This window comes from Xenorhabdus sp. XBWT (assembly GCF_059072735.1).
The window spans coordinates 3748650-3863992 of the sequence record NZ_CM180990.1; the positions used below are offsets into that span (position 1 = coordinate 3748650).

General features: G+C 43.8%; 98 protein-coding genes, 11 pseudogenes and 2 CRISPR repeat arrays (2 of these 111 cut by a window edge). Of the genes and pseudogenes, 68 read left to right on the forward strand and 41 right to left on the reverse strand.

The features are described 5' to 3' along the window. On the reverse strand, window positions 1-1225 hold the beginning of the coding sequence (locus AC5JQI_RS16330; RefSeq protein ID WP_493912929.1) for an AAA family ATPase. It extends 2462 nt beyond the left edge of the window; only the first 1225 of its 3687 coding nucleotides appear in the window; its start codon is at window positions 1223-1225; its stop codon lies beyond the left edge, outside the window. A 17-nt stretch (window positions 1226-1242) separates the two neighbouring features. Then, window positions 1243-2460, reverse strand: a complete 1218-nt coding sequence (sbcD, locus tag AC5JQI_RS16335; RefSeq protein WP_493912930.1) for an exonuclease subunit SbcD — start codon at window positions 2458-2460, stop codon at window positions 1243-1245. Between the two features lie 271 nt (window positions 2461-2731). On the opposite strand from sbcD, the gene phoB reads away from it, so the two are divergent. From phoB to brnQ, 3 genes are all read left to right on the forward strand, one after another. Beyond that, on the forward strand, window positions 2732-3421 hold the full coding sequence (gene phoB, locus AC5JQI_RS16340; protein ID WP_275384425.1) for a phosphate regulon transcriptional regulator PhoB: 690 nt from the start codon (window positions 2732-2734) through the stop codon (window positions 3419-3421). Between the two features lie 121 nt (window positions 3422-3542). Continuing rightward, window positions 3543-4838, forward strand: a complete 1296-nt coding sequence (gene phoR, locus AC5JQI_RS16345; RefSeq protein ID WP_493912931.1) for a phosphate regulon sensor histidine kinase PhoR — start codon at window positions 3543-3545, stop codon at window positions 4836-4838. A gap of 396 nt (window positions 4839-5234) precedes the next feature. Further along, window positions 5235-6575: a branched-chain amino acid transport system II carrier protein gene (gene brnQ / locus AC5JQI_RS16350; protein WP_493912932.1), complete on the forward strand. Its 1341-nt coding sequence runs from the start codon at window positions 5235-5237 to the stop codon at window positions 6573-6575. 162 nt (window positions 6576-6737) lie between these two features. Here brnQ and ggt read toward each other — a convergent pair whose 3' ends face one another. The 3 genes from ggt to AC5JQI_RS16365 form a co-directional block, all read right to left on the reverse strand. Then, window positions 6738-8498 carry a gamma-glutamyltransferase gene (ggt, locus tag AC5JQI_RS16355; RefSeq protein ID WP_493912933.1) on the reverse strand — a complete coding sequence of 587 codons (1761 nt, stop codon included), beginning with the start codon at window positions 8496-8498 and terminating at the stop codon, window positions 6738-6740. A 236-nt stretch (window positions 8499-8734) separates the two neighbouring features. Next, window positions 8735-9337 carry a peroxiredoxin C gene (locus tag AC5JQI_RS16360; RefSeq protein WP_092553088.1) on the reverse strand — a complete coding sequence of 201 codons (603 nt, stop codon included), beginning with the start codon at window positions 9335-9337 and terminating at the stop codon, window positions 8735-8737. Between the two features lie 155 nt (window positions 9338-9492). Next, on the reverse strand, window positions 9493-10116 hold the full coding sequence (locus AC5JQI_RS16365) for an acyl carrier protein phosphodiesterase (protein WP_493912934.1): 624 nt from the start codon (window positions 10114-10116) through the stop codon (window positions 9493-9495). A gap of 104 nt (window positions 10117-10220) precedes the next feature. On the opposite strand from AC5JQI_RS16365, the gene queA reads away from it, so the two are divergent. The 11 genes from queA (at window position 10221) to pgpA (ending at window position 20335) form a co-directional block, all read left to right on the forward strand. Then, the gene (queA, locus tag AC5JQI_RS16370; RefSeq protein ID WP_493912935.1) at window positions 10221-11336 is read left to right on the forward strand and encodes a tRNA preQ1(34) S-adenosylmethionine ribosyltransferase-isomerase QueA; all 1116 of its coding nucleotides are present in this window, start codon (window positions 10221-10223) and stop codon (window positions 11334-11336) included. Between the two features lie 97 nt (window positions 11337-11433). Then, on the forward strand, window positions 11434-12558 hold the full coding sequence (tgt, locus tag AC5JQI_RS16375; protein WP_493912936.1) for a tRNA guanosine(34) transglycosylase Tgt: 1125 nt from the start codon (window positions 11434-11436) through the stop codon (window positions 12556-12558). Between the two features lie 184 nt (window positions 12559-12742). Further along, a complete protein-coding gene (yajC, locus tag AC5JQI_RS16380) occupies window positions 12743-13081 on the forward strand; it encodes a preprotein translocase subunit YajC (RefSeq protein WP_047962359.1) in 339 nt (112 codons plus the stop codon). 27 nt (window positions 13082-13108) lie between these two features. Continuing rightward, window positions 13109-14956: a protein translocase subunit SecD gene (gene secD / locus AC5JQI_RS16385; protein ID WP_237386239.1), complete on the forward strand. Its 1848-nt coding sequence runs from the start codon at window positions 13109-13111 to the stop codon at window positions 14954-14956. A gap of 10 nt (window positions 14957-14966) precedes the next feature. Beyond that, a complete protein-coding gene (secF, locus tag AC5JQI_RS16390; RefSeq protein WP_493912937.1) occupies window positions 14967-15935 on the forward strand; it encodes a protein translocase subunit SecF in 969 nt (322 codons plus the stop codon). 126 nt (window positions 15936-16061) lie between these two features. Continuing rightward, window positions 16062-16511, forward strand: a complete 450-nt coding sequence (gene nrdR, locus AC5JQI_RS16395) for a transcriptional regulator NrdR (protein WP_237386241.1) — start codon at window positions 16062-16064, stop codon at window positions 16509-16511. Window positions 16512-16582: 71 nt separating this feature from the next. Continuing rightward, window positions 16583-17689: a bifunctional diaminohydroxyphosphoribosylaminopyrimidine deaminase/5-amino-6-(5-phosphoribosylamino)uracil reductase RibD gene (gene ribD / locus AC5JQI_RS16400; RefSeq protein ID WP_493912938.1), complete on the forward strand. Its 1107-nt coding sequence runs from the start codon at window positions 16583-16585 to the stop codon at window positions 17687-17689. Between the two features lie 97 nt (window positions 17690-17786). After that, complete coding sequence (gene ribH, locus AC5JQI_RS16405; RefSeq protein WP_237386243.1) at window positions 17787-18257, forward strand: 6,7-dimethyl-8-ribityllumazine synthase; 471 nt, start codon at window positions 17787-17789, stop codon at window positions 18255-18257. Window positions 18258-18286: 29 nt separating this feature from the next. Continuing rightward, window positions 18287-18703: a transcription antitermination factor NusB gene (nusB, locus tag AC5JQI_RS16410; RefSeq protein ID WP_237386244.1), complete on the forward strand. Its 417-nt coding sequence runs from the start codon at window positions 18287-18289 to the stop codon at window positions 18701-18703. Window positions 18704-18804: 101 nt separating this feature from the next. Continuing rightward, the gene (gene thiL, locus AC5JQI_RS16415; protein ID WP_493912939.1) at window positions 18805-19851 is read left to right on the forward strand and encodes a thiamine-phosphate kinase; all 1047 of its coding nucleotides are present in this window, start codon (window positions 18805-18807) and stop codon (window positions 19849-19851) included. Beyond that, window positions 19844-20335 carry a phosphatidylglycerophosphatase A gene (pgpA, locus tag AC5JQI_RS16420; RefSeq protein ID WP_237386246.1) on the forward strand — a complete coding sequence of 164 codons (492 nt, stop codon included), beginning with the start codon at window positions 19844-19846 and terminating at the stop codon, window positions 20333-20335. Before thiL ends, pgpA begins: the two co-directional genes overlap by 8 nt. 52 nt (window positions 20336-20387) lie before the next feature. On the opposite strand, the gene pcp is transcribed toward pgpA, so the two are convergent. The 3 genes from pcp to AC5JQI_RS16435 are packed head-to-tail and all read right to left on the reverse strand — an operon-like array spanning window position 20388 to window position 22799. Further along, window positions 20388-21035, reverse strand: a complete 648-nt coding sequence (pcp, locus tag AC5JQI_RS16425; protein WP_493912940.1) for a pyroglutamyl-peptidase I — start codon at window positions 21033-21035, stop codon at window positions 20388-20390. 19 nt (window positions 21036-21054) lie between these two features. Then, window positions 21055-22074 carry a DUF979 domain-containing protein gene (locus tag AC5JQI_RS16430; RefSeq protein ID WP_323854208.1) on the reverse strand — a complete coding sequence of 340 codons (1020 nt, stop codon included), beginning with the start codon at window positions 22072-22074 and terminating at the stop codon, window positions 21055-21057. Beyond that, window positions 22071-22799 (reverse strand): DUF969 domain-containing protein, encoded by a 729-nt coding sequence (locus tag AC5JQI_RS16435; protein WP_323854192.1) that lies wholly within the window; start codon window positions 22797-22799, stop codon window positions 22071-22073. Before AC5JQI_RS16435 ends, AC5JQI_RS16430 begins: the two co-directional genes overlap by 4 nt. A gap of 819 nt (window positions 22800-23618) precedes the next feature. Between AC5JQI_RS16435 and AC5JQI_RS16440 the strand changes: the two genes are divergently transcribed. Next, complete coding sequence (locus AC5JQI_RS16440) at window positions 23619-24113, forward strand: TIGR00645 family protein (protein ID WP_237386249.1); 495 nt, start codon at window positions 23619-23621, stop codon at window positions 24111-24113. A 58-nt stretch (window positions 24114-24171) separates the two neighbouring features. Here AC5JQI_RS16440 and AC5JQI_RS16445 read toward each other — a convergent pair whose 3' ends face one another. From AC5JQI_RS16445 to AC5JQI_RS16465, 5 genes are all read right to left on the reverse strand, one after another. Next, window positions 24172-24657: a tellurium resistance protein TerW gene (locus tag AC5JQI_RS16445; protein WP_237386250.1), complete on the reverse strand. Its 486-nt coding sequence runs from the start codon at window positions 24655-24657 to the stop codon at window positions 24172-24174. A gap of 226 nt (window positions 24658-24883) precedes the next feature. Then, complete coding sequence (locus tag AC5JQI_RS16450; protein WP_493914717.1) at window positions 24884-25807, reverse strand: HpcH/HpaI aldolase/citrate lyase family protein; 924 nt, start codon at window positions 25805-25807, stop codon at window positions 24884-24886. Beyond that, window positions 25807-26889, reverse strand: coding sequence for a cysteine protease StiP family protein (locus AC5JQI_RS16455; protein ID WP_493912941.1), 1083 nt, complete (start codon window positions 26887-26889; stop codon window positions 25807-25809). The genes AC5JQI_RS16450 and AC5JQI_RS16455 overlap by 1 nt, the downstream gene beginning before the upstream one ends. Continuing rightward, the gene (locus tag AC5JQI_RS16460; RefSeq protein WP_493912942.1) at window positions 26882-27691 is read right to left on the reverse strand and encodes an HAD family hydrolase; all 810 of its coding nucleotides are present in this window, start codon (window positions 27689-27691) and stop codon (window positions 26882-26884) included. The genes AC5JQI_RS16455 and AC5JQI_RS16460 overlap by 8 nt, the downstream gene beginning before the upstream one ends. After that, window positions 27684-28838, reverse strand: a complete 1155-nt coding sequence (locus AC5JQI_RS16465) for a phosphoribosyltransferase domain-containing protein (RefSeq protein WP_493912943.1) — start codon at window positions 28836-28838, stop codon at window positions 27684-27686. The genes AC5JQI_RS16460 and AC5JQI_RS16465 overlap by 8 nt, the downstream gene beginning before the upstream one ends. A 298-nt stretch (window positions 28839-29136) precedes the next feature. Here AC5JQI_RS16465 and AC5JQI_RS16470 point away from each other — a divergent pair, with 298 nt between their 5' ends. From AC5JQI_RS16470 to AC5JQI_RS16490, 5 genes are all read left to right on the forward strand, one after another. Then, window positions 29137-29724 carry a TerD family protein gene (locus AC5JQI_RS16470; RefSeq protein WP_493912944.1) on the forward strand — a complete coding sequence of 196 codons (588 nt, stop codon included), beginning with the start codon at window positions 29137-29139 and terminating at the stop codon, window positions 29722-29724. Next, complete coding sequence (locus AC5JQI_RS16475) at window positions 29724-30887, forward strand: TerD family protein (protein WP_493912945.1); 1164 nt, start codon at window positions 29724-29726, stop codon at window positions 30885-30887. Before AC5JQI_RS16470 ends, AC5JQI_RS16475 begins: the two co-directional genes overlap by 1 nt. A gap of 28 nt (window positions 30888-30915) precedes the next feature. Further along, window positions 30916-31371 (forward strand): tellurite resistance TerB family protein, encoded by a 456-nt coding sequence (locus AC5JQI_RS16480; protein WP_493912946.1) that lies wholly within the window; start codon window positions 30916-30918, stop codon window positions 31369-31371. 27 nt (window positions 31372-31398) lie between these two features. Continuing rightward, a complete protein-coding gene (locus AC5JQI_RS16485; protein ID WP_493912947.1) occupies window positions 31399-32427 on the forward strand; it encodes a TerC/Alx family metal homeostasis membrane protein in 1029 nt (342 codons plus the stop codon). A 112-nt stretch (window positions 32428-32539) separates the two neighbouring features. Beyond that, window positions 32540-33118 carry a TerD family protein gene (locus tag AC5JQI_RS16490; RefSeq protein ID WP_237386258.1) on the forward strand — a complete coding sequence of 193 codons (579 nt, stop codon included), beginning with the start codon at window positions 32540-32542 and terminating at the stop codon, window positions 33116-33118. A 461-nt stretch (window positions 33119-33579) separates the two neighbouring features. Here AC5JQI_RS16490 and AC5JQI_RS16495 read toward each other — a convergent pair whose 3' ends face one another. Next, the gene (locus tag AC5JQI_RS16495) at window positions 33580-34191 is read right to left on the reverse strand and encodes a tyrosine-type DNA invertase (RefSeq protein WP_493912948.1); all 612 of its coding nucleotides are present in this window, start codon (window positions 34189-34191) and stop codon (window positions 33580-33582) included. 766 nt (window positions 34192-34957) lie between these two features. Here AC5JQI_RS16495 and AC5JQI_RS16500 point away from each other — a divergent pair. Beyond that, entirely contained in the window at window positions 34958-35308 is a 351-nt protein-coding gene (locus AC5JQI_RS16500) for a SymE family type I addiction module toxin (RefSeq protein WP_493912949.1), read from the forward strand. A 241-nt stretch (window positions 35309-35549) separates the two neighbouring features. Here the strand turns inward: AC5JQI_RS16500 and AC5JQI_RS16505 are convergent, their stop codons facing one another. Further along, the gene (locus AC5JQI_RS16505; protein WP_493914718.1) at window positions 35550-36299 is read right to left on the reverse strand and encodes an SDR family oxidoreductase; all 750 of its coding nucleotides are present in this window, start codon (window positions 36297-36299) and stop codon (window positions 35550-35552) included. Window positions 36300-36881: 582 nt separating this feature from the next. Between AC5JQI_RS16505 and AC5JQI_RS16510 the strand changes: the two genes are divergently transcribed. From AC5JQI_RS16510 to AC5JQI_RS16540, 7 genes are all read left to right on the forward strand, one after another. Further along, a complete protein-coding gene (locus tag AC5JQI_RS16510; protein ID WP_275369864.1) occupies window positions 36882-37208 on the forward strand; it encodes a DUF3761 domain-containing protein in 327 nt (108 codons plus the stop codon). A gap of 1080 nt (window positions 37209-38288) precedes the next feature. Continuing rightward, window positions 38289-39059 (forward strand): protein bax, encoded by a 771-nt coding sequence (locus AC5JQI_RS16515; RefSeq protein WP_493912950.1) that lies wholly within the window; start codon window positions 38289-38291, stop codon window positions 39057-39059. A gap of 284 nt (window positions 39060-39343) precedes the next feature. Then, entirely contained in the window at window positions 39344-40765 is a 1422-nt protein-coding gene (locus tag AC5JQI_RS16520) for an MBOAT family O-acyltransferase (protein WP_493912951.1), read from the forward strand. Beyond that, window positions 40752-41888: an SGNH/GDSL hydrolase family protein gene (locus AC5JQI_RS16525; RefSeq protein ID WP_493912952.1), complete on the forward strand. Its 1137-nt coding sequence runs from the start codon at window positions 40752-40754 to the stop codon at window positions 41886-41888. The genes AC5JQI_RS16520 and AC5JQI_RS16525 overlap by 14 nt, the downstream gene beginning before the upstream one ends. Beyond that, the gene (locus tag AC5JQI_RS16530) at window positions 41875-43089 is read left to right on the forward strand and encodes an SGNH/GDSL hydrolase family protein (protein WP_493912953.1); all 1215 of its coding nucleotides are present in this window, start codon (window positions 41875-41877) and stop codon (window positions 43087-43089) included. The genes AC5JQI_RS16525 and AC5JQI_RS16530 overlap by 14 nt, the downstream gene beginning before the upstream one ends. A gap of 80 nt (window positions 43090-43169) precedes the next feature. Beyond that, complete coding sequence (locus AC5JQI_RS16535) at window positions 43170-43421, forward strand: type II toxin-antitoxin system Phd/YefM family antitoxin (protein WP_237386267.1); 252 nt, start codon at window positions 43170-43172, stop codon at window positions 43419-43421. Further along, window positions 43411-43695: a type II toxin-antitoxin system RelE family toxin gene (locus AC5JQI_RS16540; protein WP_493912954.1), complete on the forward strand. Its 285-nt coding sequence runs from the start codon at window positions 43411-43413 to the stop codon at window positions 43693-43695. Before AC5JQI_RS16535 ends, AC5JQI_RS16540 begins: the two co-directional genes overlap by 11 nt. A 94-nt stretch (window positions 43696-43789) precedes the next feature. On the opposite strand, the gene gntU is transcribed toward AC5JQI_RS16540, so the two are convergent. The 6 genes from gntU to AC5JQI_RS16570 all read right to left on the reverse strand — a co-directional run bounded on the left by gntU (window position 43790) and on the right by AC5JQI_RS16570 (window position 49652). Then, window positions 43790-45127: a gluconate transporter gene (gene gntU / locus AC5JQI_RS16545; RefSeq protein ID WP_493912955.1), complete on the reverse strand. Its 1338-nt coding sequence runs from the start codon at window positions 45125-45127 to the stop codon at window positions 43790-43792. After that, the gene (gene gntK / locus AC5JQI_RS16550) at window positions 45127-45663 is read right to left on the reverse strand and encodes a gluconokinase (protein ID WP_493912956.1); all 537 of its coding nucleotides are present in this window, start codon (window positions 45661-45663) and stop codon (window positions 45127-45129) included. Before gntK ends, gntU begins: the two co-directional genes overlap by 1 nt. A gap of 304 nt (window positions 45664-45967) precedes the next feature. Beyond that, window positions 45968-46963 (reverse strand): gluconate operon transcriptional repressor GntR, encoded by a 996-nt coding sequence (gene gntR, locus AC5JQI_RS16555; RefSeq protein WP_237386291.1) that lies wholly within the window; start codon window positions 46961-46963, stop codon window positions 45968-45970. Between the two features lie 228 nt (window positions 46964-47191). Then, window positions 47192-47329, reverse strand: a complete 138-nt coding sequence (locus tag AC5JQI_RS16560; RefSeq protein WP_493912957.1) for a PTS sugar transporter subunit IIB — start codon at window positions 47327-47329, stop codon at window positions 47192-47194. A gap of 308 nt (window positions 47330-47637) precedes the next feature. Further along, window positions 47638-49007: direct repeats of the CRISPR family, unit length 29 nt; unit sequence GTGTTCCCCGTAAGTACGGGGATAAACCG. Between the two features lie 58 nt (window positions 49008-49065). Beyond that, window positions 49066-49395 (reverse strand): type II toxin-antitoxin system PemK/MazF family toxin, encoded by a 330-nt coding sequence (locus tag AC5JQI_RS16565; protein ID WP_493912958.1) that lies wholly within the window; start codon window positions 49393-49395, stop codon window positions 49066-49068. Beyond that, window positions 49395-49652, reverse strand: a complete 258-nt coding sequence (locus AC5JQI_RS16570) for an AbrB/MazE/SpoVT family DNA-binding domain-containing protein (RefSeq protein WP_493912959.1) — start codon at window positions 49650-49652, stop codon at window positions 49395-49397. The genes AC5JQI_RS16565 and AC5JQI_RS16570 overlap by 1 nt, the downstream gene beginning before the upstream one ends. A gap of 578 nt (window positions 49653-50230) precedes the next feature. Between AC5JQI_RS16570 and AC5JQI_RS16575 the strand changes: the two genes are divergently transcribed. From AC5JQI_RS16575 to AC5JQI_RS16635, 13 genes and pseudogenes are all read left to right on the forward strand, one after another. After that, window positions 50231-50629, forward strand: coding sequence for a bleomycin resistance protein (locus AC5JQI_RS16575; protein WP_493914719.1), 399 nt, complete (start codon window positions 50231-50233; stop codon window positions 50627-50629). 53 nt (window positions 50630-50682) lie between these two features. Next, complete coding sequence (gene cas3 / locus AC5JQI_RS16580) at window positions 50683-53424, forward strand: CRISPR-associated helicase Cas3' (protein ID WP_493912960.1); 2742 nt, start codon at window positions 50683-50685, stop codon at window positions 53422-53424. Window positions 53425-53432: 8 nt separating this feature from the next. After that, window positions 53433-55049, forward strand: coding sequence for a type I-E CRISPR-associated protein Cse1/CasA (gene casA / locus AC5JQI_RS16585; protein ID WP_493912961.1), 1617 nt, complete (start codon window positions 53433-53435; stop codon window positions 55047-55049). Continuing rightward, window positions 55042-55593, forward strand: coding sequence for a type I-E CRISPR-associated protein Cse2/CasB (gene casB / locus AC5JQI_RS16590; protein WP_493912962.1), 552 nt, complete (start codon window positions 55042-55044; stop codon window positions 55591-55593). The genes casA and casB overlap by 8 nt, the downstream gene beginning before the upstream one ends. Before the next feature lie 50 nt (window positions 55594-55643). Then, window positions 55644-56681 (forward strand): type I-E CRISPR-associated protein Cas7/Cse4/CasC, encoded by a 1038-nt coding sequence (cas7e, locus tag AC5JQI_RS16595; protein WP_493912963.1) that lies wholly within the window; start codon window positions 55644-55646, stop codon window positions 56679-56681. A gap of 12 nt (window positions 56682-56693) precedes the next feature. Then, entirely contained in the window at window positions 56694-57458 is a 765-nt protein-coding gene (gene cas5e / locus AC5JQI_RS16600; protein ID WP_493912964.1) for a type I-E CRISPR-associated protein Cas5/CasD, read from the forward strand. Continuing rightward, window positions 57445-58122 carry a type I-E CRISPR-associated protein Cas6/Cse3/CasE gene (gene cas6e / locus AC5JQI_RS16605; protein WP_493912965.1) on the forward strand — a complete coding sequence of 226 codons (678 nt, stop codon included), beginning with the start codon at window positions 57445-57447 and terminating at the stop codon, window positions 58120-58122. The genes cas5e and cas6e overlap by 14 nt, the downstream gene beginning before the upstream one ends. Then, entirely contained in the window at window positions 58122-59042 is a 921-nt protein-coding gene (cas1e, locus tag AC5JQI_RS16610) for a type I-E CRISPR-associated endonuclease Cas1e (protein ID WP_493912966.1), read from the forward strand. Before cas6e ends, cas1e begins: the two co-directional genes overlap by 1 nt. 2 nt (window positions 59043-59044) lie before the next feature. Next, on the forward strand, window positions 59045-59338 hold the full coding sequence (gene cas2e, locus AC5JQI_RS16615; RefSeq protein ID WP_323853286.1) for a type I-E CRISPR-associated endoribonuclease Cas2e: 294 nt from the start codon (window positions 59045-59047) through the stop codon (window positions 59336-59338). An 83-nt stretch (window positions 59339-59421) separates the two neighbouring features. Next, window positions 59422-59879: a CRISPR direct-repeat array (repeat unit 29 nt; unit sequence GTGTTCCCTGTAAGCACGGGGATAAACCG). 424 nt (window positions 59880-60303) lie between these two features. Continuing rightward, entirely contained in the window at window positions 60304-61302 is a 999-nt protein-coding gene (locus tag AC5JQI_RS16620; protein WP_493912967.1) for a hypothetical protein, read from the forward strand. Next, a complete protein-coding gene (locus AC5JQI_RS16625) occupies window positions 61302-62453 on the forward strand; it encodes a BamA/TamA family outer membrane protein (protein WP_493912968.1) in 1152 nt (383 codons plus the stop codon). Before AC5JQI_RS16620 ends, AC5JQI_RS16625 begins: the two co-directional genes overlap by 1 nt. Next, window positions 62450-63586, forward strand: coding sequence for a DUF4056 domain-containing protein (locus tag AC5JQI_RS16630; RefSeq protein WP_493912969.1), 1137 nt, complete (start codon window positions 62450-62452; stop codon window positions 63584-63586). Before AC5JQI_RS16625 ends, AC5JQI_RS16630 begins: the two co-directional genes overlap by 4 nt. A gap of 90 nt (window positions 63587-63676) precedes the next feature. Then, a pseudogene (locus tag AC5JQI_RS16635) lies at window positions 63677-63811 on the forward strand (IS982 family transposase); the annotation flags it as partial. Here AC5JQI_RS16635 and AC5JQI_RS16640 read toward each other — a convergent pair. Next, entirely contained in the window at window positions 63773-64006 is a 234-nt protein-coding gene (locus AC5JQI_RS16640; RefSeq protein ID WP_493912970.1) for a PTS sugar transporter subunit IIB, read from the reverse strand. The pseudogene AC5JQI_RS16635 and the gene AC5JQI_RS16640 overlap by 39 nt on opposite strands. 311 nt (window positions 64007-64317) lie before the next feature. On the opposite strand from AC5JQI_RS16640, the gene AC5JQI_RS16645 reads away from it, so the two are divergent. Then, window positions 64318-65706, forward strand: coding sequence for an MFS transporter (locus AC5JQI_RS16645; protein ID WP_493912971.1), 1389 nt, complete (start codon window positions 64318-64320; stop codon window positions 65704-65706). On the opposite strand, the pseudogene AC5JQI_RS16650 reads toward AC5JQI_RS16645, so the two are convergent. Continuing rightward, window positions 65666-65866, reverse strand: a pseudogene (locus AC5JQI_RS16650) (ISKra4 family transposase); the annotation flags it as partial. The gene AC5JQI_RS16645 and the pseudogene AC5JQI_RS16650 sit on opposite strands and share 41 nt — an antisense overlap. Before the next feature lie 9 nt (window positions 65867-65875). Then, window positions 65876-66130: pseudogene (locus AC5JQI_RS16655) on the reverse strand (ISAs1 family transposase); the annotation flags it as partial. A gap of 85 nt (window positions 66131-66215) precedes the next feature. Between AC5JQI_RS16655 and AC5JQI_RS16660 the strand changes: the two are divergent. The 3 genes and pseudogenes from AC5JQI_RS16660 to AC5JQI_RS16670 form a co-directional block, all read left to right on the forward strand. Continuing rightward, window positions 66216-66776: pseudogene (locus AC5JQI_RS16660) on the forward strand (transposase); the annotation flags it as partial. A 51-nt stretch (window positions 66777-66827) separates the two neighbouring features. Continuing rightward, window positions 66828-67865: an IS630 family transposase gene (locus tag AC5JQI_RS16665; protein ID WP_493912972.1), complete on the forward strand. Its 1038-nt coding sequence runs from the start codon at window positions 66828-66830 to the stop codon at window positions 67863-67865. A gap of 6 nt (window positions 67866-67871) precedes the next feature. After that, window positions 67872-68267 (forward strand): annotated as a pseudogene (locus AC5JQI_RS16670) (DDE-type integrase/transposase/recombinase); the annotation flags it as partial. Between the two features lie 27 nt (window positions 68268-68294). Here AC5JQI_RS16670 and AC5JQI_RS16675 read toward each other — a convergent pair. Further along, entirely contained in the window at window positions 68295-69416 is a 1122-nt protein-coding gene (locus AC5JQI_RS16675) for an ISAs1 family transposase (protein ID WP_493912973.1), read from the reverse strand. A gap of 58 nt (window positions 69417-69474) precedes the next feature. On the opposite strand from AC5JQI_RS16675, the pseudogene AC5JQI_RS16680 reads away from it, so the two are divergent. After that, window positions 69475-70224: pseudogene (locus AC5JQI_RS16680) on the forward strand (Tn3 family transposase); the annotation flags it as partial. Window positions 70225-70269: 45 nt separating this feature from the next. On the opposite strand, the pseudogene AC5JQI_RS16685 reads toward AC5JQI_RS16680, so the two are convergent. Beyond that, window positions 70270-70644 (reverse strand): annotated as a pseudogene (locus AC5JQI_RS16685) (helix-turn-helix domain-containing protein); the annotation flags it as partial. Between the two features lie 1113 nt (window positions 70645-71757). Here AC5JQI_RS16685 and AC5JQI_RS16690 point away from each other — a divergent pair. The 19 genes and pseudogenes from AC5JQI_RS16690 to AC5JQI_RS16780 all read left to right on the forward strand — a co-directional run. Beyond that, window positions 71758-72891: a hypothetical protein gene (locus tag AC5JQI_RS16690; RefSeq protein WP_493912974.1), complete on the forward strand. Its 1134-nt coding sequence runs from the start codon at window positions 71758-71760 to the stop codon at window positions 72889-72891. 1 nt (window position 72892) lies between these two features. Further along, window positions 72893-73882 (forward strand): alpha/beta fold hydrolase, encoded by a 990-nt coding sequence (locus AC5JQI_RS16695; RefSeq protein ID WP_493912975.1) that lies wholly within the window; start codon window positions 72893-72895, stop codon window positions 73880-73882. A 14-nt stretch (window positions 73883-73896) separates the two neighbouring features. Beyond that, window positions 73897-75252, forward strand: coding sequence for a serine hydroxymethyltransferase (glyA, locus tag AC5JQI_RS16700; RefSeq protein WP_493912976.1), 1356 nt, complete (start codon window positions 73897-73899; stop codon window positions 75250-75252). Window positions 75253-75331: 79 nt separating this feature from the next. Further along, complete coding sequence (locus AC5JQI_RS16705; RefSeq protein WP_493912977.1) at window positions 75332-76024, forward strand: flavodoxin family protein; 693 nt, start codon at window positions 75332-75334, stop codon at window positions 76022-76024. A 127-nt stretch (window positions 76025-76151) separates the two neighbouring features. Further along, the gene (locus AC5JQI_RS16710) at window positions 76152-77270 is read left to right on the forward strand and encodes a DNA glycosylase AlkZ-like family protein (protein ID WP_493912978.1); all 1119 of its coding nucleotides are present in this window, start codon (window positions 76152-76154) and stop codon (window positions 77268-77270) included. A 688-nt stretch (window positions 77271-77958) separates the two neighbouring features. After that, a pseudogene (locus tag AC5JQI_RS16715) lies at window positions 77959-80973 on the forward strand (AMP-binding protein); the annotation flags it as partial. Window positions 80974-81105: 132 nt separating this feature from the next. After that, window positions 81106-82342 (forward strand): annotated as a pseudogene (locus AC5JQI_RS16720) (amino acid adenylation domain-containing protein); the annotation flags it as partial. A 251-nt stretch (window positions 82343-82593) separates the two neighbouring features. Beyond that, the gene (locus AC5JQI_RS16725) at window positions 82594-82848 is read left to right on the forward strand and encodes an acyl carrier protein (RefSeq protein ID WP_493914720.1); all 255 of its coding nucleotides are present in this window, start codon (window positions 82594-82596) and stop codon (window positions 82846-82848) included. Then, complete coding sequence (locus AC5JQI_RS16730) at window positions 82845-84170, forward strand: phenylacetate--CoA ligase family protein (protein WP_493912979.1); 1326 nt, start codon at window positions 82845-82847, stop codon at window positions 84168-84170. The genes AC5JQI_RS16725 and AC5JQI_RS16730 overlap by 4 nt, the downstream gene beginning before the upstream one ends. Further along, window positions 84167-84664: a hypothetical protein gene (locus AC5JQI_RS16735; protein WP_493912980.1), complete on the forward strand. Its 498-nt coding sequence runs from the start codon at window positions 84167-84169 to the stop codon at window positions 84662-84664. The genes AC5JQI_RS16730 and AC5JQI_RS16735 overlap by 4 nt, the downstream gene beginning before the upstream one ends. Next, window positions 84657-85559 carry an anthranilate synthase component I family protein gene (locus AC5JQI_RS16740; protein ID WP_493912981.1) on the forward strand — a complete coding sequence of 301 codons (903 nt, stop codon included), beginning with the start codon at window positions 84657-84659 and terminating at the stop codon, window positions 85557-85559. The genes AC5JQI_RS16735 and AC5JQI_RS16740 overlap by 8 nt, the downstream gene beginning before the upstream one ends. A 59-nt stretch (window positions 85560-85618) precedes the next feature. Beyond that, window positions 85619-86151 (forward strand): annotated as a pseudogene (locus AC5JQI_RS16745) (anthranilate synthase component II). Between the two features lie 76 nt (window positions 86152-86227). Beyond that, on the forward strand, window positions 86228-87634 hold the full coding sequence (locus AC5JQI_RS16750; protein WP_493912982.1) for an MFS transporter: 1407 nt from the start codon (window positions 86228-86230) through the stop codon (window positions 87632-87634). Between the two features lie 98 nt (window positions 87635-87732). Then, window positions 87733-88923: a condensation domain-containing protein gene (locus AC5JQI_RS16755; RefSeq protein WP_493912983.1), complete on the forward strand. Its 1191-nt coding sequence runs from the start codon at window positions 87733-87735 to the stop codon at window positions 88921-88923. A gap of 194 nt (window positions 88924-89117) precedes the next feature. Beyond that, the gene (locus AC5JQI_RS16760; RefSeq protein ID WP_493912134.1) at window positions 89118-90239 is read left to right on the forward strand and encodes an ISAs1 family transposase; all 1122 of its coding nucleotides are present in this window, start codon (window positions 89118-89120) and stop codon (window positions 90237-90239) included. A gap of 87 nt (window positions 90240-90326) precedes the next feature. Beyond that, window positions 90327-91364, forward strand: coding sequence for an IS630 family transposase (locus tag AC5JQI_RS16765; protein WP_493912984.1), 1038 nt, complete (start codon window positions 90327-90329; stop codon window positions 91362-91364). 218 nt (window positions 91365-91582) lie between these two features. Further along, window positions 91583-92620, forward strand: a complete 1038-nt coding sequence (locus tag AC5JQI_RS16770; RefSeq protein WP_493912985.1) for an IS630 family transposase — start codon at window positions 91583-91585, stop codon at window positions 92618-92620. A 373-nt stretch (window positions 92621-92993) separates the two neighbouring features. Further along, the gene (locus AC5JQI_RS16775; RefSeq protein WP_493912986.1) at window positions 92994-93371 is read left to right on the forward strand and encodes a hypothetical protein; all 378 of its coding nucleotides are present in this window, start codon (window positions 92994-92996) and stop codon (window positions 93369-93371) included. A 165-nt stretch (window positions 93372-93536) separates the two neighbouring features. After that, window positions 93537-93872: pseudogene (locus AC5JQI_RS16780) on the forward strand (DUF4056 domain-containing protein); the annotation flags it as partial. A 136-nt stretch (window positions 93873-94008) separates the two neighbouring features. On the opposite strand, the gene AC5JQI_RS16785 reads toward AC5JQI_RS16780, so the two are convergent. The 9 genes from AC5JQI_RS16785 to AC5JQI_RS16825 all read right to left on the reverse strand — a co-directional run bounded on the left by AC5JQI_RS16785 (window position 94009) and on the right by AC5JQI_RS16825 (window position 105172). Next, window positions 94009-94479, reverse strand: coding sequence for a MarR family winged helix-turn-helix transcriptional regulator (locus tag AC5JQI_RS16785; RefSeq protein WP_493912987.1), 471 nt, complete (start codon window positions 94477-94479; stop codon window positions 94009-94011). 91 nt (window positions 94480-94570) lie between these two features. Next, window positions 94571-95326 carry a maleate cis-trans isomerase family protein gene (locus tag AC5JQI_RS16790; RefSeq protein WP_493912988.1) on the reverse strand — a complete coding sequence of 252 codons (756 nt, stop codon included), beginning with the start codon at window positions 95324-95326 and terminating at the stop codon, window positions 94571-94573. Further along, on the reverse strand, window positions 95323-96354 hold the full coding sequence (locus AC5JQI_RS16795; protein WP_493912989.1) for a carbon-nitrogen hydrolase family protein: 1032 nt from the start codon (window positions 96352-96354) through the stop codon (window positions 95323-95325). The genes AC5JQI_RS16790 and AC5JQI_RS16795 overlap by 4 nt, the downstream gene beginning before the upstream one ends. A gap of 27 nt (window positions 96355-96381) precedes the next feature. Further along, the gene (locus AC5JQI_RS16800; protein WP_493912990.1) at window positions 96382-97293 is read right to left on the reverse strand and encodes a fumarylacetoacetate hydrolase family protein; all 912 of its coding nucleotides are present in this window, start codon (window positions 97291-97293) and stop codon (window positions 96382-96384) included. 14 nt (window positions 97294-97307) lie between these two features. After that, the gene (locus AC5JQI_RS16805) at window positions 97308-98435 is read right to left on the reverse strand and encodes a cupin domain-containing protein (RefSeq protein WP_493912991.1); all 1128 of its coding nucleotides are present in this window, start codon (window positions 98433-98435) and stop codon (window positions 97308-97310) included. Between the two features lie 48 nt (window positions 98436-98483). Continuing rightward, a complete protein-coding gene (locus tag AC5JQI_RS16810; RefSeq protein ID WP_493912992.1) occupies window positions 98484-100817 on the reverse strand; it encodes a bifunctional salicylyl-CoA 5-hydroxylase/oxidoreductase in 2334 nt (777 codons plus the stop codon). An 89-nt stretch (window positions 100818-100906) separates the two neighbouring features. After that, complete coding sequence (locus tag AC5JQI_RS16815; RefSeq protein WP_237387421.1) at window positions 100907-101326, reverse strand: acyl-CoA thioesterase; 420 nt, start codon at window positions 101324-101326, stop codon at window positions 100907-100909. Between the two features lie 28 nt (window positions 101327-101354). After that, window positions 101355-102959 (reverse strand): indolepyruvate oxidoreductase subunit beta family protein, encoded by a 1605-nt coding sequence (locus AC5JQI_RS16820; RefSeq protein WP_493912993.1) that lies wholly within the window; start codon window positions 102957-102959, stop codon window positions 101355-101357. Window positions 102960-102973: 14 nt separating this feature from the next. Further along, complete coding sequence (locus AC5JQI_RS16825; RefSeq protein ID WP_493912994.1) at window positions 102974-105172, reverse strand: thiamine pyrophosphate-dependent enzyme; 2199 nt, start codon at window positions 105170-105172, stop codon at window positions 102974-102976. 315 nt (window positions 105173-105487) lie between these two features. On the opposite strand from AC5JQI_RS16825, the gene AC5JQI_RS16830 reads away from it, so the two are divergent. Next, window positions 105488-106576 carry an AraC family transcriptional regulator gene (locus AC5JQI_RS16830; RefSeq protein ID WP_493912995.1) on the forward strand — a complete coding sequence of 363 codons (1089 nt, stop codon included), beginning with the start codon at window positions 105488-105490 and terminating at the stop codon, window positions 106574-106576. Window positions 106577-106822: 246 nt separating this feature from the next. Here the strand turns inward: AC5JQI_RS16830 and AC5JQI_RS16835 are convergent, their stop codons facing one another. From AC5JQI_RS16835 to AC5JQI_RS16860, 6 genes are all read right to left on the reverse strand, one after another. Further along, on the reverse strand, window positions 106823-107722 hold the full coding sequence (locus AC5JQI_RS16835; RefSeq protein WP_493912996.1) for a SphA family protein: 900 nt from the start codon (window positions 107720-107722) through the stop codon (window positions 106823-106825). A 60-nt stretch (window positions 107723-107782) separates the two neighbouring features. Further along, a complete protein-coding gene (locus tag AC5JQI_RS16840; protein ID WP_493912997.1) occupies window positions 107783-109384 on the reverse strand; it encodes a phytoene desaturase family protein in 1602 nt (533 codons plus the stop codon). After that, on the reverse strand, window positions 109381-110181 hold the full coding sequence (locus tag AC5JQI_RS16845) for a cyclase family protein (RefSeq protein WP_493912998.1): 801 nt from the start codon (window positions 110179-110181) through the stop codon (window positions 109381-109383). The genes AC5JQI_RS16840 and AC5JQI_RS16845 overlap by 4 nt, the downstream gene beginning before the upstream one ends. Window positions 110182-110243: 62 nt before the next feature. Continuing rightward, entirely contained in the window at window positions 110244-110792 is a 549-nt protein-coding gene (locus AC5JQI_RS16850; protein ID WP_493912999.1) for a flavin reductase family protein, read from the reverse strand. 14 nt (window positions 110793-110806) lie between these two features. Beyond that, window positions 110807-112051: a styrene monooxygenase/indole monooxygenase family protein gene (locus AC5JQI_RS16855; RefSeq protein WP_493913000.1), complete on the reverse strand. Its 1245-nt coding sequence runs from the start codon at window positions 112049-112051 to the stop codon at window positions 110807-110809. A gap of 65 nt (window positions 112052-112116) precedes the next feature. After that, complete coding sequence (locus tag AC5JQI_RS16860; RefSeq protein ID WP_493913001.1) at window positions 112117-112905, reverse strand: SDR family oxidoreductase; 789 nt, start codon at window positions 112903-112905, stop codon at window positions 112117-112119. 779 nt (window positions 112906-113684) lie between these two features. On the opposite strand from AC5JQI_RS16860, the gene AC5JQI_RS16865 reads away from it, so the two are divergent. Both AC5JQI_RS16865 and fecI read left to right on the forward strand, forming a co-directional pair. Next, entirely contained in the window at window positions 113685-114959 is a 1275-nt protein-coding gene (locus tag AC5JQI_RS16865) for a bifunctional O-acetylhomoserine aminocarboxypropyltransferase/cysteine synthase (RefSeq protein WP_493913002.1), read from the forward strand. 348 nt (window positions 114960-115307) lie between these two features. Continuing rightward, a protein-coding gene (gene fecI / locus AC5JQI_RS16870) for a ferric citrate uptake sigma factor FecI (RefSeq protein WP_493913003.1) crosses the window boundary here: on the forward strand, window positions 115308-115343 show its beginning. Its footprint extends 486 nt past the window's final position; only the first 36 of its 522 coding nucleotides appear in the window; its start codon is at window positions 115308-115310; the stop codon falls past the right edge of the window.

Sequence of the window (115343 nt, forward strand, 5' to 3'; positions counted from 1 at the left end):
TCTGCTCTTTATTCAGTGTGGTTGTATGATCTTGCGTGGTTTGGTACTGGATTAGGATGTCAGAATACTCGCGGTTTTGTCTGGTTATTTCTTTCTCAAGTGCCAGCCGTTCTTTTGATTGAATATCAATTTTATGATCGAGTAGCATTACTTGCTCTGAGATGAGCTTTTCCTGCTGATTTTGAAATTGTTGATGCTCTTCCCGCGTTTTTTCTGAATGAACCAATAGCTGTTCCGCAGGTTGCAGTAATGCTTGCTGCTGCCGGCGCTCATTTTCTATTTTTGTATGTTGCTCAATAAGCCGCTGTTTTTCATCAAGAGTACGATTTTGGGCATCCCATAATGAGCGGATTTTTTCTGCGGGTTCGCTGTCTGCAAGTTGTTGTAATTGGGGATGTGCTACCTGAATAGCCTGCTCAGCCTGTTGCAAAAGTGACGTATTATGTGACAGTGATTGTTGAAGTTCATTGCGTCGGTAAAGCCACTGTTCAGCTATTTGTAATGCTTTTATTTGCTGGCTGAGCTGGGTTTCTTCTGTAATAAGCTGCTGTTGTTGGCTTTGGTATGCTTGTTGCTGTTCTGGTGTGAGCAATTCAATAGAAGATGCTTTGGCTTGCTGAATATTGAGTTCAGATTGTGCTTCTTTATGGCGCTGATAAATTTCCTGGGACAGGATGCCGTAAATTTCTGTTCCAGTTAGTTCTTCAAGAAGGTCTGCCCGATCTTTATCTTGTGCATTCAGGAATGCGGCAAAATTCCCCTGTGATAAGAGAATGGATTTAGTAAAACGGCTAAAATCCAGACCTGTTATTTCGGCAATTTTCTCTTTTTTATCCCGGATCTTATCTGCCAAAATCTTACCGCTTTTTTTATCTGCCAATTCAACCTTCGGCTCCTGAAGTTTGCCATCAGCTTTATTGCGGGCACGGCGTTGGCTCCAGAATGCCCGATAAGCGATACCTTTGACTTCGAATTCCACCTCAGCAAGACATTCGGCAGTATGGTGCGTCATTAATTCATTTTGGGTTGTGGAAATAGTCTCTAATCGTGGTGTTTCATGATAGAGAGCAAGACAAATGGCATCCAGCAAGGAGGTTTTGCCCGCGCCGGTTGAACCCATAATGGCAAATAATCCGTTGCTGGCAAATGGCTCTGCTGTAAAGTCAATTTTCCATTCTCCTTTCAGGGAATTGATATTTTTCAGTCGTAAGCTAAGAATTTTCATGGAATTTGTTCTTTTTGTTAGTGCTGAGAAATATCATCCAGCGTTTGCTTAAACAGGGTAGTCAGGCGTTGTTTTTGAGAAAGATCGTCCATTTCGGCCAGTGCCAGACGCCGTTCAAAAACTTCTTCCACACTCAGTTCAGTGAGTGTTTCTTTATTTTGTTCAGACAATGACAGTTGACGGGCGCTTTTGCTGCGGCGTAGCAGGATAATTTCTACAGGCAACCCTTCGCTCAGGGTTTGGATGCGCTTTTGGATATCGTGAAGATAATCTTGGGTTGCAACTTCAATATCAAGCCAAACAGGACGTTCTCCTTGATACTCTTTGAACGCCTGCAATTGTTCTTCTATTTGCGTAAGGTTGCCACGAATAAGCTGCATAGGCTGATAGCGCGGAATCGGCAAGAGTGTAATGCTCCCGAGTTTATCTGCCTTAAAGTCAACCAGACACACACTTTTTTCCTGATTTACCTCATCAAAACTCAGGGGAATGGGGGAGCCACTGTAGCGAATGTGCTCTGATTTTCCGATGACCTGCGGACGGTGGATATGCCCGAGTGCGATATAGTCAGCAGGCGGGAATGCCTGTGCGGGAAAAGCATCCAGAGTGCCGATGTAAATATCACGAACAGAATCCGTGGTAGAGGCGCCCACGGTGGTAAGATGCCCGGTAGCAATGATTGGCAAGGATTGAGCAAGTTGTTCCCGCAATGCACAGGCCTGTTGATAAAGTTGGTGGTAGTGTTTGGTAATGGCATCCTGTAACGTTTGCTGTTTTTGAATGCCAGACTGCCCGGCCTGACTGGTCATGATATCCCGTGGACGAAGGTAGGGGATCGCACAGAGAACTGCCCCCGGATTACCATCCTTATTATTCAGTACCTTTATTTGCTGTTCTGTGCTTTCGGGTTCAGCGCTGGCAATCACCGTCGTATTCAGGTAGGAAAGCAGGGCTTTTGATTCATTGAGCGTAGCGACGGAATCATGGTTTCCCCCGAGAATGACTAGCTGACAGCCTGTAGGCTGTAGCGCTACGATAAATTTATTGTAAAGTTCACGGGCATAGCTGGGAGGGGCACCTGTATCAAAAATATCTCCAGCAATAATTAATGCATCAACCTGATGTTGTATGATTTTTTCAATAAGCCACTGTAAAAAATGCTTATGTTCCGCAGCACGGTTCTTGGTAAAGAAATATTGGCCAAGATGCCAGTCCGATGTATGAATGATTCGCATATTTTATCACCTATGCTCTCTCTTACCCATGATAAGCGTTAATTATAATGGGTGTATAAGGGATGTCCTGCGCAATTTGATTTCCATAATTGAATTTTCGAGCAAATTCGCATTTACAATTGAAATATGACAAAAACGTAATGCATTCACTGTGAATGAGTTTGCAGCTTGATAATTGAGGTATAAGGGTTTTCATAAAATTGTCATAAAATTGACTCATAATGACACAAAGTGAATGTTTCTGACTTCAATGATATTGGCAGGATCAACCATGGTTAAACGTATTTTGGTAGTTGAAGATGAAGTACCGATTCGTGAAATGGTTTGTTTTGTACTGGAACAAAACGGTTATCAGGCCGTTGAAGCCGAAGATTATGATATGGCAATAGGGAGATTATCAGAACCTTATCCCGATTTAGTGTTATTAGACTGGATGCTTCCCGGAGGTTCGGGAATACAACTTATTAAGCAAATGAAGAGGGATAATAATACCAAAACAATCCCTGTCATTATGGTAACAGCACGCGCAGAAGAAGAAGATCGGGTGCGTGGACTTGATATCGGGGCTGATGATTATATCACTAAGCCCTTTTCACCCAAGGAATTGGTTGCTCGCGTTAAAGCTGTTCTTCGGCGAATATCGCCTATGGAGGTTGATGAGGTTATTGATATGGATGGGTTAACACTGGACCCATCATCTCATCGTGTTTCCAGTCAGGGGCAGAATGTGGAAATGGGACCAACTGAGTTCAAACTTCTCCACTTTTTTATGACTCATCCAGAACGGGTTTATAGCCGCGAGCAGTTACTTGATTATGTGTGGGGAACGAATGTTTATGTGGAAGATCGCACTGTTGATGTGCACATCCGACGTTTGCGTAAGGCTTTAGAAGTCGGTAAGCACGACAAAATGGTACAGACTGTTCGTGGCACAGGATATCGTTTTTCTACCCGTTATTGACGGTGCTGAATTCGTTTATTGTTGATTGGTCATGTTGGTTTGAATGACTGTAACTGAGTAGTGGGTGGTTTAGGGTAATAGAAGTTTCGGGTAATAATGTTTTCATGCTGGAGAAAATAGTGTGCTTGAGCGTTTATCTTGGAAAAAATTGGTCTGGGGCCTTGTGCTTTTTTGTCTGCCTGCGGTCATTTTGTCTCTTTTTGTCGGTCATCTGGCATGGTTACTCGTTATTGCACTATTTCTGGCACTGGGATGGCATGGCTATAACTTGCTGAAGTTATCCGATTGGCTATGGCTGGATCGCAGTTCGTTACCTCCTGCGGGGAGAGGGGGATGGGAGCCTATTTTTTATGGTATCTATCAGATGCAACAGCGTAATCGTAAACGGCGTCGTGAACTCGCGTTATTGATCAAACGGTTTCGCAGTGGCGCAGAATCATTGCCGGATGCCATCGTGATACTTACTACGGAAGGTAACATTTTCTGGTGTAACCGCTTAGCCCAACATTTACTTGGGTTTCGCTGGCCGGATGATAATGGTCAGCATATTTTCAATTTACTTCGTTACCCCGATTTCAGCCGCTATATCATGGCAAATGATTTTTCCCGTCCTTTATCCATTGAGCTGAATAACGGAAATATGATGGAGTTTCGATTCATGCCTTATTCAGAAAAGCAGTTATTGATGGTGGCGCGTGATATTACTCAAAAAAGATTGTTGGAAAACGCCAGACGGGATTTCTTCGCCAATGTCAGCCATGAGTTAAGAACGCCGCTCACCGTGCTTCAAGGCTATTTAGAGATGATGCAGGATCAAGAGCTTGATAGTAAAGCCAGCCAGAAAGCTGTCAGTACCATGCAGGAGCAAATCTGGAGAATGGACAGTCTGGTTAAGCAACTGCTGCATCTTTCCAAAATTGAAGCAGGACCACAAGTTGACATGAATGAGATTGTTGATGTTCCCGCTTTCTTGACTTTATTGCGGAAAGAAGCATTAACCTTGGGAAATAATCAGTACGATATTGTGTTTAATATCGATAAAAAACTGAAAGTTTTTGGAAATGAAGATCAGTTGCGCAGTGCTATGTCGAATCTTGTCTATAACGCCATCAACCATACTCCTTTGGGAACAAGAATTGAAGTGAGTTGGCAAAGTGTCTCTCAGGGAGCGCTGTTTAAGGTGGAGGATAATGGCGGTGGGATTGGTGCGGAACATTTACCACGCCTGACAGAACGTTTTTACCGCGTAGATCGCGCACGTTCGCGGCAAACGGGCGGTAGTGGGCTGGGGCTTGCGATAGTGAAACATGCCCTGCATCACTACAATACTCATCTCGACATTTCGAGCGTATTAGGAAAAGGTTCTACTTTTAGCTTTCTATTGATATCTAGACTTATCGTTTCATCTAAAAAATAGTTTATATAAAAAATAATAAGTTACATGGAATTAAATGGTAACAAAACGGAAAAAATGATTTATTAATCAATATGACTGGAAAAAGTACAAATCATATAGTGTGTATTCAATGATAGATAACAATAATCACTAATTTTAAAAATTAGTTTGGAATATTATTCTGGTTTTTGGTTTGTCGCTTGCCTTTTGACACTATAAAAGTTTTACTTGGGGGCAGTTGTTGGCGATTCTAGCTACTATTATCACTATCGTTCTGTATCTTGCGATTATCAGTGAATATTATGTTGATCACTGACTGTTACATCAGAATTCAGTCTCGCCGGTGAAAATTCAAGTGCTTGCGTTAGTTACTATCGCGCATGCAATTCTTTTGGCAAAAATACATTAATAATAATTATGGCATACCGTTTATCATCTAAGGATATTTGGGCATTAGGCTTTATGACCTTTGCCTTGTTCGTTGGTGCGGGAAATATTATTTTCCCGCCTATGGTTGGCTTGCAGGCAGGAGAACATGTTTGGATAGCAGCTTTAGGCTTTTTGCTAACGGCTGTTGGCCTGCCAGTCATCACCGTAATTGCTTTAGCAAGAGTCGGTGGAGGTATTGAAGCACTCAGTTCGCCTATTGGTAAAACTGCGGGTCTGATTCTGGCAACTGTTTGTTATATGGCTGTCGGCCCTTTGTTTGCAACACCAAGAACCGCCACAGTTTCTTTCGAAGTAGGTATTGCACCGCTTACGGGCACAGGAGCACTTCCTCTATTTATCTATAGTGTTATTTATTTTGCGTTGGTGCTCCTGATTTCACTATATCCGGGTAAGTTGCTGGATAGCATCGGACATATACTGGCTCCGGTTAAAATTCTGGCGCTGGCGATTCTCGGCATTGCTGCTGTGTTATGGCCAGCAGGTAGCCCTATTCCTGCCGTTGAAACCTATCGAGAAATTCCATTCTCAAATGGTTTTGTCAATGGGTATTTGACGATGGATACATTGGCCGCGATGGTGTTCGGTATTATTATTGTCAATGCAGCTCGTTCTCGAGGAGTTGAAGCTTCTACTTTGCTGACTCGCTATGCTATGTGGGCAGGTTTGATTGCTGGTCTTGGTTTGGCTCTTGTGTATCTCTCTTTGTTCAAACTGGGGGAAAGCAGTGGCACATTGGTACCCACTGCTGAAAATGGCGCAGTCATTCTGCATGCTTATGTCCAGAATGTTTTTGGTAACTATGGCAGTTTCTTCCTTGCGATACTGATTTTCATTGCCTGCATGGTTACCGCTGTTGGTTTGACTTGCGCCTGTGCTGAGTTCTTCAGCCGTTATTTACCGTTGTCTTATCGTTCTCTGGTTCTGATTCTGGGCACTTTCTCCATGCTGGTGTCTAATTTGGGCCTGAGCCACTTGATTAAGTTTTCAATTCCAGTACTGACGGCAATTTACCCGCCATGTATTGTGCTGGTATTGCTGAGTTTTACCATAGACTGGTGGCGTAACTTTACACGTATTCTGGCTCCCGCCATGTCTGTCAGCTTATTGTTTGGCGTTTTGGATGCAGTAAAATCGTCTGAATACTTGTCCCACCTGTTACCAGAATGGACGAAACACTTGCTATTGGCTGATCAAGGGCTAGCGTGGCTACTGCCTACTTTGCTGTCTATTGTTGTGTGTGCTATCTATGACCGTATTGCGGGAGGCGTTAATCTCCCAAAGTATGAAGTTCAGCATGAAGAAAAGTAGAATAAAATAAGTTCACTACAGGCATTTATTCGCTAATTTTATTTATAATTCATGCAATGACATTAATGATAAGGGTGAGCATACTTAAGCTCCTCACCCTTGTTTATTTATTCTGATTGTCTTTTCAAGCCATAACTTACAATTCATTGCTTGCAGATGAAATCAATAGCCAATGGCAGCACCGGCAGGTCGCCGTACGTCATTGGAACCATAGATATAACCTTCACGGACAATCCCGGAGACGGATGAATCATTGCCGGATGATTCAGCAGTAACACCCGCAGCACCCGGTAATCCAATCATGATTAATTCCGTCGCTCCCCATGGGGTCTGTTCCACCATCTTGTAACCCATTTTTTCCAATAAGTTCAGGGTATCTTTCGATAGACCGCGTTGTTCGTAATAAACTTCATCTGGCAGCCATTGATGGTGAATGCGCGGACTGTTGACGGCTTCTTGTGGTGGCATATTGAAGTCAATGATATTCAGTGCACTTTGCAAAGTAATAGAGATAATGCGTGAACCTCCCGGAGAACCCAATACCAAGAAGATTTTTCCATCTTTGGTCACAAGTGTCGGACTCATTGATGATAGTGGGCGCTTACCTGGTGCAATTGAATTAGTTGCTCCTTGTATTAGGCCATACAAGTTTTTCTCACCTACTTTCGTTGTGAAATCGTCCATTTCGTCATTCAGGAAAAAGCCTGTTCCAGAAGGGATGACAACGGCACCAAAGCGTCCATTGATGGTATAGGTCGTTGATACGGCGTTACCGTCTTTATCTACTACGGAATAATGTGTGGTTTCTGGTTTTTCATGAGGAGGGATACCGGGTTGGACATTCTTTGATGGTGTAGCTTTGTTAGGTTCGATCTCTTTCCTAATGGATTCCGCATAGCTTTTGCTTAACAACCGATCAAGCGGGTTGTTAATAAATGCGGGATCGCCTAAGTAGGTATTTCTGTCCATATAAGCGTGGCGCATAGCCTCAGTCAAGGTGTGAATATAAGCAGCGGAATTGAATCCCATGGATTTAAGATCATAGCCTTCAACAATGTTTAATATTTCACATAATGTGACACCACCAGAGCTGGGTGGCGGGGAAGAGATAAATTTGTAACTACGATAACTACAGGTAACAGGGGCTGTCTCTGTAATATGGAAATTGGCGAAATCTGCCGCAGTAATAATTCCCCCTGACTTTTTCGATGTTTCTTCAACTAATTGAGGGATCTTACCGCGATAAAAAGCATCCGGCCCTTGTTTGGCAATCATTTCTAGCGTGTTGGCCAAATCGGTTTGAATGAGTCTGTCGCCCGGCTTGAATGGTGTGCCATCTTTGCGCAGGAAAATACGGGCCGCTTCAGGGTCTTGAGCAAAACGCTTAACTGCTGTGTCCAAAATATCGGTATCGCCACGGGTCAGAATATAGCCTTCACGTGCCAGTTTGATGGCCGGTGCCATGACTTGTTCGCGGCTCAATGTACCGTACTTTTTCAATGCCTCTTCAAAACCCATGACAGTGCCAGGTACGGCAACGGCTTTATAACCATACAGACTGGCACCTTTGATGATATTGCCATCTTTATCCAGATACATATTGGCGCTGGCGGCGGAGGGGGCAGTTTCACGGAAGTTGATGAAGGTATCTTTGCCATTGGCAAGGTGGATAGTCATAAAACCACCACCACCAATGTTGCCACAGCAGGGGTTGACGACTGCTTGGGCATAACCAACGGCAACAGCAGCATCAATGGCATTGCCTCCTATTTTGAGAATATCAATGCCAACTTGTGAAGCAAGGCGTTGTGAACTGACAACCATGCCTTGTTTGGCTTCAACAGCAGGTTCAGTGGCCGCATAAATGGGGGAAGATACAAGTAGGGATACAGCTATAAATGAAATTTTCCATGCTTTTAACATGTATTATTCTCCTGAATATGGAGTTGTTGTGAATGAATCAGATCATTTGCGGTGTTTTTGTTATCAACATGTGATTTACCTTATCGAAAGCTCAGGATTTTGGAAAGGTGATTTTTTGTACATAAGGCGATAAAACGGGGAATTTCAGGTAAGTTCGTTTGAGAGTCAAAAAAAACCAGCCGGTTGAACAGCTGGTTTGGAATGATTGATAATGGATTTGACGCTGAGAGAAACTATTACAGTTTGTCAGCGTTTTTAGTCAGGTATTTTGCTACGCCTTCAGGTGAAGCGCCCATGCCTTCTTGACCTTTGGCCCATTGTGCAGGACAAACTTCGCCGTGTTCTTCATGAAATTGCAGAGCGTCAACCATGCGAACCATTTCGTCGATGTTACGGCCCAGTGGCAGATCGTTAACAACTTGATGACGAACAACGCCATTTTTGTCAATCAGGAAAGAACCACGCAGAGCTACGCCAGCTTCTGGATGCTCAATACCGTAAGCTTTCATGATGTCGCGCTTGATGTCAGCAACCATTGGGTATTTAACTTCGCCGATACCACCTTCGCTGATTGGCGTTTTACGCCATGCGTTATGGACGAATTCAGAGTCGAAGGAAACGCCGACAACTTCAACACCACGTTTTTGGAATTCCTCGTAACGGTGATCGAAAGCGATCAGCTCAGAAGGACAAACAAAAGTGAAATCCATTGGCCAGAAGAAAATGACAGCAGCACGGCCATTCAGGTGTTTTTTCAGATTGAAGTTATCAACGATTTCACCATTGCCGAGAACAGCAGCAGCTGTAAAATCAGGGGCTTGGCGAGTTACTAAAACCATAATTGACTCCTGTGATTTTAAAAAGTCTTGTGTAGGAACGGGTTACAGAATAAGGAATTAGGGTATAGCAATAAAGGATAAAATACCAATTGATACAATAGATTTAACCTATCAATAATCTGTTTTTAATTCCTTTTAGCCTACATAAGATAAAGCTATTTGGAAAAAGTGCAAGGTTCTGGAGAAACTTCCTGTTTAAGGAAGTGCTTATTTGATGCCAATGCAGCCATCTGCGGATAGAACTCCCAAAACAGTGTTTCAAAATCAAGGTATTGCCTTTCTATATCCTGATATGATCCCGCTAATGCGGATAATTTCGGGCGTCTGCGGGCCATGCCTTGCAAGACGTTGGCAATGCATGACATATCCGCATAGCGGATGAGCAAGTTTTGTGACCAAAGATATCGGTTCATCTCTTGAAATTTCTCAGGAGTAGAATCAATATGAGGCTCTATTTCACAGCGGGCAAAATTGACAAACTCAGGTAAAGAGTAACTTTTTTCACACTTATCCCAGTGTAGGGAGAGAAAGTGATCCCAGATGATATCCAGAGTGATTGGGGCAACCCGACGATACTCGCAACGGAATAAGCTACGTGCCTCCACGACAAGTGGATGCTTATCCGTCAAGGTGTCTACCCGACGGTGCATACGGATACCCGCTACAATGTCAGAACTGAATAATCCTTCTGGAGAACCCCGGATGAAATCCGCCATCAAATTACCCAGTAAGGAACTTTCCGATAATGCAGCCAAATGAAGGTGTGCGAGAAAATTCATAGCGAGAGTATACCGCAAATCGTTAAACTAGGTGCTTCTTTGTTGCACCCTTGCGCTTGCAGCACTAGACTAGTCCGCCTGTTTTTTTGAATGATACAGATAAAATGCGTGTCGCTGATTTTACTTTTGAACTGCCAGAAGAGCTAATTGCTCACTATCCCCAGCCACAGCGAAGTGGTTGCCGCCTGCTTTCCCTTGATGGTGAAACAGGAAAGCTGACGCACGGTATTTTTACTGATGTGCTGGATAAGCTGAAAGCGGGTGATTTGTTGGTTTTCAATAATACCCGGGTGATCCCCGCGCGCCTGTTTGGCCGCAAAGCGACGGGTGGAAAATTGGAAGTGTTAGTCGAAAGGATGCTGGATAATAAGCGAGTGCTTGCTCACGTTCGCGCATCTAAAGCACCGAAAGAAGGCGCTGAGCTTATTCTTGGAGAAGATGTTCTCGGTGAAGATCGTAGTATTAAGGCAACAATGCTGGCACGTCACGATACTTTGTTTGAAATCCGTTTTGATGATTATCGTGATGTATTGACTATTTTGGATCAGATTGGTCATATGCCTCTGCCTCCTTATATTGCCCGCCCTGATGAAGATGCTGATCGGGAACTATATCAGACAGTCTATAATGAACGTCCGGGAGCAGTGGCTGCACCGACCGCCGGTTTGCATTTTGATGAGCCGCTTTTGGCTGCCCTGCGTGAAAAAGGCGTCGAAATGGCCTTTGTCACCCTGCATGTCGGCGCGGGTACTTTCCAGCCTGTACGTGTAGAAACCATTGAAGACCATACTATGCATGCCGAATACGCTGAAGTGCCGCAGGAAGTCGTGGATGCTGTGCTGGCATGTAAAGCACGTGGCAATAAAGTTATAGCGGTGGGAACAACGTCAGTCCGTTCATTGGAAAGTGCCGCCAAAGCTTGTCAGGACGGTATCATTGCCCCCTTCTTTGATGATACCCGAATCTTTATCTATCCTGGTTTTGAATACCAAGTGGTAGACGTATTGATTACCAATTTCCATCTGCCAGAATCCACGCTTATTATGTTGGTTTCTGCATTCGCCGGTTATAAAAACACCATGAATGCCTACAAAGAAGCGGTAACAGAAAAATATCGCTTTTTCAGTTATGGTGACGCAATGTTTATTAATCGCAACATGCTGGCATCAATAGATGCTGGTATCGAAAACAGCGGTGTAGCAATAAAAATATTGCAATAAACGATTTTGAAATCAAAATTATCGTCATTTCAGCTCCGCTGGTTTGAACGGTATCTAAACGTAGCATCAGACTGTTTTTCTGATATCTGGAGGTTAAGTGAAATTTGAGTTACAAAAGACGGATGGAAAGGCTCGTCGCGGTCGTCTGATTTTTGATCGTGGTGTGGTGGAAACCCCTGCGTTTATGCCAGTGGGAACTTACGGTACAGTAAAAGGAATGACACCGGAAGAAGTGAAAGAGACAGGAGCACAGATCCTGTTAGGAAATACTTTCCATCTTTGGTTGCGCCCGGGGCAGGAAATCATGAAATTACATGGTGACCTACATGATTTTATGCAGTGGCAGGGACCTATTCTGACCGATTCTGGTGGTTTTCAGGTCTTCAGTCTCGGAGCGATGCGAAAAATCAAGGAAGAAGGCGTTCATTTCCGCAACCCAATCAATGGAACGCCTGTTTTCCTCAGCCCAGAAAAATCGATGGAAATCCAATATGATTTGGGTTCCGATATTGTCATGATTTTTGATGAATGTACGCCATATCCGGCAGATTGGGATTATGCGAAGCGTTCTATGGAAATGTCATTGCGCTGGGCCGCGCGTAGTCGTCAACGCTTTGATGAACTGAATAATAAAAATGCCCTGTTCGGCATTATTCAGGGCAGTGTTTATGAAGATTTACGTGACGTTTCCGTAAAAGGGCTGGTGGAAATTGGTTTTGACGGCTACGCTGTGGGTGGTCTGGCTGTTGGTGAGCCAAAAGAAGACATGCACCGTATTCTGGAACATGTATGCCCGCAGATCCCACAGGATAAGCCTCGCTATCTAATGGGTGTCGGCAAACCGGAAGATTTAGTTGAAGGTGTTCGTCGTGGCATTGATATGTTTGACTGTGTAATGCCAACACGTAATGCCCGCAATGGTCATCTGTTTGTGACAGAAGGGGTTATCAAAATCCGCAATGCCAAACATAAAGAAGATACTTCTTCGCTGGATGAACATTGTGACTGTTATACTTGTCGGAATTATAGCCGCGCATATCTCCATCATCTTGATCGTTGTAACGAAATTCTTGGTGCAAGGCTGAATACAATACATAATTTAAAGTATTATCAGCGTCTGATGGCCGGAATTCGCAAAGCCATTGAAGAAGGCAAACTGGAACAGTTTGTTGAAGAGTTTTATCAGCAGATCGGTAAACCCGTTCCGCCGTTAAATATATAATTTGACGTGACTAATCAGCCTCAATATGTGTAGCATATTGGGCTGGTTTTTGATCGAGAAACTATCGATTTTTCGATAGTCATATTTTCGACAACAATATTTTTAACAACAATATTTTTGACAACATATCTTCGATAACAATGTCTTTAATAGCACTGTCTTCGATAACAATGAGGGAAATTTGATGAGTTTTTTTATTTCTGAAGCTGCGGCCGCTGCTGGTGCACCAGCGCAAGCTCAGGGTAACCCATATTCTCTGATTATCATGCTGGTTGTTTTCGGTCTGATTTTCTATTTCATGATCCTGCGTCCACAACAAAAACGCACTAAAGAACATAAAAAACTGATGGATTCCATCTCCAAAGGGGATGAAGTACTGACTTCTGGTGGTTTGGTTGGTCGTGTCTCTAAAGTGTCTGAAACTGGCTATGTTGTGATTGCCCTGAATGACACCACAGAAATAACTGTCAAACGTGACTTCGTTGCTGCCATTTTGCCGAAAGGTACAATGAAAGCTATTTAATTTCCGATTTTCCCGAAGGGAACTGCCGTGTTGAACCGTTATCCTTTGTGGAAGTATCTGATGCTGATCGCTGCGATCCTCATCGGTTTGCTTTATGCACTTCCCAACCTTTATGGTGAGGATCCGGCTGTACAAATCACTGGCGCGCGAGGCATCGCCGCCAGTGAAAAAACGCTGGACCAAGTCCGTAATGTTTTAGAAAAAGATCAAATCAAGAGCAAGTCCATTGCGTTGGAAAATGGAGCAATCCTTGCTCGTTTCAATAGTTCTGATGTTCAGCTCCGTGCCCGTGAAGCACTGGTCTCAGCGTTGGGTGAACAGTATGTTGTGGCATTGAACCTTGCTCCCGCAACGCCTGTCTGGTTAAGTAAAGTTGGTGCTGAGCCGATGAAACTGGGGCTTGACTTGCGTGGTGGTGTTCACTTCTTGATGGAAGTGGATATGGAAACTGCACTGAGCAAGTTACAAGAACAGAATATTGATAGTCTACGCATTGAGTTGCGTGATCAGGGCATAGCTTATTCTACTATCCGCAAAATTGATAATTACGGCGTTGAAGTTCGCTTTCGTGACAACGATGCACGTTCTAAAGCGGAAAGCTATCTTGAACCGCGTCATCGTGATTTAGTGTTTTCTACTGGTGCAAACAATACGCTGAAAGTTGTCATGAGTGACGAGCGTCTGCGTGAAGCCCGTTCTTATGCCGTCCAGCAAAACATCACCATCCTGCGTAACCGTGTTAACCAGCTTGGGGTTGCGGAGCCACTGGTTCAACGTCAGGGTGCAGACCGTATTGTTGTTGAATTGCCTGGTATCCAGGATACTGCCCGCGCGAAAGAGATCCTAGGCGCAACTGCAACTTTGGAATTCCGTCTGGTAAATACCAATGTTGATGAAAATGCTGCGCTTTCTGGCCGCATTCCGGCTGATTCAGAACTGCAATATACCCGCGATGGAAACCCTGTGGTGCTGTTCAAGCGTGTTATCCTGACAGGGGACCATATCACTGATTCTACCTCCAGCACAGATGAGAACGGCTATCCTCAGGTTAATATTTCTCTGGATAGTGCTGGTGGTACTGCGATGTCTAATTTCACCAAAGATAACCTGCAAAAACCAATGGCAACGCTGTTTGTGGAATACAAAGACAGCGGCAAGAAAGATGCCAATGGTCGTGCGACTTTGGTTAAGAAAGAAGAAGTTATTAATATCGCTACCATTCAGTCGCGTTTAGGTAACAGTTTCCGCATTACGGGTATTGGTAACCCGGCCGAAGCCCGCCAGTTATCATTGTTATTAAGGGCCGGGGCATTAATTGCACCAATCCAGATTGTGGAAGAACGCACTATTGGGCCAACTCTGGGCTTGCAGAATATTGAGCAGGGCCTTGAAGCGTGTTTGTGGGGCTTGATTGCTTCCATTCTGTTTATGGTAATTTACTATCGCAAGTTTGGTCTGATTGCGAGCAGTGCGTTGCTGGCTAACTTAGTGCTTATCGTCGGTATCATGTCTTTGCTGCCGGGAGCAACTCTGACTATGCCGGGGATTGCCGGTATCGTTCTGACACTTGCTGTAGCCGTGGATGCGAACGTATTGATCAACGAACGTATCAAAGAAGAGTTGCGTAATGGCCGTACAGTTCAGCAGGCAATTCATGAAGGTTACAAAGGCGCGTTTTCCAGTATCATCGATGCAAACCTGACTACGTTGATTACTGCGATCATCCTGTATGCAGTGGGCACTGGCTCTATCAAGGGCTTCGCGATCACCACGAGTATTGGTGTGGCGACTTCAATGTTCACTGCTATTGTGGGAACACGAGCAATCGTGAACTTGCTGTACGGTGGCAAGCGTATCAATAAGTTGTCAATTTAAGGAGCACGTTGTGGCACAGGATTATACTGTTGAACAATTAAACTATGGGCGTAGAGTCATTGACTTTATGCGCTGGGACAACGTTGCCTTTGGGATTTCGTTCCTGCTTTTGGTGGCTTCCATCGTTACGATGGGCGTTCGTGGGTTTAACTGGGGTCTTGATTTTACCGGTGGGACGGTCATTGAGATTAACCTGAGCAAGCCTGCGGATCTGGACAAAATGCGCGATAGCCTGACACAGAATGGTTTTTCTGATGCGCTTTTGCAAAATTTCGGCAGCAGTCGGGATGTGATGGTGCGTATGCCTCCAGTGGCAGGTAACGCAGGACAGGAACTGGGTAATAAGGTTATTTCCGTTATTAACCAGAATATTGATAACGATGCTACGGTTAAACGCGTAGAGTTCGTCGGTCCGAGTGTAGGAAGCGAACTGGCGCAAACCGGAGCAATGGCACTATTGGTTGCATTGATCTGTATCCTGATTTATGTCGGTTTCCGCTTTGAGTGGCGTTTGGCATTGGGAGCAGTGATTGCTCTTGCACATGACGTAATTATCACTCTGGGTATTCTGTCGTTGTTCCAGATTGAGGTTGACCTGACTATCGTTGCATCATTGATGTCCGTTATCGGTTATTCATTGAACGATAGTATTGTTGTGTCGGATCGTATTCGTGAAAACTTCCGCAAGATACGCCGTGGTACCTCTTATGAGATCATGAATGTTTCATTGACCCAGACTCTGAGTCGTACAATCATGACTTCAGCCACGACATTGCTGGTTGTGTTGATGCTGTACATTTTCGGTGGGGAAATGCTGAAAGGCTTCTCACTGGCAATGTTAATCGGTGTTTCCATCGGTACAGTTTCTTCCATCTATGTTGCTTCAGCATTGGCCTTGAAGCTGGGTATGAAACGTGAACATATGATTCAGCAGAAAGTTGAGAAAGAAGGGGCTGATCAGCCTTCCATACTTCCCTAATGTATTTAGTATGATCGAGTTTTGATAGCGTCTAAACACCCTGTGAGTACTCACTGACAGGGTGTTTTTCATTATCACTTCAAGGTACACTGTCATTCTCCCTTCGGTTAACTGTCAGGAAACAATATGCATTGCCCATTTTGCGCCGCCGTTGATACTAAAGTTATTGATTCCCGCCTGGTTGGGGATGGTTCACAAGTGCGCCGTCGCCGTCAGTGCCTGGAGTGTCATGAACGCTTCACTACGTTTGAAATCGCAGAACTGGTGATGCCACGAGTTATTAAGAGTGATGATATTCGGGAGCCTTTTGACGAAGAAAAGTTGCGTCGTGGTATGCAAAAGGCACTGGAGAAGCGCCCTGTCAGTTCTGATGACGTGGAAACAGCGATTAGCCATATTAAATCTCAGGTGCGGGCAACGGGAGAACGTGAAATCCAATCCAAAATGATTGGAAATTTTGTCATGGATGCACTGAAAAAACTTGATAAAGTGGCCTATATTCGTTTTGCATCTGTTTACCGTAGTTTTGAGGATATCCGAGAATTTGGCGAAGAGATTGCCAAACTACAAGATTGAGAACGCTGATTTTCAAAAATGATATCTTTCAAGAAATCTCATTATGCTACAAATACGGCTACCAAAAAATTATGACACTTGATGAAATTTATATGTCCCGGGCGCTGGAATTAGCGTATCAAGGGCGTTTTACAACATCCCCTAACCCGAATGTAGGTTGTGTCATCGTTAAGGATGATCAGATAGTAGGGGAAGGTTTTCATTTATGTGCAGGTGAGCCTCATGCAGAGGTACATGCCCTGCGTATGGCTGGTGAAAAAGCCAAAGGAGCCACCGCTTACGTGACGCTTGAACCATGCAGCCATCACGGCAAGACTCCTCCCTGTGCTGATGCCTTGATTGCCGCCGGTCTAAACCGTGTTGTGGTCGCCATGCAAGATCCCAATCCGCAAGTAGCCGGACGTGGTTTGTATAAATTACAGCAGGAAGGTATAGCTGTCGAACATGGTCTGATGATGAATCAGGCAGAATCTTTGAATAAGGGGTTTCTCAAGCGTATGCGTACGGGGTTCCCTTATCTGCAATTGAAGCTGGGGGCATCATTGGATGGCCGCACCGCGTTATCATCTGGGGAAAGTAAATGGATTACTTCACCACAGGCGCGTGAAGATGTGCAGAAATTTCGGGCACAGTGCAGCGCAATTTTGAGTTCGAGCGCAACAGTATTGGCTGATGATCCTTCACTGACTGTTCGTTGGAATGAACTGGACGCTGAAACACAATCGGTTTATCCCCAAGAGCAGCTTCGTCAACCCATCCGTATCATCACTGATAGCCAAAATCGTGTAACACCGCAGCATCAAGTTGTCCAGAAAACGGGGCAATGTTGGTTAGCACGTACTAACAAAAATGAACAGCAATGGCCTGATAATGTCGAACAGATTTTATTGCCGGTACATGGTAATGGTGTTGATTTGGTTCTGCTGATGATGCAGCTGGGCAAGCGTCAGATAAATTCAGTTTGGGCGGAATGTGGCCCTGCTTTGGCCGGTGCTCTATTGTCCCTGGGGCTGGTCGATGAATTAATCCTTTATATTGCACCTAAAGTACTGGGAAATAGTGCCCGTGGATTGTTCGATATCCCAGAATTGCAAAGACTCTCGGATGCCCCTGAATTCAATTTGTTTGATGTAAAGCAGATTGGGTCTGATGTACGTCTTCGCTTACGCCCGGTTTAGGTTCTGATTTAAGTTTGGACATAAACCAAGACGCAGAGAAAAATAATGTGATAAGATCCGCGCCCCTGCGGATATGAATAAAAATATAAGGAAGGCTATGAACGTAATCAAAGGTGTTGTTGCAGCCCCTGAAGCCCGCATTGCAATTGCAATTGCCCGCTTTAACAACTTCATTAATGACAGCCTGCTGGAAGGAGCCGTAGATGCACTGGAACGCATCGGTCAGGTTTCTTCAGATAATATCACCGTAGTATGGGTTCCAGGTGCCTATGAATTGCCGTTGACGGCTAAGGCGCTGGCTGAAACCAATAAATATGATGCGGTTATCGCTTTGGGAACTGTTATCCGCGGCGGTACAGCTCACTTCGAATATGTTGCTGGTGAATGTAGCTCTGGTTTATCCAGCGTAGCAATGTCCAGTGATATCCCTGTCACGTTTGGTGTTCTGACGACTGAAAATATTGAACAGGCAATCGAACGAGCAGGTACCAAAGCAGGTAATAAAGGGGCAGAAGCTGCCTTGACCGCATTGGAAATGATCAATGTAATCAAAGCCATTAAAGGCTGAATTTTTTAGTTTTAATTAAGGGGAATCTTGTGAAACCTGCTGCTCGTCGTCGTGCTCGTGAGTGTGCTGTTCAGGCAATTTATTCATGGCAATTATCCAATAATAGTATTGCTGATGTTGAATTGGATTTTCTGTCAGAGCAGGACGTAACTGGTGTTGATATCACCTATTTTCGTGAATTGTTATCCGGGGTAGCGGTCAATGCTGCAAAATTGGATGCCTTGATGGCACCTTATCTTTCTCGTCAGCTTGAAGAGTTGGGGCAGGTGGAAAAAGCCATCTTGCGCGTTTCGATGTTTGAACTAAGCTTTCGTGATGATGTTCCCTACAAAGTGGCTATCAATGAAGGTATCGAACTGGCGAAAACGTTTGGCGCTGAAGATAGTCATAAATTCGTGAATGGGGTATTGGATAAAGCTGGTCCGGCAGCACGCAAGAAAAAGTGATTGCTTGCCAGGAGTTCCCCATTATAACTTGATGATTTTACGCATGAGGTCGGTAATCCGGCCTCATGCGCTCATCGTCAGTCACTTTCTGGAATTCTATTATGGCATGTGGTGAATTTGACCTCATTGCACGTTATTTCAATCGCCATATCATCCGCCGACGTGATGTAAATCTAGGGATTGGTGATGATTGTGCGCTGATGACCGTTGCAGATAAACAAGAACTAGCGGTAACAACCGATACTTTGGTTGCTGGTGTTCATTTTCTTCCTGAGATCTCACCGGAAGATTTGGCCTATAAGGCATTGGCTGTCAATATCAGTGATCTGGCTGCCGTTGGTGCAGATCCTGCCTGGGCATCGCTGGCATTAACATTGCCCGACATCAATGAAGATTGGTTAAAACGATTCAGTGACAGTCTGTTTGAGCAACTGAATTATTACGGTATGCAATTGATTGGTGGGGATACCACAAAAGGTCCCATGAGTTTGACGTTAACCGTACATGGTTTGGTTCCGGCCGGCCGCGCGTTGCGCCGTGCTGGTGCAAAGAACGGTGACTGGATTTATGTAACCGGAACATTGGGTGACAGTGCCGCAGGCCTTGCTCTGTTGCAAGATCGTCTGACCGTGGAAGATACGGCAGTCCACAACTGGTTGGTTAAACGCCATCTACGCCCGCAGCCACGGGTTCTACAAGGACAGGCACTTCGTGCTCTGGCTTCTTCGGCGATTGATCTGTCCGATGGCTTGGTTTCTGATCTCAACCATATCTTGTCCGCCAGCCAATGTGGTGCGCATATTAACCTGGATGCGTTGCCTTATTCTGAAGCAATGCAGCAATATGTTGCTTCTGAACAGGCATTGAAATGGGCGTTGAGTGGTGGGGAAGACTATGAATTGTGCTTTACTGTACCTGAGCTTAACCGTGGTGCATTAAATATGGCGTTGGCTCATTCTGGAGCCAGTTTCTGTTGTATTGGGCAAATCAGGCCAGAATCAGAAGGTATCCGCTATTTTAACAACAATGAAGAAATTCAGCTGGATCTGAAAGGCTTTAACCATTTTAAAACCGATAAAAAACCAGTAGCCCCTTTTTCGACAGAACAGCAAACAGAAAATGATCATACAGAGGGAACACATGGATGATGCAAAACGTCACTTAAAAATGAGCAATCCGTGGCATTTGTTGGCTACGGGGTTCGGGAGCGGCTTATCACCAATAATTCCGGGCACGATGGGCTCAGTGGCGGCGATCCCTTTCTGGTTACTGCTGATGCAGTTGCCGACATGGGGAATATGGTTGGTTATCTTACTGGGAACGGTCATTGGGTGTGTGATTTGTCAGAAAGCCGCTGATGCAATGAACGTGGAAGATCCGGGCTGTGTGGTTTGGGATGAATTCATTGGCATGTGGATTACTCTGATGGCGATCCCTGTGCTCAACTGGCAGTGGGTTTTAGTTGGTTTTGTGGTATTCCGCATTTTCGATATGTGGAAACCGTGGCCGATCCGTTGGTTTGACCGCTATGTAAAAGGCGGGGTTGGCATTATGCTGGATGACATTATCGCGGCGATTTTTGCAGTTGCGGTTATCTGGTTGCTGAATTTCTACCAACTGTTACCTTTCTAAAAACGGTTTCTTTTCTAAGTTAATTAGCCACTGGCATTCAGTGGCTATCTTCTCAGTTTGTTGCCCCACCTGTAACCTCAATATCCTTTTCGTTTTTCAATGTTGATTGAATAGCTATTTTCAAGGCTGTTGTCATCATTTCTACGCCCATACTTGGCTTATTTGCATGTTTTACCGCCTGTTCTGGCAAATAAGGAAGATGAATAAATCCGCCACGCACAGAGGGGTAATATTGGTTCAGATAATGCTGTAAACCGTACATGATATGATTGCAAACAAAGGTGCCGGCAGTTTGGGAAACTGTTGCGGGAATTCCGGCAAGTCTTAATTCATTGACCACGGTTTTAATGGGCAGGGTAGAAAAATAAGCCGCAGGGCCATCGACAATAACCGGTGTATCAATGGGTTGATTACCAGCATTATCAGGAATACGAGCATCGTTAATATTGATTGCGACCTGCTCTACCGTGATATCTGGCTTACCCCCTGCTTCTCCGGTTGAAATGACCACTTCCGGTTTAACTTTCTCAATTGCGGCATAGAGGTGTTCCAGAGAGTGATTGAAAACACAGGGTAACTGGCAGACTTCAACATATGCATCCGCAATTTGGTACCCTTGTAATGACTTGATGGCTTCCCATGACGAATTTATCGTCTCACCGCCGAAAGGTTCAAAGCCTGTGACTAGAATCGTTTTCATAATATCTCCTTATCGTTGTTTATAAGAACATTAGAAAATAGAGTAAGAACACATTAGTAATCAGTAAAGTACAGCCTGTGGGGATTTGTGCTTTGATAACTGCATTGCGATCGGGCAGTTCCAGCAGCGCAGCGGGAACAATATTGAAATTAGCAGCCATTGGAGTCATTAACGTACCACAATAGCCTGAAAACATACCGATGGCAGCCATAACCGCCGGATTGCCACCATGTTGCAATATCAAAATAGGAATACCAATACCAGCGGTAATGATAGGAAAAGCGGCAAACGCATTACCCATTATCATCGTTAGCAGCGCCATGCCAAAAACATAAGTGACCACAGCGATAAATCGATTATCAACAGCTAAATAATTTTCGGTCAGATGGGAAACCAAAGTACCTACACCAGCGGCGGTAAACAGCAATCCGAGCGTTGCCAGAATTTGTGGAAGAATAAAGACACAACCAATTGAATCCAGCAGACGTCGGGTCTCTTGTATTGGCTGTGTAATGGCATCATGGCTCATGCGTAGCGCAATGATTAATCCAATCAAACAACCAAGTGTAATGGAAAAGAGAGTCACCAGAGTAGAATGATTCCCTGTTCCAAAAACAGCTTGTTGTAAACCGGGAATATGGTTAAACGCTAGCACGCCAAACATTGTGACAATTGGGATTAGCAATGCTGGCAGAAATAACCGGCTACCAAGACGTTGTGCACTTTTTTGCCGCTGTTCTGGTGTGCGTTGATGATAATTTCCCAGACGAACACCACCGAACCCGGCCAGTAAAGCCATAATGATCACCAACACACCAACACCGATATAAGCGGTTTTTTGGGCGTAATTTTCATCATTGATCCAGAGAGACACAAGGTGTCCGCTCCATTTCCCCGCAAGAAAGATTAAACCGTACAGCGCCCAGAATAGGCCTGTTGTTATGCGACGAGGGTTAGCTTTATCGCTCCATGACATGATAGCAACAGCTAATAAGAGAAGTCCTGCCAGCACATAGAGGTATTGTAATTGAAACATTATTTCTCCCCCTTGCTGTTTGAGCTGGCGTGCTTCAAAGAATTAAGTTCATTGGCAAGGTGGTAATCAAGGCGATATAACCGAACAGAGTGGATCAGGAAAGCACAAATTGCAGTGGGAATTCCCCAGAGGGCGATATGCAGAGGCTCGGTTTGAATTCCACCTGATTCCAGCATGAAATTGTGCATAAAGATAATCGCGCCAAAAGCGACAAAAATATCTTCACCAAAAAACAAACCAGTATTATCTGTTGCGGCTGACATGGCCCGAATACGATGACGGACTGAATCTGGTAATTCACCATACTGGTTTTCAGCAGCACCTTCTGCCATAGGAGCCAGCAAAGGACGAACCATTTGCGGGTGCCCGCCTAAACTGGTTAACCCCAGAGCGGCAGAAGTTTCGCGTATAAACAGATAGATAATCAGTAACCGCCCGGTAGTGACAGTTTTAATATGAGCAATAGATTTCTGGGCTTGCTCTTTTAATCCATGCCTTTCCAGCAGGCCAATGATGACCAATGGAAAAAGGATGGTCAGTGATAAATTTAATGTATTAATAAACCCGGAACCCAGTTTCTCCAGAATATTGATTATCGACATATTGGCGGCTAACCCAGTGATAAGGCCAGCAATAGTGACAACCAGCACAGGGTTAAACCTGATGATAAAACCAATGATAATGACGGCGATCCCGATTAATGGCCAGAAATTGATAGTGTGCTGCATATATTATTTCCTCTTAGAAATATTTTATTTAATCATTGTTGGTTTAAGTTGTACGCATTGTTGACTTATTGTTCTTATATTGTTTAACAATAAATGGATTATGATCAAAAATCAGACAGGTGAAATTGGTGTTAAATTCTAAAAATGGAATGAAGATCACTTAATTACTTGCCATTTTTCGATCACACATGAGGTTTCATTTCAGCAATGCTAAAAGCACATTTTTAAAATTTTTATTGATAATGGGAAAACGCCAATGCAGGTAAGTGCTTTTGCCTGTAGTTGGGATCAATCAGATTCGGACTGGATTAGATTTAGTATGTAGACTCTCGTATCCAGATGTGGCAGGTGCCTAATAGAAACAGGGGGAACTGTCCCCTGTTTCTATTGTGGAGGTTATGGAAATTTGTTATTCATGTAACCGGTTTCATGGAGTGTAAAAATGTGATCCTCGTCGCAATTTTTGTTCTTGCATTGTCAATCCAGATTGTAGCAATGGCTGGCTCATTGGATTTCATAAAAGTAGTTCTCCCACCAACGAAGCCATTAGATATCCTCTTTACTTCCTCAAAACACCAAGGCTAGAAAATACCGTTGTAAGGTCTATATCACTCGTCCTTCAAGTTGCATCTTTGTTGGCTACACTCGCTCATTCCAGTCACCGTTTTTATAAACATACGGTTATCAATGGCTCCCGAGAATTCACTCTCTTGCCGCCTCACACTGGCATTTATCATTGTCTGGCTATCGATATGTATTGCATAGCTTTCACTCTCTTGATCTATAATATCGCCCCTTTTGTAACAAATTTTAAAAAACATGGAACGCTTTCTCGAAAACGCTATGTATGCCTCTCGTTGGCTACTTGCACCCGTTTATTTTGGTTTATCATTGGGGCTACTTGCTCTTGCGGTTAAATTCTTTCAGGAAATCCTGCACATCCTGCCGCATATTTTTTCCATTACAGAATCTGACCTGATCCTGACACTGCTTTCTCTGATTGATATGACGTTGGTTGGTGGGTTGTTGGTGATGGTGATGTTTTCTGGCTATGAAAACTTTGTTTCAAGTTTGGATATCCACGAGAGCAAGGAAAAGCTGAGCTGGCTGGGAAAAATGGATGCAACTTCACTCAAAAATAAAGTTGCAGCCTCGATTGTCGCTATTTCCTCCATTCACCTCCTGCGTGTTTTTATGGATGCCAGAAATATGCCGGACAATAAACTTATGTGGTATGTCATTATCCACCTCACCTTCGTTTTGTCCGCATTTGTCATGGGATATCTTGACAAACTTACACGCCACAACCATTAAGCGTCCTTTCAAGCCATAAAACATCACCCTGATGCCAGTTAAATTCAACTGGCTGGCATTATGGGTTTTTCCGTTTAGGTAAATGACTGTTAATAGTTTCTTTCAGCAGATTCTCAATAAACCTGTCCACGACCATTTCAACCACTTCACTTCTGGTTGTCTCAAGCCGATTAGACAAGCCATCAATTTTTCTGATCACTGACATTCTCAGGGAGAGAGAAACAGGCTTTTTCTTCTCTTTATCAAGGAAGACATGGCTGGTTGCTTCTTCGGCTTTTAAACTGAGATGCTGAACGAGTAATTCTTCGATCCTTTTGGCATCTTTTTTAGTCAGCATCCCTTTATCAACCAGCTGATAAGTATTGCCTATTTTACTAAACCGAACATCAGCACAATAAAGATCCCTCAATTCCCGAAGGGCACGGAGCAATGTTGGTTCCGAACAATTGAGTTCCTGGATGATTTTAGCCTTGCTAACTGGTTTGCCATGTGAAAGTAATAAGGTTAACTTGAAATTTCTAAATTGTTTGGGACTGAGCAACATTTTTTAATTACCAAGCGAGGGATAACAAAACCAAAATTTCCTGCTGTTAACTCCTATTGTTAACTACGAGGATGACTTTCAGCATAGCCTTTATCACAGTTAAATCAATATCAAAACAGATTAAAAAGCCTTACAGCTCTCCCCGTAGGTTTCAGCTTCTATTCAGCCTCTGGCACTATACCGCTTCTGGAACTATGCCGCTTCTGGAACTATGCCGCTTCTGGAACTATGCCGCTTCTGGAACTATTCCATAGTGCTCCGCCCGTTCAAGGATATTTATCGCCCAACGTTGATGAGTAGCTGGTTCACACATGACTCCCTGAGATTTGAAAACCGCCTGCTTTGAATTAAGAATATTCAGCGCATCGGTGTAATCGTGGGCGCTGACCATAAGCGATCGGTGGATACACTCAATCTGATTTGGATGGATGGCAGTTTTTCCCACCAAACCGTGGGCAATATCCAATACCAGCTCTTTCTCAAGTAGTTTCAAGTCATCAATATGCTCACAAACCGGTGCCGTCAGAGCGAATCCCCGCGCAGCAAAAACAGCCACCAGCATCTTAATAATATATCCCATCGGCCCGTCATAGAGAGTGAAATCCCGCGAACGCCGCAGGGACATCATATTCATCAGATCATTACCGCCGATACGAAGGGCAATAATTCGCGTCCTGCAAGGGTGCGCTTTGAGGGCATCAGCAAGCTGATTCATTTTTTGAACATCAAAGGCCTCTTCTGTCTCGAGCGTGGGCATGATACAAAGATGAGTTACGCGAATAATCTCCCACCAACCGGCTAACGAAGCGTAAGTAAATTTGGGTAAAACCAGTCCATTAATGGCACTGAGATCCATAGTGGCGATCAATTGTCTTGCCATCATCTCGTTGCGTGGCCGGATAAAAATCAGGGGATGATTACGCTCAGTACCGAAATGTGGTCTATCGGCTTCTGCCAGTAACTGGAGAACACCACTGAGATTTTCGATAGCGGCAGGAATATCCTGCTCACTGACAGCATCTTCCAGACAAATAACCAGAGAACGCAGGCCAGTAATTTTATTCTGTAGTATAATTTCTGCAATATTTTGGCGAGTAGCCGGCATATACAGAGTTGCACCAAGCTGGTGTGGAGAAGGAATAGACATCATCATGCTACCTTCTTAATAATAGTCACTGCACGATATTGACCAATCAGATCAACGACTTCGGTAATAACAACATTTTTTTGGCGAGCCAGATGCACTAATAGGGCAACATCAGGATCATCTTTTGAACGCACAAGGATATGTTCCGGTACACGTCGTAAGACAGCACGAGTTGCCTCAGCAATACCGGGTTTGATGCGATTAATACTGTCAATTTGGTATTTTTCAGCCAGATTGGCAATCACTGTTTTACTCAATTGCAATAAAGAATGTTTTTCCTGCGGCCGCCAAAAAACGGCTGGAGGTATAACATTCAGATCCAACCGATCACGGCAATCAGCAACTGTATCCACCAGCATGCGGCTACACTCATACGCAATCAAGTGTTCACACTTCACACAGCTATGCAGCCCTTTGTCACTCCAGACAGAGCGTGATATCAAGCCCGACACCGGCGCTCCCATAATGCCAAAAGGGATCAACCAATCATCATCACTGGCAGTCAACCATGAACAGCCACAAGGATCAGCCAATACCACCAGGCGAGGGATTCCCGAATAACCTGCCCTTCCCGCCAAAGATCGCGATAGCTCTGTGGTAATCGCCCCTTTGCCTGTCCAACCATCAACAAAAACTAGCCCATCGGTACCATGTTGTTGCTCAATGTATGACAGCGCAGCATTATCGATACCTCGATCCCGGATAATACTGACCCCATAATGATAAGAACGCTTGCCCATTCTCCTGAGAGTCTGATGCAGCATAACCCCCAACGGTACGCCGGCTCTGACTAAACTTACCAACACAATCGGCTGGTCATCAAAACGTGATATCAGCGCCTTAGCAAGCATAACAACTTCTGTTGCCAATCTGGTTGCGCCTTGCCCAAGCGCTTTCTCAAACAACTCAAGATGATAAGACGTCGGCTCCGGTTCCTGACTCAGCATATCTGAATAATGGCGGACACCAGACTGGATCAACTGTTCCTTAACATCAACAGGTGTCATCTCAATTTGAACAGGTTTTAACAGAAATTGAACATCATCAGAGGCATAACTCCCCGAAAAAAGAGGAAAGCTATTCATTATTTACAGCTCCAAATAAGGTAGTCATTAATGTGTCAGCAAACTGGCCTTTCTGAGGCATACCAAACCAATCGCACAATTGCATGAAGCGATAATCACTCAGACTATCCCCCAGACCAATGACTGGAAAAATACCTCTCTCAGCACGGAGCCTTTGCAAAAGGTGACAAGTTGCCAGCCCCTTGTCAACACAGTTTGGCAGCAAAGTAAGGTTGTTATTGTTGTGATGGATATAAAAACTTTCCTGAATATGAACGTTTTGATCGCGATGGAAATCATTTTCCTGAATCAAGGCTTCAGCCAGTACATTAAGTTCATCCAGCCTATCGTGGTTTTGGTGCTTAATGATTAAGAAAACAGGCACATCACCATACTCATAATCGATATGCACCCGGGCATCTATGCCATGAGATGCAATTAAGCGTTCGCTCAATTCTTCCAGTGTCCGCAACTGATCCCGGTACGGCATCAATTCCGCTAGCATATGCGATTGCCAGTACTCGTCAACCAAGCCTTCCGGCGTCAGGATAACCGCACCATGTGAAACAATACGCCAAGAGTTGAAAGGAAGCTGCACACGGCCGAATTGTTCGGTATTTCTGGCCGTTACAGGAATAACTTCCGCATGAGTCAGCAGCCAATCAACCAGCATAGACTGTTCTTCGGTCATATAACTATGGGGAGAAGATTTTCTATCCAACGCGCCAACACGCAAAAGCGATTCATCCAATATATTTTTCAATTTTCTGCGGGATTGAAATAACGTGTCATCCAGATCAGTTAAAAAGACGGGCTTAATCATAGGAGACGATCTCTACAGCCGGAGAAATACGAGCGAGTTGAGCTACCAAATCCGGATCAACGGCTGTTTTCGGGGTTTCAAGGCAGAGCAATATACGGTCAAACTGTTGATGAGCAACATTGTAGAGAAAATTCGGAATACCGAGTCCGTAGTTATCGGTAAACGCCATCACAGATTGAATGGCATGACCACAAGAGATCGGAGAGCGGGTTGTTGAGCCAAATATCACCAACGCTCCTTCTTTCTCAAGGCGTTCTGCCAGCAGGAACGGTTGCCAAACAAATTCACTGGAACCCAATACAAGTACTTTCTCGCCCGCTGTAGCGTGAATGTCAGCACCGATATCACATTGGATTTCATCCAATCCCAAGCGTCCCCAAGTCTGTTGACCAATAATGCTGACTTTTCCCCGTGCTGTGACATTCACTTGAGGCATAACAGGAACAGGGGCAGAAATATCCGCAGCCCATTGCCAATTTCCCTCAATCAGGGAAACCGCAGAGACTGGCAATGGGCTGCGTTTCATCACCGACTCACCACTCCAGTCAGTCAAGGTTACCGTAACAATACGTTCAATATGCCCAAGTCCCGCGTTGCACAACGCTTCCAACAGGTTGATAAACGTATTGCCGGTTGTTGCTTCATCATCAATTAAAACCAAAGTACGGGCATCCATCACTCGCTGGCGCAACCGGCTTTCTGTTGGCCAGTAAATCAAATGATCTGTTGCGTGGCTGTGGTTCTCCTTAAATTCACACAATAAATCCCCATCAACCGGATGACGTGTTGAAGTCAGGAATACAGGAGCCTCAACCTTATCATGCGTTTCATGAAATACGCCGGCAGCCAGGCCAACCGCCGTTTCTGCCATGCCAATATACAAGACAGGGCCGGGAAGATTAGCGGGAAACCGCTCAGATAATTGCCGATAAACCGAGCGCATAACTGATGGGCTGACAGGAATATGCCGCCCCAATACTTTACTGACAAACAAAAATGCCCTTTTGGGATTACGGCGTTCGGCAATATCAAACAGCGTCTCCAGAGAGACGTATCCACGGGATGCACTTACCGTCAACGTCCCGCTGTTCAATTTTTTCTGATAAACCTGTTTTTGATCAACGTAAGTGCTATTCAATGCGGTCATGTGATGCCTTTTTAAAAATTCCAGCTTCAATGAAATATGCGCCGCAGTCTAGAGTTGATAATAAATCAGTGTCAATCATATTATGATTTTTTAGTGCAAAATTAGTTTGACTTTTTTGCATGGAAAAGAAATCATAAAAAATAAAGCCAGATTGTTTCCTATCATGCAGTTAACGACGACATACACTGTCTATGGGAATCATAATATGACAAATTCAGGCTATCTATTTGTCATATTATGATTTTTTAATATGTGAAATTACCGTGATCCACCGACAAACAGAATAGAGGTGTCATTAATGGTTTCGTTAAGCAAAAATCAGTCAGTTTCGCTCTCTAAACAGAGCGCTTCACTGGCTAAAGTAGATTTTGGTCTGGGCTGGGATCCTGTAACTAAAAAGAAAGGCTTTCTGGCGAGTTTACTCGGCGGCGGCAATGATGAAATTGATCTGGATGCGAGCTGCATCCTGCTTGATAAATCAGGTAAAGCCATCGATACAGTCTGGTTCGGTCAACTGAAATCTAAATGTGGTTCTGTACAACACACTGGCGACAATCTGACAGGTGAAGGCGATGGGGATGACGAAATTATCCGTGTTAACCTGATCAAATTACCCGCCAATGTTGAATATCTTGCTTTTACCGTTAACAGTTTCCGCGGCCAGACTTTCAATGATGTTGAAAATGCCTTCTGCCGTGTTGTTGACCAAAGCGGTAAAGAGCTGGCTCGCTATCAGTTGCATGAACAAGGTGCCCATACCGGCGTTATTATCTCTTCCCTGCGCCGCAATGACGGTCAGTGGGATTTCACTGCACATGGCGTTCCTTGCCGTAGTCGTACCATTGACGCAATGTATCCGCAGATTGTTGAGACGGTGGTGCGTTAATGAATCTGACACCCGGGGGAAATGCCCCCGTTGCCAACCAGATACTCACCATACGGGTTCTGTCAGGTTCCGCCGTTGATGTCTCGGCTTTCCGTTTGTATGCCGATGGTAAAGTGAAAGGCGATCCGGACATGATATTCTACGGTCAGCCTGTCAGTGACGACAATACCATCCGGCTGGCTGGCGGTAACATCAATACTTCATTCTTCGTCAACTTGCCCGCATTAGGTCAGGATGTTCAGAAAGTGGCGTTTACCGCCACCTGCGACGGCAATCAAACTATCTCCAACCTGCGCAGCCTCAGCATTCAGGTTGAACTGAACAGCAGTGTGATTTTACAAGGCAATATTGAAGTGCAAGGCCGCACAGAAGCCGCCTTAATCCTCGGTGAACTCTATCGCCGCAATGGGGAATGGAAATTCCGCTTTGTTGCTCAGGGTTTTAATGGTGGACTCAAACCACTGGCGGAACATTTTGGTGTGGATATCATTGATGATACGCCGACTTCAACACCAGTCCCTGCGTCAGCACCAGCCCCGGCTCCGGGTAGCATTAATCTGAGCAAAGTTTCTCTGACCAAAGAAAAACCCGCTATCAGCCTGAGCAAACGTGATAACTACGGTAAGATTCGCATTAACCTTAACTGGAATCAGACTTCCTCCTCCTCAAAAGGCATTTTGCAGGGTATGTTCGGCTCAAACAAAGGTGTGGATCTGGATCTCGGCGCATTTGTCCGGCTGCAAGACGGAGAGCAGGGCGTTATACAAGCATTGGGAAACAGTTTTGGCGATTACCGTTATGAACCGTATGTTGAATTACAGGGTGATGATCGTACCGGTCGTGTGAGTGATGGTGAATGGCTCCATATCAATGGCCTTGAATGGAAAAACATCCGTGAAGTTTTGATCTACGCCTTTATCTACGAAGGCGTGCCTAGCTGGGACAAAACCGATGGTGTCGTCACGATCCACGTCCCTGACCAGCCCCCGATTGAAACACGTCTGACAGAAGGGCAAAACAACAAGGGAATGTGTGCCATCGCCCGTCTTGTCAATGAAAACGGTGCCATCAAAGTAGAACGCATCAATCAATACTTCCGTGGACACAAAGAGATGGACCGTGCATTTGGATGGGGCTTTCGCTGGACATCGGGAAGTAAATAACGGTTATTTTACTCAAACGGAGGGACTTATGTCCTTTTTAAACAAAATCAAATCCGCGTTCAATGCAGGACGTGAAGAGCTGACCAACCAAGTTGGCCGTTTCAAGAACAGAAAGTTCATGGAAGGCACTGTCGCGGTATGCGCACATGTTGCAATGGCAAGCAACGGCATCAGCTCAGAAGAAAAACAGAAAATGATCGGGTTCATCAAAAGCTCCCCTGAATTGAAAGTATTCGATACCGCTGAAATTATCGAGTTCTTTAACAAGCTGGTCAGCAGCTACGAATTTGATGCTGACATTGGCAAAGGTGAAGCCATGAAATTTATCATGGCACTGAAACAACAACCGGAAGCGGCACAACTTGCTTTGCGCGTAGGTATCGCAGTCGCCAAGAGTGATGGTGACTTTGATAACGACGAAAAGCATGCTGCCCGTGAAATTTGCTTAGCCCTCGGCTTTGCATCGGCTGATTTCGGACTGTAATCGCAGATAATTTAAGAGGCTTATTTCATGGTATCCACGCACATTGGTTTTCCGATGGAAACCGTTGCTGTATTTATTCTTCTGTCGGTTGGTGCGCTCTTTATCGATCTCTTTATGCATCGTGATGATAAGCCAATTTCGCTGCGTAGTGCCGCACTTTGGTCTATTTTCTGGATCGCCATTGCTTTTGTTTTCGCAGGCTTTCTGTATATTCATCACGGCGCGGAAGCCGCCAGCCTTTTTGTCACAGGCTATGCACTGGAAAAAGTGCTTTCCGTCGATAACCTGTTTGTCATCATGGCGATTTTCTCCTGGTTCGCTGTTCCGGATCGCTATCGCCACCGTGTCCTGTACTGGGGGATTATCGGTGCTATCGTTTTCCGTGGAATTTTTGTTGCCATCGGGACAAGCCTGTTATCACTCGGGCCGTGGGTTGAGGTAGTGTTTGCGGTTATCGTTGGCTGGACTGCGGTTATGATGCTGAAAAGCGGTGACGATGACGATGAAATCGAAGATTATTCACAACATCTGGCTTATCGTCTGGTGAAGCGTTTCTTCCCAATCTGGCCGAAACTGCGTGGTCATGCTTTTATACTGAACCAAAAAGAAGTGGACACAGAGCTGGCAAAACAGGAAAACGCCGATGTGAAAGTGGGTCGTGCAGGTAAGGCGGCGCTTTACGCTACGCCACTGATGCTGTGTCTGGCAGTGGTTGAACTGTCTGACGTGATGTTTGCTTTTGATTCTGTCCCTGCGGTGATTGCTGTCAGCCGGGAACCGTTGATTGTATACAGCGCCATGATGTTTGCTATCTTGGGCCTGCGTACACTTTACTTCGTACTTGAAGCATTGAAAAAATATCTGGTGCACTTGGAAAAAGCAGTCATTGTCCTGCTGTTCTTTATTGCCATCAAACTGGGCCTGAACGCTTCTGAGCACATATTCCACCACGGTTACTCGATTTCGGCGACAACCAGCCTGCTTGTCGTGATTGGGGTACTGGTGGCGGGTATTCTTGCCAGCCTGCTGTTCCCGCAAAAAGAAAACGTAAGCTAAATCTGGTGAGCTATACCAATGGATTTCAAGATGCAGCCGACAAAGCTGCAACTTGAAAAATGACGGGTATAAATCTCAACAATTAATTAATAGACTAATAGAGGAAATAACAATGGGTGTATCTCTTTCTAAAGGTGGTAACGTTTCTCTGAGCAAAGAAGCGCCAAGCATGAAAAACGTTCTGATCGGTCTCGGCTGGGATGCCCGTTCGACTGACGGACAAGACTTCGACCTCGACGCATCTGCTTTCCTGCTGACGGCAAACGGCAAAGTGCGCAGTGATGCCGACTTCATTTTCTACAACAACCTGAAATCCTCTGATGGCTCCATCATGCACACTGGCGACAACCGTACCGGTGAAGGAGATGGCGATGATGAATCACTGAAAATCAAACTGGATCAAATTCCTGCCGATGTAGATAAAGTGGTATTCGTGGTCACTATCCATGATGCACAAGCTCGTAGCCAGAGCTTCGGTCAGGTTTCCGGTGCTTTCATCCGTCTGATCAACGATGACACGCAGGTTGAAGTGGCTCGCTACGATCTGACTGAAGACGCTTCTACCGAAACAGCCATGCTGTTCGGTGAACTGTATCGCCACAATGCGGAATGGAAATTCCGTGCAGTAGGTCAAGGCTACGCAGGTGGTCTGGCTTCTGTTTGTGCACAGTATGGTATTAATGCTGCTTAATTTGAGTATTGCTCAAAGAATTTCAGTGTGAAGATTTAATTCGTCATACTGAGATTAAAAGCCCTGTTTGGTAATATAAGCAGGGCTTTTATTGTCTTCTCTGACTCATCCTAAATAAGGTTGACACTTTTCGTCTTTCAACAGGTTTATTCAGTTAGCACATCAATGAATAATCCGATTTACAAGTTAACATTTAGTACCAAACTGTTAACTCCATTGATTTTATCTTTTTTAAACTAACTATTTTTTTCTCATTAGCAAAATATTTTTTCAACTCTATGATCAGTAGAGTTTAATTAACAGCATTAATTTTCTATATAATTACCAAGAAATTCATAACTCCTTTCTATAATTTCATTCCAAATTGTCATTAAAAATTCCTGTTTCGATATCGAAAGACAAAAAAACTGATTTGTTGTAAATTAAAGATTTAATATATTGTAATTTTATATTTTAATAAATTAATCTACATGGGTTAACAGTTTGGTACTAAATGTAACTCTTTTTCGCTTCCCTCTTGCCCGCCAAATTCCATCAAAGCGACCAGCGTTACTCGCGGTATACCTGACTGTATGACGAATATTGCGATGACCTAAATAGTCTTGAATCAATCGCGTATCAGCACCATTATCCGCTAACGCATAACCGCAAGAATGGCGCAACATGTGCGGATTCGCGCAAATCGCAATTTGTGCATTAATACTTGTGTTCCTGATGATTTTATAGAACTGTTGTCGTGACAAAGGCTCACCGGTTCGGGAAATAAATAACCATTCACTCTTGCCGAATTTTTCCAGTTTCTTACGAACACTCAACCACTTACGAATTAATTGAATTTCTTTTGAAACCATGGGATGAATTGTGGAAAAACCATTTTTCAAACGGTTAACGCTCAAACTACGGTCACGTAGATCAACATCGGACATACGCAATCTCAATAGCTCAGAAACACGAAATCCGTGAATAAATCCCATAAAAAGCATACAAATATTACGCTCTGCATTGGCACCTCTTTCTAATTCAACCAATAATTTCTCAATTTCAGATTGAGTTAAATATTTACGTTTTAACATAATGAGTTACTCTCTGTGGTAGTTAATTGTCTTATCTTTAATTAAAACTATTCATAAAACGAAAGTCTTAAAATTTAATTATTTATTTCAGGAATTAAATCTTTGCAAAAAAACCTAAAAAGAAGATTTTTAACATGATTCTTGACAACACACGGAAACCATTAAATCATTTTTATTTTAAAAACAATCATATTAACTACCTCTCATAAAAATACAAAAAATCATCAAAAAAATACGTTATACAGTCAGTGATCGCCAAAAATAGCGTAAAAAACCTGATATATTAAATAATGCGATAAATAAGACAGTCAGGCAATCTCTTTTAGTCATCCGACACATAAAAAGATAACAAATAACCATTGATGATCTAATATACTGAAAATAAATAAAATAGGATATTAGAGATGAAATAAATAACAGTTACACGACTAATTCATGTCATAAATATGACTAAAATAAATCAAATTATAATCTGCCAAATAAATCCCCCCTACTATTACGTTATGTCGTCTATTTACAAAATGGTTTCGCAATGTAATTGAAACAAAATATTTAATATTGTATAAATATACAGTAATTTTTTGCGAGTCACTTCTCAAAGAGCAACATTGTCGATAGCATGTTAGTCAACTAAACGCTAGGGTAGATATCGATCATTAATCAATGAGTGCGGTACAGATAAAAACACATATAATTCCGCGGTGCAGTGCGGGCAAAGTGCTGATAAAGTATCGTTGTATACCCAAATAACACAAGGAACGTATAAATGAGCCTTCATGTTTCATTTCGCCAGACTGACATTGATATTCCGGAATTAATACTTAATGGCTGTGAACTCCGCGATGCTGGATTTACCGCAAATGAGTTATTTCACATATCACAATTTTCCAATGGTCTCATTATCTCTCTCGTTGCTCCCAATGTAGATTTAGTCAGTTTGATCAAAGAAGTAGAAGATAATCCCTATGAAGGGATCGATAGCATTCGTGAGAATGGTGAGCTTTATATCGCGGGGGACTGGTTAACAATCAGCAACTTAATAAAACAGCCTATTCATATTAAGGTGGAACCCGGCAAGATTACTCTTAAGCCAAAGTTGATGGAAATGCGGGCTTAATACTATTGTCAATTTAAAACCACGGTTCATTTAAATGATGTTATCTGTTTAAAAACCTTCTATGTTTAAAACCTGTGTTTAAGGCAATATATTTAAAATCATGCATTTAATACCATGTATTTGAAACCATATGTTTAAAATAATTAGCCGGAAAATCATTGAGAGAATTCCGGCTTACGGAACCCGGATATGTCCCATTAGTCTCAAGTTGCTGCGTGGCAATCTATGCCCACAATAATGTTTATTTCCCCCCAGCCAAGTCAATAAAATTGCCCGTAACATATGATGATTCATTCGATAGCAGCCATGCAATGGCCTGAGCAACTTCTTCTGGCTGACCACCTCGTTTCATCGGCAAAAAATCCTTGATTCTATCAACGCGTTCAGGCTCCCCACCATCAGCATGCATGTCAGTATAGATAAACCCCGGACGTACTGTATTTATCCTAATACCCTGTGCAGCCACTTCTTGTGCCAACCCTATTGTCATCGTATCAATGGCACCTTTCGATGCCGCATAATCAACATATTCATGGGGAGAACCCAGTCTGGCGGCAGCGGAAGACACATTCACGATTACGCCACCGTGTCCACCATGACGAAAAGCCATTCTTTTGACAGCTTCGCGGGAACAAAGAAAAGTACCGGTAATATTCGTTGCAAAGATTTCATTTAACCTTTCCGCAGTTAACTGCTCAATAATCGCTTGAGGCTTTAAAATTCCGGCATTGTTCACTAATCCAGAAATGTACCCCAGCTCCTTTTCTGCCCGCTGGAATAACATCATGACTTGTTTTTCATCTGCGATATCCACTTGAACTGCCATTGCTGGCTGCCCAAGAGCACGGATCATATTCACCACTTCATTAGCTTGTTCTTCACGGCTACGATACCCAATGCAGACATGATGACCCCGTTTTGCCAAACAAAGCGCGGTAGCCTTACCAATACCCCGTGAACCACCTGTAATGATTGTCACTTTTTGCACAATGTCATTCTCCTCATTTTCAGTGTTATTTTTTACCTCAAAACCCTGTGATCGTATTAGTTGGCTCATCGATTTCAAATCAGCCATCAGAGCATCAAAATTGTATCCGTGACTTCCCGTTGTCCAACTGCCTTGAATAAGTCGCATCGCAAACCTGTCAGTAGAACAAATACAGGAAATAAATAGCTAAGTGATCGCTTCCCCAAGGTTTCCATGCAAGGCTAATTGCATAGATTACGTATTCATGGAGTAATTCTGTTGTGAAATTAATATAACGATATGGAAAATAACAAATATTATACGATTTTCACTATTTATTTAAAACATATACCTCTCACGATAATTGTTATCCCATTCCTCAGCAATCTGTAATATTTATTTGATTTTCCTTGTCTATTTCAATGTGAAAATAGCAGGGTAAAATGTAAATACAATTAGTTACCGATAAAAACGATTTAATAATTAAAAGTAAACATCTATAAAATTATTACCTATATCAAATTTACAATCATATCATTCAAAACTATACTCCGGATTGCAAGAGTAGATTTCGTATTTACGTACTCTAACCAGAGGATATAAGTGATGAAAAGCTTGAAGTTATCAGTTACCGCATTACTGGTGTTATTTTCAAGTACAGTACTTGCAGCACCCGCGGTATCCACCTCATCTGAAGCCGTTTCAAAAACCGCAACAGCAGTTGAACATAATGTTAAATCCACAAAAAACAAAGTTAACTCGCCAGAAAAAAAAGTAACCAAAAAAGCAAAAAAGCAAAAAGCATCCAAAAAAAGTAATAAACCCGCAAAAAAAGGCGCCAATACGGCACTTTGTAAAGACGGGACTTATAGCAAGAGTAAATCTAATAAAGGAGCCTGCTCTCGCCACGGCGGCGTTGCTAAGTGGTTATAATATGATATTTATTTTTCATAATGCATAATCAGGGAGCTTAATCTCCCTGATTCTTTTTGCATCTTAACCTAATTTTTTTAATCGAATCCATTAAGAATAATTCACTTCTTAACCAGAAAAAATTGGAATGATAATGCTATTTATTGGTGATGATAAAATAAGAAAACCCATAATTAAGTTACTTACCTATACTGAACACTCCATTCTGTTCAAGAACTTTTCATTAGTTAAAAATTAAACCAGAAATAATTTCACTAACTGGTTAAAGGGTATAACTTATGAATTTATTCAATAAAAAATATAATAATACTTTTCATTACCATGACTGTTTTTTAATTTCTCAGAATCACAAACTAAATTATTCTTTACAACTACACCCATTCACCGTTTTTATAAACATATGGTTAGCTATGCTTTTGAGGAATCGCATAGAACACAATCTGGAGATCAAATCTTGCTTTTCACTTTTAATATACAATTAAATAATATTTATTTTTTTCATTATTTCCTTTTCATAATTAATTAACTTAATTTATATATAAATATTATATTAAGAAAAATTCTCTAGAGAAAAGTCAAAGGTACAACGCATAACAAATAAAAAATATCTCAAAATTATCATATTCTTAATGAACTAAAATTGAGGTGAAACATCAATAATAAGCTCTGTTTTCAGGAAGAAATCAAAGTTACACATAGAATCAACATAAACAAATTTATATTCAAAAAATGTATATAACTTTATGTTAAAATAAAAAACAAACTCCATCATAGATAGAAGAAAATAACCAATAAAAACAAAATATTAAATAGAAAATCCAGAGATAAAAAATAAAGTTCCAAAACAAAAAATATTGACTTTATAGTTAAAATCGCCAGATAAAATTACAACAATCATTACATTAACTTACCATACACCATAAAAAATATAGATATTTGTCAGTAGAGTGCTAATATTCGTTACAGAAACTAATCTTATGAATGACGAATAACAGTAGCCATATATTGTTTGCCCTGCTAATATTCGTTTGTTTTTTTATCCATAGTAATAAAACATAGTAATAAAACGAGGAGAAGCAAATGCCCTCTCGAATGATGAGGACAACTGCGGTCTTCGCTTTCTTTATCTCATTAATCTTTACCGGTCTGAGCGATGCCTCGACCAGTACCACAGAAATGAAAGAGTATTCTCACAATGGCATTCAGAAAAATTTGCCTGATTTGCGAAAATACCCTTCAGGTACACCCCGGAAGAAAGCGTTTTTAAATATTGTTGTCCCTGTAGTTGATCAGCATAACCAAAAAATTATGCAAGACCGCAAATGGCTCCTGTCACACCAGAAAACAGTCCACTGGTCTGTACAGGATATCGATCGGCTAAAAAAAATCTGTATGGATTATAAAATGACCTGCAATTCACCAAGACAGGTCAATTGGGATAGACTGCTGAGTCGGGTTGACATTATACCGACCCATTTTGTTGCCACTCAGGCGGCGGCAGAATCAGGCTGGGGAACTTCGGAGCTTGCCCAGAAAAACAATAACCTGTTCGGAATGCGTTGTGCCTCTTGTGGCAAGATTAAAGGAAAGATCAAAGGTTATTCTGTTTACCATACGATTGACGATTCTGTCGTTGCTTATATGAAAAATCTGAATACTCACCGTGCCTATGAGTCACTACGCTCTTCACGGGCAAACCAGAGAACAACGCAGAAAACACTGAATACCAGTAAATTGATTGATAATCTTAATGGTTATTCCGAACTGGGTGCTAACTATAATCGATATTTACACCGGGTATTTAATGGCAATAAAAACCTGATTTCGGAAGTACAGGAATTAGCACTCTAATAAATGCAGATAAATTCTCCAAAAACAATCTGTTAAGGAGAATATATTAAGGATAACATGCTAAAAATGACTTGCAGTTTAATGCTCACTCATTATTAGACAAAAAGGCTATGGAATCGTCTGTGCAACAGTCTCCCTACCACCCACTTTGTATTATTTACAAAGTGGATTTTTTTATAACTCCCCATATTAATTACCTATTGTAAACATAGGTAAATTCCATACTATAATGTGCCCTCAAATTACGTTTCTTTTCCCAACGATATGGTTAGCCAGAGCCTAATATGAATTTTTTTTCTTTTGAGTTTCTTGGATCGTTTGTGATTCTGCTTCTTGTTTACTGGCTTTTACAAAAAGCCCCTAAGCTACAGAATAGCTTGTTGATTTTAGTTAGTTATTTATTTTTATTCTCTTTTTCAGCAAAATTCGCCTATATTTTATTCTCTTATACTCTATTTATTTACTTTTTAGCGAATATTCTCAGCCGTTATTTATCCAATAAAATCATATTCACTCTCCTGACATTTGGTATTCTCAGCTGCTTCACTGCCTTCAAGTATTACTCTTTCTTCCAAGAGACAATCCAACAATCATTAGCCAATATTGGGATTACCGTGGAATTGCCTGCTCTTGAATTACTGATGCCATTAGGATTGTCATTCTATGCCTTCCATTCAGTCAGTTATGTTGTATCAGTGTGTAAAAAAGAGCTGCCCGCAGCTCCGTTGTCTGATGTTATTTTGTATCTTTGCTTTTTCCCCAGTATTGTCGCTGGCCCGATTAACCGGGCCAAAGATTTTCTACCGCAGATTCAGGCATCATCGAGAATGATGCTGGAGCCGTTCAAGGCGCTATTATTGATCGCATTCGCTATCATAAAACTCTTTTTGCTCAGTTCGACGCTGTCTGAAAATTTTGTCAATCCCGTTTTTGAAGACCCGACGAGTTACCATGCCGGTCAAATCCTTGTCGCAATTTATGCTTACGCCTGGAATATCTATTTTAACTTTTCCGGCTATACCGATCTTGTCACTGGTATCGCTCTGCTATTGGGTTTTAATGTACCACGCAACTTTGATGCTCCTTATCTCGCAGAGAATTTACAGGCATTTTGGCGACGTTGGCATATCAGTCTGTCAACCTTCATCCGCGATTATGTCTACATTCCACTGGGAGGGAACAAAAAAGGCATATTACGCAAAAACCTGAATATGTTTACGGCGATGGTGATTTCCGGCTTATGGCATGGCGCAGGACTCTGTTTTATTATCTGGGGAGCCATTCATGGCTTAGGGTTAATTCTCCTGAATATTAAAAATGCGCTGTTTCCTGTTGCAAAAAAACATAATGAACAACAAACGAAAAACCCTGTTTCTCTATTTTTATCCCGTGTGGTGACATTCCATTTTGTCTGCTTTGCCTGGGTCTTTTTTCGTAGCCCAACCTTTAACGATGCTTTAGCTATCCTGATTCAACTGTTTTCAGGAGAGACTTTTACGGCTTTGCTATCCAGCGGTGGGTTATTAATGGCTTTCTGGGCGTTCTTTATTATCTATCCGTGGCTCGTGAATCTCAGAAACAAAATTGAACAGAGACATAATCTGATTTCCTGGGCTTATTACCCAATTTCCTTAGCACTGATCCTTACTTTGGTATTTATTTTGTCACCTTCTGGAATGCCGGGATTTATTTATGCCAACTTCTGAATTTAAATCTAATCTTAAAAAAGTCGGACAAATCACTAGCGTTATTATCTTGACCAGTTTAATGCTGATCTGGCTGAATCAAGGTTCGTTGGATAATTTCTGGCAGCAGAAATACCACCGCAATAGCCCCTGGGCATCTATCAAAGGAGAGCCACTGTGGGATTTAGGCTATAATATGCAGCAAGGTGCAATTGCAGCCAGTAAGACATTTATGGCATATGCGAAGGGTAAATATCAGGATGATCCATCACACTCCATGAATATCAATGCCACCCGAACGGTATTTCTCCCTGATTTTCAGATAGGTTTGCGCTTTCTGGAAGGTTATGTGCATCCCATCAAAAACCTTTCTTTCACATTTCCGGAGTTACTGCAAAAAGATATTAAGCTCGTTCAGTCCCCATTACTCCGAAACGGTACTGTGCAGAGCGCTGCCGTTGAAATTGTCCCCAAAATTCATGTCAGTCTGGGTATAAAAGACAAGGTGCTATTTGTCGGTGATTCCATGATGCAGGGAGTCGCCCCACACTTAAAACGTCGTCTTACTAAAGAATATGGTATTTCCAGCATTAACTTAAGTAAGCAAAGTACAGGTTTGTCTTATCCCAGCTTCTTTGATTGGCCGAAAACCATCAGTAATGCCTTAAGAGAGAACACTGATATTAAATTGGTCGTGATATTTTTAGGCCCGAATGATCCGTGGGATATACCGACAAAACGCGGTGGTTCCTATTTGAAATTCGCCAGTGAAGATTGGGAAAATCTTTATCGCCAACGTATTGAAACAATATTAAATGACGCTCGCCAGCGTCAGGTGGATGTCATTTGGGTTGGGCCGCCTAATATGCGTCAGAAAAAACTCTCCAGCAATATGGTTTATCTCAATAAGCTGTATCGGACAGAGGTCGAAAAAATGGGAGAGATATATGTTGCCGTTAATGATATGTTCAAATATCAGTCAGATAATTATTCAGATTATGTTGGTGATGGCAGCAGCAGGTTCAAACTCCGCAGCGGAGACGGCATTCATTTCAGCTTAAGCGGGCAACAAACCATCTCAAATTATCTGTTTTCATTGATCACATTTATTCAGGAGCCAGTTAAAGAAGATGCAACCATTTAAAAGATTCCGTTGGGTTTACCGGATAATGGGTGCAGGTCTGGTTATTGCGTTCTCTGTGAGCCTATTATCATGCCACTGGAAAAAATCCAAACCCTTATCAGAACTCCAAATAACGCAGACATACCGTCAGCATCAACTAGCAGATTTTGGTGATCCGAATTTCGTGTTGCTGACCGATAAACTGCGCCATAGTGATACTCGGCAGCTTCATTTTGTACAATTGGGTGATTCACACACCGCAGCCGATTTTTTTACCGGCAAATTACGCAACTTATTGCAGGATCGTTATGGCGATGCCGGGCCTGGTTTTATCCCCCCAATGAATATCCCCGGACAGCGTACTGCTACAGTGAAATTTACCGAAGATAAAACAGGATGGTGGCTTTCAAGCAGCCGAAAAGATAATCGGGCAGATTATCCTCTGGGCGGATTTATTGCCATTCCAGAAAGTACCAACAGTGCCATGCGAATGGACTCTCCCTCTGCGCGTGGTAAATACTGGCTAAGCGTGCTCTATCAATCCCATGACTCAACTGAAATTAAAACGCCGGCTGCCACAATGAATTTACCTGCAACACAAAGTGAGTGGCGTTTCTCGCCTGTGCAGGATGTTCGTTTTCCAGTCAATCTTTATCCACAGGATACACAATTGAAAATCGGCGGCTGGCTGATAAAACGTCAGAATCCCGGCATAATGTTATCCGCATTGGGCATTAATGGTGCCACCATTAATATGCTCGATAAGTGGCAGCCAGAGTGGATTGATACACTATCGCAAATGAAACCCGATATGGTGCTCCTCGCCTACGGTACCAATGAAGCTTTTAACGATACACTGGATTTGGCTACTTATCAGAGAGATCTGACAGCCAGAATACAAGATATTCGCAAAGCAATGCCACAAGCTGTGATCCTGCTGATTGGGCCGAATGATTCACTGAAAAACAAAACCGCAACAGGCTGTGGAGAGCAACAATCAACCCTGCTCGATAATGTGATTCAAATTCAGCAAGCCGTTGCTAAAAAACAGCACACTTTGTTCTGGGATTGGCGGGAATATATGGGCGGGCCGTGTTCAGTCAGGGGATGGAAACAACAAAACCTCGCCCGTCCTGATTATGTTCATCTTTCCGCTGCCGGCTATGAGCGCAGTGCTGAAGCGCTTTATAGGCAGTTTATTGGGTTGGTTGATTCCTTATGATTTATACACGAACCATATAAGTCTTTAAATAATGCTTTTAAAGATGCTATATTGAATAAAATTTCAACAAGGAAAGCGATATGTCTTATCAGATCCTGACAACAATAGCAGCCAGCATTACCGATTTGAAACGCAATCCAATGGGAACAGTAGCTGATGGTGAAGGTGGTGCTGTCGCTATCCTTAATCGTAATGAACCTGCATTCTATTGTGTTCCGCCGGAGCTTTACGCTTACTATTTAGAACTTGCAGAAGATGCCGAATTAAATCGGATTGCAGATGAACGGATGAAATCCGCTGAATTTGTGAGCGTCAATCTCAATGATTTATAGTCTCAAATTTGAAAAGCGGGCACTAAAAGAGTGGGAAAAACTAGGGCATCCTATCCGTGGGCAGTTCAAAAAGAAATTAGCTGAACGTTTAGAAAATCCCCATATACCTTCTGCTCGATTGAGTGGCCGCAATAATCGCTACAAAATCAAATTACGTTCTTCTGGCTATCGTTTAGTATACGAGGTCAATGATAATGTTATTGTTTTGTTAGTAATCGCTATTGGTAAAAGAGCTGGAAATCAGGTTTACTTAGCCACTGACGAACGAGAATAACACAGGAAAAAATAAAAGAATTTAACAACAAAAACAGCGCCTTAATCAATCATTAAAGCGCTACTAAATATTTTGCAAAAAAGACTTTAGAACATCACAGCATTGCGAAGTAAATCATGCCGACAACTGCGCCAGTGGTGCCGAGAATGGTTTCCATCATCGTCCAGGTTTTCAGTGTTTGTGCTTCTGTCGCACCGGTAAATTTACCAAACAGCCAGAAACCGGAGTCGTTAACATGGCTAAGTACCAAAGAACCACCCGCAATACACACAGATAACGCTGCCATTTGTGCACCAGAATAACCCAGTTCACCAATCACTGGCAGAACCAGCCCTACCGTGGTCAGACACGCTACAGTTGCCGAACCCTGAATTACACGTACGACACCCGCCAGAATAAAGCATGCCATCGCAATTGGCAGACCCGCACCAACCAATGCATTACCCAATGCCGGCCCAACACCGGAATCGACCAACACTTGCTTAAATACGCCACCTGCACCCGTTACCAGCAGGATAATCCCTGCCGGCTGAATGGCAGCGGAGCAAACATCCATGACCTTATCTTTGCTCATGCCACGACGGATTGCCAGACCATAAATCGCCACCAGACATGCAACCAAAATCGCCGTGAAAGGATGGCCGATAAATTCCATCCATTGGTATAGCTCAGATTGCTTATCCACGAAACGGGCACCAATAGTTTTCAGCCCGACCAACACCAGCGGGAACAATACCAGCGCCAGGCTGAAACCAAAGGAAGGCATCTGGTTTTTACCAATGCTTGGAGTACTCAGATCCTCAGGCAGATCCAGCGTGACATATTTGCTGATAAAATTGCCGTATATCGGGCCGGCCAGTAACATGCTGGGGATCGCAGCACTCAAACCAATCAGGATCATCCAACCAAAGTCTGCTCCCATTTGAGAAGCCAGCAGCATGGGAGTCGGCCCCGGAACCAGAAATGCCGCAGCCGACGCAACACCGGCAAACAACGGGATCGCCAGCTTCACTACATTGCCATTGGTGCGGCGCGCCACGGCAAATACCACACCAATCAACAACACAACTGCTACATCAAAAAACAGGGGCAAGGCACAGATAAGCCCGGCGATACCCAATGCGTAATTGGCCCGTTTTTCCCCGAAACTGCTCAGTAGTTTCACTGCAATCTGATCAAGAGCACCTGTTTCATGCAGGATTTTGCCAAACATCGCGCCCAGAGCCACAACAACAGCAAGAAAACCCAACGTACTCGACATACCGTTTTGCATGGTTTGGGTGATGTTTTCCGGTGGCATTCCTGAAAAAATTCCTGCCCCGATCGAAACAAGCATCAATGCAATAAAAGCGTGCATTCTGGCTTTCATCACCAGAAACAGTAATAAAAGAACAGAGCCGACGGCCGTCATAACCAGAGTTAATGTACTCATTAACGCTCCTCGCTAATACGGTCAATAGTTTTAATTGCGTTTTGGATGACTTCATCAAGGGAAGGTTTAATATCAATCTGATGAACATCTTTTTCATCACCGCCCGGCTCTTCCAGAGTCTCAAATTGTGAGATCAGCATTTGTGGTTTGAAAAAATGCCCCTTGCGTGCTTTCAGCCGACTTTCAATTAACTCAAAATCCCCTTTCATATAGAGAAATGACAGATTCTTATTGCCATCACGCAGTATATCCCGATAGCTTTTTTTTAAGGAAGAGCACACGAGAAGAGAGACATGATTGGTACGTTGCATGGCAAAAATGGCATCATTGAGTGCCTTCAGCCACGGCTGACGATCATCATCATTTAAGGCATGGCTTTGTGCCATTTTCATAATATTGGCGCGCGGATGCAGAAAATCCCCGTCCAGAAATACTGCCCCCAGCTCACGGGCAATCCCGTTGGCAACCGCAGATTTACCGCTGCCGGATACCCCCATCAAGACAAAAACATGATTTAACTGCTGGGTACCGCTCATATCAAACTCCTTTATGCAGACCTTACTGATTATCTATCCATTTGAATTAAATTAAAAATATTAGCCATGCAATATGACCAGCCAAACAGTAACTTTAAAAAATATAGCCTGCCCAATTGTTATCGGTAATTAGGTTACCGGTAACATTAACAGCACGACAGGACGGCGGGCAATCAATCAGGATCGCCAAAAAAGGAAAATGTGAGGTTTATCGCAATTGAAGATGAAGAAGCATCATTTTGAGCTACAAAATTTAAACACTTTCATCCATTAAACATGTTCATCCATTAAATACTGTTACCCATCAGATACTTTCACCCAATGAAAGGGTGAATCCGACATCGATCAGAGTGTGTTCCAGTTTGTTCCCCTTCAGGCGAGTAAGTAAGGCTTCTGCTGCCTTACGTCCCATCAGGTCACGGGGAGTCAATACACTGGCAAGTTTTGGTGTCATTACCTGACCGATGTCATGACCATGAAAACCGGCTATAGAAATTTCTTCCGGTACTTTAATCCCCTGGCGCTGGCACTCAAAAACCGCACCAATGGCAATATCATCATTCGTGCAAAACAAACCATCAACGCCGGGATATTTCTGGCAGGTTTCCAGTAAAAGCTGAGCCCCCAATGAATAGGATGAACTATCGGGTGTCATTACTTTTCTCGGCTGAAGCCCGGCGCTACGCATCGCGACTTCAAACCCTTGCAAACGGATCAGCGTCCTCTCATCTTGTCGGGCACCAAGATAAACCACATTCTGGCAGCCGCTCTTGATCATCGCCATCGTCATCTGGCGCGCCGCTTCAAAATTATCGATGCCCACAGCAATATCAAGGCAAGGCGATACGCTGTCCATCAGTTCTACTACGGGAATTCCTACGGTCTGCAATATCTTCAACGTCTTGGGGGTGTGCGTTCGTTCTGCCAAAATAAGGCCATCAATATTGTAAGAAAGCAGGGAAAGTAAACGCTCTTCTTCTTTTTGGGCAGAATAGCCATAGTGAGCCAGCATGGTCTGATAGCCATTGCGATCTGTCACATGCTCGATCCCACGGATCACTTCAGCAAAAACCTGATTCGTCAGGGAAGGAAGCAAAACGCCGATTGCACGGCTGGTGGAGTTGGAAAGAATATCTGGTACACGGTTGGGAATGTAACCCAACTGATCCAAAGCTTCTGCTATTCGTTTTCCCAATGCTTCAGAAACCTGATCCGGATTACGCAAAAAGCGGCTGATCGTCATTTTTGTGACCCCAACGAGGTCTGCAACATCTTGTAAAACAGGGCGTTTTTTCTTCATTTTCAATATAATGCAATCAGTTAACGAGACAATCAGATGAATAGTCAGCGGTTTTAACACATTTATACACCATAACAACATGCTTTTTAGCAAAAAATGCTGACGCATGTCTCATCTGATTTATCCACTGTTCCTGAAATTGTGATGCTTTACACACACCTGAGTGAATCCCGATAAATAATTTGGGGAGTAAATGCGGGATGAGTAAATGCTGCCCGCTCGCCACTGTCATAACAGATGCAAGCTGATGGACTTACCCAATGGTTCCGCCAGTGCCGTAAAACGGGCAAGTTCATACCAAATTTGCGGATCGAGTAAAATCACATCGGCTTCATTGATACACGCTTCCAACTCCAGAGCTGGCACAGCTTTGATAGATACATTATCCCCCGTTTTTCAGCTTCCGACTGCATACGCTGCACCAACATACCGATAGACACTCTCGCTGCGCAACACCATAGAATGGTTTTCGTGGTGTTATTTTCTTTGTTGTTATTCCGTTATTGCTTCTCGTGAAATGAATTATGGGAGCGCTCTCATCTTAGTTAAGGCTAGCAGGTTATTTTGTGATGGCTGCAATAGGAGTATCATAATTTGACTGATTTATAAGCTGAAAAAATGGTAGAATTTTTTCACTCTAGAAAATTATTATAAAACAGATGGATAAATTTAGAGTGTTCCCCGTAAGTACGGGGATAAACCGGTGGATGGATGAATACCCATTTCACGCGATAAGTGTTCCCCGTAAGTACGGGGATAAACCGTTGGTAACGGCGTATCGGGTAGGGTAGCAATGGTGTTCCCCGTAAGTACGGGGATAAACCGCGTCGTATCCCCGCGAACTTGAAGCGATTGTGTGTTCCCCGTAAGTACGGGGATAAACCGGGGTTGTTTCGGTGCGAGAGCTACAAATATCAGTGTTCCCCGTAAGTACGGGGATAAACCGATTTAATAATTTTTCAGGTGGTAGATCGGCGTGTGTTCCCCGTAAGTACGGGGATAAACCGTTAGTCAACTGAGAGCCACCCACTCACGATAGGTGTTCCCCGTAAGTACGGGGATAAACCGAGCTGATTCATTTCGGGCGCGTGTACGGCGGACGTGTTCCCCGTAAGTACGGGGATAAACCGACATGCTCAAACACACGTTTTTGGGCTACGAGGTGTTCCCCGTAAGTACGGGGATAAACCGCGGAAACTGCTGCCGAAGCCGCGGAAACGGGCGTGTTCCCCGTAAGTACGGGGATAAACCGTCAAAGAGCATCTTGACCAAGCCACCACAGACGTGTTCCCCGTAAGTACGGGGATAAACCGTCTTAGACCTCTATTTTCGTCAGAAAGTGCGAGTGTTCCCCGTAAGTACGGGGATAAACCGGCTATATTTGAGTTATATAAATCGGTAGAGGGGTGTTCCCCGTAAGTACGGGGATAAACCGACAAGTGGAGTAAACAATAATGGCAATACCAAGTGTTCCCCGTAAGTACGGGGATAAACCGTCCAGCGGGTCGGCATCGTCAGCAAACTGGGTGTGTTCCCCGTAAGTACGGGGATAAACCGCATCGCGATAAAATCAAACAACTACAGGCAGAGTGTTCCCCGTAAGTACGGGGATAAACCGATCTTCTGTAAGCGGGGATGACATGGAATATTGTGTTCCCCGTAAGTACGGGGATAAACCGCTTTCTGGTCAATGCACATGACGGAATCGACGTGTTCCCCGTAAGTACGGGGATAAACCGTAGATGTGGAGTTGTATATACCTTATCCAATTGTGTTCCCCGTAAGTACGGGGATAAACCGGCCCCGGAAATCATAAAATTAACGTCGTCACGGTGTTCCCCGTAAGTACGGGGATAAACCGGCACCATTCTTTTCTGATAGGTCTTTTCGGGCGTGTTCCCCGTAAGTACGGGGATAAACCGCACAACGAATACATTTTTAAATCAAGTGGGGAGTGTTCCCCGTAAGTACGGGGATAAACCGTGGCTGCTAATAATATGACCAAGTTCTTTGGGGTGTTCCCCGTAAGTACGGGGATAAACCGTCAGTTCATAGAAATTGAGTGTGGCCGGATCTGTGTTCCCCGTAAGTACGCGGAACACCTATGAAATGATAACCTTCGTTAACTCGGTTACTTTATCGATCATGCTTTGAGGAGCTTTCTCAATAAATTTGACCTGACGATCCAAAAAATCTAAGGATTTCACTTGATGGATAAGAATTGCGCCTTGAGTAGATAACTCCTCAGGTAAGATAACTTCTAGCATTATTCCTCTCACTGTACTAGTAATTGGAACGACAACTGCAAACCCGGTATGCTCATTAAACATCTTGCGAGAGATCACAAACGCAGGACGGCGTTTCATCATTTCCTTTCCTGCGATCGGATCAAAGTCCAATGAAACAATATCTCCTTTATCCGGTATATACATTAAATCATTTCCTTACCAACAGGATTCGCATTGATCCACTCTCTATCCTCATCTGTTACTACGAAACACTCTTTAGGGCTTCCGGCTAACAACGATTCCAGTGTCAGCTCTTCTTCAATTGGTGTAAGAACAATTTTGTTATCCTGAATGGATAAGTCTAACTTTGAACCTGTATGCAGATTGAGTGTTTTCACAATAGTCTTGGGTATGCTGACAATGTTAGCCCCCCCAGACTGGCGAATAACAACAGCAGTCATGTTTGCTTCTCCTTCTGTTTATATTATGCTCAAGTATAACTAAACTTTTTTTGTTTTTTACACTATGAGGCTAAACCATGGATACAATGGAAACATAGTTATAGTGATTTACTACACTTCTATGACACTGTTTCTGGTCGATATATTAATCAATTACATATTGGCCGTGAGTAAGATGAAGAATTGAGACATTCATAGCCTCATAATATGAGTGTGTTTCCCGTTAATACAGGAATAAACCGCGACTATTCTCAATTTTCTTGATTATAACGCTATGTTCCCCGTAATTACGGGGATAAATATTCCTTTGGGATACAGAGTTGATATGGAAACTTGCATATTTAGGGATTTTTCCTATCCTATTTTATTAAAGCTACTTTTCTATATTTTATTGAAAAAAGATTTTTTGATCTCTTGTAATCAAAAATTACTCCTTTGCAACAGTATGGTCGGAAAGATGCTATGAGGCTCACAAGATCAACGCTTCCCATAATTTTTATTGTGATCGTAATTGCATATAAGACAGGAAAAATACTTTGAGTACCAACACCTCAACAAAAATAACTTACTGGAATCGCATGGTGCCAAAACTCACTGTAACTGATTTTGCTGTCTCACTTGATTTCTATCAACGAATATTGGGATTCGAAGTATTAATCCAGAGAGAAGAACCTGATTTTGTCTATTTAGGTTTAAGTGAGGCTCAACTCATGTTAGAAGCATTGCATGATAGTGGCTGGAATACCGGAAAATTGAATAAACCGCTGGGCAGAGGTATCAATTTACAAATTGAAGTTGATGATATTACGCCTATCCTGAAAAAGCTGGAAATTAATGGAATCACGCTTTATCGTCCACTGAAAGATCATTATTACTTGATCGATGATAATCAAGCCTGTCAGAGAGAATTCCTCGTTCAAGATACAGATGGCTATTTACTTCGTTTCAGTCAATATATCAACCACAAACAAGACTAACTCGTCTTGTATTAATGGAGTCAGGTTGGAACTTTATTTCAACGCAAAAAAATATGCCTGAGTTAATAAATAATATTGCTTACCTCAACCAATATTGGGGCAAAGCCAAAAAGAATCCCTATTCTGATGAAGAATATCATCTTCTGGCCTATCACTGTCTGGATGTTGCGGCAGCAGGCCATTTATTATTATCTCCACACAAAAAAATCACCCAAGACCTTGCTGACTTTTTGGAATTATCACCGGAAACATTCCAAAACTTATTTGCCTTTTTTCTGGCACTGCATGATATTGGCAAATTTGCCTCGGCATTTCAGCAATTATATTCCCCGGAAAATACTGACCTCATTAAACCCGCCCAGCTTAAACCCTACGATTCCCGATACTTCAGGCATGATCGACTGGGGTTATTTTTCTGGCGGAAAATTCGGGATGATGTACTGATTGCTTTAGCCGGCAATAGTGACCTGCCATTCAACGGAAAAGCGCCGCAGAAACGAGCCCAGAAAACGCTGATGGTTTTAATGCAGTGTATGCTTGGGCATCATGGTAAACCGATTGATGATAATCGCTGGGAAGATATCATCGACTTCACTGATACCCGAAATATTGACGATGCCACGGCATTTACCCATGATCTGCTCACACTTTTTCAACCTCATCTGCCGCTGGAAAAATTACTTTCAGAAGAGTGGCGGCTTAAGCTGAAACAAGTAAGCTGGCAGCTTGCCGGTATTGTCGTACTGGCTGATTGGATAGGTTCTGACTGCAAGTATTTCCGTTATCAGACCCAAGCTCTTCCACTGTCAGAATACTGGCGTATCACCCAAAAACAGGCTCAAATTGCCCTGAATGGTAATGATATCTACAACACGCCGATCATATCACCTTACACATCTATCCAGGATTATTACCACTTTGCGCCGACTCCTCTGCAAAAGTGGGCGGAGGAAGTCCCGATTGATGACTCCCCACAACTTTTTATTCTGGAAGATGTGACCGGAGCAGGTAAAACAGAAGCTGCCCTTGCCCTTACCCATCGATTGATGCAAACCAATGCGGCGGACGGCTTCTATTTTGGCCTGCCGACAATGGCAACCTCCAACGCGATGTTTGGCCGGATCGCTAAACACTATCACCGAATGTTCGATAGCAAAAACGGCAAATTGCCCAGTATCGTGCTGGCTCACGGTGCACGTGATATGAATGATGATTTCCAGGACATCATTCTGACTTCTGAACATGACGACAGTGATTACACCCGGGACGATATCACCGCCACCGCACAGTGCCATCAATGGCTGGCAGATTCGAATAAAAAAGCCTTACTGGCCTCGGTGGGTGTCGGGACTATCGATCAGGCGTTGCTTGCGGTTCTGCCGAGAAAATACCAGTCACTCCGGCTGATTGGATTAAATCGCAAGGTATTGATATTTGATGAAGTACATGCCGCAGATGAGTATATGTTTGCTCTGCTGGAAAGCCTGTTAAGCCTGCATCTGCATCAAGGGGGTTCGGTCATATTACTGACCGCCACACTCTCCCTGAAACAGCGTCAGCAGCTAGTCGATAACTGGTTATCCGCCAGAGGAATACCGCCACAAAAATTGCAGGAAACCGCTTTTCCACTGGCGACTCAGGTTACGTTAGATCCCGAAAATCCCGTGATTGAAACCCCTTTGAGCAGCCGTGCTGATGTCAGCCGAACAGTCATGGTAAAAACCGTGAATCATCTGGATGAATGTGTCCGAATCGCCCTGAATGCCGCCCGAAACGGGCAATGTGTGGTTTGGGTTCGCAATTCAGTCGATGACGCTCTGCAAGCTTTTCAGCTTATTCAGTCACAAATGGATCAGCCAGAAAATAGCTTGCTATTCCACAGCCGCTTTATTCTGTATGACCGCAAAAGGGTTGAGAACCGCGTTCTGGATATCTTTGGCAAGGAAAACAAACAGGAGAAACGGCAAGGGAAAATCCTGATCACCACACAGGTTTTTCAGGAAAGCCTTGATGCCGATACGGATGTGATGATCTCCGATATCTGTCCGATTGATGATTTAATTCAACGGGTTGGCCGTTTGCACCGACATACCCGTGATGCAGACGGAAAATATCAGAAAGATATTACGGATAGCCGTGCTGCCCCGGAATTATATCTCCACGCGCCAGAATGGGATGACCATCCCGAAGCGGATTGGTTGAGCAAAGATTTCCGTAATACCCAATATGTTTACCGTTCAGCCGGGCGTTTATGGCTTGGTTTGCGTGAACTCCTGAGTTTGGGTGCTATTCGTATGCCGACTGAGGCCCGAACCCTGATTGAAGCTGTTTACGGTGAAGATGCCGATGAAAAAATTCCTGATGCACTCAGAGCCAAAGATGATGAAGCAATAGCTGAGGGACGAAGCAAAGACGCGATAGCGCGATCCCAAGCCCTGCAATGGCAGCGCTATGAATACAGTAAACGTAGTGCAGGCGGCTGGTATGACGATGATATAAATATCAGTACTCGATTCAGCGACATTGAAACGGTAAACGTACTGCTGGTCAAATTCACCGAAAGCGGTGAATTAATACCGTGGGTAGAAGATGAAGAACACCCCATCCAATTCAGTACGCTGAAACTCCCGAAGAACAAATTTGCCGATAAATTGCACCCTGTACCAGAGTCATTTTCTCAGGAGGTAACTCGATTACAAGAGAAATTTAAGTCTGTTAAATACCTGCAAATCTGGTTGCCTGAGTGTGATCCCAATTTTACTTATGATCCTAACATCGGTTTTTATCCTAAGTAGGAGAAGTTATGAATCTCGTCAAAGCCGCATGGCTGACTTTTAGAATGAGAGATGGTAGTGAGGAAAAACTGCCGTTGTCGGCAATTTGCGATCCCGCCGTGGTGGATTTTGCCCTGCCGCGGGCAGATTTTCAGGGCGCGGCTTATCAATTGGTCATTGGCTTGTTGCAAACGGTTTTTGCTCCCGAAGATGAAGAGGAATGGGAAGCATTTTATAGAAATGCACCTGCACAGGCCGATTTGCAGGCCGCCTTTAATCGGGTGGAACATGCCTTTAATCTGACCGGCGACGGCCCGCTGTTTATGCAGGATTTTGATTCGCTGGATAGTGCAAAATCAACCGAAATTTCAGGTCTGCTGATCGAAGCACCGGGCGCAAATACGCTTAGACTCAATACTGACCATTTTATTAAACGCGGACAATGTGACGTTATCTCACCGGAAATGGCTGCCATTGCTCTATTCACATTGCAGATTAATGCCCCGGCTGGCGGTGTCGGGCATCGGGTCGGATTACGGGGTGGTGGGCCGCTTACAACCTTCATTCAACCGCAAGAGTTGGATTCATCGTTATGGCAAAAACTCTGGCTTAATGTCATCAACCGGGATTCATGGTCTTATTCTAAGCCCGATCTCAACAGCCCGACTGTCTTTCCGTGGCTGGGTAAAACCCATATCAGCCAGAAAGCAGGGACTGAAATATACGCGCATAATGTGCATGAACTGCATATGTATTGGGCGATGCCACGGCGAATTCGTCTGGAAATAGACGATAAACCTGCCATTTGCCAGTTAACAGGGCAGGAAACCCCGCAATCTGTTTCTGGTTATCGCACCCAAAATTATGGAAACAATTATTCAGGCAATTGGAAACATCCCTTAACCCCCTACCGATGGAATCCGAAAAAGCCAAATGAAGAACACCTTTCTATCAAAGGGCAGCCCGGCGGTATTACCTATAAGATCTGGGATAGCCTGACGTTTTCCGAAGATAAAGAAGGTCAAGATGCAGCGATGGTTGTCGAACATTTTGGCAAGCTCAATGATTACTTTGAAAATGAACAGAGCGACAGGCCACACCTGTGGGTATTTGGCTATGATATGGATAACATGAAAGCCCGAGGCTGGTATTCTACCACTCTGCCGCTATTTTCCATGTCGATTGATAAAAAAGATGCCGTTTTCCGGCGAATCAAAACATTACAAAATCTCTCTGCCTATGCACTGACTCAGTGCCGTACCCAAATCAAAAGTGCATGGTTCAACCGCCCGAATGACATAAGAGGCGATATGTCGTTTATTGATACCCTGTTCTATCAACGCACCCAAGTCCCCTTCTTTAAAGCAGTGCAGCAGATTATCGCCAGCCAACATAAGGCTTCTTCTTTGTCCACGGATGAAGCCAGAGCCTGGCTCCATCAACTCCGCAATACCTGCTTTGATCTGTTTGATGAATTCGTGCTGTCAGAAGATACCGATCCCAAAAACCTGCCAGAAAAAATTGAGGCACGACAGATCCTCACCAAATGGCTGGTGGTTTCCAAAGATATCAAATTATTTATGACAGAACACAAAATAGAAACTCAGTCATCCAAGAAAAAGAAAGAGGACGTTGTCGATGAATAGCCTGTTCGAAAGTTGCGTAATACCTTGGTGGGAGAGCATGTTCTTGACCCAAGATGAATTGAAGCAAAAAAAGATTCGACCCGCACCGACGCTCTATAAAGCACAGTTAAAGCGTTGCCAGGATATCGATTCAGTCACTTGGGCTGAGGGCTTTCGCGCCTTATGGTTCAGTTTGCCTAAAGAGGTTACTGAAAAAACTGAACAAAAGCACATAACGTTGTGGGCAATGATTGCTGTCACCCTTGTGTATGTAAAAACCAACACAACCACCAATCTGGCAACTGCTGCGGGCACCAAAACTGAAAATAACAAACCGATTGTCAGCGCACACCGCTTTGCTCAGTTGCAAGCCGCCAGAACCCCGGATGAATTCATCATGCGATTGCGGCGTGTTCTGAAACAACTGGATGGCAAAGTTTCTGTGTTATCCCTCGCCAACGATATTGACCGGTGGATGAAGGAATATCACCAATCCAGACCCAATCGCGCCAATAAACGCCTTTGTGTGCAATGGGCAATGGATTACTACAAAGCAGCTAAATAACCCGAATAACTTTTTATCTTGAATGATGTTCAATCTACAAGGAATTCCCAATGAGCCAGTTTATTCAGTTACATCTCTTAACTTCTTACCCTCCTGCCAACCTGAACCGTGACGATCTCGGGCAACCAAAAACCGCCAAAATGGGCGGTTTTGAAAGATTAAGGATCAGTTCCCAGAGTCTGAAACGCCATTGGCGAGTCTCTGATCTGTTTCAGGAAGCCCTTGCAGAACATCTTGGTTTTCGTACCAAGCGTTTTGGCTTCCAGATCTATCAACACTTACTTAATGGGGGAGTCAAAGAGAAGCAAGCGTCTGCATGGGCTACCGCTATCGCAGAGGTCTTTGGCAAGAATAAAAAAGATGAACCACTGGAAATTGAACAATTGGCTCATATCAGCCCGAAAGAAAAAGAGATGACCTTTGCACTGGCTGACAAACTTATCGCAGAAAACCGCGCTCCCATCAAAGAAGAGTTGCAACTGCTGAGCAGAGAACAAATTGCCGTCGATATGGCTCTGTTCGGTCGTATGCTGGCTTCCAGTCCTGCCTACAGTGTTGAAGCTGCCTGTCAGGTTGCCCATGCCATCAGCGTACACAGTGTTGCCATAGAAGATGATTACTTTACCGCCGTGGACGATCTCAATCATGGCAAAAGTGACACTGGTTCGGCACATATTGGTGAAGCCGGTTTTGCGGCTGCTCTGTTCTACAGCTACATCTGCATCAATAAATCCCTGTTGCTTGAAAACCTGGCAGGTAACGAAACACTCGCTAATAAAGCCATTGCCGCCTTGGTTGAGGCCGCGGTCAAAGTTGCGCCATCCGGCAAGCAAAATAGCTTCGGCTCCCGTGCTTATGCCAGTTATGTACTGGCGGAAAAAGGGGAATATCAACCTCGTTCCTTGTCTGTTGCATTTTTAAGACCAATTGACAGTGAAGATCAGGCAACCAGCGCTATTTTTGAGTTGGAAAATCAGGTAAAAAAATTCGACAACGTTTACGGCGCTTGCGCTGATACGCGCTATAGCATCAATGCTGTTACCGGCGAGGGCCGTTTTGCTGAGTTAGTCCAGTTCATCACTGATTAAAAAGAGGATGATATGAAAACATACTTGGTCTTTCGCTTATACGGTGCGTTAGCCAGTTGGGGAGTGGAGGCTGTCGGAGAAGATCGTCCGACTGCCTCCTATCCGACACGCTCAGCGATTTTAGGGTTATTGGGTGCGGCACTGGGAATCCGGCGTGATAACGAAGCCCAGCTTGCTGCGTTACAACAGAGTGTCAAAATCGCCATCAAACAACGTATTTCAGGTTCATTGATGCGGGATTACCATACTTCCCAAGTTCCCTCTCAAGAGAAGAAACGGGTTCATCTGACACGTAAAAGTGAGTTAAGCGATAAATCTAAATTAAACACAATCCTGTCATCACGAGATTATCGCACTGATGGTATGTGGATTATTGCAATTTCGCTTACGGAACAGGCTCATTTCACCCTCAATACCTTGCGGGATGCACTGATAAAACCTGTCTTTACATTGAGCCTCGGCAGGAAATCCTGCCCTCTCGCGCTTCCGATGATGCCGCAACTGGCAGAGTATCCCTCATTAAATAGCGCGCTGGATACACCTTTTCCTCCCCTGACCCAATCTAAAAAATCAGATCGCTATTTGTTCGGTTTATTCGGCAAATATGACGAAGTGAGCTATTTCTGGGAGGGAGAGAAAGATGAAATCAATATTCCTGATACCACGGTATTGACCAATCGACTCTGGGATGAACCGCTTTCACGCAGCCGCTGGCAGTTTACGCAACGCACGATGCACCAGCTATCGATAATGGAGGAAACCGATGTATCTGTCTAAAGTCACCTTGCGGCCTTCCGTTTATCATATTCAGGCACCGTCATTAAAAATGATGAAAAATGATGTCTATACTGCCCACCAGCTTTTGTGGCAACTGTTTACAGAACAGGAAGAACGCAACTTCCTCTTTCGGGAAGAGATAAGCTTAAGCGGCAGACCTGAATTTTTCGTGTTGTCCCAAACGGCACCGATGGTCAATTCCCCGCAATTTCAGGTTCAGACCAAGCCTTTTGAACCTCAATTACATAACGGGCAAAAGCTGGTATTCAAACTACGTGTGAATCCGACTGTCTGCATTACGGAAAAAGACTCACGCAAACAGCGACGCCATGATGTTTTGATGCACGCTAAACGTCGGGCACAGCATTCGAGCGTTAATCCTGATGAAATTGAATCATTGATGACACAAGCTGCCCAAGCATGGATACAAGATGAAAAACGGCTGGCTAATTGGGGTATCCGATTGGATTTTACACCAGATATTGAACGCTATACCCAACATCGCAGTTTTAAAGCATCCGGTCAGAAAGTGGCATTTTCCAGCGTAGATTTTCAGGGCGTGCTGACCTTATCCGATAGTGAGCTTTTCCTTGAGCAATACAACAAAGGATTTGGCCGGGCAAAATCCTTTGGTTGCGGGCTAATGCTAATCAGGACAGTGTAATGGCATTTATTCCATTAAAACCCATTCCCATCAAAGGCAGAAACTCGATGATCTTTATCGGCATGGGGCGTATTGATGTCAAAGATAATGCGTTTGTGGTGATTGATGAAGTCAACGGAGAACGCATGCACATTCCCGTTGGCTCCATCGCCTGCATTATGCTGGAGCCGGGCACCCGCATCAGCCATGCCGCAGTGAAGCTGGCCTCAACAACGGGAACACTGCTTATTTGGGTAGGAGAAGCGGGTGTCCGATTGTATTCCGTGGGACAGCCGGGAGGCGCCCGTTCAGATCGGTTACTTTATCAGGCCAAGCTGGCACTGGATGAAGATTTGCGACTAAAGGTCGTTCGCAAAATGTTTGAATTACGCTTTGGTGAACTGGCTCCCCAAAAACGCAATGTTGAGCAACTGAGGGGGATCGAGGGCGCTCGGGTCAGGAAAATCTACCAAATATTGGCAAAACAATATGGGGTAAAATGGCATGGACGCAATTATGACCATACCGATTGGGATAAAGGCGATCTCATCAATCGCTGTATCAGCGCCGCAACCTCTTGTCTGTATGGCATAACCGAAGCAGCGATTCTGGCAGCAGGCTACGCCCCTGCAATTGGTTTTCTACATACGGGCAAGCCCTTATCCTTTGTCTATGATATTGCGGATATTTTGAAATTTGATACCGTCGTGCCCATTGCTTTTAAAGTTGCGGCCACCAATAGCACTGCTCCTGATCGACAAGTCAGAATTGCCTGCCGTGAAAAATTCAGGACAGACAAGACACTGAAACGTCTTATTCCCTTAATTGAAGAAGTACTCGCCGCGGGCGAAATTTCCCCACCGACACCACCTGATGATGCACAACCTCCCGCTATCCCAGAACCAGTATCTATCGGCGACATTGGTCACAGGAGTCAATAAATATGAGTATGACAGTTGTTGTGACAGAAGCCGTTCCTCCTCGGTTACGAGGTCGTTTGGCTATTTGGTTGCTGGAAATACGGGCCGGAGTTTATGTGGGAGATATCTCCCACAAAATTAGAGAAATGATTTGGGAACAAATCACAGCACTCACCGAAGATGGAAATACAGTTATGGCATGGAAGACCAACACCGAATCTGGCTTCGATTTTCAAACTTTCGGGGAAAACAGAAGAGAACCGATAGATTTTGATGGCCTTCGTTTAGTGAAATTTAAACCACTTGCTGAGGAGTAATTTAGAGGGATTAAAACCTATTAAAAGTTGGTAGAATTTTCCTGACCAATAAAGTTATTTAAAAACATAACATTATATTTAGAGTGTTCCCTGTAAGCACGGGGATAAACCGGCGTTCTACTTTTTCTAAATGTCTACGGTGACGTGTTCCCTGTAAGCACGGGGATAAACCGAGAGTAGGCAATCTCTTGACGCAATCTTGCATCGTGTTCCCTGTAAGCACGGGGATAAACCGTTGGTAACGGCGTATCGGGTAGGGTAGCAATGGTGTTCCCTGTAAGCACGGGGATAAACCGCAACTGCATCCCTATATCACGGTTATGTGCCTGTGTTCCCTGTAAGCACGGGGATAAACCGATCTCCACGATGCCATTGAAGCCGACCCGTACGTGTTCCCTGTAAGCACGGGGATAAACCGGATTCCTACAATGAACAAACAACAGTTATCCAGGTGTTCCCTGTAAGCACGGGGATAAACCGGTGATCTGGATAGCGAGGTGTCGTCTATCGGTGTGTTCCCTGTAAGCACGGGGATAAACCGAGATGTTTTGTCGCGAGTACCTCGTTAAATATAATTACTTATTTAATAAAAAGCCGAATTTACAGACTGATTATTAAAGAACATTTCAGTAGTCATTTATTTTGATTTAGTCAACACACAAACAAAACTAAAAAATTTATTAGACCTTAGTTTATTTTTAGCAACCATAATATGTTGAAGTAAAAATAAATACCAAAATAATCACGGCTAAAAATTATTAGGTTTATTAACATATAAGAGAGAGGAAATTCATTTTATTTGGTAATAAAACAAACGAAAACTCCAAATTGTGCAAAAAACTGCCTCCGAGCATAATTCGTTAATGATTGCCAAAAACAGTTATGCTAACCTACGCCGCCTTTTATCCCCTTATCGTTGATTTGGTAGACAATTTATTTGTCAAAAATAGGAAGCGAGTTAATTTATGAACTTAACTAACACCAGCAAATTGTTAGCTGCCACCTTATGTTTTACAGCTTCATACAGCTATGCAGATAGTGATCGCCCGCTTTTCTCATTGACCATGACAGAATCAGGCGTATCGCAAACCAACAATGACGGTAGCTTATCCCGTTCTGCCAAATCTGAATCGCGTATTCTGCCAATTTGGGGCGATAAAGCACGGGAAAAAGGCTATGACCTGCCAGAGCCGTTTGGTGCCAGTTATAGTTATATGAATATGCGACAGGATATTGTTGTAGATAGCATTAAATTCCGATTCAGTAACCCCAAGTATAAATTTTTTGAAAATACTGTTATTAATGCTGGAGATACACGACAGAAAAGCGAAACTCATATGCTTAAACTAGATTCTTGGGTATTTCCTTTCCTAAACATTTACGGTGTCTACGGAAAAACAAAAGGATCATCCAAGACCAACCTAGACAGCATTTATCTACCTCCAGAAATGTCTATACCTGGTGTACCTGCATGGGAAAACATTCCTTTTGAACTGAATTTTAAAGGAAAAACATTTGGTGGTGGTCTGACTTTTGCGGGGGGCTATAATCAATTTTTTGCCACATTAGATGCTAATTATACCCGTACTAATTTAGATATTTTAGATGGTGATATTAGTGCTTTTGTTCTGACACCCCGTATTGGTTACGAATTTGTATTTAACCCATTAATTTCTGGTCAAGGTAATACCAAAGTTCAGGTGTGGGTAGGCGCTATGTATCAAGATATTACTCAACGCTTTAAAGGTGATATTGGCGGACTTAATTTACCACCTGAGCTTGCATTGTTTAATTTAATTAAACATGACACAGACGCCGATTTCGATGTCAAACAACACCTTGCCTATAAATGGAACAATACCGTTGGTGCACGTTTCGAAGTTACCCGTAATTTCAACGTAATCTCCGAGGTCGGTTTTGGAAACCGAAATACCTTCTTTATTTCCGGTGAGTTTCGTTTTTAATGTTTGGTTTCGCAACTTTCAAAAGACTGGTGATTTCCAGCTTCTTTATTTTTACCGTTTCAGCCGCGCACGCTGATATCCTGCCAGAACGGCAAAAAATTGATGGTTGGCTAAACAAATTAGGCGGAAGTAATTCTTTTGATGCCCGCAAGAAAATTGATTGGGGCATATTGCCCGGCCCTTTCTACACCCCTGAGATGGGAGTAGGAATTGGGGTTGCCGTGGTTGGTTTATATCGGCCTGACAGCTCAGATCGTATCAGCCAGACGTCTTCGCTGGGACTCAGTGGCTTTGGTTCTTCTACCGGCGCATTTGGCCTGAACTTTACCAATTATAATTTCCTTGCCAATGACCAATGGCGGTTATTTGTCTCCGCTACAGTAAATAACACCCCGACTTATTATTGGGGTACAGGCTACAAAACCGGTAACGATAAAAGTAATAAAGAGAAATATAACTCACAGGTATTTGATACTCGTCCCCGCCTGCTCTATCGCGTCGCTGATGCCACTTATATGGGGTTAGGCTGGAATTTCTCATCCGTCAATGCCAATGATCCGGATGCCGGCGCAAAACGGTATTTTGAACAATCCGTCGGCGGGCATTCAGTTATCAGTTCTGGTGTCAGTGTCCACTTCAGTTACGATACGCGGGATTTCTTGCCCAATGCACAACACGGTCAGGTATTTGAGATCGTTTATACTTATTTTTCCCCAGAATTCGGGGGAGATCACCGTTTCCAGACTACGCAGTTACAATTTTCAACCTATCACTCGTTATCCGATAAGACGGTACTGGCCTTTGATAACTATGCCCGTTTCAGTGTCGGTAGTGTGCCGTGGAATCAATTATCGTTACTCGGAAATAGTCAGCGGATGCGAGGGTACTATGAAGGTCGCTATCGTGACAACAATATCTTCACGACACAACTGGAGCTAAGGCACAAACTTGATTGGCGCCATGGTGTAGTCGGTTGGATAGGTACAGGCACACTGGGTGATTTACCTGCAAAATTGGGAACAAAACATTGGCTCCCTTCTGTTGGTGTTGGCTATCGTTTTGAGTTTAAGCCACGTATGAATGTCAGATTAGATTTCGGAGTTGGTAAAGGCAGCACAGGGTTTTACTTTCAGGTCGGGGAAGCGTTTTGAGATTATTAGTAACACTGTGTCTTAGTTTTCTGTTGATAGCATGCCAAAGTAAACCAGAATCTGTTGACCCCATAAGACCTGTTCTGACCAGTAGCACCCATGAGCAATCGCTGGAAAACTGGCCTGTGCTGCCTCCGATTACACCTCCAGAAGGTTTAAGAGCCTGCTGTGCTTTCGGTTATAACCTCAAAGCCAAGCTATGGAATATCCCGATCCCTTTCTATGGTATTGATAATATTATTGAAGCCGGGAAATTGGGTAAGCATCACTACAATGACAGTGTGTTTGGCGCAAGCGCGGCGTTGTTGGGGGTAAGCAATGAAAAAATCGGGTTGCTTTATACCCATCAGGGCGGATTTATTGATATTTCCCATGTGAGGGATACTGCAGACTATACGCTCTATTTATTCAGCCAAATTTATGCCCGTCTCGGCGAAAAGTGGGAATTAAGCCTGAATAATGAACTCGCCGCACGTAAAATTCACTTTTTTGCGTTTACTCTGCCGGAAGATCCTGCGGAACATTATACTTTGAGCGCCTATTTAGCCACTAAGCTGGCTTTTCAGCTTGCAGTCTGGTATGAAATTGCGCAATGGTACGGCTATCAATCCGTTCCGGGGTTTCCAGAAGGGATTTCTGCTTTTTCCCCGGAAGATCTCTATTCAAATTTGCTGGGCGCACGATTAGCACTCACGCTGATTTTGGAAGGCCATGCCTCTTCTGTGTCTCAGTTTTCGGCTGCAATGGCTAAGATCTTGCCAATAGCTTTACGTGAGCTAGGGGATTATTCTAAGTCAGGCACAAAAGAGATGTTTGATAGTGTAGATGGCTTATGGTGGAACAGTTATCAACGTATCCCCGAGAAGTTTTTAGTACTGCAACGGAATTATGATACCCAAGACAATCGCTATCCATTAATGCCATCAGGTAAAGAAGACTTTGCTTTGCGTTTATCTCTACCTGAGTGCTATCAGCATTTTTCATTGGATAAGCTGGCTGAGTTCCGCTTATTACCAACCAATAAGATGAGAAATTTATCTGTTCCAACGCAATATTGGACAGTGAAAGATTTCAAAATGCTGGCAGAAAATGCCCGATATGAAGACAAGCAGCAGAAGTTATTGATTAAATAGCCCGAATTCTGGATAAAGGATTGGCGAAGTGCCTGTTCCAAGAGCAAAATTTTGGTGCACACTAAAAACCGCTCTAAAAAGGAACAGGTAATGAACAAATTAGTTGAAATTTTCTGCGATGTCGATGACTTTTGTCGTTTTTTCATTCCGCAATGGGAGCAATTTTGTCTCGATAAGGGGCATCGTCTACGCCGCAGACAAGGTCACATGTATCCCAGTGAAATTAAAGCGGGTAAGTTCATACCGGATTTGCGGCCCGAGTAAAACGACATCAGCCTCATGGATACGTGCTTCTAATTCCAGAGCGGGTACTGCTTTAATGACCACATTCAACTCCCGCTTTTCGGCTTCCGACAGCATACGCTGCACCAACATACTGGTAGACATTCCCGCCGTACAACACAACAGAATGGTTTTCATGGTTTTGTTCTCTTCATTGTTATTCCATTATTATTTCTCTTCAAACCAAAATGAGAGCGCTCTCATTTTGTTTAAGGCTAACGGGTTATTTTGCGATTGCTGCGATAGGCATCTCATAATTTGATAAGCAAAAATGAAGAATATGAATGAAATGCGAGCTGTATTGCCGATAATAAGTTAATGATTTTAGCAACCACTTCACCTGTACTATTGCCAGTAATAATAGGATAACTAGCTATATTGTCATAACATGCTATTGGCCCGAATATATGATTCTAGTCATTAACATTGAATAAAACTGAGGTATCTTGATGACACATAATAATCTTCCAGGTATCACTAAAACGTCTAGTAGATGCATACATCAAGCTCAGAATCGAGCCGGTCTGCGCGAATGGGCGGGACTCGCTCTTCTCTCTCTCCCAACCATCCTACTTGGACTCGATTTGACCCTCTTACATTTAACTCTGCCAGCACTGGCAATTGATCTACAACCGACAAGTACACAGGCGCTTTGGATTATGGATGCCTATGGCTTCTTCATTGCCGGTTTTCTTATCACAATGGGTACATTAGGTGATCGAATTGGGCGCCGCAAACTGCTATTAATTGGCGCAACAGCTTTCGCTATTGCTTCTGTAATAGCGGCTTTCTCCACTAATGCTTCCATGCTAATTGCTGCACGTGCAGCACTTGGCATTGCAGCCGCAACTCTGATGCCATCAACTCTGGCACTGATCAGCAATCTATTCGTCGATCCACGCCAGCGAGCTCTCGGATTCGGCATATGGGCAACAATGTTTGGAGTCGGTTATGCACTAGGACCCGTCGTAGGAGGTGCATTACTGGAACAATTCTGGTGGGGAGCAGCTTTTCTCATTGCAGTCCCTATTGTTGGTTTATTGCTTCTTCTCGGTCCTTTTTTACTGCCTGAATATCGGGCACCAAATAGAGGTAGATTAGATCTGTTCAGTGTTGCTCTTTCACTCATTGCTATATTGCCAATTATTTATGGTATCAAGCAAATAGCTAAACATGGCTTTGCCCTAGATGCCGTCATCATAATTGCCGTAGGAATAGCTTTTGCCTTTCTGTTCGTAAAACGACAACGTCATCTTGCCGATCCTCTGCTCGATATAACACTCTTTGCCAATCGAACTTTTTCGATAGCATTGATTGTATTGTTGGTAGGATTAATAGCAGTTGGAGGAGCGATGTTGCTCGTCGCCCAACACCTACAATTAGTGGTCGGACTCTCTCCTCTTGTCGCGGGTCTATGGATGGGAGTGGCTGCATTAGCTATGATCGCAGGGGGTATAGCATCACCTCTCGTTGCCCGACATATCCGACCCGGCTTCGTAGTCGCTGGATCACTTGGTTTATCAGTTGTAGGTTATCTTATGTTTACTCAACTGGGTAGCAATAGCACATACGACGTAATACTTGCTGTTACCGGTCTAGCACTGGCATATCTTGGGAACGGTACAATCGCTGCTTTAGGTACTGAGCTTGTAGTTGGATCGGCACCACCTGAGAAAGCAGGCTCCGCTTCAGCTATGACTGAAACAGTACAAGATCTTGGTATTTCGCTTGGCATAGCTTTACTTGGCAGCACTGCCAATGCAGTTTATCGCGAGAGCATGAAAAACTGTGGGGTATTTATGCTGCCATTGCATTCAGCCCTGAGCTTGCCAATTTAGGATACCAACAGTGAAAGATACTTTCTAATTCATCATTTAAAACGGCCACTCGAGTTTGTAAAAGATAATGTGCTCCTTCTTGGCTCCATTGCATTTGCTGTTTTTTCGCCATCCGTTTTGCGATAACTTCATTCACGGTTGATTCCACAAATGCCGTTGAGGGTAGCTGAATAACACATTCGGCAATTTTAGTCTGACACCCCATGGCATCGATGGATACCAGGCATCCTTTGATGTCCAGCAAGTTAATCAGTTTAGGGATTGCAGTAATTTCATTCGATTTTTTGTCCGTTTTCAGCTGTCCCATGATAACCCCATTCTGAGTCGCAAATGCACTGACCATATGAATCGCTGACCACCTGTTATTTCGGTCATAAGATCCTCGTAGTCGTTTCCCGTCAATCGCGATGATTTCGCCTTCCGTTAAGGTAATCCTCCCTAAATACCGGAGTGTTCATAAGTAGCATTTTCTCATACAACTATAATGTCTTAGAGGAGATTGAAACCTTATGAAAAAGTCACGTTTTACTGACAGCCAAATCTTAACCATTCTGAAACAGGCTGAAGCTGGTGCTCCCGTGCCAGAACTGTGTCGTGAACACGGCATCAGCAGTGCCAGCTTTTACAAATGGCGAGCCAAATATGGAGGAATGGACGCCTCTCTAATGACTCGCTTGAAAGAACTGGAAGAAGAGAACCGACGCCTTAAAAAAATGTATGCTGAAGAGCGACTAAAAGCCGAGATTATTCAGGAAGCCATGATAAAAAAGGGGTAAAGCCTGCTCAGCGTCGACAGATGGCAAAAAACGCGGTTGAGCAGAAGTCCATTAGCATTCGTCGGGCGTGTCGGATCTTTCGGATCAGTGAAAGCAGTTATCACTATAAGGCCCAATTATCTTCAGAAAATCAGCAGATTGCGGAATGGTTACTCACAATAACAGCACAACAACGTAACTGGGGATTCGGGCTTTGCTACCTTTATTTACGCAACGTGAAAGGATTTCATTGGAATCATAAGCGGGTTTACCGAATTTATTGTGAACTGGCTCTGAACAAACGCATATACCAATCTCCTTTGAAGATGCTTGATTTCTTATCCAAACCCGATCATGCTTGCAACCATGAAAATTCATCTGACACCAGAACAAAAACATGCCCTCGAATTGATGCATGATACAACGCGCGACAGTCGAGTTTGTGATCGCATCAAGGCGGTGCTTTTGGCGTCAGAGGGCTGGACTGCTCAGATGATTGCACAGGCCTTGCGTATTCATGAAAGTACGGTAAGCCGTCACCTAAAAGATTTTATCGCTCAGGAAAAGCTCACCCCGGAAAATGGCGGTTCTGAAAGCCATCTCTCTGCCGAACAAACCGCCGACTTGATTGATTATTTGACGACAAATTTGATGCATACCACCGCCCAAATTGTGGCTTACGTCCGAGCACGTTGGCAGGTGTCTTTCAGCGTGGGCGGAATGACGAAATGGCTTCACCGCCAGGGTTTCAGCTACAAAAAGCCAAAGGGAGTGCCTCATAAATTCGATGCGGATCAACAGCAACAATTTATTGATGACTACCAGTCTCTTAAAGACCGGGCGGGTCAAAATGAACCTATCCTATTTATTGATGCGGTGCATCCTTCACAGTCCACAAAGCTCAGCTATGGCTGGATGAAAGCAGGAAAAAATCAGGTAAAAGTGGTCGAAACCACCGGCAGTCGTACCCGTCTTAATATTCTGGGTGCCCTCAATTTACAACGAATTGAAGACACCGTGATCCGTGAATATCCGAGTATCAATGCTGAAAGCATCGCGTATTTTTTCGGGGCGCTCCGGGAAACTTACCCGCTTTCGCAAAAAATCCACATTATTCTGGATGGGGCGGGTTACCACCGAGCCAAGTTGGTGAAAGATATTGCGTATGTCCTGAATATTGAATTGCATTACCTACCGCCTTACAGCCCAAACCTCAATCCGATAGAGCGATTGTGGAAGTATATGAATGAGCAAGTGTGTAACAATGTCTATTTTCCGAATGCGAAGACATTTCGTGAAACCCTTCATCACTTTTTTCATGTCACGTTGCCAGAAAAAACGAAAGAACTGACGACTCGACTGACTGATAATTTTCAGATTTTAAAACCCGCACCTTCAAGTTAGATTGGTATAAAGCCTAAAAAACGCTTAAAGCGCGAACAACCTGAACCGTTGAAAATCCCTGATACCCCGAATGAAAGTTGGTCAATGGATTTTATGCATGATCAGTTATCCGATGGGCGCTCAGTGCGTTTACTCAATATCATTGATGATTTTAATCGCGAAGCCCTGACGATTGAGGTGGATTTTTCATTACCGAGCTGCCGTGTGATACGTACGTTAGAACAGTTGATGGAATGGCGAGGCAAACCCGTTTCAATTCGTTGTGATAACGGCCCTGAGTATACCAGTACTGAGTTTCAGGCCTGGGCGAAGCAACATCAGATTCAGCTGAATTTTATCCAACCCGGGAAACCTCAACAGAATGCTTATGTTGAGCGCTATAATCGAACGGTACGCTATGACAGGGGTTACGCATGAAATTTTGGTAGGCTAAAATTGATTAAATAACAGGGCTTCCATGTAGCCATTATCCCACCCGGCTGATTTCCTTCGGGCACTCAAACTCAACTTATTGTTGGTATCCCGTTTAACGATATTGAGCGCCATTTTACGTAATTGGGCAAATATTCTTGTGGCGATCTGCTCTCTCATCCGTGAATCATCTTCCCGAAAAGTGACATCCAGCACCCAGTGTAAGCTATTTTCAATAGCCCAATGTTTCCGAATGGCTGCTAACTGAAAGGCAGGAGCGTCCTGACAACTACTTAAATAATAACGAAAATAAGAGGTGACTGTTTCAGAATATTGTTCTTGCCGTATTGTTTCTGTGACCAGAAGAGCCTGAATATCTGGCCAGGAGCCTAAGTGTTTTGTTTCTGGTGTCAGCGGTAGAACCCATCCGCGTCGTCTGACGGTACGCCCATGGCTATCTTCAAATTCATCATGGTCAGGTTTCAGATAAGGTTTTTGTGTTGCCCGTTGTTGTTGAAAATAGTTAACCGCTTCCGAAAAGGTTTTTCCCTGATTGCCTTTAAGGGACAAAATATAATCGGCTCCGCTCTCGCGTAATTGCTGGGCAATCGTGCGTTGACAGCCCATCGCATCAAGCGTCACGAGATAGCCTTTCAAGGAAAGCATCGATAATAATGTGGGGATGGCCTTAATTTCGTTTGATTTTCCGTCTACAGCACACTGACATAAGCTAAGCCCTTTCTCAACGGAGAATGCACTTACCACATGTAATGGGCTTTGTTCAATTTTCTTGTCAAACGAATGGCGTAAACTTTTACCATCAATCGCAATGATCGCCCGCTTTTCTGAAGAAACATCATGAGAAACCCACTGATAAAAATGGCGTTCAAAGAGGCGGGGATTTAATAAACTGAAACAGCGCCGGAAAGTATCATGTGACGGAATACCGCCTTTGAGCGGAAGAAATGAACCCAGCCAATCCTTTTTTAGTTGACCATACTGTTCAATATCGGTCCAGGCGTTAGCGCCGGCAATGACAGCACATACCGCAATCACTAAGATATCAATAAAACGGTGCCTGATCTTTCCCTGACAACGCGGGTCTGGAAAATCAGAAAAGACATCCACTAATTTTTTCATCTGCATTCCCTCTAAAAATGAGGGAATTATCCACTAAATATTTTCATGCGTAACCCCTGCCATGATCGAGGGCATTTTACGTCACTGCACGGACATGGAGATTGACCGGCAGTATGTCGATAGTCATGGCCAAAGTGAGGTCGCCTTTGCCTTCTCTCACTTGCTGGGATTCGATTTGTTGCCACGCCTCAAGGCCATTGCCAGCCAAAAACTCTATCGGCCCGGCGATGATAAACCCAGTGATTACCCAAACCTTGAGCCAATACTGACACGTCCCATCAACTGGGAACTGATCATCCAGCAATACGACGAGATGATCAAATATGCGACCGCGCTCAAGCAGGGTACCGCCGATCCAGAAGCCCTACTACGCCGCTTCACTCGAAACAATGTCCAACATCCCACGTACAAGGCGCTTGCCGAACTGGGCAAAGTGATCAAAACCATTTTTCTGTGTCAATATGTTGGCTCCGAAGAACTTCGTCAGGAGATCCACGAAGGGCTGAATGTCGTCGAAAACTGGAACAGTGCAAATTCTTTCATCTTCTACGGCAAAGGCGGTGAAGTCGCAACCAACCGGCTGGAAGATCAAGAACTATCGGTGCTGGCACTACATTTATTGCAGATCTCTCTGGTATACGTGAACACCTTAATGATCCAGCAGGTACTTAACGAGCCAAACTGGCTGTCACGGATGAAACTGGAGGATTTTAGGGCATTGACGCTGTTGATCTACTCCCATGTGAATCCTTATGGGATATTTGAGCTGGATATGAATACGAGACTGCCCATTGAAGTGGCCGCTTAAAAGTTGGCGGTTATCGCAGCTACCCGGTCACTACCCCGTCAATCAGAGATTGAGTAATTCATTCAATGTATTGCTTATGAGCTCAAGGCTCCAACGAGAACGAAGATAGCCTAACTCTTGAGGGGACTGCTGTAATAAGAAAAGCAAGATGTTGTAGAGAGGAGTGAGCTCCCAGACTGCCGGTCTGTCAGCCGGTAAACTTTTGAGGCCTTCCAGTCCATATAACGTAAACCCCCCAATCCAACGATTGACAGAAGTGCGGGCAGCGCGAAGGGTTTTAGCGACAGCCGTCACAGTAAGCCCTTCATTTAACATCAGTAACGCCGTTAATCGACGGGAATAGTCCTTATCACGGGTTTTATGGATAAGTTTTTTCATTTTTTGACATTCATCTTGGGGTATCGGTGCTATTATTGGTATCACTCAGTCCGTATTGTGGTTTGGGATTTTTCGCAATTGATCAGATCGCAAAAATCGGGCTGAGTTCCCTCCGAGTGATCTACTATTCTGAATAACTTATTTATATATCATGATAATTATAAAGTTACTTATAGTTATATGATGGGAATTAAATATATATCAAGGTTGTTGTTTTAATATTAATAATACTTGGATTCACATATTTAGCAGAGAATGTCATCTTGGTTTATATCTGTGCGTGTGTTTTATTATGATTACTTTATTTTATTTTATCTTGTTTTTATCACTTTGATATGTATATTTAATTGAACGATTGTAAATGCATTTTAAAATTATAGGAGTATTACTTATCCCGCGCGTCACGCGGGATAAGTAAGTACTAGATGTGAGGGACTTACTATTTTGAAATAGGCATTTAGTAAGTTTTTAAAATTTTGTAAAATTTATACTTGTAAAAAATCTCGAGTTGTAATATCTATATGTCACTGAACAATACCATAGTATAAATTCTAATAAATAAAATAGATTTTCAATGGGGCAGTGATAATAGTGCATTACTCGCCGTATAGCAGGTTTAGTGTGGTTTAATATATCAAAGGGTGATTATTTTTTCATATATTGGCAATTTCCCGATCTTAAAAAATAAAAATACAACAACTATCTGATTTTATGTGTGTATTTTATGGAATGAAAAAATTACTTGTTTTTCATGTGAATAGAAATAAAGAATGCAAGTGAATCGTTTAACAGTACATTTTTAATAGTCATGGTTATATGTTCTTAATCTTGGTGGTTTTTTATTTATGGAGTGGGATGTTAATTATGGATAATTCATTTGCATTAATATGGTTAAGTAAGTTGTTTAAAAATGGTTGCAATCTTTCTTGATATATTACTCACCATGTTTAATTTATATATAACTCGGGCTGGTTGTATAGTTTGTTAGCCATACTCTATAAATTATACACTTAATAATAAAGGTGTTAGGGAAATGAAACTATTATATTAAGTTTTTTAATTGATTGAATGTGTTTCTTATATAAATCAAGGATATATAATATTTAATGTGGGTGTCTTTTACCACTGATTATAATTGGCCTTGAGGACTTAAATATGTCAAAAAGATTTTTTTCACTTTTATCTGATAGAGAATTTGCAAAGCGATTGAGAGTAATGCAAACGTTGACAGACTCTTTGCTAAGTGCTGAAGCAAAAGCTGTGGTTGCTCATTCGTTTTGCTCGGGAGTTATGCAAGAAGTCTCCATAGTTATAAAACTGAATAAGGAGGCAATATTGGATAGAGAATTTTTGTATGAGTTTGTGGCTTCTGGATGGGGTAAAGCACTAGGACAATATATTGATATTAAATTAATTGAAGGTTATGGGGAAACGGATCATAAAGCATTGCGGTTAGCGCAATTAGCAGTTAGATCAGGGACAGTGTTATTTGCAATATACAACGTACTAAGGGAGGATTATCAGAAATGCTATATATCGATACATCATGCACTTGCGGATGAACATACACTTATGATCGTTAGCGAACTAATACAGGTAGCGTGTGCAGGAGAGATAGATTTGGCATTACAGAATATGAGGCAAGGTCAGCAACTCTATAGTAGTTATGTGGAACGTCAACTCATGAAGGCAAATGATTATAGTGTACTGGAGGTACGGTGTAATCATCCGATGATGCCTTTGCGATTGTCAGAAGTGGGACGATTAGCATGGAATACACAAGTTGAACGGATAAGTTTACACCGTGTAATTCAAGTTGGTTCTATTTATGAGGAAAAACAACTCACAGAAGTAGTTCTTGAGATGTTATGTAGTACAGCAGATGTTGTAAAGGAAGGGAATATAGTATGTTCATCGCGTAACTGGCGTTTACCACAAGAAGCAAGCGCTGTTGGTATGATGACAGGACTCCTTGCCATTCCTTTTGGATGGACAGAACATGTTTCCTACAATCCTCAAACTAGTTTAGAGGCTTGTGCACGATATAGCTTGGTCTTGCGTGAAGCTCTAGAATGCTGTCGGGCATCCGAGTTGTTCATCAATGGTGCCATTCCCCGCGGAATCCCCGCATCTCAAGTTATTAGTTCTACTTTTCCTGTGGGTATTGACATGAAACGAATAAACTCTTCAGAGATCCTATTGGAGATAGAAGGAACATTCTGTAGTAGGGCTGCAGCAACTGACTTACTTAATGAGCTAGCTGATGTACTTTCGGATAGAAGGATATGAAATGATTGACGGTATTGAAGCGAAGAAAAAAAAATTTACCGACGAAGTGAATCGGATAACTACTGTATTTTGTGATGTTCTTAAGGTCGAATCTGTCTCTCCAAATGATAATTTCTTTAAGCTTGGTGGTGATTCTTTCGACGCTATCCGTGTGGTATCACGGTTAGGAGGGAATTTACAGATCGTGTCTCTTTTCGAAAATCCAACAGTAGAAGATTTAGCTAAGTATGTTCTCTCTAAAACCAATAAGCGTAGTGTGCGGCTTACTCCTCTACACGATAAGAACTCCTCCAGTGGATCAATTGTAGTAATCGGAGTGCCGTTTGGTGGAGGAGACCCTACAGTATATAAGGATTTATTTTGTGAAAGTCAGGGAGTACGTGTATTTGGGGTGGATTTTGGTGATCTAGAAATCAAGAGTGCATCAGATTTTTCTATATTGATTAGTACACTTGCTGACGAGATTGAAGAAATTGATGCTAATCAATTTATTATTTATGGGCATTGTGCTGGAGCAGCAGTGGCTGCATGCCTAGCTTCGGCTATGTCATCGACGATTGCTTCACTATCTCTTGTAGTCGCTGCCTCAAATCCAATGGGTGATCCTGATATAGCAATATATGAATCTGAGAAAACTTCAGACTATACATGGGGCCAATATCTAAGGTCTCTGGGGGCATTTACTGGGCTGATTGATAAGGAAATTGATGAAATGTTAATCCGAGGTAGAAGAGATCATTTAATCGCTGCAGAAGCATATAAGACTTTAATACAACACCCTGTTCGTGGGATACCTGCGTTGGTGTTGTTGGGTGACTCAGATCCTGCCACACCTCAGCTCAGTAATATAGTAGAAAAATGGAAAAATTTTATTGATGTCGTTGATTCAACAAGTTTGGTCGGTGGTGGACATTACTTCGTGCGAACACATGCTAGAGAGGTTGCTGATACTGTGCTTTCATTTGTAACACGTAATAGAACAATAGAATAAAGAAGGAATACAAAATGATTGTCAATAATGAATTACTCCAGAGACAAGCTAGTTTACTACAAAAAGGTTTGGTTGATTTAGAGATACAAGATGAAGAACTTTCGAAGATCTTGGATGATGAAGTAAAGCGTCAGCACCGAACATTGTCACTGGTTGCGTCTTGCTGTGCAGTTACTCCTCGAACTTTGGCAGCGTCAGCTTCTGCATTGGTCAATGTTACGGCAGAGGGAACTCCAGGTCGGCGGTATCATGCAGGATGTGAGAATGTCGATTTAGTCGAATCCTTAGCCATCAGAAGAGCACAGAAGTTATTTGGTGCTCAATATGCGGGTGTTCAGTCACATTCAGCATCAAGTGCAAATTATCAGGTGCTTTCAGCTTTGCTTGAGCCTGGAGATATTTTGTTGGGTATGAATCTAGATCATGGAGGGCATCTTACCCATGGCAGCCCCGTTACATTTTCAGGTACTTATTACAGATCAATAGGTTATGGTACTACATCAGAAGGGCTTATAGATTATGATGAAGTGAGGAGGTTAGCCCATATTCATCACCCTCGTATAATTATCTGTGGCGCTACTGCTTATTCAAGGATTGTTGATTTCGAGCAGTTCAGAAAAATCGCTGATGAAACAGGATCAATTCTGCTTGCTGACATTTCGCACATTGCGGGGCTTGTTGCAACTGGACGGCACCCTAGCCCAATCAATGCCGCACACGTAACTACTACTTGTACTCACAAACAGCTTGCAGGACCCCGCGGTGGTTTGATTATGTCTGGGCGTGATGCCAACGAAAAAGTTCCAGGCCTGAAAACAACCTTTGCTCGTACTTTGGAACAAGCAGTATTCCCTCGGATGCAAGGAGCTCCAGCCGTCAATATGATTGCTGCAAAGGCAGCAGCTTTTGGTTATGCAATGTCGCCAGAGTTTGATGCTTATATGAAACGAATTCGAATCACAGCTGACACAATGGCAATTGAATTTCAGAAACATGGCTATGAAATTATAGGGGGGAGGACTGAGAATCACACAATTCTGATTCGTTTGCATGGCTCTATGACAGGTTCTATTGCTGAATCGGCTTTGGAGCAATGTGGAATTATAGTTAACAAGAATCGCGTACTAGGGGAGACTCGTTCTTCATTCGTCACAAGTGGATTACGTATCGGCACGGGATCTTTGGCGCAACGCTACATAGACCAATTAGGATGTGTCCAACTTGTTGATTTAGTTTGTAGGATATTGGCGGCAGTGAAGCCACTTGATGAGCATGAGTTTGAGCTAAATCCAGCTGTATGCGAACTGTTTCGTTCAGAGGCAGAAGCACTATGCACAATGTATCCTTTAATCAGTTACACGGAGTGTTAAACAACTGACTAATTGATTCCGGTTGAGGAAATGTTATGTCGATTCTGATTAGGGTTAATTGGACACTTTGGGAAAAAATATGACGAATAAAATCAGATATGTCGCCATTAATGGATCAGAGCGCCTAGATGGGAACAATGCACAGGCTCTAGCATGGGCAAAAGATTACTTAGAAAAGCAAGACATTATTCTAGATGTTTTCTCTTTAGCCAAATTTAAAATTGAACCATGTGGGGCGTGCGGAGATTGTAATTTTCGTAATGAACCCTGCATACAGAATGATGATGCAGCGCGTGCAATCCACCTAATGGAAGCTAGTGACGGTGTGATTTTCGCATGTGCAGTACATGGATTTGGTGCAACACCTTTAATGTCCGCTTTCCTAGAGCGGGTTGGTACTGGTTTTTTGCGGCATAACCGAACACTAACTAACAAGGTGGCTGGAGTAATGGTTACAGGGCGGCGAATGGGGCATGTCGAAGTGTACAACCAGATGCTCCAATGCGCGCTTTTGAATCGAATGATTTTAGTTGGGTATGGTTTTCCAGCCATCTTGATGGGTGACAAAAAAGGTGAAGTGCTTAGAGATCAAGAGGGAATGGAGATGCTACGTCGAATGCTCGACCGTATGGTATCGATGACTCGACTTATACGTGAATACGAACATCTAACAGGGCAAAAAGCGCTACAGGTTCTCGAGCCTGGAGAGCGTCATCGTATGAATGAGAATGGTGAATTCTACGTCCCATCAAAGCTCGATATGTGTAGATAATTTCTAATAGTGGGAATGAAATGTGTGGGTTCTGTTATGTCTCTTGTATTAATTGTGGATATTTGTGTCTTGTACTCTAATTTGATTTTAAGTGACTAACATCTTTCTAGTGAGATAAATAAAGAAAATGAAGCACAGTAAGATTAACTGGGATAAACAACTCAACAATTTCCTAGCTGAGTGGGTCATATCAGAACATTTTGAGCGCTTTGAGCGAGCAACTGTAAAAGAGGTAGCTGAGGCTTATGTTGGGGTATATTCAAATCGTCCAACTAGTTGGTTAGCTTTCTTGGCTCGCAATAATAATGTTGAGCGAACAAACGTCATTTCTATGGAAGCCGATCCTGAGTTAGTTCGGATACCAGGAATGCGACGTTCAAAGTTTTTACTTCCTCAATCTTTGGCTGCAACAGTATTTGGTGCTACATGCCTACCTTTGGTCAATCATGAGTGGCGATTGCGTGATGTCGGTCTTACTTTGGCAGATTATAGGAAGATATTATCTGAACTTACGGAATTTACTATAAGTGCCCCTGTCCGCTTGAAAGATATTGGGAATGCTTTTGGATTAACTGGTCCTCAGGCTCGTGCGTACGTCTCTGTTGCCACTTACGACGGTGTTTTAATTCGTATTCCTCCTCCGAATATTTGGTCTAACAGGTGGCTATATGCTGCTCCTCCTAATGGGTTGTTACAAAGTAATGACACATTATTAACCAGTGAATGGTTATTGCAGGACATCGCTGCTCGTTACATTAAACATTATGGTCCAGTTACAATCGATGACTTAGCTTGGTGGCTGTCAATTTCAAAGGAAAGGTCTCGTTTGCTTATGGAAAGCTCTATGGCGTGTGAAATAGGCAGTGGAGTGTGGATAAGTATTACTCGGCAAGAGCTATTTGAACAGTGTATTTCCAAAACAGCTCAGAATCTAAATACTGATGTGCGTTTTTTGCCTGCTTGGGATCCGTTGGTAATGGGGTATGCCCCTGGTTCAAGACAACGTATTTGCCTCGGGCTTGATAAAATTAGGGGATACGATGCAGCGGGAAATGGCCTCCCTGTTGTCTTAATGGGAGCACGGGCTGTAGCCACTTGGGGCATGAAAGTCAATGGATCCAAACGTTCTATCCAAATTGATCTCTCAAATGTTGCGGGCAAGGAACAAGAAGCCATTCAAGAAGCCGCCTTTATTTGGGCTAACCGAATCGGAGCATTTTATGACCCTAGTAACAATAACAAATAAATTACAACGGATAAGGTTGGGTGACATGAAGAATCAGATGATGTTGGCAGGACCTGAGCTAAATAATAAACAGTTAGATAAAAAGAAATTTGAGAGGTTTCCCTGTACTGCTCGGACAATATGGGATGCTTTTGAATGTTGTTCCATAGAGCAGCCGACATTGATTGAACGAATAGAAGAGGAAATTATTTTACCTGATGGACTAGTTGCATCTATCGATAACCTCATCGTTATTGCTGCAATGATGGGTTCTTTACTTAGTACTGAAGGAAAAATAACTATAGGAATATACTCTAATATTTCAGTAAATTATCTTGATATTGATACGAATGAACTATGTGATGTTGCTGATATTCATATCCGTATTGCAGAGTTGCGTGAAATAGCAGAGCTAACGCAACCAAATGTTCTGCTTCATGCTGATATAGAGGTAACTGATGGTCAAAATTCTCCACCTTTGGAATCATTGGTTTGGCTTGTGGCAAAGAGAGATGGGTGTACATTGTCTGTGAGGAAAGATTGTATTGATCAACCTGCTCGTGAACATTTACGAAAAATTATACTCTTTGTATGTATGCGGATCTTGAATCCCATGGCTCTTCCTATGCCTGAAACTCTACCTACACATCTAAAATATGAATTTAATGAACGTAGTTCATTGATAAAAAATATATTTTACCATGTTCAGATGAGGCCATTAGCCCTAGCAATCATCGATGATGATAATGGTAAGAATTTGACCTATGCCGAACTTTGGAATTCTTCCGATATGCTAATACAGCAGGTACGCAAGCAGATATCTCCTCAATGTTTACATCCGCGGCTTGCTCTTTTTCTGGAACGAGGTTGGCAACATCTGACTTCAATTATCGCTGCCCAGAGAATGGGCGGAACTTGTGTGTTGATCGACCCTGCTAACCCTGATGATTTGATATATAACTTTCTTCAGGAATGTCGCCCCGACTCTGTGCTGACTATTGGCAGTATGATAGACAGGGCGCGTAATCTTACAAGCTGCCCTATATTGGAAATAGGTAAAGAAAATAAACAATTGCCACAGGTTGATTGGGAATATGGTAATTGGATTGAAACGGCCAATGAGGAATGTTTTATTGCTGGTACCTCTGGGACGACAGGTCAGCCTAAAGCTGTTTGTTTATCTTATCGCGGGATGGTTGCCACACTTGATGCAATTACCAAATCTGCTGAACTGGGGGAAAGTTCACGAGGAACATGGTTGACATCACCGGGGTATGGAATGGTTGAAGTTGATCCTCTGCCAGTACTATATGCAGGTGGAACAGTATGTATCCCTTCACCTGAAACCTTACAGGATATAAGGCTGCTGGCTCTTTGGTTTATCAAGAACAATGTTACACATGCACTAGTGATGACATCTATTGCTGAAGCATTTTGGGTTGGTGAATGGCAAACAAACCTGCGCACAATGCTGATTGCTGGTGAGAGGTGTAAGCAATGGCCTCCTCCTAATCTCAGCTACCAAGTACTTAATGTTTATGGTTCTGCGGAAGCGGCGGTGGTATCAATTGAAAATTTATCATCTGTTCAGCATCATACACTGTTGCCTTCTGTAGGGCAAGCAGTAGCTGGAGCAAACATGTATGTAGTTGATAGTGCAGGCCAAGAACTCCCAGCGAATTGTGTTGGAGAATTAGTTATTACCGGAGAAACTCTTTCTATAGGTTATCTCGACATTGAAGATACTAGGAAATCTTTCCAGCCGAATATATTCGATAATACCTCACCATCGCAATACATCACTGGGGATAGAGCACGGATGAATTTGGATGGTACTGTCGAAATTTTGGGACGGTCAGATTCGATCGTGAAAATTCGTGGACATAGAGTAGATCTAACAGAAGTAGAGATCTCTGCTCTTGAAGTTTTTGGGGTGGCGAAAGCTGCTGCAACTTGCTTCACCAACGATATTGGAACAACGCTAGTACTATTTCTTGAACTTGTCTTAGATGTTACGGCAAGAGTGGATGCTGTAGATGCAGTGCGTAAGCATCTTGGTAAGAGGTTAAAACCTGCAGCTCAACCAAATCAAATAGTTGTTGATGTGTTGCCAATAGGACGAAATGGTAAAGTGGATTACCGTGCGCTGAAGATATCTCCGGTTGAGATAGATATGACGCATACAATTTTCTCTCCAAACACAGAAATTGAAAGTACGTTGTGTTCCTGTTGGTTGAATTGGACTGGATGTGATGAAGCAACTCTTGAATCTAATTTCTTTAGCACTGGTGGAGATTCCTTACGAGCCATGAGAATGGTAGGCGAGCTTGCTTGTAAATATGACATTCATATAGAGATGAGTTCTTTTCTTGAAAACCCTGTACTGCTGAATCTTATACGTTTGGGAAACACTTCACGTGATAGCAACTTGCCAACGTTTGAACATCTGTCCAGCGACAAACAACTACAGCCTTTTACTCTCAATGAGAGTCAGCAAGCTTTGTGGATTGGACGTAGATCTGACTTCGATTATGGTGGTGTCGGCTGCCAAGGATATTTTGAGTGGGAAGTAGAAGATCTGGAACAAGAAAGATTTGAGCGTGCTGTGAGTTTGCTAGTTGACCGCCATCCAATGCTAAGAGTGACGATTAACGAAAGTGGTTACCAGCAAATCGGAGTAGTCAATGGAAGTGAGGCAGCCGAATATGTAGATTTGAGTGGTCTTCCAGATAGTGAAATAAATAACAAAATTAACTTTGTGCGTCGCCGTATGGCGAATGAAGAGATAGGAACAACACAATGGCCTTTATTTAAATTTGTAGTGAGTAAGATTAGCCTGCACTTAAGTAGGGTGCATTTCTGTATTGACATGTTGATTGCTGACGCATGGTCAATATTTCAGGTGATTATTCCTGATTTGATTGACTTATACATGGAAGAAAATCCTCAGTTACCAAAATTAAAAACGTCGTTTTTCGACTATGTTGCGCACAGGCACAAGATTATTCAAAGTGAACAATATCGCGCTGATCGAGAATATTGGCTACAAAAAATTGTAGACTTGCCGTCATCCCCTCGGTTACCGCAGCTTGAAATAGGGGAATCTGCTATATCCCCCAGATTTGAAAGATATGAAGGTACACTCGAACAAGAATTTTGGGATAGATTAAAAGCTCAAGCTCAAGAACGAAATATTTCCCCCTCAGGTGTTATAGCTTTGGCCTTGTGTGAGGTTTTACGTTGCTGGAGCGAAGAAGAACGGTTCACGTTGAATTTCCCTGTTTCAGATAGAATGCCAGTTAGTGATGATATTGACTCAATTGTTGGAGATTTCACTAACACTTTACTTGTACCTTACGAACCCATTATTCACGATACACTTGAGAAGCGTGGACAAAAACTACAAAACGCGATCTGGAATGCACTTGATCATAGGCTTTTTACTGGTGTTGAAATATTACGGGAGCTGTCTCGGATACGGAGAAATGGGCGTGCACCATTGATGCCAGTAGTGTTGACAAGCCTTCTTGGACATCCTGGACGACATGATGCTGCTCGGTTAGGTCGAGAGGTCTTTGGCGTGTCGCAAACCCCGCAAGTGACGCTGGATGTGCAGGTTAGAGAATCAGATAATGTTCTATATTTCAAATGGGATTATCTTACAGGAGTTATTCGTCCTGATGTAATTGAAGCTATGTTTGGTGCGTTTTGTAGGTTGCTGCAACAGCTAGCATGTGATTCCGAAATTTGGAAATGTACATGGCTCGACCTACGACCATTATCGCAGGTTACTATACGAAATACCGTTAACTCAACGCAGAAATTAGTACCTGAAGTTCATTTGCGAGATCTATTTTTGGAGTGCCTTTCGAATCGAACAAATGAACCAGCAGTCATAGACGCTAATAAAACATATTCTTGGGGTGAAATAGGCAATGCAGCAGCACAACTCAATACTCTAATTCAGAAATTTTGTTCTCCTGATGATCGGTTTGTCGGAATCGTGTTACCTAAAGGAGTAATGCAGTATGTTGCTGTTTATGGATGTTTACTGGCAGGTATCGGGTATGTTCCTATAGATATTGATTTACCACCCGAACGAATAGATATAATGCTTGCCCAAGCTGGGGTGCGAATCGTGATTTCATCGCCAGAGGCTATATTACCCCTAGATATCTATAGAGTAGAGTGTACTGCCAAAGACCTTAACATTTGGACTCAACAAAATACCAGAATTGCGATTGAGCCTATTCGGAAAGATTATTCACCGTATGTGATCTTTACTTCGGGTTCTACTGGTAATCCAAAAGGAGTTGAAATTCCAGAGGCCGCAGTAGTCAATCATATCTTCGATGTCATTGAACGTTTTGGTCTGGATATTTCAACCAGACACCTCGCTACAGCTGCTTTGCACTTCGATATGTCAGTATTCGATATTTTTGGTCCCTTAGTACATGGTGGCTCAGTCGTGGTGCCTGAGCAAGCAGCTGGACCAGATCCTGACACTTGGTTACGGTTACATCGTCGCTATAAAGTGACATTTTGGGCATGTGTACCTGCAATCATGGAATTGTTATGCCGCGTGGCCGAGGTTGCTCGCAAAACATACACCATTTACTCAGTAAGTAATATAGTAATGGCTGGTGATTGGATCCCATTGTCACTGTTACCACGAGCGAGAGCAATCTTCCCTTCTGCTCGGATGTTTTCGTGTGGTGGGCCGACTGAGACCACAAATTGGTCAGTTATCCATGAAATTAATGAATGTGAAGGCTGCATGGTTAGCTCCGTTATTTATGGTACACCTATGCGGAATTCTGCTTATCACATTATTGCTAACGACTGGACAGATTGTCCTGACTGGGTACCAGGCGAAATACTGGTAGAAAGTGACATTTCGTTGGCTCGTGGATATATAGGCCAGCCAGAACTTACTCGATGTGCATTTGTTTTCCATCCTAGAACTGGGCGCCGAATGTATCGTACAGGAGATTTGGGACGCTATTTACCTAATGGTGAAATTGAAATACTTGGGCGTATAGATAATCAGATCAAAATTAGTGGGCTAAGGATCGAGCTTGGAGAAATCGAGAATGTAGCTCAATCTTGTGACGGAGTATCTAGAGCATGTGCAGTGGCATTGCCTGGCCTAGATGGACACCCAAAACAGATTGCATTGGCTTATATTGGTAATTCTAACTGCGAAACCATAATCAATGAAATAATTACACGACATTTACCTACCTATATGATTCCAAAAACTATTAAGCACATGATGGAACTACCTCTATCAAAAAACGGTAAGGTGGATGTAATAGCTTTGCGTAATGTACTAGGGGATGACATGAAAGAACCTAATATTAAAAATCAACAGACTATCCTACGAGAAGTTGTACGAGTAATTTCAGCCCAACTTGCCGAATCAATTGTATTACCAGAAGACAATTTCTTCGACTTAGGGGGTAATTCATTGACTGCTATGAAGATTAAAATCGAATTAGAGTCCAAACTTGAACTCTCAATCTCACTCGAGAGTATTATGCTGACTGAGTCAATCCGTGAATGTGCAGAACAAATTGCAGAAAGGAGTCTGTCATGACTAGTAGGCAATTACATCGGGAATGGCTTGAATATGTTACTGCATACCTGAATGGGCAAATAAAACCTCAGTGTCTACATCAAAAAGCTGAGGTACGAGCACAAGAAATACTGAGGTACGTTGCGGAACAATCATCATTTTATCGCAGCCATCTAGATACCAGGAAAGGTTCTTTGAGTTTATTCAAGATTCTTAACGGTATTCCTTTTACTACTAAAGATGACCTTCGTTCTGCAGGAACGACAGTTTGCTGTGTCCCGTTCAACGAAATAGCCACGTATTATGAAACGACAGGAACTACTGGGCAGCCAACACCGTGTCCGCGAGCATCAATTGATGTTGAAACTAGTGGGATCTACGTTCAAAGAGCTATCGCAGATATATACCAATCAACTTTCGGTACGATGCACGCTCTTACTGCTATCATGGGACCATCAGAGTTGTATGCATTTGGGGATACCTATGGTGAGATTTGCCGGAATTTGGAAATTCCTTTTGTACGATTGTGGCCAGAAAGCCCACGAGTTGGTTTGGATAAAGCTTCCAAACTTATTACTGATCTTGGGGTACGTTCACTAATATGTTCTCCGGCAATAGCACTTGCGTTAGCTCGTCTTTATATAAGTCTTGGGGTCGATCCTCAAGGAACTTCAGTGGAGCAGATTTTTGTTCTTGGAGAATTATGTACGCCTGAAATGCTTTTGAATATTTCTCGTATTTGGAATGCACACTGTACTCATGGCCTGTACGGCTCACAAGAAGCACATGCAATCGCTACAGGTTGTTTAAAAGGCAATCTACATCTTTCAGAGACAAATTATCTTGCAGAAATTCTCCCAATCCCTGGATTGGATGATGATGTAGGAGAATTATGTCTAACGATGCTAGTACCTGGAGCTAAGCCATTAATTCGGTTTTGTACAGGTGATTTAGCTCGTCTTCAACCACCAGAGGCTTGCGGATGTGGTAGCCATTCCCGTTGCTTGAAAGTATTTGGTCGGATTAATGATGTTATGGCTCTTGGTGGTCGCTTGATTCTACCTTCATCAATCGAATCTACTGTTTTAATGGCTGCTAATCGGGTTTGGGGATATCAGGTTACAGTTTTGGAGACAAATAGAGGTGCTGATGAGATGGAAATATCTATGATTGCTCATATTGGGAGCCGTTCAGTTACTCAAATTCAAAAGCAGATGGAAGAATGTTTTAATGTTCCAGTTAGGTTACATTTAGTAGATCGATTGGATTCGAGAACAGAGACTGGAGCCTATGTTTCTTGGAAACATGCTCGTGTTCGAGATAAGAGGAATCCAAGGCTATGATAGAACAACAATTGAAACATTCGTGGGTTATAGAACAGTATGAGGTTCCAGAGGCTGCTTCGGTAATACAAGTACGTAAGACGCTGCTTGGTTTATACCCTAACCCAGCTTTGTTTGAAACTGGGGCGGGCTTTCAGGCTGTTGATGGCTCACAAACGATGTTCATGCTTGACTTGCTGTTAGAAATCACACTGGTAAATGATACTTGGAGTATCAGGAGCAATAGCCCTTTTGAAAGGTATACTGCTGAATGTGAATCAGTAGTGAATGATTACAATAAGCCTCTATGGAAACGTTTACGGGAGGTGACACAAATTATCGCACTACCAGATAGCTTCCCGTTGATGTTAGTGCTTGGGTATAGTGCAGCTCGTTTTGTGGAGCACCTGCCAGGGATGGCTCTTGAAGAAGGAGTTCCGGAGGTAGTGCTCCGTGTTTACCGACATATTATACGCTACGATGGCACAGGGAATGGTGCGAATATTGATGTTTAGTCCAGATGAGATTATAGATACCCAAGTTTTATTTGCAGCACTCACCGAACCAAGGGTAGTTAGAACTCCTGCCAACTCTTGTGATTGGGGAGTTATTAGGGATTTAACAGATCGAAACACATTTTGTTCCGCGGTAGAACGAGCGAAAGAATATATCAGAGCTGGTGATATTTATCAGATGCAGCTTTGTCGTCGTGCTATATCGAATTCAACAATTCCTCCAGTAGACCTGTATGAACGACTTGCGTCGGTTAATCCTGCACCTTATATGTACTATTTGGCTCTTGATAATCAGAACATAATATCTTCTAGTCCGGAACTTATGATCCGTGTTCGTGATGGTATAGCTCAAGTTCGCCCTATAGCTGGGACTATGACACTGGAAGATATGAAAGACAATCATCTAGCTCAGATCCCTAAAGAAGCAGCTGAGCATCTGATGCTTGTGGATCTAGCGCGCAATGACTTAGCACGTTGCGCTATTCCTAGCGGAGTGAACGTAACTTCGTTTATGAAGGAGGACGTCTATGGTTCACTTATCCATTTGGTTTCGACAATTGAAACTAAGGTTCGTAATAATTGCGATATATGGGACCTGATTGCGGCAAATTTCCCTGCAGGAACAATGACGGGTGCTCCAAAAATTCGCGCAATGGAGATCATTATGGAGTTAGAAGGAATACCACGGGGACTGTTCTCTGGATGCGCGGGGTACCTTATGGGGAGGAAATGCGGAGTTCTTGCTTTGACGATACGTACAATTATTGGGAACTCCGGCCATTACGTATTACAGTCTGCTGCGGGTATTGTTGCTGATTCACAAGCATCAGCTGAATGGGAGGAAACTGGTGCTAAGATCAAATCATTTGCTCGGGCAATGGGGAAGAATGTATGAAAGTATTATTGGTGGATGCTTTCGACAGTTTTGTATTTGTTATTGAACAGTACTACTCCATGGCTGGGGTACAGACGAAAGTGGTTCGTGTTAACGATGATCCAATAAGTAAGTTTCAACGGTGGAAGCCACAACTTTTAGTTTTGGGGCCGGGCCCAGAAACCCCTCAAGAGCATGGTTACCCAGAAATAATTCGTTCAGTGGGTGAAGGTCAGGCCATATTTGGGGTTTGTTTAGGTCACCAAGAATTGGGGAGTATTTTGGTTGGAAGCTTATGAGAGCACCGACTGTGGAACATGGTAAGTATTCACAGGTGCAACATGATGGTCAAGGTGTTTTTCATGGTATTCCATCACCTGTTAATGTTGTTCGTTACCATTCACTATCTATTATTAATTCTGAAATTGAGAATGAATTAGTGGCTACTGCATATACTAAAGGTAAAGGAGAGATAGTGAACATGGCTGTACGTCATCGCACACGTCCCATAGAAAGCGTGCAGTTTCATCCTGAAAGTATAGGAACGGAGTATGGACTCAGAATGATTCATAACTCATTAGATTTAGTTAATAGTAAAGCTGTGTATTATTAGTCCCTAAAACAAATTGAACTGTATTAACCGGAATCAAACCAGCTTAAATTGACCCTAAAATTTAGAGGAGGTAACTATGGATGCTGTAAGTAAGAAGAGATGGCAGGCGCTAGGTGTCATCTCTATTATTCAGTTGATATTACTGCTTGATGCTACTGTAGTAAATGTGGCACTACCACAGATTAAGCACGATCTAGGGCTTACAGATGGCTCTTTGACTTGGATTGTGAATGCCTATCTCATCACTGCTGGCTCGTTACTATTACTTGGGGGTCGAATAGGTGATGCCTATGGAGTATTGCGTACATTCCAAGTAGGTATTGTAATTTTCGGGGGGAGTTCTTTCGTGGCAACTATTGCTCCTAACGCCACTACCTTGATCATAGGTCGTGCTGGCCAAGGGATAGGGGAAGCTTTAGCTGCGGCGACTGGTTTAGCAATGATATCTTTGTTATTCCCTTCGGGACCAGATCGTAGTAAAGCATTTTCAGTCTGGGCTGCACTTGGTGGGCTTGGATCAATACTCGGGGTTTTGTTATCTGGTGTAATCACAGAGCAGCTTTCATGGCGCTGGGTTTTCGGAATTAATATACCAATTATATTAATTCTAGCTATAGCTACTATATTCGTGATACCAAAATTCTCTAACCAAATATCTACTCGGTTGGATCTTAGTAATGCTCTAATATTAGCGGTTGCGGTATGTATAACCGTGCTTGGTGTGATCGGTTCTGGTATCGAGCAGCTTTTATGGCTCCGAATTATGCTGATCTTGTTAGGAATTTCTGGTGTTACATTAGTGTTAAAGCGTTGTAGGCATTCGGAGGATAGTATTATTCCTGCCCGGTTAATGACCAGTTCGCCACGATTAACAGGGTACGCTATTCTTGCAATTCAAGCAGGAACATCAGGCGCTGTTTTTTATCTTGGTGTCCTATTGCTGCAAGATTATATTGGAATGACTCCTTTGCAAGCAGGTCTCGCTTGGCTACCATTCTGTTTTGGCTTCTTTCCCGGAATTTTTTTATCTCAGTTCGTTACCCAACGGTGGAGTTCTCAGACTGCCGCCGTTGTCGGTCTATTTATCTCTGCCTTTGGTTTTATATTGTTTGCAACTGGGGTACCTATGCAAAACTACTGGGTTGGAATGATGCCAGCAATGCTTGTCACGTCTATTGGTTTTGGTTGTGTTGCCCCGGTTGCACAATCTCTTGCAACTACAGGACTTTCCGAATCTGATGCGGGAGCTGGGTCAGGAATAGCAACAACAATTCAACAGTTGTTTCAGGTAGGAGGAATGACACTTTTAGTCGCTGTTGCTATTAATTTTACTGATGGTGTTGGAGTTTCGACTATTGAATCTAACGGATTCATAGTTGCGTTTGCTTTATCCGCAATGATTTTTATTGGTGGAGCAATTTTTATTGGGGTGAGGCGTAGTGCATTAGTCCTTGATACAGAAAACACAGAAATTAAACATTAGGTTCTTTTATGCACCAGAGCTATATAATTTCATTTGCAGATGAGCTTTCCATAGTGGTACCTAGTACTGCAAGCCTACGTGAAAAGTGGATCGGAGCAATGTTAGATCAAACAGGGAGAGCTTATACTGGAGCGTTACGGCTCGACTTTTCTCCAGGATGTGTATCAGAGCGAATATTTAGTGCAATTGTTGATACATTAACACAGCATCCTATTTTAGCTGCTCAATTTGATATTGAAGGTGATCTACTTATTGGCCGTGCTCCAAACAAAACTACATTACGTAATGCCCTCTGGGATTACTTGAATTTTAAGCATGCAGGCATAACGGACGAGGTGTTTCTGGCTTACCGAGCGAAAAAGGCTAGTGGACCAGGGCTTAGGATAGCGTCAGTTACTGATGATACAGGAATTCACGTGTGGATAGGATTTTGGACCTACACTTGCGATGGTGCATCAATTGATTTGTTAATTGAAGACATAGTTCAATGCTATTGTGGTAAGTCTAAAGTATCTAAGTGTTGGATAGAATATGCTCATATGGTAAATGCTCGTGTGTCAAAACAAGTCATAAGCTTACAGGAAAGAATTGAAGTTTATCCAGGATTAGGACCATACGGTCTTGATGCGATCCGAGAAACTCCGAATGGCTCAGTGGGTGCTATGCAGAGTGCAAAATTTAGCTCTTCTGTATTGCGTAGTGTTGTGTCGGCTTATGCAAGAGCTTACCGGGTCACTCCATTTGTATTGTTATTTTCTATTTTTCAACGCGCAGTCAGTATGGTCAGTGGGGTTACTACTGTTGTCACAGGTGTTCCGTTTATCAATCGAAAAAGTTCCGATGAATTCAAGGTTGTTGGCCCTTTATCGAATACAGTTCCAATCACGACTCATCATATGCAAGACGAGTCTATACCTAGTATGCTAATTCGACTGCAACGTGATGTCATCAAAGCGTCTGCTCGCCAGGACATAGAACCGGCTGCTTTGTATCCCGATGGTATTTCACCTCGAACTGTAGCTTATGAACTCCCTTTCCCTCAGCTGTTTAATGCTTGGAACTCACAGTGTGACGGTACACGAATCTCACTAAGCGATAGTGAGTGGATGGCTCTTCAGTTGCTACCAAATGATACATGCCGAGCAGGTTTTGAAATTACTTTAGATGAACATTCCGAGTATATATCGGGGAGAATAGATATGGATATTGATGCATATGGCAAGTGTATGGAGCAGGTAATTAAGCATATGATTGAGGACTTGGAAAGTATCAGTTTAGATTCTGTGTAATCATTTAGCGTGGTACTCTAATATGTATGAGTGTAATTATCAAGGGAGATTGGCGGACTTTGTCACTCCAACTCCCTGCTTAATTTTCAACCCGAAGATCATCGTAATGAGACAGGACGTGAGGTGGTCGGTAATCAGGGGTTACGCATGAAAATATTTAGTGGATAATTCCCTCATTTTTAGAGGGAATGCAGATGAAAAAATTAGTGGATGTCTTTTCTGATTTTCCAGACCCGCGTTGTCAGGGAAAGATCAGGCACCGTTTTATTGATATCTTAGTGATTGCGGTATGTGCTGTCATTGCCGGCGCTAACGCCTGGACCGATATTGAACAGTATGGTCAACTAAAAAAGGATTGGCTGGGTTCATTTCTTCCGCTCAAAGGCGGTATTCCGTCACATGATACTTTCCGGCGCTGTTTCAGTTTATTAAATCCCCGCCTCTTTGAACGCCATTTTTATCAGTGGGTTTCTCATGATGTTTCTTCAGAAAAGCGGGCGATCATTGCGATTGATGGTAAAAGTTTACGCCATTCGTTTGACAAGAAAATTGAACAAAGCCCATTACATGTGGTAAGTGCATTCTCCGTTGAGAAAGGGCTTAGCTTATGTCAGTGTGCTGTAGACGGAAAATCAAACGAAATTAAGGCCATCCCCACATTATTATCGATGCTTTCCTTGAAAGGCCATCTCGTGACGCTTGATGCGATGGGCTGTCAACGCACGATTGCCCAGCAATTACGCGAGAGCGGAGCCGATTATATTTTGTCCCTTAAAGGCAATCAGGGAAAAACCTTTTCGGAAGCGGTTAACTATTTTCAACAACAACGGGCAACACAAAAACCTTATCTGAAACCTGACCATGATGAATTTGAAGATAGCCATGGGCGTACCGTCAGACGACGCGGATGGGTTCTACCGCTGACACCAGAAACAAAACACTTAGGCTCCTGGCCAGATATTCAGGCTCTTCTGGTCACAGAAACAATACGGCAAGAACAATATTCTGAAACAGTCACCTCTTATTTTCGTTATTATTTAAGTAGTTGTCAGGACGCTCCTGCCTTTCAGTTAGCAGCCATTCGGAAACATTGGGCTATTGAAAATAGCTTACACTGGGTGCTGGATGTCACTTTTCGGGAAGATGATTCACGGATGAGAGAGCAGATCGCCACAAGAATATTTGCCCAATTACGTAAAATGGCGCTCAATATCGTTAAACGGGATACCAACAATAAGTTGAGTTTGAGTGCCCGAAGGAAATCAGCCGGGTGGGATAATGGCTACATGGAAGCCCTGTTATTTAATCAATTTTAGCCTACCAAAATTTCATGCGTAACCCCTGATACCAATCTCCTTTGAAGATGCTTGATTTCTTATCCAAACCCGATCATGCTTGCAACCATGAAAATTCATCTGACACCAGAACAAAAACATGCCCTCGAATTGATGCATGATACAACGCGCGACAGTCGAGTTTGTGATCGCATCAAGGCGGTGCTTTTGGCGTCAGAGGGCTGGACTGCTCAGATGATTGCACAGGCCTTGCGTATTCATGAAAGTACGGTAAGCCGTCACCTAAAAGATTTTATCGCTCAGGAAAAGTTCACCCCGGAAAATGGCGGTTCTGAAAGCCATCTCTCTGCCGAACAAACCGCCGACTTGATTGATTATTTGACGACAAATTTGATGCATACCACCGCCCAAATTGTGGCTTACGTCCGAGCACGTTGGCAGGTGTCTTTCAGCGTGGGCGGAATGACGAAATGGCTTCACCGCCAGGGTTTCAGCTACAAAAAGCCAAAGGGAGTGCCTCATAAATTCGATGCGGATCAACAGCAACAATTTATTGATGACTACAAGGTGCTGAAAGACGGTGCGGCTCAGAATGAGCCGATCCTATTTATTGAGGCGGTGCATCCTTCACAGTCCACAAAGCTCAGCTATGGCTGGATGAAAGCAGGAAAAAATCAGGTAAAAGTGGTCGAAACCACCGGCAGTCGTACCCGTCTTAATATTCTGGGTGCCCTCAATTTACAACGAATTGAAGACACCGTGATCCGTGAATATCCGAGTATCAATGCTGAAAGCATCGCGTATTTTTTCGGGGCGCTCCGGGAAACTTACCCGCTTTCGCAAAAAATCCACATTATTCTGGATGGGGCGGGTTACCACCGAGCCGAGTTGGTGAAAGATATTGCGTATGTCCTGAATATTGAATTGCATTACCTACCGCCTTACAGCCCAAACCTCAATCCGATAGAGCGATTGTGGAAGTATATGAATGAGCAAGTGTGTAACAATGTCTATTTTCCGAATGCGAAGACATTTCGTGAAACCCTTCATCACTTTTTTCATGTCACGTTGCCAGAAAAAACGAAAGAACTGACGACTCGACTGACTGATAATTTTCAGATTTTAAAACCCGCACCTTCAAGTTAGATTGGTATAGAAAAACATAATTCCCGATCAATGATATCAAAAAAATATTATATCCTTTATTGATCAAGCTAAATCAATAATTACAATAAAATATCTATTTTGAAAAGTTCCTTGATAATAGATATATTCAGGAAAAGTTAATTATCAAAATTAACACATATACCAATCGTAATTGAAGGTGCTTGATTTTTCATTCATATCAGATCAAGATTGTGTCCATGAAAATTACCCTGACAAATGCCCAAAAACAAGCCCTCGAATTGATGCACGATACGACTCGTGATGGACGCGTGCGTGATCGCATTAAGGCTGTGCTTTTGGCATCGGAAGGCTGGACTGCCCAAATGATTGCCCAGGCTTTGCGTATTCATGAAAGTACGGTAAGCCGTCATCTGAAAGATTACTTTTCTGAAGAAACACTTGCCCCTGAAAATGGCGGCTCTGAAAGGCGTTTATCTGCCGAACAAACGGCAGAACTCGTTGAATATTTGACGACAAATTTGATGCACACCACCGCACAAATTGTGGACTATGTCTGGGCACGCTGGCAGGTGACTTTCACTGTCGCCGGGATGACAAAATGGCTCCACCGTCAAGGGTTCAGTGACAAAAAGCCGATGGGAACGCCGCATAAATTCGACGCGGATAAACAGCAACAATTTATTGAGACCTACAACGCGCTGAAAGCGAAATGTGGTCAGCATGAGCCGATTTTGTTTATTGATGCCACGCATCCTACCCAGTCCACAAAATTAAGTTGCGGTTGGATGAAACGCGGAAGAGAGCAGGTCAAAGTGGTTGAAACGACAGGAAGCCGTACTCGCCTCAATCTCATGGGGGCGCTCAATTTGCAACGGATTGAAGAGACCGTTATTCGTGAATATCCGACGATTAACGCCAAAAATGTCGTCCTGTTTTTCGGTGCCATCCGGGAAACGTATCCGCTTTCACAAAAAATGCATCTTATTCTGGATGGAGCCGGTTACCATCGCGCTGAAATCGTTAAATTTTTCGCCGAGGTTCTGAATATAGAGTTACATTATCTGCCACCTTACAGCCCTAATCTCAATCCGATAGAGCGATTAGGGAAGTACGCGAATGAACAGATACGCAACAATGTCTATTTCCCGGATGCAAAAACATTCCGCGAAACATTTCATCATTTTTTTCATGTCACCTTCCCCGAAAAAATACAGGCATTGGCTACTCGGCTGACGGATAATTTCCAAACTTTAATTCCTGCATCTTCAAGTTAATTGCGTATATAACATTTTTGATCTTCTTTTTAATTTTTATAATTTACCTTATTTCCGATTTTTATAAATATGAGAAATGCGCTTCCGTGCCAGTCACAATAATAAGATAGTTGAAATATTCATTAGGAATAATGCTACAAGCGTCATATTCCACAAGAAAGAAGTTTGTATACCTTGCTGTGGATCATGATTCGAGGTTCAACACTCTGATCCTGAATATCAGGATTGGCTATCCGCAATTCAAAGCAAATAAAGGTCAAACTATGAATCCATTTGATGATCATATCGTTCCTATGAGAAAAGAAGAATTGCACCATGTTCCCAAAGCACACTGAACCACTTCGCCAACGCTGTGATCCCGCAACATCCGAGAATGGCTCCGAACAATTTCGGCAGCCCGCACCAAGATAGCTGGTGCTCAGAATCCGTGTCACTCAGTGGTCCTGTTGAGGAAAATCTTCTGCTTATTGAACAATACAATCCTTTCGGATACACACCGAATATGGTTTGTAATAGTAATAATCAAATGATAGGTGTTTCACTGGACTACGCCGAATCTCAATTCTGGGTTGTGGTGTTTGACGAGAATTGCAATATTATTTCAGCCACCCCCGCAGGCAAACGTTCCGGAAAGACTTTTAGTGGCGGTTATTTCTACTTGGACAACAACGATAACACCATTGTTGTACAGGATAATTGCGTCAATTGTCATTTATTCAATCAGAAAACCACTAAACACGTTCTGAATTAATTATCCGGTATGATAATTGCTGTGTTTTGATAACAGCCCATATCGGCGTTTCTGGCAGAAAAAACGGTTTTGGATTGATGAATGGCAATTGAATTCAGCAGAGCCGCTTTCAGGCGGCTCCGCCGCGGTTTATCCCCGTGAGTACGGGGAACACATTCTAAGTCAGGTACAAAAGAGATGTTTGATAGTGTAGATGGCTTATGGTGGAACAGTTATCAACGTATCCCCGAGAAGTTTTTAGTACTGCAACGGAATTATGATACCCAAGACAATCGCTATCCATTAATGCCATCAGGTAAAGAAGACTTTGCTTTGCGTTTATCTCTACCTGAGTGCTATCAGCATTTTTCATTGGATAAGCTGGCTGAGTTCCGCTTATTACCAACCAATAAGATGAGAAATTTATCTGTTCCAACGCAATATTGGACAGTGAAAGATTTCAAAATGCTGGCAGAAAATGCCCGATATAAAGACAAGCAGCAGAAGTTATTGATTAAATAAGTAATACACCTAATTGAAAGATGTATTCCTAAATTCTAATCCCATTATTGATATAATTAATTATCAACAATGGGATTACTTGATATCCAAAGGAGACACAAGAATAAAAATAAAGGTATTTCTTTCAGAATGCTGATTACTTATCCAATCCCCCCAATACTCTGCGTATCGGTGTATGCCGCTTGATCAGTTCTTGCAGAACCTCTTTCAATAACTGACTTTTGCGGTTACCCAATGGTCCCATCACACTTTTTTCATGAGATTCAGCCTCAGTGAGCAATTCCTCTACTACTTTTTGCCCGGTTTCAGTCAAGCGTACTAATGTAATACGGCGATCACCTCCACCATTGGAAAAACGTGCAATATACCCCTGCGATTCCAGACGCTGTAAAACTCGGGTGATTGTCGGCTGTTTACTGACCGTTTTTTGTGCCAAAAGACTAATGCCGATCGGGCCACTTCCCGCCAGCGTTGATAATACTCGCCACTCCAGCACAGACAGCCCCTTCGCTTCAACAATGTCATGGAATTCAGACGAAACCAACATCCATGCCTGACCAAGCAAGGCCGGCAAGTAATTGTCAACAAACACTTTTGAATCTGGCATAAGTTGAACAACCCTTTTTATCTTAGGAAGTTTTTTGTCTTCCGATTCTAAAAGGTTAATCCGCGAAAAACACGCCCCAACGGTTATCTAATCAATATTTTCCTGATAACAGTGAGCCAAATCCCGGAACGTATGTATCCAGCCCAAGCTGTTTCAATATCATGTAGGTTGTCGCAACAGATGAGGAAATAACCGGCAATCCCACACGGTCTTCTATCAGGGATACTGAAGCTAAAGAAGGCATTTGTACGCAAGCAGAAGCCACAATAAGATCCACATTGCTGTTCAATCGCTTGGTAATTTCCAGCGGGGCAAGAGGATCTTGCCGTCCAACGTCAAGATTGTCGGGGATTTCCAAGGAAATACTGTCGATAACTTCAATCCCTTCATTTTCAATATAATCAATAACCAACTGAGTTAAGGGTTTCATATAAGGGGTCAATATGGAGATCCGTTTCGCCCCTAAGGCATGAAGCCCGCCCACCAATGCTCCCGCGCTGGTAACAACGGGAACCGGATAACCATTCTCCAATGTCTTTAAATGGAGGCGTTTTTCAGAAATCCGGTGATAGCCCTTGCCCATGCTCATTATGGCTACCAGACAGGCATAACTCAATATATCCACTGCCGCATCTGACAGTTCGAGTGCACAGCGGTTACTGTCCGCATCCATTGCCGCCAACTCTTCTTTCGTGACTGTTTTCATTCTCATGCGACTGGAATGAAAGGTAAAACGTTCAGGATGAAACGCTTCGCGAGCGCGCAAAATAGCGGGAATTTCTGTTTCCATGGTCGTGTTTGAAGAGGGAACAATCTGGCCTATCCGAAAATAACGCGTCTTGTTCATGAGGGATTCTCCAGTGCCGAATCAGTTCCACCTGCCGATACATTCAGATTGTCCTGTCCCAATGGGGGATCTGTAAACCGGATCGCATTCATCGGACGGCGATCGACTTTCAGGTCAAAAATATCAAATCGGTTGTAATGCCCCGTGATATCGTGCATCTGACGCGGCTGAATGCAACGATTCAGATCAATGTCCGCATAAACAATCCCTTCTTTATCTATCAGGGGATTGCCAATGACACGGCCATCTGGCCCAAGAACCCCGGTAAATGCACTATTGGGGCGCGCCAGCAATTCTTCAGCTTCAGGATGGCTGGCACTCATGGCTTCCACTATTTCCTGTGAAATAGTGGAACAGGAAACAATAGTAAAAACTTTACCCTCAAAGCAATGGGCTGCCGCCCGCAAACGGATCGCCTCAGCCATGTCATAATCCGCCGGAGCAACAGGCAGGGAAATATAGCTGGCAACATGTACCAACTCTCCCTGAGACAACAAAGAAAAACGCGCCAGTGTATTGGTATTTTCTCCGCAGGCCAGTACCCCTAATGGGCCGATGCGAGTGTTATGTACCTTTAATGAAGATGCATCGCCGTTTGCCCATGTCAGTTTCTCTGCCCATGTCGGAACCAGTTTGCGGTGACGCCCCAGAATGCACCCTTCGTCAGAAATAGTGACCAGTGTGTTATAGAGTGTCGCGATACCATTGGGGCTGCGCTCATTTACACCGATCACTACGTTGATATGATAACGGGCAGCTGTCTGTGCGATTTTGTGGATCTCTGGTCCCGGTACTTCAATGGCAGCTTTGCATAATTTTTCAAACCACCGACTGCCCTGCACGGGGTTCATCACCCAGTTCCAATAAGGGTAACCAGAAACAAAGACTTCGGGAAAAGCAATCAGGCTGGCACCATTGCCTGCTGCCTCTTGGATTAACCGACAAACGAGATCGACCGTCGCCTCTGTATTCAGATATATTGGGGCAGCCTGTACCGCAGCGGCCCTGAACTTAGGAAGATTCAGCATATCAGGCTCCTGTTTCCGTTGCTGTCTTTACACGGCAATGACCGGATGGCGCAAACTGCCAATATTCTCAAGATGCGCTTCGACGGTATCCCCCGGCCATAGCCATTCTTGCGGGGTACGGCCTGCTCCGACACCATCCGGCGTTCCGGTGGCAATGATATCTCCCGGTTCCAGAACGATGCCCTTGCTAATATCCGCAATCAGTGTATTGACTTTGAACAACATATGACGGGTATTAGAATCCTGTTTAATGACGCCGTTAACTTTCAGGCTCAATGCAAGGTCCTGAGGATTGGGGATTTCATCCGCAGTGACAATACAAGGGCCGAAAGGGGCATAGGTGTCTTGCCCCTTAGAGTAGATCCACTGCCCCGCACGGCGGCAATCACGGGCGCTCATATCGATAAGCAGGCTATAACCGAAGACATAATTCAGTGCCTCTTCTTCCGGTACGTCTTTGGCGCGGGTTCCCATAATCACTGCCAGCTCCACTTCCCAGTCCAGCTGCTGAGTTATCTCACTGTTATGTTCAATCGCATCACCAGGGCCAATCACCGTAGTTGGTGGTTTAGAGAAAATGACCGGTTCTTTCGGCAGCTCTTTTGCCGTATCCAGCGTCCGGCTGGATTCAGCCACATGTTCAACATAGTTCAGCCCGATGCCAAAAATGTTTTTTCGCGGACGGGGAATGGGAGCCAGAATTTTCACATTCTGCAACGGTAATGCTATGCCTACCGGCCATACCCCGCTGAACGAATCCAACAAAGCCCTTGTACTGTTCACAGCCAACGGCCCCAAATCGATAAAATCCAGCATATTATTCGGTAATACATTTCCGATATGGGCAGCCAGCTTTTTCAAATCCACCACGTGATTATTCACTATTGCTCCTAATCGTGCGGCAGCCGTCACTTCGGTACGGTAAGTGATTAAACGCATTTTTATCCTCCCACTCATTGATGCCCATCGTTATCAGTCAGGGCCTCTTCACGATACAGTTGCAATGCCTGTATCACAGGTAAGTCGTTGAAGCAGAACAGGCAGGCATCTTCCGTTTGTGACGTGTTCACATGTTTATGGAAAGCCCATGATGGTACACAGAATATATCCCGTTTCTGCCAGTCAAACCGCTGACCGGCAATGATGGAATATCCCTCTCCTTTTGCCACCTGATACATGAAACTACCGGTATGACGATGCACTTTGCCAACAAAGCCGGGACGCAATAACTGCATACTGGCACCAAGCGTCGGCATGACATGGCCGCCCGTCATCGGATTGGTGTAGTACATCAGAATATCATCAAAAGGGGAGCCTTCTGAGATGTTGGCATAACGCTGCAAGGCTTCATACGTCGGCTCCCATTGATATCGGAACAATGGAGAATAAGGTTGATCCCAGCGAATATTCTGTGGGCGCAGGGCAGGTGCTCCCCACAATGCAACAGAAGAATCCACCGGCTCAGTGATAACTTGGCGCAGGTCAGGATGCACTTTGTAAAAACCGGCCTCCAGAACATTAACCAGCGGTATATCTAAACCATCTTGCCAGATACACTGTGAACCATCAGGTTCAACGCCGTGTTCATGCCATGTTCCATTGGGCGTCAAGACAAAATCATTCTCTTCCAGCAACAGTTTCCGCCCATCAACAATAGTGTAAGCGCCACGCCCTTCCATGATAAAACGCAGGGCAGAGGAAGAATGGGCATGGGCAGATGCCGCCTCTCCCGGTCGCATTGTCTGAAGACCGGAATAAAGCAGTCCCACCGAGGTAGTCCACCCTACTTTTCCAGAGTTGTTCAGATAAACCACACGGCGACCCGCTTTTTCCGGTGATACCAAATCAGCAGATTTAATGACGTGTTCACGCAGATCCCGATAACGCCAAAGTACCGGAACCGAGGCGGATTCAGGCTGCCAAGGCTCAATTTTATTAGCGACTGTCCAAAGTGCCCCTGTCTTATGATTTGCCAACTCCTTGTAATACGCTAACAGTTCAGGGGAATCCGCAACATTAGCGCGGCCAATAATGTCTTCTCTGTATTGATCATGAGTTTGATCTTTTTCTTGTTGAGACATAAATATCTCCTGTACGGATAAGTTGAGAATCATTGGAAAATTTGAAACCTATTGGTCATATTTCTGTGCCAATTGACGTTCCAGTTGTTCTTTGCCGTAAAGATAAGGTTTAGGCCAATCGATCTCTGTCCAGCCGTATCTGGCACATTCGTGCTGCAACCAGGCTGCATTGGACAGGAATGGACGTGATAAAGCACAAAGGTCGGCACGGCCTGAGGCAATAATGCCGTTGATTTGATCAGCATCAGTAATCGCACCGACAGCAATAACAGGCACTTTGCCTTCATTGCGGATGCGATCAGCCATAGGGGTTTGGTACATCCGCCCATAAACGGGCTTTTGTTCAATGGAAACTTCACCAGTGGAGCAAGTTATAATATCCGCACCCGCTTCATAGAAATATCGGGCAATCAATACCGCCTCATCAACGGTAGTTCCTCCTTCGACCCAATCGGTGGCAGAAATACGCACAGATATCGGCAGATGGGCGGGCCAGGCAGCACGTACCGCTTTAAAGACCGCCAGCGGAAAACGGAGACGGTTTTCCAGCGAACCGCCATATTCATCATCACGCTGGTTAGTCAGCGGCGAAATAAAGCCGGAAAGCAAATAACCATGAGCAGCCTGAATTTCCAGCCAGTCAAAGCCCGCCTCAATGGCCCGATATGTTGCCGACACAAATTGCTCAGTAATTTCACTCATCTGTGCTTTGGTGAGCACCGACGGCACTTGTGAGATCCCGGACAGATAGGGCACAGCCGAAGCCGAAACCAGGGACCAGTTTTCTTCGGACAAAGGATGATCGGATTGTTCCCATCCCCGTTGGGTTGATCCCCGCCTCCCCGCATGTCCCAGTTGAATACCTACCAAGGCAGTGGTGTGCTGATGGATAAAATCGGTGATCGTCTTCCATTCCTGCGTTTGTTGATCGTTCCACAAACCCGTGCAAAAAGGGGTGACACGGGCTTGTGGTGAAACAGCCGTCATTTCCGCGATGATCAAACCGGCACCCCCCAATGCTCTGCTACCAAGGTAAACCTGATGAAACCGCCCCGGCATACCATCCACTGCGCTATATAGCAGTGTAGGGGAAACAACAACACGGTTTCTCAGGATCACGTCCCGCACCTTATAAGGGGTCAACAACGGTGGGATCGGCAAAGACAAGTGACCAGACTGTCGGGTAAACCAGCACTCATAATTTTCCAGCCATGCCTTATCTCTTACCCGCAGATTTTCATGGGAAATACGCTGTGAACGTGTCAGCAGCGAATAAGCAAATTGTTCCGGTGAGAGACCTTCGTAGCGCACCACATTTTCAAACCATTCGGTTGAATTACGCGCTGCATTCTGGATTTTCAACACTTCCACACTACGCAATTTTTGGTAATGGGCTAAACCTGCCGACAAATCCCCTTGATTGTCTTTCAAGCTGTTAGTCAATCCAATTGCATCTTCCAGTGCCAATTTTGTGCCGGAGCCAATGGAAAAGTGGGCGGTATGGGCAGCATCTCCCATTAATACAATGGGAACATTTTTGCCGTGTTCTCCTTCCGGTTTGATCCGATGAATCCAATTAGCACAGATCACCCGTGGGAAACGTATCCAAATCGCAGCACCACGCAAGTGCGACGCATTGGAGATCAGTCTGTAGCCATCCAGCCACAGTGCAAACAGTTTTTCACAATATGCAATGCCCTCTTCCTGTGACATTTTGTCGATACCCGCTGCCAGCCAAGTCTCTTCTGTTGTTTCAACAATAAAGGTCGATAACCCTTCCTGAAATTGATAAGCATGAACTTGAAACCAGCCATATTCGGTTTCTACAAACAGAAATGTAAAAGCATCAAATACCTTGCGGGTTCCCAGCCAGACAAAACGACAATGACGCTGGTCGATATCCGGCTCAAATACTTCGGCATAGCGGCTGCGGATCTGGCTGTTGATTCCATCAGAGGCAATCAACAAATCAACATCATATTTACGGGCGATCTCTTGTTCATCCTCAACTTGAGTCTCGAATACGAGTTCAACTCCGGCTTCCTGACAACGATCTTGCAGGATATTCAGTAATTTTTTACGACCAATACCAATGAACCCATGACCACTACTGCGATTTAGCGTTCCCCGGAAGTAGATATCAATATCATCCCAATGGCTAAATTCCCCGCCAATCGTTGCGGCTGAAACGGGATCTGCCATATTCAGGTTTTCCAGCGTTGCATCCGAAAACACCACACCCCAGCCAAACGTGTCATACGGGCGATTGCGCTCGATTACCACAACACGGTTATCAGGATTTTGCAATTTCATCAGCAAACCGAAATATAATCCTGCCGGCCCACCACCAACACATACGATGTTCATACTTTTTGTGTCCATGCTTCTGCTCCTGTAACAAGTACCAACCACCCGGTAGTTTGATTGGGGATAGTTTGATTAGGAATAGTTTGATTGAGACATGAATTCGGTTAAGGGATCTGTTCAGTTAATGCATAATAAAGTTCATCAGGGATCGGGATCGCCTTATGGGTATCCAGTGAAGTCGTGGCATAGGTCTGAATCGCGCTCATTCTCAGCTCTCCGCTCTTGCTGACACAGCGCTGAAGTAGCTTCAGTGATTTCCGGCCAATTTGCTCAACATTTAACTCCAGCCAAACCTCATCCCCCATCCTGCTGATCGCCTTAAATTCGGCTTCCACATGAACTGTCGGCAGGCCAAAGCGATATTTTGAGATGTAACTGGCATATCCCATTGGGGTTAATTCATCAAACCAGACCTCGAGTAAGTTGTTGAACATGATGAAATACTGAGGATAAAAGACGATCCCCGCAGGATCACATTCAGAAAACCGAATCTTATGAGGCTGTACAAACTTAAGTAGGCCCATCGCAGACCCCTCCTTAAAATACTCATTTTTAATAGAGAGAAAGATGCCGTTGGCACTCGCGTAATTGATTGCCATGTTCATCAGCCAACGCAGCTTCACGCAGCTGCCGGAGGCTGGCGGCAGGCAAATGATTTAAATGATGATCAACAATCTCCATCAGGGTCTGGAAATTGCGCAACCCACGGATATGCGTTTCGCCATATCCCTTGATCAACCGCTGACATTGGGTAATTTCCAGAGCCAACGCCGGATCGCGTTTAGCGGCTACCATAATCCGCTGTAGCCAGCCTTCAATCCGTTCTGTTTCATGTTGAAAACGCAGGGTATGGCGGCGCATCCGGCGCCACTTTGCCAACGTGTACAGCAACAAATATCCCCGGATTGAACTTGTGGTAATCATACGCCCACAACTGAGTAATTTTGCCAGCATCCGGTTAACAAAATGAGCACGAGACAACCAACGCCCGATACTGGCGGGCAAGGTGTCACACACTTCTTCCATTCTCGGGTGCATAAATTCATTAATTTCTATGAGTTGAGCACGACTCCCCCTCACTTCCTTGCGAACCCGGTTAAACCGATCGGCTCTGATCTTCAGATCAGCCACCCGGATGGTATCTTCATAAGCCATCCACAAGGCCAGATAACGGGCCGTTTCGCACAGTAATCGCTCATCATGCTCTGCTGCCTGATTATTAAGATCCTGCAATCGTTCAAGATACAATTTGGCGTAAGCCGGATCTTGATAATCAATCAAACGCCTGACACCTTCGGTAGCGATATCATGAACACCAGACGGAAGCTGTTGCCGGATACACAGCAAAAGGGCATTCACCGTGTTTTTATAAGAAATGCTTTTATTGGCGCTGTTTTGATAAAGAGGTTGTTCAGGAGAACGGTTATGGCGGTAAGTCAGTACTCTTTTCGGAATATTAGCAGCATTGGTTGCCAATGTTGAACCTGCAATCCCCACCTCCGACTGCGCCCGATTCAACCCCAAGCGAAAGGCTTGCAGGCTGGTTTTTATTCCCACTTCTCCCTTGATGATTGTCTCTTCAAACTGGAAGCAGCTAAATGGCAGAACACCTGTGCCACAAAGTGCACCAAACAATACCGCACTAATAACACTGCCACTCTTCTCTGCCATCAGTGCCATATCAAAACAAACAAAACGCAAAGCAGCCTGTTGAGATTGCCGGATCAACACGCGGCTATCCACCCGGCCATCCCCCATCGCTGATTTTTCTCCCATCGAAAACACTCGATGTGCCGAGGCAATCAATGTAGTGCGATCCGGCGTGACAAAACCGCGCAGGACAGCACGCCCTGCTTCCATCAATTCTGAGGCCAGAACGATATCCACATCACCAACAGTCGGCATCAGAGCCAACACAGGTTCTGCTATTTCAGGATCATCCGAGCCGGGGAATAGTTCAACATAGTAGATCGTTGCTCCAGTTCGCTGTGCCACACCGGGTACCGATGTCGTCTGGGCAAAATAACCATTCTTTTCACCCAGATTGACGATCCAATCAGCCAGTACACCACCGCCTTCTCCTCCCATTGCCAAGATCGCAATTTTAATCGGCTGAATGTTCGGCAGTTTGTTGAATGAATTAACGGGCGATTTCATAAAAAACAGTCCCCTTAAAAGTCATATTTTTCACGCCGTTTAACATCACGACGCTGCAAATAGCCGATAATTCCTTTGCGAATGCGGTAAATCATCCTCTCCCAGAAAGTAGGATTCGTAATAATCCTCACCTTAAAAAAAGAGGGACACAGTATCGCGGCATGAGAGATTTCCCCGCATAATCCGCAGCCCACACAACTATTCAATACCGTCGCTACCGGATCGGTACGCAATGGATCAGGGTTTGGCTTTATCGACAGAGAAGGACAGCCAGACAAACGAATACAAGAGTGATCCCCCGTACAAAGATCAGGGTCGATGCCAAAACGCTCACGGACGATCCGCTGTTTTGCCGCAATAGCCTCCTTGATCTTTTTCTTCTCGCGGCGCTGTTTGTTCAACATACATTCGCTTTGTGCGACCAAGACCTTTGGCCCTTTCTCACCTGTCGTCAGTGCCTCGCGCAAAGTGCAGGTCATTGCTTTTAGATCATAAGTACGCTTGATCGTACGCACCCATTTTACACCGACACCTTTAACCGCTTTTTCTATTTCATGACCTGTACTGCGACCCGGATTCAATGCCGTTGAGGACAGAATATCCTGTCCTCCCGTCGCAGAGGTGTAACTGTTGTCCACGATGATGGTCAGATTATCGCTACAATTAAAAACACTATTGGCAACGCCGCTCGTCAGACCGTTGTGCCAAAATCCGCCATCTCCCATCACTGAAATCGCCCGCTTATTCGCTACCGGGGCACTCAGTGCTGCTGCACTTGCTGCACTCAACCCGTACCCCATCGTGGTATTGCCCAAATTGAATGGAGGAAAAATAGCAAACAGGTGACAACCAATATCTGCACTGACATGCTGTGGCCCCAACTCCCGCTCAAGCAGTTTCATCGCCGTAAAAATCGGACGTTCCGGGCAACCAGAGCAAAACCCCGGCGGACGACCATGAACCACATTTTCCAGCAAATCTTTTGATGCCGCATTCACGCCATTTATTTCTTCCTTCTCCTCAGTCAGCAAACTGACCGCAGGAATGCGTACCTGACATGCTGCTACCGGAATTTCAGCGTCAATCTTGTGGTAACGTTCAAGGAAAGCACGGAGTCCCGCCAACACAGTTGCCGTATCGTATTCTCCTGCCATTGGCAACAAATCCTTGCCATGCAAATGGGCGGTTATGTCACGTTGACGCAGAATATTGGCAACGTTTTGTTCCACAAAGTTAGGCTGACCTTCTTCCAACACTAAAACCGCCTGTTTGCCATGACAAAAACGCTCAAATTCTTCTTCAACCAGCGGGTAAGCCACATTCATGACATACAGCGGAATTTGGCTCTTGCCAAAAACATCCGCCAATCCGAGCAAATTCAAGGCTCGTATCACGGTGTTATAGCATCCGCCTTGCAGCGCAATACCAATATCATCAGCACCTTCAGCAAAAAACTCATTTAATTCTCGCTCCTGAATAAAACGTACAGCAGCAGGCCAGCGATCTTGAATTTTCTCTTTTTCATGCAGAAAACAGGCAGGCGGCAAAACAATGCGATTAAGATTACGCACCGGATTTTTCAGGGCATCTTTGATCATGAATGTAGTCGCGCGATTATCCTCACAAACAAACCGGCCATGCACATGACAAGCACGAATGCGCATTTGCAACATGACGGGGGTGTGGCTGGCTTCCGACAGCTCAAATCCCGTTTTCACCGCCCGCACAATCGAAGGCAGATTGGGGCGCGGATCGAGCAACCAGATCTGCGATTTCATCGCAAAGGCATGGCTACGCTCCTGCATAATGGAGGAACCTTCACCATAATCTTCCCCGACAATAATCAACGCACCACCAAGGACGCCACCAGATGCCAGATTTGCCAGCGCATCCGAGGCAACATTGGTGCCGACAGTCGCCTTGAATGTCACGGCACCACGCAAGGGATAATTAACAGAGGCGGCGAGCGTAGCTGCGGCAGTAGCTTCACTGGCACTGTTTTCAAAACGGATACCATATTCGGACAGAACATCCTGTGCATCCGCCAGCACATCCATCAAATGTGAAATCGGCGCTCCCTGATAACCGGCAACATACGCAACACCAGATTCCAACAACGCTTTTGTCACAGCAAGTATTCCTTCGCCACTGAAAACGTCACCTTGACCCAGACGTAATTTTTTCACTTCTTCGACAAATGATCGTTCAGCCATGCCCACCTCATCGTGTCAACCTGATATCTCTTAGTGACATTTATGTAATGCAAGTATGAATTAATGGTCAATGCATGATTTCTCATGTACTTGTTATTTATGCAGTGTCCGGATAAAGCCTGCATCAGATGGACAAATTATCAATAAAATCCGGCAAAACAGGCTTTACTTGAGAGAGATGAATATCATTGGCAGTAAATAATGCCTTTTATGAACATATGCATAATCATATATATTCCATTTAGACAATATATGGATACTGTTAATAACAAAATGAGATAGAGCCAATCAAGTTATTGACTGAAGGTATCTGAAATGACGAGCAATCCGTGGCCTCACTATCGTTCTGAATTAAATAACCGTTCTGAATCAAACAACGCTGAATCACGATATTCCGGTTCAAAATGCACAGATCCTAAATATGCGGTATCGAAAATTACGTCTCACTTCAATTCTTCCGACCATTTACTTTTTTCATCCACTGATCTTGATGAAATTAAATCTATGGTCGGACGGGTCATGCAGCCTCATCAATTAAATATATTGAATGGCTGCCGAAAGCTGGATGCCAAAATGCACTATATCCCGCTTGGGGATTTTTCCATGAGCCGGCTGCGGTATGGTGCCAACGTTGAAATCAATCCGGGTGAATTAACAGACTTCTTTCTTATCCAGATGCCGCTGACAGGCTGTGCATGTATTGAGAGTGGTGATCAGCAACTTGATTCCACCCCGAATATGGCATCCGTTCTCAGCCCGAACCAATACACCTCCATGCGCTGGAACGCGGATAACGACCAGTTTATGGTCAGAATGTCCCGCTCACTGCTCGAACGAACCCTTGTCGGGATACTGGGGCATCCATTGGATCATCCCCTGATATTTGAATTGGGCTTTGAGTGGCAGCATTGTCAGGCATGGCGCTGTTTAATGCCTTATCTACTAGAATGTTTAACCCAAATACCCGATATCCTGCAATACAAGCTGGTTATCAACCAGCTGGAACAATTGCTTTCCGCCACATTGCTCTCCACACATCAGCATAATTACAGTGAATCCCCCTCTAACCACCGCTCTTCCATACGCCCACGGCATGTACGGCGGGTACAGGAATACCTGCAAGCCCATGCCCACGAATCGGTTACAGTAGAACAACTCGCCCAAATAGCGGGAGTCAGCTTGCGCAGCCTCTATTCCGGCTTCAAAGAATTCTTGAATATCAGCCCGATGCAATATTTACGTGACCTGCGCATGGAGCATGTCCGCACGGAGCTTATGGCAGGAGAAGCCACCAGCGTCACCGGTGTTGCCCTGCGCTGGGGATTCGCCCATATGGGACGATTTAGTGCGGAATATAAAGCCCGCTATGGTGAAACACCGAGCAAGAGTTTGAAACGTGGCTAATCCATGATTTTAGTGTATTACTACTGTGAAACCTTATTTTTATTATTTATTGGATGAATAAGATAATAAAAATAAACGCTGCTCATATTACCGAGCAGCGTCGCTTATTACTCACCATGTTATTTTCCCAGTGAAGCGATATTGTTAATCTCTTCAATTTTCAGGTGTTCAATAATCCGCTATACCCAATGGATTTCAATATGCATCAAGACGAAGGGTATATATCATTATAAAAATGTATTCATATTAAAAGGGAATCGCCGCTTTTAAGAATACTTGCGAACCCGCCGGACGGTTGTTCACTGCAAAGTCTTTTTGCCATTTCACCGCGACCAGCCAGCCTTTATTGTTGGCATAACGGACAGAAGGGCCAATTCCGAACGCACTTGCTTTACCCTGTGCGGAGTTTGGTCCATTGTCATGGGTTATCTGCTGAAAAACATAGCCGCCAACTCCCGCCACCAAACCATTACCAAATCCCCATCCCAAAGCATAATCCGCATGAAGGGCCTGACCAGAAGTCGTTTTGGTATCTTGATTACGGAAGTTGAAATCATGCATTACTTTTAAATCCACATTAGCGCCATAAGCAGGAAAATAGCTGAACGCCCAGACAGGCTGAACCGTCCAATGATTTTTTCCCAGACTGGAAGGATCATTGCGATTGTAGCTGCCTGTCGGTGCATTGATATCCAACCCAATGACATAACCTGAATCGGGTGTGGAATGATAGCCCAAGGCCGGGCCAAAGGTGATATCGCCTATCCCCTTGCTGTTATTGTGCTTGCCAGCCGCTTCAGTATTCACGTCCAATAACGGTACGATAGTATGGTAGGCCAGCTGCCCGCCAAAAATTTTCTGATCTGTCACCCAAACCAACCTCGGTGCCAAAACATTCACATTAACCTTAAAACCCGGAACGGGGATCTGTTCACCGTTGTTTCCCTTCAGCTTGTTATAGTGAATATTCCCGCCATAAAACAGTGAATGGATGCCTGATGGCGGTAATACACCTGACAAAAAATTATCCAAGCCATCAGGATAGGAGCCTGTTCCCCCTCCTTCTGTCGCCATGGCCGAAGTGCTCAGCAATAACAAGATTGCTGCATAAAAGTACGGCCTGAATTTTATCGCTTTTAACGCCATAATAGTTTCCCTCTCGTTAAGAGATGAATGGACAAAATGAGAAATGCCTGACTAATTTGTTCAACGTTGTGCAAGTTGACGGGCAACAAGATAGCCGGAAATTCCGCCTAATCCGGGTCCCGGATGAGTTGAAGCTCCAATGTGAAATACATTACTGATGTGAGTCTGATGCGCTTTCACACCTTTCGAAGAAGCAAAAGGACGCAACCAGAAAAACTGATCGGGCGAACAAATACCTGAGTAGGGATCACCGCCGACCAAATTATGATTCAATGCCTGTAAATCCGCCGGAGAATAGGCTTTACGCCCGACGATCGAAGATGAAAAACCGGGCATCACATTTTCCAGACGAATCTGCACACGGTCTGCAACCGCTTCACGGACAGTTTCATTCCATTTGCCATCTGCGGGAATTGGAATTTCTCCCAGTGCATCACCTTTCAAATGAACGGGAAGCTCCTGCATTTGAACCCACAAGATCCACCCGCCTTCTGGAGCACGGGAAGGATCAAGGGCTGTCGGCTGCCCGATACCCAGCGTCGGGTGGCTTGGCAGATAACCATTATTAGCTTGTGCTACAGATAGGCATACCTGTTCCATACTCTCCGTTAAATGAACAAGCGGTACATGGCGCAATTCCGGTTCATACCACGGAGGAGGGGCATTCAGGGCAAAATGAATCTGCATTCCCCCCCGCCCGTAGCGATAGCTCCGTGCCCGTTGCATGACAGTCTCAGGAACGTTATCCAGCAGGTGACCATAAAGCTGTCGGGGAGTTACATTGCAAACCACCGCTTCACTTGCATGATAAACCTTTCCTGCCACCGTTACGCCAGTCGCACGAAGCGTTTTTCCTCGCTTTTGGGTGATGATGCGGTCAACTTGCGCATGAGTCATAAGCTGACCACCATTCTGCTCAATAATGGCCCTGAACGCTTCCACTATCCGAATACCGCCGCCTTTCACAACAGGCATTCCTCCCGCAAGCACAGCGGCGAAGGTAAGTTTGCCAATCAAGGCGGAACCGGCATCATCCGGTCCCAATCCCGTATGCAGTACCCAAGGCGCAATCAAGGCACAGTTAAAATCGGACTGTAATTCACGTTCAGACCAGCGCCGGAAAGTTTCCAATGAATTACCGGCAAATTCCACCAATCCATCAATGCCGCGTTTTCGCCATTCAGAGAACAGTAACTTAAGTGTTCCTAACCCATAAGGGTTTTGTCCCAACAGGCCAAAGAGCAATCCGGCATCATCATGAAGGATTTGCTGTGCCATGCGACTCAATGCCGCACCGTCTCCTATGGCGATTTCATCAAATCGTGATACCGAAGTCAGAATATCTCTCTTTAAGGCAATACCTCTGCCATTCGGTTGTACCAATCCGGTTGAATATTCACTTTGCATGAATTCCACACCTGCCTGTTCCAGTGCAGGTCCCAACACTGAATAAGCGGGACTGCCCAGAAACAGCGGATACCAGCAGGAGAGCACATCATGGATATAGCCCGGAAAAAGCTCTTCTGTGCGAATGCTGCCACCCAGTACATCATTCCGTTCCAGCATCAGGACAGACTTGCCCCATATCGCCAACAAGGCAGCACAGACCAGCGAGTTTATGCCACTGCCCACGATGATAATTTGTGGCTTGGGATCGATCATGGTATCTCTCCCGAAAGAGAATCGACCAGAGCCAGAACACGCAGGGGGCTGCCTGATCCTCCCTCGATCTTGAGAGGTGCTGCAATCAGTACTGCGCCGGTTGGTGGCAGCAAATCGAGATTTTTCAGGCACTGCAAACCATATTTATTCGCTCCGTGCATCAAAGTATGGCAAGGATAAGCCACAGGCCATGCGTAGGATTGACCCGCATCAGTATTGACAGTTTCTACCCCGAATCCCCGAATATCTCGCTCATGGATCAACCATTCTACAGCTTCTTGGCTCGGCCCCGGAGTGTGCGCACCATCATCACGCATGTTGAGAAAGAGAGCCGGATTATCTGCCCGTTTCGACCAATCCGTTCTGAACAGCAGCCATCCTCCCGCAGGAATGCGTCCGTACTGCGCTTCCCACTCCTGTAAAAATTCCACCGTTAATAGCCAATCCGGATCTTGTGCCACCTGTTGGCTGGCATCCACCACCACGGCAGGCGCCACAAAGTTATCCAGAGGGATAGTATCAACGGTGTTATCCCGATGATCTTTACCGCTGACCCAATGTATTGGGGCATCAAAATGTGTTCCTGTATGCTCACCACAACTAAAATTGTTCCAGTACCAGTCAGAGCCATTCTCGTCATACTGAGAAATGCACTCGACCTTAAACGCCCAGACTTGCCCGAACTGTTCAGGCAATTGTAAGGCCGGAAAATTCGGGGACAGTGTTTGCGTGAGATCAATAATCTTTACTCTCCCCTGATTCAGCGCACTGACAAACGCATTTAATGGACTTTTCATGTATATCTCCTGAGTGTTTTCCCAACAAATAAATGTTCTTACAAAAACAACAGAATAATTTTTTATATTTCGCGCATATCATGCAGTGCAGTAAACATACCACCATGAAAAACCAACGGTTTACCTTCAATACTGGCAATGCGTTTTACTTTACCAATCATCAGTAAATGATCGCCAAGATGCGTTTGCTGATGATTGACACAAACCAGTGTCGCTATCGCTCCCTCAATCGAAGGAACCCCTTCTGGTGTTTCCTGCACGGGAATATCCTGAAATTTGTTTTCAACCCCCGGATTGGCAAAACGTATTGCCAGCTCTTGATGATCGCACCCAAGCATGCTGATGGTGAAATATTCACAGTCCCGAAATACAGTCAGATTAGGAGAATGACTGACCAAACTCCAGAGCACCAGCGGCGGCTCCAGCGAAAGTGAAGCGAATGAATTGATGGTCAGACCTACGTTACGCCCGTCAGCAGTGCGTGTCGCAGCAACCGCAACCCCTGTCGGATAATTTCCCAAAAGCGCACGCAGCGCCCTTGCCCCAAATTCAGTTACCCCCCATTCAGCATTAAACACGGGTATCTGACTGTGCAGTATATTCAGATTCATGGCCATTTCTCCGCTCAGGCACTTGCTTTTTGAATCGTCTGTGACTGGATGTACTCTTCGCAGGCTTGACTATCCTTCCACCATGGGAACAGCACAGGAGGATGGTTGAAAGCATTGGCAATCGTGCTGGCAAGTGCCGGCAGTTGTTGGGCTGCGCCCAGTAAATGCAGGATATGAGGTTCCGGTGGAACAAGCAGGCTGTTTGTCCACTCCACAACGTAATGACCATATTTCCAGAACGTTTCAAACGTATCGTTCATCCACTCTGCCGTAAAAGGCTTATCCCCACGGGCAAGAATGGCTTCGTAATACACTTTGCAGGCTTTGGTGGCATTATTCGAGCCTTGCCCTGTCAGCGGGTCATTCGTGACGACGGTATCCCCCAACCCAAAAATCTGTTTGCCGGAAGGTAGTGTCAATACAGGCTTGCGTACCACCGGAGCAAAACATCCTGCCAAAATGCCGTTTGCATCCGTAAGTTCCACTTGCTTACAACGTTCAGCTTCCCACGGTAGGAACGTCTTGAGAATTTGCTTGCTATAGGCCAGATGTTTCTGCGGCGTTCTGGCCTCTCGCCAGCCATCCATTACTCCTCCCGGTATGCCTTCAAAAACCATGATGTCGCAAGGGCCATTTAGCGTCAGGGCGGGAAAAACAAAATATTCACCGACACCCGGAATCAGGTTAAAAGAAACGCGTGAATATTCAGGTGTTGGCAGCATTCCATTTACATAAGTCAATGCCAATGCTCGCTGAGGTTTATCATAAGGAGAGCGGGAAATATCGCGTTCCAGCAATTTCACGATTTCTCCCTTCCCGCCCGCCAGAATAACCAGTTCGTGACTGTCCGCCAATCGCTCCAATTCAATAAGACCTACATCGTCAATAACCAGATTACCGCCACGGGAAGCAAATTGCTCCATCCAAAATGGCATCTTGATGCGTTGATCGACAGCTTGTGCGTATTTGTCGAGTCGAGCGCTCCACTCAATAACCTTTTCGTCGAAAATTTTGGGATGGGGTACAACAAAACCAATACCTTCAACGGGAGGACACTGTGTTTCCCACGGATTCAATCCTAAATCACGTTCGAATTGCAAAGAAGAATCGAACATACATTGGCTCGACATAACCCGGCCATTGCAGACATCATCAGGGGTGCGATTGGTCACAACAGTCACTTGATAGCCCTTGTCCAGCAGACCAAGGGCCAGAGGCAGTCCGGCTTGACCACCCCCTACGATAGCTATACGACGCATGATATTTCCTCTTGTGTTTTGAATGACGAAACCCAGATGCTGCCGTTATTTCTGTTTCAGCATCCCTATTCCGCCAAACGCGGAATGGCTGGTTTTGCCTGCTCGGGTCCCATGACTGAATAGCCGCCATCAACGGCATAATCCGCCCCAGTCACAAAACTCGCTGAATCTGACAGAAGAAAAGCCACCACCTGTGCGATCTCTTCAGGATCACCCACACGACCAAGCAAATGGTAATCAGCGGCGACTTCATCCGTTTTCTGACGGTTGCCCTGAGTCAACTCATCCATGACACGTGACCAGGTCCAACCCGGAGAGACAGAGTTAACGCGAATACGCTCAGCAGCGTAATCCATTGCCATGCTGCGGGTGATTTGCAACAGGGCCGCTTTGGAAGCGGGGTATACCCAACGGCCCGTTTGAGCTATAGAAGATGAAATGCTGGTGAAATTAACAATTGCCCCACCTCCTGTAGCAACAAGATAAGGGCGCACAAACTGGGCTGCCCTGAGGGCACTGACCACATTGATATTCAAGGCTGTCAGCCACATTTCACGGCTGGAATCTTCCCCGTCATCCAGATACGTTGACGCAAGATTGACGAGATAATCCAGACGATCATAATAAGCAACGACCTCATTGATTCCCTGAAAAAGTTGCTTATCGTCAGTAATATCAACATGCCAAAAGTGAATGGTTCCAGATTGGTGATTAGCAGCTTTCTGCCCGTTTTTCTGATCGATGTCTAAAATCGCGACCTTAACACCATATTCACTCAATACTCTGGCAACAGTTGCACCAATTTTGGTAGCTCCGCCAGTGATAATAGCGACTTTATTATCCAGACCTTTCATGAGTATTCCCCTTTTGTCATATATCGAATGCATAAGCACTGAGTACACAGGCATTGAGGATATGTACCTGTCGTCTTTCAAGTTGCAGCTTTGTTCTTTGTTGGCTGCATCTTTAAATCCAATGGGTATACAATGGGTATAGGTATGACGTGATGAATCATGATTAGGGATTTATCATTGCGTGGAATATATAAATCTGAATAGCCGCTATATGCAGAAAAGATCCATTTTGTGCAGATATGTGATGAATATTTGAGAGGAAATAATAAATTATCCAAAAAGATAATTCAGAACCCAAAACCAGTAAATTTTTCAATATCCATTCAGATCGGATAATTGATTATATTATGGATAAAATATAAATAAAAAAACAGCAAGGCAGATTCAATACTAAAATGTGATTTACATTGGATTATTGATACCGTATTACCACCATTATTCATAGGTATAGCACATAAAAAATAAAATTAACTTTTTTCTTCAAGCTGATATCAAATTGATATATATTAATATTTATTTTTGATATTGCTCTGTTATATCGTTATTTTGTAAATTAGTTATAAATTTTGTTCTGGTTTAGTAAATTAACAATAAAACAGGACATAATAATAATATTTATATTTTACAGATAAAATAATCAATTAAGAGTAACAATATCACAATAAATTGATTCACTCTTCAATCCAATAAAGGAATTCCCAGATCAATCGAAACAAGTGCACCAGTATTTTTGATTGTCAGTCTCGAGAGTAAATATCACTTAACTAAAGGAAATGACAATGAAATTAGAAACCTTATCTATCCATGCCGGTTATTCACCTGATCCTAAAACCAAAGCAGTTGCTGTCCCGATTTACCAAACAACTTCCTACGCTTTCGATGATTCCCAGCATGGTGCTGATCTCTTTGGTTTAAAAGTTGAGGGCAACATTTACACTCGCATAACAAATCCAACCAATGAAGTATTGGAAAAACGTGTCGCTGCTCTGGAAGGAGGAATTGGTGCACTTGCAGTTGCTTCTGGCATGGCGGCAGTTACCTATGCAATCCAGACTATCGCCACTGTGGGAGACAATATTGTCTCCATAGCAAAATTATATGGGGGAACGCATAACTTAATGGCGCACACTTTCCCGAGTATCGGGATTGAAACTCGTTTTGTAGAGCATGACGATATTGCAGCCATTGAAGCGATGATTGATGAAAAAACCAAGGCAGTATTTTGCGAATCAATCACAAATCCCAGTGGAAATATCGTTGATATTCAAGCAATGGCGGAGGTCGCCCATCGCCACGGTCTTCCTCTTATTGTCGATAACACCGTTGCAACGCCTTACCTATGCCGTCCGTTTGAACATGGCGCAGATATTATCATCCACTCCCTGACTAAATATATCGGCGGTCACGGCACTTCTATTGGCGGGATGATTGTTGATTCAGGTAAATTCCCTTGGGCGGAACATAAAGATCGCTTTACGATTTTAAACACGCCGGATGCTTCATATCACGGAATAAACTACACCGAACATTTTGGTGCAGCGGCCTTTATCGCCCGCTGCCGTGTTGGACCACTGCGTAGCATGGGTGCAGCATTGTCTCCTTTTAATGCTTTCTTGATTTTGCAGGGTCTTGAAACACTGGCACTTCGCATGGAGCGCCATACAGAAAATGCCCTGAAAACTGCCCAATATTTAGAACAACACCCTCAGGTATCATGGGTTAAATATGCAGGGTTATCTACACACCCAGAACATAATTTGGCTGTTCGTTATATGGGCGGAAAGCCAGCTTCTATTTTGTCCTTCGGTATCAAGGGAGGGGAAGAATCAGGCATACGCTTTATTGATGCCCTGCAATTAATTGTACGACTGGTCAATATCGGTGATGCTAAATCTCTGGCATGTCACCCAGCATCAACCACCCACAGTCAGCTAAGCGATAAAGAAATGGCAGATGCTGGTGTATCACGGGATTTGATCCGCTTATCCATTGGGCTTGAGCACAGCGATGATATTATTGCTGATCTTGCACAGGCATTGGATGCAGCAAAATAGATTTATAATAACTTAATTAACAAGTTACCCAATAAATTTCAAATCGCGGCTTTGTTGGCTGCACTCACTCACCCCGGTCACATAGTTATCTATGCTCCCGGGGATTAATGAGAGGCTCCTGCCTCTCACCAGAGGGCAGGCTTTGGCTGGCAAATTCGTTCCCGACGATATAGATATTTTTATATTAATTATGATGTGGTTTTTCCGATACAGCATCAATCCTGACCCGATAATTACAAGCAGCAACATATCCATAACGACTCCCTTTCATCTTTATTTTTGATTGTAATGATAACCATTCTCATATTAATATAGTTACGTGATAATTAACTTATGATACATTTAGCCATGTCTGAGCATACTGCCACTACAGCTCCTTTTACA

What these genes read in the sequence shown, in the direction of transcription:
- AC5JQI_RS16750 (WP_493912982.1), top strand. Translation starts at nt 86,228, where the DNA reads ATGGATGCTGTAAGTAAGAAGAGATGGCAGGCGCTAGGTGTCATCTCT.
- AC5JQI_RS16525 (WP_493912952.1), top strand. Translation starts at nt 40,752, where the DNA reads ATGCCAACTTCTGAATTTAAATCTAATCTTAAAAAAGTCGGACAAATC.
- ribD (WP_493912938.1), top strand. Translation starts at nt 16,583, where the DNA reads ATGACACTTGATGAAATTTATATGTCCCGGGCGCTGGAATTAGCGTAT.
- nrdR (WP_237386241.1), top strand. Translation starts at nt 16,062, where the DNA reads ATGCATTGCCCATTTTGCGCCGCCGTTGATACTAAAGTTATTGATTCC.
- AC5JQI_RS16810 (WP_493912992.1), bottom strand. Translation starts at nt 100,817, where the DNA reads ATGGACACAAAAAGTATGAACATCGTATGTGTTGGTGGTGGGCCGGCA.
- AC5JQI_RS16860 (WP_493913001.1), bottom strand. Translation starts at nt 112,905, where the DNA reads ATGAAAGGTCTGGATAATAAAGTCGCTATTATCACTGGCGGAGCTACC.
- AC5JQI_RS16795 (WP_493912989.1), bottom strand. Translation starts at nt 96,354, where the DNA reads ATGCTGAATCTTCCTAAGTTCAGGGCCGCTGCGGTACAGGCTGCCCCA.
- thiL (WP_493912939.1), top strand. Translation starts at nt 18,805, where the DNA reads ATGGCATGTGGTGAATTTGACCTCATTGCACGTTATTTCAATCGCCAT.
- glyA (WP_493912976.1), top strand. Translation starts at nt 73,897, where the DNA reads ATGATTGTCAATAATGAATTACTCCAGAGACAAGCTAGTTTACTACAA.
- AC5JQI_RS16820 (WP_493912993.1), bottom strand. Translation starts at nt 102,959, where the DNA reads ATGAAATCGCCCGTTAATTCATTCAACAAACTGCCGAACATTCAGCCG.
- yajC (WP_047962359.1), top strand. Translation starts at nt 12,743, where the DNA reads ATGAGTTTTTTTATTTCTGAAGCTGCGGCCGCTGCTGGTGCACCAGCG.
- AC5JQI_RS16840 (WP_493912997.1), bottom strand. Translation starts at nt 109,384, where the DNA reads ATGATCGATCCCAAGCCACAAATTATCATCGTGGGCAGTGGCATAAAC.
- AC5JQI_RS16640 (WP_493912970.1), bottom strand. Translation starts at nt 64,006, where the DNA reads ATGAAAACCATTCTGTTGTGTTGTACGGCGGGAATGTCTACCAGTATG.
- AC5JQI_RS16495 (WP_493912948.1), bottom strand. Translation starts at nt 34,191, where the DNA reads ATGTTAAAACGTAAATATTTAACTCAATCTGAAATTGAGAAATTATTG.
- AC5JQI_RS16845 (WP_493912998.1), bottom strand. Translation starts at nt 110,181, where the DNA reads ATGAAAAGTCCATTAAATGCGTTTGTCAGTGCGCTGAATCAGGGGAGA.
- AC5JQI_RS16530 (WP_493912953.1), top strand. Translation starts at nt 41,875, where the DNA reads ATGCAACCATTTAAAAGATTCCGTTGGGTTTACCGGATAATGGGTGCA.
- AC5JQI_RS16805 (WP_493912991.1), bottom strand. Translation starts at nt 98,435, where the DNA reads ATGTCTCAACAAGAAAAAGATCAAACTCATGATCAATACAGAGAAGAC.
- AC5JQI_RS16520 (WP_493912951.1), top strand. Translation starts at nt 39,344, where the DNA reads ATGAATTTTTTTTCTTTTGAGTTTCTTGGATCGTTTGTGATTCTGCTT.
- AC5JQI_RS16440 (WP_237386249.1), top strand. Translation starts at nt 23,619, where the DNA reads ATGGAACGCTTTCTCGAAAACGCTATGTATGCCTCTCGTTGGCTACTT.
- AC5JQI_RS16815 (WP_237387421.1), bottom strand. Translation starts at nt 101,326, where the DNA reads ATGGGCCTACTTAAGTTTGTACAGCCTCATAAGATTCGGTTTTCTGAA.
- AC5JQI_RS16735 (WP_493912980.1), top strand. Translation starts at nt 84,167, where the DNA reads ATGATAGAACAACAATTGAAACATTCGTGGGTTATAGAACAGTATGAG.
- gntK (WP_493912956.1), bottom strand. Translation starts at nt 45,663, where the DNA reads ATGAGCGGTACCCAGCAGTTAAATCATGTTTTTGTCTTGATGGGGGTA.
- gntR (WP_237386291.1), bottom strand. Translation starts at nt 46,963, where the DNA reads ATGAAGAAAAAACGCCCTGTTTTACAAGATGTTGCAGACCTCGTTGGG.
- AC5JQI_RS16620 (WP_493912967.1), top strand. Translation starts at nt 60,304, where the DNA reads ATGAACTTAACTAACACCAGCAAATTGTTAGCTGCCACCTTATGTTTT.
- AC5JQI_RS16850 (WP_493912999.1), bottom strand. Translation starts at nt 110,792, where the DNA reads ATGAATCTGAATATACTGCACAGTCAGATACCCGTGTTTAATGCTGAA.
- cas6e (WP_493912965.1), top strand. Translation starts at nt 57,445, where the DNA reads ATGTATCTGTCTAAAGTCACCTTGCGGCCTTCCGTTTATCATATTCAG.
- ribH (WP_237386243.1), top strand. Translation starts at nt 17,787, where the DNA reads ATGAACGTAATCAAAGGTGTTGTTGCAGCCCCTGAAGCCCGCATTGCA.
- AC5JQI_RS16710 (WP_493912978.1), top strand. Translation starts at nt 76,152, where the DNA reads ATGAAGCACAGTAAGATTAACTGGGATAAACAACTCAACAATTTCCTA.
- casB (WP_493912962.1), top strand. Translation starts at nt 55,042, where the DNA reads ATGAATAGCCTGTTCGAAAGTTGCGTAATACCTTGGTGGGAGAGCATG.
- AC5JQI_RS16835 (WP_493912996.1), bottom strand. Translation starts at nt 107,722, where the DNA reads ATGGCGTTAAAAGCGATAAAATTCAGGCCGTACTTTTATGCAGCAATC.
- AC5JQI_RS16570 (WP_493912959.1), bottom strand. Translation starts at nt 49,652, where the DNA reads ATGACTGCTGTTGTTATTCGCCAGTCTGGGGGGGCTAACATTGTCAGC.
- AC5JQI_RS16460 (WP_493912942.1), bottom strand. Translation starts at nt 27,691, where the DNA reads ATGATTAAGCCCGTCTTTTTAACTGATCTGGATGACACGTTATTTCAA.
- AC5JQI_RS16705 (WP_493912977.1), top strand. Translation starts at nt 75,332, where the DNA reads ATGACGAATAAAATCAGATATGTCGCCATTAATGGATCAGAGCGCCTA.
- cas1e (WP_493912966.1), top strand. Translation starts at nt 58,122, where the DNA reads ATGGCATTTATTCCATTAAAACCCATTCCCATCAAAGGCAGAAACTCG.
- AC5JQI_RS16365 (WP_493912934.1), bottom strand. Translation starts at nt 10,116, where the DNA reads ATGAATTTTCTCGCACACCTTCATTTGGCTGCATTATCGGAAAGTTCC.
- AC5JQI_RS16480 (WP_493912946.1), top strand. Translation starts at nt 30,916, where the DNA reads ATGTCCTTTTTAAACAAAATCAAATCCGCGTTCAATGCAGGACGTGAA.
- AC5JQI_RS16770 (WP_493912985.1), top strand. Translation starts at nt 91,583, where the DNA reads ATGAAAATTACCCTGACAAATGCCCAAAAACAAGCCCTCGAATTGATG.
- AC5JQI_RS16765 (WP_493912984.1), top strand. Translation starts at nt 90,327, where the DNA reads ATGAAAATTCATCTGACACCAGAACAAAAACATGCCCTCGAATTGATG.
- AC5JQI_RS16565 (WP_493912958.1), bottom strand. Translation starts at nt 49,395, where the DNA reads ATGTATATACCGGATAAAGGAGATATTGTTTCATTGGACTTTGATCCG.
- AC5JQI_RS16515 (WP_493912950.1), top strand. Translation starts at nt 38,289, where the DNA reads ATGCCCTCTCGAATGATGAGGACAACTGCGGTCTTCGCTTTCTTTATC.
- AC5JQI_RS16665 (WP_493912972.1), top strand. Translation starts at nt 66,828, where the DNA reads ATGAAAATTCATCTGACACCAGAACAAAAACATGCCCTCGAATTGATG.
- AC5JQI_RS16800 (WP_493912990.1), bottom strand. Translation starts at nt 97,293, where the DNA reads ATGCGTTTAATCACTTACCGTACCGAAGTGACGGCTGCCGCACGATTA.
- brnQ (WP_493912932.1), top strand. Translation starts at nt 5,235, where the DNA reads ATGGCATACCGTTTATCATCTAAGGATATTTGGGCATTAGGCTTTATG.
- AC5JQI_RS16855 (WP_493913000.1), bottom strand. Translation starts at nt 112,051, where the DNA reads ATGCGTCGTATAGCTATCGTAGGGGGTGGTCAAGCCGGACTGCCTCTG.
- cas5e (WP_493912964.1), top strand. Translation starts at nt 56,694, where the DNA reads ATGAAAACATACTTGGTCTTTCGCTTATACGGTGCGTTAGCCAGTTGG.
- AC5JQI_RS16455 (WP_493912941.1), bottom strand. Translation starts at nt 26,889, where the DNA reads ATGAATAGCTTTCCTCTTTTTTCGGGGAGTTATGCCTCTGATGATGTT.
- AC5JQI_RS16510 (WP_275369864.1), top strand. Translation starts at nt 36,882, where the DNA reads ATGAAAAGCTTGAAGTTATCAGTTACCGCATTACTGGTGTTATTTTCA.
- AC5JQI_RS16755 (WP_493912983.1), top strand. Translation starts at nt 87,733, where the DNA reads ATGTTAGATCAAACAGGGAGAGCTTATACTGGAGCGTTACGGCTCGAC.
- AC5JQI_RS16485 (WP_493912947.1), top strand. Translation starts at nt 31,399, where the DNA reads ATGGTATCCACGCACATTGGTTTTCCGATGGAAACCGTTGCTGTATTT.
- pgpA (WP_237386246.1), top strand. Translation starts at nt 19,844, where the DNA reads ATGGATGATGCAAAACGTCACTTAAAAATGAGCAATCCGTGGCATTTG.
- AC5JQI_RS16695 (WP_493912975.1), top strand. Translation starts at nt 72,893, where the DNA reads ATGATTGACGGTATTGAAGCGAAGAAAAAAAAATTTACCGACGAAGTG.
- AC5JQI_RS16790 (WP_493912988.1), bottom strand. Translation starts at nt 95,326, where the DNA reads ATGAACAAGACGCGTTATTTTCGGATAGGCCAGATTGTTCCCTCTTCA.
- pcp (WP_493912940.1), bottom strand. Translation starts at nt 21,035, where the DNA reads ATGAAAACGATTCTAGTCACAGGCTTTGAACCTTTCGGCGGTGAGACG.
- AC5JQI_RS16500 (WP_493912949.1), top strand. Translation starts at nt 34,958, where the DNA reads ATGAGCCTTCATGTTTCATTTCGCCAGACTGACATTGATATTCCGGAA.
- ggt (WP_493912933.1), bottom strand. Translation starts at nt 8,498, where the DNA reads ATGTTAAAAGCATGGAAAATTTCATTTATAGCTGTATCCCTACTTGTA.
- AC5JQI_RS16490 (WP_237386258.1), top strand. Translation starts at nt 32,540, where the DNA reads ATGGGTGTATCTCTTTCTAAAGGTGGTAACGTTTCTCTGAGCAAAGAA.
- AC5JQI_RS16450 (WP_493914717.1), bottom strand. Translation starts at nt 25,807, where the DNA reads ATGATGTCTATTCCTTCTCCACACCAGCTTGGTGCAACTCTGTATATG.
- AC5JQI_RS16865 (WP_493913002.1), top strand. Translation starts at nt 113,685, where the DNA reads ATGAAATTAGAAACCTTATCTATCCATGCCGGTTATTCACCTGATCCT.
- AC5JQI_RS16575 (WP_493914719.1), top strand. Translation starts at nt 50,231, where the DNA reads ATGGTGCCAAAACTCACTGTAACTGATTTTGCTGTCTCACTTGATTTC.
- AC5JQI_RS16535 (WP_237386267.1), top strand. Translation starts at nt 43,170, where the DNA reads ATGTCTTATCAGATCCTGACAACAATAGCAGCCAGCATTACCGATTTG.
- AC5JQI_RS16445 (WP_237386250.1), bottom strand. Translation starts at nt 24,657, where the DNA reads ATGTTGCTCAGTCCCAAACAATTTAGAAATTTCAAGTTAACCTTATTA.
- AC5JQI_RS16785 (WP_493912987.1), bottom strand. Translation starts at nt 94,479, where the DNA reads ATGCCAGATTCAAAAGTGTTTGTTGACAATTACTTGCCGGCCTTGCTT.
- cas3 (WP_493912960.1), top strand. Translation starts at nt 50,683, where the DNA reads ATGCCTGAGTTAATAAATAATATTGCTTACCTCAACCAATATTGGGGC.
- AC5JQI_RS16830 (WP_493912995.1), top strand. Translation starts at nt 105,488, where the DNA reads ATGACGAGCAATCCGTGGCCTCACTATCGTTCTGAATTAAATAACCGT.
- phoB (WP_275384425.1), top strand. Translation starts at nt 2,732, where the DNA reads ATGGTTAAACGTATTTTGGTAGTTGAAGATGAAGTACCGATTCGTGAA.
- cas2e (WP_323853286.1), top strand. Translation starts at nt 59,045, where the DNA reads ATGAGTATGACAGTTGTTGTGACAGAAGCCGTTCCTCCTCGGTTACGA.
- AC5JQI_RS16470 (WP_493912944.1), top strand. Translation starts at nt 29,137, where the DNA reads ATGGTTTCGTTAAGCAAAAATCAGTCAGTTTCGCTCTCTAAACAGAGC.
- queA (WP_493912935.1), top strand. Translation starts at nt 10,221, where the DNA reads ATGCGTGTCGCTGATTTTACTTTTGAACTGCCAGAAGAGCTAATTGCT.
- AC5JQI_RS16540 (WP_493912954.1), top strand. Translation starts at nt 43,411, where the DNA reads ATGATTTATAGTCTCAAATTTGAAAAGCGGGCACTAAAAGAGTGGGAA.
- AC5JQI_RS16740 (WP_493912981.1), top strand. Translation starts at nt 84,657, where the DNA reads ATGTTTAGTCCAGATGAGATTATAGATACCCAAGTTTTATTTGCAGCA.
- sbcD (WP_493912930.1), bottom strand. Translation starts at nt 2,460, where the DNA reads ATGCGAATCATTCATACATCGGACTGGCATCTTGGCCAATATTTCTTT.
- AC5JQI_RS16475 (WP_493912945.1), top strand. Translation starts at nt 29,724, where the DNA reads ATGAATCTGACACCCGGGGGAAATGCCCCCGTTGCCAACCAGATACTC.
- AC5JQI_RS16645 (WP_493912971.1), top strand. Translation starts at nt 64,318, where the DNA reads ATGACACATAATAATCTTCCAGGTATCACTAAAACGTCTAGTAGATGC.
- casA (WP_493912961.1), top strand. Translation starts at nt 53,433, where the DNA reads ATGAATCTCGTCAAAGCCGCATGGCTGACTTTTAGAATGAGAGATGGT.
- AC5JQI_RS16690 (WP_493912974.1), top strand. Translation starts at nt 71,758, where the DNA reads ATGTCAAAAAGATTTTTTTCACTTTTATCTGATAGAGAATTTGCAAAG.
- AC5JQI_RS16465 (WP_493912943.1), bottom strand. Translation starts at nt 28,838, where the DNA reads ATGACCGCATTGAATAGCACTTACGTTGATCAAAAACAGGTTTATCAG.
- gntU (WP_493912955.1), bottom strand. Translation starts at nt 45,127, where the DNA reads ATGAGTACATTAACTCTGGTTATGACGGCCGTCGGCTCTGTTCTTTTA.
- AC5JQI_RS16360 (WP_092553088.1), bottom strand. Translation starts at nt 9,337, where the DNA reads ATGGTTTTAGTAACTCGCCAAGCCCCTGATTTTACAGCTGCTGCTGTT.
- AC5JQI_RS16725 (WP_493914720.1), top strand. Translation starts at nt 82,594, where the DNA reads ATGAAAGAACCTAATATTAAAAATCAACAGACTATCCTACGAGAAGTT.
- AC5JQI_RS16760 (WP_493912134.1), top strand. Translation starts at nt 89,118, where the DNA reads ATGAAAAAATTAGTGGATGTCTTTTCTGATTTTCCAGACCCGCGTTGT.
- cas7e (WP_493912963.1), top strand. Translation starts at nt 55,644, where the DNA reads ATGAGCCAGTTTATTCAGTTACATCTCTTAACTTCTTACCCTCCTGCC.
- AC5JQI_RS16775 (WP_493912986.1), top strand. Translation starts at nt 92,994, where the DNA reads ATGGCTCCGAACAATTTCGGCAGCCCGCACCAAGATAGCTGGTGCTCA.
- AC5JQI_RS16730 (WP_493912979.1), top strand. Translation starts at nt 82,845, where the DNA reads ATGACTAGTAGGCAATTACATCGGGAATGGCTTGAATATGTTACTGCA.
- AC5JQI_RS16675 (WP_493912973.1), bottom strand. Translation starts at nt 69,416, where the DNA reads ATGAAAAAATTAGTGGATGTCTTTTCTGATTTTCCAGACCCGCGTTGT.
- AC5JQI_RS16825 (WP_493912994.1), bottom strand. Translation starts at nt 105,172, where the DNA reads ATGGCTGAACGATCATTTGTCGAAGAAGTGAAAAAATTACGTCTGGGT.
- AC5JQI_RS16435 (WP_323854192.1), bottom strand. Translation starts at nt 22,799, where the DNA reads ATGCAGCACACTATCAATTTCTGGCCATTAATCGGGATCGCCGTCATT.
- AC5JQI_RS16625 (WP_493912968.1), top strand. Translation starts at nt 61,302, where the DNA reads ATGTTTGGTTTCGCAACTTTCAAAAGACTGGTGATTTCCAGCTTCTTT.